We start from the raw sequence: 115343 nt of genomic DNA, 5'->3' as shown, positions 1-115343 counted from the left end.
GCTTCAGTCCCCACCCCCAAATCGTTCATCAATATCTCACTAAATCCGAGGATTCCAGTCAAGATGTTGTTGAAGTCATGGGCCACTCCACCAGCCAACCGGCCAATGACCTCCATTTTTTGCCCTTGACGAAGTTCATCCTGAACGCGACTCAGTTCAACCTCGGTACGTCTGCGAGGCGTGACGTCCCTAATGGCCATAAGAATCATTTCTCCGCCGCTGAGCCGTCGCACATTCAGACGCAGGGTTTTGCGGCCGACCTGGGGAAATTCAGTCTCAACCTCAATCTCTTCGTAAGCTCGACTGTCCAAAACTACTTTTTCAAGCAGACTCTTTAGGGATGGAATATTCCAGGCGCCTTGTGCCAGCTCATAAATGGAGACTGTCTCTGTATCCTTCTCGGATTGCCTGAATATTCGATGAAACGCACGATTGGCCTTTTTTACACATAAGTTGTTATCCAAAATGACCAGCGGCTCCCGTACGACTTCTAAAATAGAGATGACAAGATCGAGCGCGTGACTGGAATCGAACATGTCGACCGTCGGCTCTCCGTTGATTTGGCCCCACTTATCGTTGATAGCCTGCGCTTCTTCCTTAGCCAACTCCAATTCTTCGTTGAAACGCTGAACCTCCTTGACATTAGAAAGAACCTCTTCGTTGGCGGATTGAATGTCGTAGCTGTATTGAACTCGGTCATTCTCGGGACTGCAATTCACCTGTTTTGGGGTTGGGTGCTTCCCGTCAAGGAGAACCCGAGACCTGGATTCGGGAATCTCTAAATCTTCGTTTGGCAATTTCCATTTTGCATTGATATTCCGCGCCTCTTCCTCGGCAACTTCCAACGTCTGCTGAAAATCTTCTCTAGACTTAAACAAAGCTGAGCGCTCCCTGGCTGCATTCATAGACAACTGAGTGTCAACAGTTGGCCTATCTCCCGGGCAAGATGCTGCCGCGTCGGAGGTGCGAGGGTTTAATAAAAGAAGTCGCTTCAATGATGACCTCCTCTCTCAGTAACCTATTGACTGGAGAGAACGTCATTTTGACGTTGGTAACCTGGAGTGAAGCTCCTCCGCAGGCCAGTTTGTTCACTTCGGCGTTGACATCATCACTAAATCTGATCCGTAGGTCCGCCCCTTGAGATTGCTGATTCTAACAGAATATTTGTGGTTGTTATATAAAAGACACATTTGGATCTCGGCTAAGCGCTAACTGGGTTCGCCAGGCATTGCCCGGCCAAGTTCATACCGCCAGCCCATTCCCCTTCTCCACCAACCGCCTCAATAGCTGGATCGGGGGAGCCTCAAGGAATTACCGCGCGGACGCTTGCGTTATTTTTCCGGATTAGCTCTTAATACTCTAGACAGCCCAAGCATACTTCAGTCTCAGGTTATCCTGTCGCAAAGAATATACTTCGTGAGTTGCATGCGATTTAAACTTTTCTCTCGGGTATAAGTAACTTCGTCCATGAGATTACGAATAATTTGTAGGCCTCTTCCGCCTTCTTTAAGTAAAGCTCTGTCAGTTCTGTCAACCTCGACTATCTCTGCGCCATGAATAAGTCTGTCGATTTGTTCGGCAGGCATAGGCGTTCCCCAGTCACAGACCTCGATCTGTAGCCTATCTACGTCCGTTGAAACTGCGATCGAGACCGTTTGACCCCGCTCGCCGTGGTATGCGTGACGGATGACATTCGTTGCCGCTTCGGCGATGCACAGCTCGACCTGACTTGCCTGTATCTCGTTCATGCCGATATGGACGCATATTTGATTAATAGCGACAGCGACGAGAGACACGTCGCTAAGATTGCTATCGATAGTTAAGCGGAGAGCACTCATGGCCGTACCCCGGCTGAACTAAGATAGTGCAGACACGGCGTCTTCCACACTGTGAAACATTCGGAACACCTTATTCATCCGTGTCAGCTTGAACATGCCTGCAACACTCTCACGAGCTCCACATAAAACCAACTCGCCGTCGTCACTCATAACCTTCAAACTTCCTATAAGTGCACCCAGCCCGCTCGAATCTATGAAAGTTACATCACTTAAATCGAGAATGACCGGTCGCTTGACCTTGGTCACAAATCCGATGAGGTCTTGTTTGAAACGTGGAGCTACATCAGCGGTTATACGGCTCTCAAGTACTTTTGCAATGAACAAATTGCCTACTTTGCTTTCTTCGAATCTCATCCACTTCTCCTTTTTCGTATTCGCGCTAAAACATAACCCGACCCTGGAACCAGTGCCTCATGTCATGTCTCAGATCATCTCGATTGCTAGTAAAGACAGGTCGTCATCAAAGTCGGCATTGCCGTGCCACATCCTGATTTCGGCAATAAGTCCTCCTAGCAATTCGTCCAGTGGTTGCGCCGCGCATCGCTCCAGATATGCAACAAGACGTTCCTTACCTAGTTCTTCGTCTCGAACGCTCTTGCATTCCGTAACGCCATCTGAATAAAGCAGTAGCCGATCCCCATGAAAAATTGGTGTTTCAACGCAGTCAAATTCAATTTCGGGCCAGAGTCCAACCGGCATGCCGCCGGTCCCGAGGATTTCTAAACCTCCTTTTTTTCTGATCAGGATTGGCCCTGGGTGTCCGGCTTGCGCCACTCGTAAAATCGATGATTGACTATCGATTACGCCGTAGATCATCGTGAAGTATCGGTCGTCTTTCAACTGAAAGCGCCGATTTAGTTCACGAATGGCATCAAATGGCGATAATACTTCGAACGTGCCGGTGGCCGAGTCGTAACGCTTTAAGGGGCTGCCGTGGGTTGCCTCTGGAGTGAGTATCATGCTGAGCGTGACTGACAGCATCGCCGCTGGAACTCCGTGACCGGAAACGTCTAGTAGATAGAACCCTACCTGCTTTTCGTTCATAGAGAAAAAGTTGAAGATATCGCCAGCGACATATCCAGAAGACTGGAGGCGCCACTCACACCTTATTCCATGTGCCTGGAGAGCCGGCGCCGGTAACAATCTTTCCTGCATCCACGCGGCGGCTCTGAGATCATCTTCGATGAGATTATGGGCGGATTGCAGCCGGTGGTTAATTCCGGCGAGTTCGCGGTTCTTGTCGGCAAGTCCTTGCTGAAGGTTCAAGACACGCTCACCGGCCCTTACCTTGACCCGAAGCTCTTCAGGGCTTATCGGTTTGACGAGGAAGTCATCAGCTCCTGCATCCATACCTTCGATAAGATCGGCCTTCGCTCCTCTGGAAGTGCATAGGATGACATATACATAACGCTCGAAGTTCGCAGCGCGAATTTTCCGACAAAGGTCAACGCCGGCTAGGTTCGGCATCATCCAGTCGCTAACTACAAAACTGACTGAATTTCCTTTTATTAGCTGCCAGGCGAGTTCGCCGTCATTTGCTTCCAGAACCTCATGGCCCTGCCGATGCAACAACATGGAGTGTATACTGCGCACAACGGGATCATCGTCAACTAGCAGGATCTTCATCCCGTGTTACCGTTCGCCAGTTGGGAGAATAGGTCGGACGTTCCAGATATCATGCGCATACTCTTTTATCGTCCTGTCACTTGAAAACTTGCTCATCCGCGCCACGTTAAGAATGGCTTTGGAGTTCCATTTGGCAGGATCAAGGAAGGTTTCCGATATTACTTCCTGCGTGGCAAGATACGAACAGAAATCTGCCAGATGAAGGTAGTGGTCACCCTCGTCGAGAAGGGAGCTTCGGATAGGGATGAAGATGCCGGGTTCACCAGGAGAAAAGGTATTCGCAGCAAGACTGTCCAGAACGCGCTTTATTCGCCTGTCTTGGTGATACCAGTGCCAAGGATCATAACCATTCGACCAAGCGCAGCGCACTTCCTCTGCGTGCAGGCCGAAGATGAAAATATTGTCTTCTCCCAATTCTCGCAACATTTCAACATTGGCTCCATCGAGGGTCCCGACTGTCAGTGCTCCGTTAAGTGCGAACTTCATATTGCTGGTACCGGAGGCTTCCATTCCTGCGGTTGAGATCTGCTCACTTAGATCGGCGCCCGGAATGATAATTTCGGCCAGGGAAACCTTGTAGTCAGGGAGAAAAACGACCTTCAAAAGATCCCCAACTCTCGGATCGCTGTTGACCACTGAAGCAACGTTGTTTATCAGATTGATGATCAGTTTTGCTCTGAAGTATCCCGGCGCCGCCTTGCCGGCAAACACATGCACGCGCGGAACTTCCGGGAACTTATCATCCTCAATAATGCGGAAGTACTCGTCGATTATGGCAAGGGTATGCAATAACTGGCGCTTATATTCGTGAATTCGTTTCACTTGGACGTCGAACATCGCCAGCGGATCAACACGCACACCTGTGCAGTCAAGAATCGTTCGGGCCAACTTCTCCTTATTGGCATATTTGACGGCGAGGAATCCCCGTTGCGAGACCGGATCGTCGCTAAAGCGTTCCAGGCCGAGCAGGTGATCCAGGTCTTTACGCCACTGCTCGCCGATCCTCTCGTCAATCCACATGCACAGCGCGGGATTTGAATGCATCAGCCAACGACGCGGCGTGACGCCATTCGTCTTATTGTTGAACCGGCCCGGGTAGAATTCATTGAAGTCGGGCACCAACTGTGATCTAACCAAGTCTGAATGTAACTCCGCAACTCCATTAACAGAGTGGCTCCCAACAATCGCAAGATTGGCCATCCGGACCAGTTGCGGACTCCCTTCTTCTATTAGCGACATACGCTCAAGCCGATGGTGCTCGCCTGGCCACCGGGTGGCTACCTGACCGAGAAACCGATGGTTAATCTCATGAAGAATCTGAAGATGGCGCGGCAGGACCCGCTCGAACATGTCAATGGACCAACGTTCGAGCGCTTCGGGCATCAGGGTATGATTGGTATAACCGCAGCTTGCCTGCGTAATCTCCCATGCCTCGTCCCAACCCATCTCGTGCTCATCGATCAGCGTTCGCATCAATTCTGTGACGGCGAGCGCCGGATGCGTGTCGTTCATCTGGATGGCGACCTGATCTGCAAACTCCCGCGGGTGTGAATACCGTGACATAAAGCGGCGGAAGATATCACGTACAGCGCACGCAACGAGAAAATATTCTTGTGTAAAGCGAAGATAGCGTCCGGTGTCCACTGCATCCGATGGATACAGCACTTTGCTCACGGTCTCGGACTGTATCTTCTGCTCTACAGCCTTGAAATAATCGCCTTCATTGAAAATGTGGATATCAAATTCGTCCGATGCGCGTGCTGAGAACAGCCTCAGAGTATTCACTGTGCGCGCGTCCTGACCTACAATCGGGAAATCGTGAGGAATACCAATCAGGACCTTCCAGTCCATCCACATTGGATTGTATTGTCCTAGCCGGTCGACACCGTGCTCAATGCGTCCGTAGATCGGAACGATAAAAGCCTGATCCTGATGCTCGATGAGCCAAGGTGACTGCTCGCTGGCCCAGTAATCCGGCTTTTCTTTCTGGCGGCCGTCCTCTATCTCCTGCCGAAATAGTCCGAATTCGTAATTGATGCCGTATCCAAAGCCGGGCATGTGTAGAGAAGCGAGCGAATCTAGGAAACAGGCAGCCAAACGTCCCAGGCCGCCATTACCCAATGCCGCATCTGGCTCAACTTCAAGCACATCCGAAAGACGAAGGCCAAGCACCGCCAAAGCATCTTCAATCACATCATACAAGCCAAGGTTTTGAAGATTATTCCTGAGTGATCGACCTAGGAGGAACTCCATTGATAGGTAATAGACGGACTTGGCGTTTGCCGAGCGAAATCGTGCGGCGGTCTCCAGCAGGCCATCAACGATGCCCGGACGCAAAACCAATGCGGTAGCTCGAAATAGTTCATCTGGTGTGGCATTACTTATGCCTTTGGCAAATTGATTCCGAAGAACTTGTTCAATGGCAGTCGCCCAGTCATTTGAGATAGTAGGGGGAAGGGGAGCAACTGTCGGACTCTGTAGCTTCATGTGATTGCCCTCATCATGGTTCTGTAGACTGGCCGTCAGAAATTCCTTCAATGTGCATGGCCGGATCGAACGACAAAGCACTCGGTGTTTTTTGCTTATGCGAGGTCGCTTTTCCCAAGGCTATTCGGCGATCCGTCCCTCCAAATGATCAGCTACTTGCCGTACTGATGCGTAGGCATACCACGCCCGCTCTAAAGAACTGATCCAAGTTAAATCGCAAGGAATACGAGGATCTATCACTATTTTTTGCAACATGAACCGCAGACCAAATCGGCCGGTCGGAGTTACCCGAACGATTCTTAGAGTTTCTTGCCGCTTTTCAGTGATATCGGGAGGAGGTTTGATTGTTGATCACTACAGCAAATCAGAGGATAGGCTATCCGAAAACAATTGCTTCCACTGAACTTACTTGTCAGTTAGCGAGAGTATACTCCACGTACTTGCGGCTCGCGCTATTTATGATTCTTATTTAGTTGAGGTAAGTGTCTAACCAATACGCCTATAAGCTTCCCATTCACTGTCCGATTATGGTTCGGCGTTGGAGAAATGACCGAAACCCGATTGCACGCCATGAGTATGATCAACTAGTGCGAACATAATAGAAACCTAACCTAAAGCTTCTCATCTATCCTACCGAAGGAACCTAGAAAGAATTGGTTATCCATGAGTAAAGCCGAACAGCCATTGTGGAAGTTACTAGGCGTACTTTTTAAGCCACACCCTTGGCATGGAATATCGCCGGGAGAGGATGCACCGGCGATTGTGCAGTGCTTTATAGAAGTTGTTCCTTCGGACACGCTTAAATACGAGATCGATAAAATTTCCGGGTACCTGAAAGTCGATCGTCCTCAAAAATACTCAAACTTATGTCCAGCGCTGTATGGGTTCGTCCCTCAAACGTTTTGCGGAGAAAGCGTGGCTGCTTTCTCTTCTGAGAAGATTGGTCGCGTTTTAGAGGGAGACGGTGATCCGCTTGACATCTGTGTCTTGACAGATCGTCCGATCCAACATGGCAACGTCTTAGTCGAATGTATTCCCATCGGAGGATTCCGCATGCTAGATCAAGATGAAGCGGACGACAAGATTATTGGAGTGCTCAAGGACGATGCCACCTACGGTACATGGACAGACATCACGCTAGTACCTGAGCCAGTGCTCGATCGACTACGTCACTATTTTCTTACTTATAAGCAAGCGCCAGGTTCAACTTCAGGTGGCTGTGAGATCACTCACACGTACGGATATAGCGAGGCGCAAGAGGTAATTCGTCGTAGCCTGAGCGATTATCAAACGAGATTTGGCGACCTGGAAGAGATTTTGGGCGCTGCGTTGAGCGTGATGAAATGAACGAGAGACAACAAATCGGCGCCTAATATCGAGATTTACTTCGAAGAGCCGGTTGACTCAAAACGAACGTTACAAGATATGGTTTCAGACCAGGGGCTCCAATTGCTGATTTAGATCGAGCAATCATCATGGCTGGATCCAGACAATTGATGCCACAGTGCTCGGTCCAATTGCAATCGACCTAGTTCTGGACGGAAATAGCGACAGTATCGTTTATTACTGGCCATATTGACACTGGCCCAGCTGCTAACTATACGGCTTTCACCCATGGCAGGTGACATATGGCTGGATCAGCATCGAGGAATCGTTATAATCTCTGACTTCACTCCGAGAATCGAAATAATTGTGACCTAATGGCTTATTCCAGTCAACGAAGATACCTCGGGTAACTAGTGTAGATCATTCTAGACAGGTAATGCAAAGATACCGTTGAAAGGCGCCCAGCGGTCTGTTGCCGTCTACTTGCTCGAGAGGAATTCCATTCTGCTTACTTTCCACTTACTATACCAAATACCCCTACAATTAAAAGTGGTTTCTTACGAAAAGACGAACGATCTTATGCACAGGATAGTTATTGCGTCAGTGCTGAAATTCACTATTTATCGGGGATGAGTGGAATTCGATTTACTCGAAAATAGGAGCCCAGGAGGGGATCGCTACTTATAAAAATAAGGTCGTGGCCCAAAGGTGCTACATCGAGGGAGGTTGGGGAGGGGTAAGCTCCTGCATAACAACAGAGTCCTTTATAGGTGTCGCATGGATGCTTTCAGTTCTACGTTGGGCGGATATTATGACCTTCGCCTAGTTACTGCCTCCGTTCTTATCGCAATATTTTCAGCATACGCGGCGCTTGATCTCGCAGGGAGAGTGACGGCGGCAAAAGGGATGCTACGCTTCGTCTGGCTGGTGGGTGGTGCCTTAGCCATGGGGGTCGGTATCTGGTCAATGCATTACGTAGGCATGGAGGCCCTCCGCCTGCCGGTGCCGGTGCTGTACGACTGGCCGACCGTTCTGCTTTCAATGGTAGCGGCGGTATTTGCGTCTGCGATAGCTCTTTTAGTGGTGAGCCGAAGGACAATGACGATTCCTGCCGCGATCCTTGGGAGTCTGCTGATGGGCGGTGGGATTGCTGCCATGCATTACATCGGCATGGAGGCTATGCGGCTACCCGCGATGTGTAGTTATTCCCGCGGCTTGGTCGCGCTTTCCTTAGCCCTCGCAATTCTCATCTCCTTTGTAGCGTTATGGTTGACATTCGCAATGAGAGGGCAGACATCGACGTGGAGTTGGGGGAAATCCGGCTGCGCACTGATAATGGGGCTTGCAATACCCATCATGCACTACGTGGGAATGGCCGCCGTCAGCTTCATGCCGACTCCGCTATTAGCTTCCACTCTCAAACATACGATCGACATCTCTCAACTTGGAGTAGTTGGGATAGCGCTTGTGACCGTAATGGTATTGGGACTAGTAATCCTAATGTCTTTGTTGGACCGCCGCTTTTCCGTTCAGGCTATGGAGCTCGAATTGAGTAAACAGCACTACACAATGATGGCCGCAATGGACACTGAACGGGAACGAGTGAAGATTGCCGAAGCAGGAAGCCAGGCGAAGAGCGAATTCCTCGCGAATATGAGCCATGAGATTCGCACTCCGTTGAACGGCATAATCGGTATGACCGATCTCACACTGGAGACCGAACTAAATCGAGAGCAACGAGACTATCTGGAAACTGTCAAACTGTCCGCCGACGCGTTGCTTAATGTGATCAACGACATCCTTGATTTTTCAAAAATCGAAGCAGGCAAGGTGGACCTCGAAGTAATCGAGTTTAATCTGTGCGAATGCATTGAAGGGGCTCTCAAGACACTGGCACTACGCGCTGATGAGAAGGGGCTTGAACTGTTGTGTGAAGTCTCCCATGAACTGTCGGACGCAATGATGGGTGATCCCGGACGCCTCCGACAGATCTTGATCAACTTGGTAGGAAATGCTCTAAAATTTACCGCAGAGGGCGAGGTCAGCCTAAAGGTCCGAGCCGATTTAATAGAGGAGAAGGCCACGACTCTTCACTTCATCGTTTCCGATACTGGCGTGGGTATCGCACCGGAAAAGCTAAAGGTAATCTTCGACTCCTTCAATCAGGCCGATACTTCAACGACGCGCGAATTTGGAGGGACCGGCCTTGGCTTGACGATCTCCAAGCGTCTAATTGAAATGATGGGTGGACGCATTTGGGTGGAGAGCGAGCCAGGAGTAGGATCCCACTTTCACTTCACAGTTCGCTTGGGAAGCGCAACAAAGCATGAGACTGTGATCGAAAACAATGTTGGCCCCGTGATCTTGCGCGGAATTAAGGTTTTGATAGTCGATGACAACCGGACGAATCGTCGAATCCTCGAGGGTCTTGTCAAGCGCTGGGGGATGATTCCAACTACGGCATCCGACGGAGAAAAGGCGCTGAATGCGCTGTCGGAGGCACGAAATAACAATGAGCCATATGGTCTCATCCTGACCGACATGCACATGCCCAGGATGGACGGATTTGGCCTGGTGCAACACATCAAAGAGAATCCCGAGTTATCAACGTCGACAATCATGATGCTGACTTCGGGTGGCCAACGGGGCGATGCAGCACGTTGCGAAGAGCTCGGGATCGCTGCCTACCTTCTGAAGCCTGTTCGTCAAACCGAACTGCGAGAGGCCATCGCACGAGTCCTCAGCATAAGGGAGCAAGTTGGAATTGTGCCTATGATCACACAATATTCACTGCACGAAAGCCGCGGCTCAGCAAGGAGCTTGGACATTCTTCTTGCGGAAGACAATGCGGTTAATCAAAAACTGGCGATACGCCTTCTCGAGAAGCGGGGCCACCACGTAAGCCTCGCCGCCAATGGCAGAGAGGCTCTGGCGGCCTTAGAGAAGAGATCCTACGATCTGGTGCTGATGGATGTGCAGATGCCCGAGATGGATGGATTGGAAGCTACTATTCAACTTCGTAAGCGAGAGAAAGGACTCGGAACGCGTCAAGCAGTAGTGGCCATGACGGCACTCGTGATGAAAGGTGACCGCGAACGTTGCTTAGAGGCTGGCATGGACGGATATCTATCTAAACCGATCCGTCCGCAGGAACTCGACGACTTGCTGGACATTTATATTGCGAGGGATCGCGAAGTGCCTTCTGTCTTGGAATCAAGCAATTCACCGGAAAATCCCATCTGCACAGAAGAGCTTCTTGAACGAATAGATGGCGATCGAGTCTTTCTTTCTGAGTTACTCGAACTACTGCGGCTTGATTATCCGGAGCAGCTAAAAGCGGCACGAGCTGCGATCGCGAACGGGGATCCTTTGGCCCTGCAGCGAGTTGGACACGCTTTAAAAGGCGCATTTGGTAATCTGTCGGCTCCCATTGCATCCGGGATCGCGGGTGAGCTGGAGCTGCTGGGAACAGCCGGCGAAATTGCCTTAGCAGAACCCAAAGTAATTGAGCTTGAGAAAGAAGTAGCGCGTGCGATCGAGGCATTAGAAGGCTTGTGCCTGGAGGCAGTAAAGTGAAGATTCTCATTGCAGACGATGATCCAATCTCGCGTCGACTGCTGGAGCGAACGCTCCAGCACAGCGGCTATGAGGTCATCACCGCTGAAGATGGTCGGCAGGCTGCATCTGAATTGTCGAAGGCCGATGGACCCCGACTTGCATTAGTCGACTGGATGATGCCTGAGCTGGACGGTCTAGGCGTCTGCCGTGAGGTACGGGCCAAACATGACGATTCTTATGTCTACATTCTCCTACTCACATCGAAGGAATCAAGTGAAGATGTTGTGAAAGGATTGGAGGCGGGAGCGGATGACTATCTCACTAAGCCATTCCACCCCGCAGAGTTAAAGGCAAGATTACACACTGGGCGCCGCATTCTTCAGCTTGAGGATAAATTGATAGAGGCCCGTGAGGATATGCGCTTTAAGGCTACTCATGACGCTCTGACGTCATTGTGGGATAGAGGTGCCGTTCTCGCCCTCTTGAGAAATGAACTGTGCCGGTCGGCTAGGGAACTCACGTCGGTCTCATTATTGCTTTGCGACATCGACCATTTCAAACAGATCAATGACATACATGGTCATCCGATTGGCGACGAGGTTTTGGAAGAGGTGTCCACACGTCTTCTCGATGCGGTTAGGTCGTATGATGCAGTGGGTCGCTATGGCGGAGAAGAGTTTCTGATTGTCCTGAGCGGCTGCGATGCAGAACACTTGGAAGCGCGCGCTGAACAGGTGCGGAAGGCAATCAGTGATGTTCTATTCTCTACGGCACAGGGGCCAATCTTCGTATCTTTGAGTATAGGGGCCATCACAATTCAAAACTGGGACAAATCTAACCCCATTGAACCGCTTCTAAAGCAGGCGGATATCGCCCTCTATCGTGCGAAAGAATCGGGCCGCAACCGGGTGGTCTACGCAGAGGCGTTCGCCGCTGTGTGATTGTTTGGTATGTAATTGATGTTTTGTGAAATCTTATTAGAGACTAAATACGACTTTAGCCATATCGCAGCCTTTGACTGGAATTGTTGCCACACCCCTTATCCCAAGGTCATCCGCCGGCTTCAGTGCGAGGAAAAGTTGCACAGTCTCCCAAGCGAAATATCCTGCATAACCTCGTCGAGGTTTTAGACGACGAAGACCTCCTATGGCCCGTCATGGGCTTTTGCTCACCCGAGACGGCCTGTCCCCCCTGCAAGCGCTATCTGATGATTCTTAGCAAATCTGCGGATGCTAAGAGTCCAGCGACCGCACGTAGTTCGATCTCCAGAAGTTACGTCGCCCGTATCATAGGAGTCGATTGACCTGCCTGCTTTTCCTCAGAACACGTTCAGCAAACTAATGAACGGGATGTGACCGATACTTCGAAAGATGCCGTCAAAGTCCTTCATGGATATAGTTACAAACTTAGTATCCAATCAAGAGGTAATCGAAGGGGCTATTTTGAGGGTGTGCGTATGACTCGGGTCCGTAAGGTAACCATTGCGATCTTATTGGTTGTACTGAGCACCGCGTTGGCAGGCACCTTTCTGACTCGCGGGATAATGGAATATCTTCCGTTTTTGCAGACTAAAAAAGGAAATTGGACCGGAGAGTATGTAGCGTATGGGATCGTCGACCAGCGGCCGTGGCAGACTGCTGCCACTCTGGCAAGCATGGCACAGTCCGCGGAGGAGCGGGAGTTCGCGCGCGAGGCTGAGAGGCTTGCCGATCACGAGGTAGACCAGGCCTTTTCGCAGTCTCTAAGGCAGGCGAGCCTAGAGAAGCCGAAGCTGAATGGCAAGGCTTTGGCGCTGCAGCAACGAGTGACGGAGCTTCAGGCGATCGTGAAGAGCGATCAGTCTCGAATCGCGGCGTTGACGGGAGGTGCGGGAACCACGGCGGATGCGGCGAAAAGTAGCGACCTTGACGTTGCAAAGGCCCAGCTCGGTCTCGACCAGAATGAGCTGGATGACTCCATCTTGGATCTTTCGCGCGAGAGCGGCGATCAGCGAGTCAAGATTCAACAGGAATTGGCGGCGCGCGCGGCCGCGATGAAGAAGTACGACGACAACGTTTCGAAGGACGAAGGGCAGACGGCCGTTACCTCTTCAGAGCAGTACAGGACTCTGGCGCAACAGATCTCGGCGTGGTGGTCTCACCGCAACAGAAGACAGTTGATTGCTCAAGCTGAGCGGCTGGCTGCGGCGGATGTGGCTGCGCTGACTGGCGATCAGGAAAGAATGAAGGCCGAGGCCGTTGCCAATGCTTCTGCAGCAACGGTGTCCTTATCGAGCTCCGAACGGGTAGAGCGTCTGCAGCGGTTGGCGGCGCAGCAAAATATCCAAAGCATCCTGAACGATCGCCTGGGAGCGCAGCAACAGCTCGTCGCCTTGTACGAACGATGGGGAAAGCAAGTCGAGATACAGAACAAGATTGTCATTCACCTGATCCTGCAATCGCTCGCCGTGATCGCGGCAATCTGTTTGCTGATGATACTCGCGGCGTGGGGACTTCAAGTGGCGCTCGAGCGGGTGTTCAGCGATCGTCGTCAGAAACAGACACTGAAGACGGTTCTGAACCTGGGTACACAGCTAGTCGGCTTGTTGCTGGTCCTACTTGTCATTTTCGGCGTGCCGCATCAGACGCCGACGATTCTCGGCTTGGCGACTGCAGGATTGACGTTGGTCTTCCAGGACTTCATCTTGGCGTTCTGCGGCTGGTTTGTGCTGATGGGACCCAACGGTATCAGGGTACACGACTGGGTAGAGATTGATGGCGTCGGGGGAGAAGTGGTGGAACTCGGGTTGTTCCGCACCTGGTTGTTGGAGACAGGAAACTGGACGGCCAATGGTCATCCCACGGGAAGAAGAGTCTCTTTTCTGAATGGTTACGCCATCCGGGGAAAGTACTTCAATTTCTCTACCGTGGGACAGTGGATGTGGGACGAGATCAAGGTCAACATACCGCAGGGCACGAGCATTCATCCGCTCATTGAAAAGATATATGAAGCTTCTGTGAAGGCGACGGAGGCCGACGCGAAGCTGGCGCAAGAGGAATGGAAGAGGGTGACACACGAAGAGGGATCGCCTCAGTTCAGTGCGATGCCCTCGGTCAACCTGCGGCCGGCAGGCGCGGGTGTCGATCTCGTCGTACGATACATTACGCGGGCTGGGGTGAGGTTGGGAACCAGAAACTATCTGTTCGAGACGATGGTCGACCTGATGCAGGGCGAATCGAAAGACAGCGAGGACAGCGATCGACTACCACTCCAAAAAGCAGAGTAAATATGCCCCGGCTTTAGAGAGGTTACGATGGGAACGCACGCAATAGTACGTATGTGCGGTGGGGAACGCGCGATCGGCGACGCGGCTACCATCCTTACAGTTGTCTCCGCGCTGAGACATACCGAGTCCCTTCCCAACATAGCGATGGCACGCCCGCCGGCAACTCAGCTAGGTTCTTTGTCTCCGCGAAGAGTGGGTCCATCTAAGCGATCGCTCTCTCATCTTGATGATCCTAGACTCACCGCTCGTGGCCTTGGGAGCCGCTCCCGCTACAACTCCAATAGAAGAAGCGACATTTTGTGAGAGCTGCTTCGGTGTGGTGGATCTTCGCATGGCATAGCGAGTCGTGAGTTACTAATACGCGGCTCTAAGTCGAGCCCTCGTGATGTGGAGCGTCTATCTTTCCATCGCGTTGCCCTGTGTGCTCCTAGCGTAGTGGCGGCTGTCTACATCAAGACGGACATAGCACTTTACTCTTGATATCGACAGCTGACCACTATTCATAAGAACAGGCACAGGGCGATGCGGCCAAGCGTTATGGTTCGACAGCTCCGATGGATGGGGGATTCGGACGCGTGACTCCATTGTAGTCAAGCGCCGGAACCCCAGTGTAGGTTACTCCCGTACCGTCTGCGGGGCTTCCCGAAGCCAAGTTGAAGTTGAAGTTATCGAGCTCTGCTTGACTAAACGATGTGCCACTCCCAGTAGGTAGATTGACGAAGTCAGGGTTGACGCACTTCTCGCTGCTGTATCCGGTGGGGCAGGTGAAGCCGTGTCCGATGCCGTAGTAGATGTTGTTGGCGCGATTGATGGTGCCGATGACCTGGCCGGAGGTGCTACCGCTGGGTGCTGGTTCCTGGAAGTACCAGAGTCCAGGGCCACCTTGTAGTCCTCCCAGGTTGTATGTTGCCGGGTTGTCGTAGCCGATGACGATGTTGTCGTAGAAGTTCAACACGGCCGATCCGCATCCGTTATTGTTGCCACCTTGACCTGGGGAGTCCCAGCAGGAGATGTCGAAGACGGTGGGTGAGTATGTGACGATTGTGTTGTTTGCGATTGTGAACTTACTGTTTTGCCTGAAGTCGAAGGGCAGCGTATCGTCGGCGCGGCAGAAGTCGGCCAAGTTTGCATTGTAGGTGCTTGGTGCGCCGGTGATGGGCGACGCCATGCGGTCGCAGTCACCGATGGCGACGTTGTTTGTGATGACAGCGGTGCCGAAGTTGCCTCCGATCTTGAAGGTTCCTCCGCCGTTGGAGTAGGCAATGGAGTTTGTGATGCTGAGGGTGTAGGGGCCACCGGTGTCGATGTGACCGAAGTCGAGTCCATCCTGGGTGTTGTAGATGAACTTGGAGTGGTCGATTGTGGCGGAGAGACCTGTGCCGTGCGGTGTGCCGACGCCATCGCCGTAGCCGCCAGTGCTCTGGCCATAGCAAGAGACAACCGGGATGGCGTGAACAGCGGGATACTCCTGATTGCATCCGCTCCACTCGATAGTGGAGTAGAGGAACTTCCAGTTGCCGTTGACGATCGGCGTCGCGTTGCCGTCGTCGAAGTCCCAGCCTGCGCCGCCGTTGAAGGCTATGTCGCATCTTAGGCAAGTAACCAGACCGCCGATTGGTCCTTTGATGCCGCGGCCGATGTGGCCGTGGATCCAGAGGTCCTGCATGAGCAGGTCGTGGGTGGTGTTGTCGGTGTGGACGCCGTCGGAGTCGTAGTCGTCGGTGGGCGAGCCGCTGGAGCAGGTGGCAGGGATTGCCGGACTGCCGAAGGCGATGCACTGCGAGTGGCGGGTGACCTCAAGGCACTCCACGTCGACAAATTTTGCGCCGGTAAGGTTGAGAGCTTCGGTGACACCATATCCGCCGAAGATCTGAGTGAGCTGCGAGCGGCTGGTGACGCCACCGCTACTGCAGGCGGCGTAGTTCTCGCCGAGGATACGAGTGTGCTGGGTGGCTGTGCCTGCGGGAATCGGGGGGTTGTAGCAGCCGAAGTTGCCGCCGCCGCCGAAGCACCAGGTGTAGCCTGCGCCACAGCCTGCTCCGCTGCAACTGCCGGGCTGTGCGTCGAAGCCGATGCGCCATGGGCCGCCGCGGATGATGACGGTGTCGCCGCCGGCGATGACCCAGGCGTCGCTGCCATAGCTCTGGTCGTCCCAGAGATAACGGGGATCCTTGAAGGCGCAGTGCTGGTTAGTGCCAGAGCCGGAGTAGGCGGTGTCCGCCTTACCGTCGCACTGGCCTGCTGTCTGCTGGCCGGAATAGCGTGTGCCTCCGTCGGAACGGATATACCACGTCGTTCCGGGACCAGTCTGTGCTGCAGCGGAAACTGTAATTGACGCTGCGGCCGATCTGGTCTGGACTGGACTTCCGTTGTCGCTTACGGTCGCGGTAAAGGTTGAGGTACCGGATGCGGTGGGATTGCCGGAGATTGTCCCGCTGGTCGCCGCAAGGGTTAGTCCGGCAGGAAGGCTACCGGCGCTGATCGACCAGGTGTAGGCCGGTGTGCCACCGGTTGCCGACATCGGAGCCGAATAAGCTGTGCCATCGGCACCAGCGGGCAACGTTCCACTTGTGATGGTGAGCGGTTGGGCTGCAGTAGGTGCTATGGTAAACGAGACCACAGCAGATTTATTAAGCACTGGACTCGACGAATCCTTTATCGCCGTGGTGATGGGAAAGCTGCCGCTGGTTGTTGGTGTGCCCGAGATTAATCCGGTGCTGGCCGCAAGACTCAGCCCCATTGGCAGGCTGCCAGTGACGATCGACCAAGTGTAGGGTTTGCTGCCTCCTGTTGCGGTTAGAGACTTCGAGTACTTTGTACCCTTGGTGCCAGTGGGTAGGGCCACAGTGCTAATCGATAGTGCTGACTCCTGGATAAGTAGGGAGAATGCAACAGAGTCGCTCAGAACTGGGCTTGAGGAGTCCGTAACCGTTATAGTGACGGGCATAACGCCGCCAATTGTTGACACCCCGGAGATGGTTCCGGTGCTTGCAGCGAGGCTGAGTCCGGCGGGTAAACCGCCGGAAGTGATCGACCAGTTATATGGGGTGGTACCTCCGGTCGCCGCCAGGATCTTTGTGTAACGTGCGCCCTTGACGGCGGTGGGTAGGGACTTATTGGTGATCGATAGTGGTAATACTGACGCTGCTAGAGACGAGATCGAACCTAGGCAAAAAATAACGAGCGCGAATGTGATGCTTACTGCTAGGGTTCTATATGTTTTTCCCAAAATATACCTCGACATTAAGATCGGAAATGGCTGCTAAGTTCATGCGACTTAGCCATAGATAAAGCGAGGCTGAGGTGCTCGGATGAACGTTGAAGGTTTGAAAGATGGTCCGGTCGGGGAGCCGAGTCCGCCACTTTCGTATGAACCATGCAAACTCGCATCTGCAGGCACAATGCACTCGTGCAGAGAATTCGCAATTGAACAGGGGACCAGGGTGTAGATCGGAGAAAGCGAAGTTACTCGAGGCAACTTCCAATTGAAGTAAGTATGGATCTACCTCAAGGTGAGGGATATCCCACTTCCGTTACACGCAGGTATTCAAAGACTAACGAAACTCCCTGAGAGATTTGCATGGACCGTCATCCTTGCAACGCATATTGGCAAATCCGGCATGGAATCGACCGCAATAAGCTGAACAGTTAGAGAACTATAAATGCCAACTCGTATATTCAGCGGATATCCACCCTGGATAACGGCATGTAAGAGGACATTGAAGTCCGGACAAGCAATATCCTCAAAAGGGGACTTTATTTCAGAAAAGAAATAATTTGCTGATCAAGGGATCCGACTATTGCTTATTACTCTCTGTATCGATCGATAGACGCGTAAATTCGGCTATCTTACATGTGTCCATTTCCCGGTTACATTTTTTCTGATTGGCACTGAGGGTGAGCAGAATAAGAGTTCGCACATATGAGTAGGGAACAGACCGAAACCACTTCACACACGAGATCAGGCTTGCCCCCCGCGGCACGGGCGGAGACAACCCAACGATTTCCGTTTGCGATGCAGGATGATCGCAGGCGGCTAGATTTTAAACAAATTATTTATTTAGAAGGAGCCCTGATAAGCCAACGGCGAGCACCTTGGTTATAATCTGCCGATGGATGCCAGAGTTTTAATTGTCCGTGTGGATGAGGGATATAAGGTTAGAGTCTTTCTACTGGATACACCGACACGTAGTTGGCTGAAGGTTTATTACAGCAAAGCATTTTGCATGACGGAACTCAAGGCTGCCGAGGTAATCATGCCTGCTGAAGCAAAGGATGCGCTCACCGACTACTTCGACACTGCGGGGGAATTGTTCATATTTCAGACCGACGTTGAACCTAATTGGCTGAGAGTAATGGGATTTACCGAACTTAAGAAAGTACTCATTAACTAGCTTGATAGAAATGGGCCCTCGGGGCAGAATTGACCAGTTAGTGGGGACTAATTGGAAAGACAAGCAACTTCGGAAGCAACGTCGTGCTAGTTACCGAAAAGTCTTACTTCGGCTCCCACTTGTAGTGGTTGCTTGCTGCTTTCAAGTTGAAAGATACGTTCTTCATTGCACTTGACGATAATTCAAAAAGGCGTGGCACCTAATAGGCTATGGACTCTGCAACCGTCGGTAGATTGTCGACCTTCGACTAAGCCACGTAACTATCCAATGTCTGAGCTAGCTGCGAGCCACTTCAACCGCAATCGCCATCATTCCTTCTAGGGCTCTCGTCAAAAATTCGCTCGTACAGATTGTTTTGCAGTGTCCGAAAGATGCTAACTTGTGAGCATTCGTGACTCTTATACCAAATCGCGGCGGTATAGCCATTCTTGTGGCGATTTGCGCCGTGCTCGACTGCTGAAAGCGACGTCAACGTGTGACTGCCCAAAGGCAGCGGCCGGACTTCATGCGATACGTCATGTAACAATCGTAAAAAACATGACATTTGATCAAAAATAGTATCGGCGCGTGTGAACACCGACGGTAGTAGTACAACGACAAGTGTTGCGGCGTGCATCAAATTAAATACGCTATATTGAGCAACAGAGCGAAATTATGGAATGTATTGCTTATCTCTGGAATTCCAGCGATCGTGAAGGAAACAACTTTATTTTGTGTCTTAGTCAGCTTGAATCAGTCGAAGGCGGAGCTCCCACGGAAGCATTCCCCGACGAAACTAAGCTTTCCGAGAGACTAACTGATATAGGGACTCGCGCGGATGCTATAGTCACCCACCTACAGGGTCTACGGAATGCCCGACACTCCACCTATTTCCACCTAGAAGTTTCCCAGAGAGCTTTTGAAAGTTTCGGGCGTCGCAATAATTAGCATATCGGACACTGGAAAAAGTTTAGCCCCCGACGCGGCCTTTCTTTGGGTTTATTTCTCTAGGGGCACTATCCAACTTCTTTAGGTGTCTGTACCATTTGTCTTTTCCGCGCCTCTACTTCGACCAAAGATCAGAGTGCCCCCGGAAAAAGCCTGCTTTCGCCACGTACAATCCCCCCAACGTTCAACAAGTTCCCCATCATCTGTATCCGCGGCCTACGCCGGAAACCAAGCCGACGTCGAAGAAACTGTTAACAACCCTTTCTACGGCTTCAATCTCGGCTCAACTCATATCCGCCAGGCCCAGGCCCGATAACGCCACCTTCTTCGCCTTCCAGAGTCTTTCGTCCGCCTCGCCCGCAACCACCGCTACACCGATGGCGTCTGCGCTTGCGACACGTGGCCTGAATCGACTGCAACGGCTCCATCAGTGCAACAGCCGTCATCATGACTCTGATGGTCCGACCTGCCTGCGTCGTTTTGATAATCAATAACCTCCCATCTCGCTGATGAAACATTGCGCAGAGCGGGTCGGAATTCATCTTTTCACGTTCAGTGGATGAGGCGGGGTGGCCATCCGGCTGTCGACGTCACTTCATAGCAGGGAAGTGGCCCGCATACCAAAAATGAACCACTTCTCGATCTCGGAACAACCCGCTTCCCTTGAAAGCAAGGATAATAGTATGAGCGCTCAATAATCGTATGGGGATATCTGGCTTCATATACCTTCATTTAAATGTGCTTTGTAATCATTACATTTACAAAAATGGTTGACGAAATCATATCTGTTCCCCTATCTTTGTCGTTCTGTGAGCGCTCAAACAACCTTCACTGTAGCGATTCTCGAGGAGACCAGATGAACACGCAAACGAAAAGGGGTTGGTCGGCAAGAAGATTCTGTGCAGCCAGAAATTACCTGTTGCTCTGCATTCTGTCCCTTGTCCCAGCCCTCTCTATGGCCCAGCAATTTACCGGACGAGTCACAGATGCGTCTGGGGCGGTCGTGCCCAAGGCAACGATTACGGTCCTCAACCAGAAGACGAACGTCTCGATCACTTCGAAGACCACCGGTGCCGGCGTGTATACCATCCCTTACTTGACTCCGGGCCTGTACACCGTCATGGCTGAATCAGCAGGCTTCAACCGCGTATCCAAAACCGAGATAACGCTGGCTGTGGGACAAACAGCCACGATCGACTTTGCTCTCACTGTCGGTGCAGTCAGCGAGACCGTGACGGTCAGAGACGATCAGGCACTATTGAACTTCAACAGTGGAGATGTCGGCGAAGTCGTAGAGAACACCCGCGTTACAGAACTGCCCCTCAACGGCGGCGACCCGAGTACTCTCGCGCAGTTAAGCGCAGGCGCAAACTGGTACGGCGCGAAGCAGTACCAAGAACCGTTCGATGACACGGAGGCTGTGCTCTCAATCAACGGTGGTGGTGCCGCAAACAATGAACTGATGCTCGATGGCACATCGAACGAGGCTGCAAAGGGCGACGAGTACAACGGAACGAACGGCCAGGTTGGTTACATTCCGCCGGTGTCTGCGGTACAGGAATTCAAGATCATCACGAATCCGTACGATGCGCAGTACGGACGTGCATCTGGTGGCGTCATCGACATGACTCTCAAGTCGGGGACCAACAAGATCCACGGAACCGTCTATGAATTCGCCCGCAGAGCGTACCTCGACGCCAACACCTGGCAGAACAACTTCTACAAGAATCCTCGCAGCAATCAGAAGCGCGATCAGTATGGCTTTGAGTTGGATGGGCCTGTGGTTCTGCCGAAGTTGTACAACGGAAGTAATAAGACCTTCTTCCTCCTGCAGGGCGAGAACTGGAATGGCATTGAGCCGGCCGCCGCGGTCAGCAGCGTTCCGCAGCCTGAATGGTTGACCGGTGACTTCAGCAACACTACCTACTTCGATGGTCCGTCGCAGAGCTACAAGCCTCTTACGATCTATGATCCGCTCACGCTTCACGACAACGGGAGCGGTGTTCTGGTCCGCGATCCATTTCCTGGGAATAAGATCCCAGTGGGCCGACTCAATCCTGTCGCTCAGAAAATTCTGTCCTACTATGCAAAGCCAAACGCCACGCCGACCGCTGGTTTGAATACCTGGCAGAACAACTTCCAAGCTCCTGCGCCACAGCAGAACATCTACAGAAATGCCCTCGCCAAGATCGATCACAACTTTACGAGCAAGGACCGATTCTCTTTGCGATATGGCTTTTGGGAGCGGTTCCTGACCGCGAATACAACCGGTATGCCGGGTGTTGCGGGACAGGGTTACTACCCCCACGCAGAGCGTAGCCACTCTTTTGCTGAGGACTGGACGCACACCTTCTCTCCCAACCTGCTACTCGATTTCCGTTCGAGCGTAATCGTCCGCGCCGGCTTCAACAATTACAGCCAGTTGGGCTTCGATCAGTCGACGCTCGGTTGGCCGTCGTCGATGATTGACGGACTTGGCATATTCAACAAAACGCTTCCCAATATGCAGATCAGTGAATTTACCGGGATCGGCAGCACCGGGGGCCAGATGGCACTTGGAAACTCGCTGGCCATGTTGCCGACGATGACATACGTCAAGGGCAAGCACACGATGCACTTTGGTCTCGACTGGAGAATCCTTCAGGCGAGCTGGCGTTATGTTCCCGGAGGCGTTTCACTCAGCGCCGACCGCACCTGGACACAGGCAAACTATGCCCAGGGAGATCCCGCAAGCGGTAACTCCATCGCTTCTTTACTGCTTGGAACGGCCAGCGGCGGCAACGTCAGCATCAATCCAGTGAACTTCTACTCGCAGCACTACTACGCACCATTTTTTCAGGACGACTGGAAAGTTTCATCTCGCCTCACACTCAATTTGGGGATGCGGTATGACCTTAATGGCCCCCCGGTTGACCGGCATAACCGAATCGATTACGCGTTCGACACTACCTCCGTCAACCCTGTAGATGCTCAGGTAGATCACTCGCTCGTCCCCGGACCCGTGATTGGTGGTCCGCGTTTCGCAGGCGTGAACGGCGCTCCGCGTCCGTTTTATTCCCTGACGAAAATTAACTTCGGCCCTCGTGTGGGCTTCGCGTTCCAAGCTGATCCTAAGACCGTGTTCCGTGGCGGCTTTGGGCTCATGTATCGCAATGTGAACCCAGGACCAGCGCAGTACGGATTCTCGGCGACCACGCCTTATGTTGGCTCGCTGGACGGAAACAAGACGCCTATAAACAATCTCTCTAACCCGTTCCCAACCGTGTTGCAGCCACAGGGTGCGTCACAGGGACTTGAGAGTTACCTTGGACAAGGTGTGTTCTGGATCAACCCCCACTATCGGACGCCGCAATTCTGGACATTCTCTGCAGGTATGCAAAAGCAGCTTTGGAAGCAGGACGTGCTCGAAATCAATTACGTCGGGACTCGTACTCGCTTCAATGACAGTAGCGATAATCCAAATCACGTCAGCAAAGCGTCATACGCGCAATGCAACATTTTGCTGGGTGGCGATCCGTACTATTGCAACAACGCTCCCGGAGCGTTTGTGAAGAATCCGTTCCAGGGACTGACGCCGTTTCAGGGAACAGGCTACTACAGCGCGCCGACGATACAGGCCGTCAATCTGACACGTCCGTTCCTCGGCTTCACGGACCTCGGGGAGTATCAGCTAAACGATGGAAAGTCCTGGTATGACTCGCTGCAGGTGACGGCTCTGCATAAGTGGAGCAATGACCTCACGATGCATGCCACCTGGACATGGTCGAAGATGATGGACTCCGGCGGCTACAACGACGCAGTGTACCGAATCCCAGTCCGCACGATCGATCAGAACGACATCACCCACCGCATTACCGTCTCCGGTGTCTATTTGTTGCCTGTCGGCCGCGGTAGACAGTTCCTGGGTGCCACTAATCGAGTGGTTGACGGTTTCCTCGGCGGATGGGAGCTCGGGGGAATCTATATCTACGAGACTGGAAAGCCCTGGTTCCTGAACGGACAGACCATGTACACGGGCGGCGGCCGGGTTGATCGCAAGGCTGATCCAACGATCCCCAATTCCATACGGGGAGCGAGGGCCTGTACTGAACAGTATGTCCAGGGCAGCCAGGCATTTCAATGGAACCTGACCCCGGTCGATAGCGCTGGATGCGGTGGCACCTATAACTTCATTGCGAATCCGCAATACGCAGCTCAGCCAAACATCATCTACACCGGAATTCGTACGCCGAACTATTGGAACATCGACACCAATTTGTCCAAGAACTTCAAGGTTCACGATCGGCTGACCCTACAGACTCGTTTGGATACCTTCAACGTTCCCAATCACCCAATCTTTCAATCGAACTATGACTACACGCCGACCAGTCCTACTTTCGGTGTCTTCCTAAAAACCAGCGGACAGACCAACCTTCAACGCCAGGTTCAGCTTGCAGTCAAGGTTATCTGGTGACCTTTCAGGCGCTTCGAAAATCCTACCCACGCCTAGCGGCCAAATCTTGGCCGTTAGGCGCTGCTCCCACGTCACTCTCAAGCTTGCTCATTCGCCGAGGTGTCACTAGGCGGACCGAGCCTGACCCCCGAAGCAGGCAAGAGGAACACCTCAGAGCCCAGGTCCCTGCTCACGGCGTCTGCTAACTGCCCTTCTGCAGCAAGCAGAATTGATCTCCGGTTCCCCAGGTAGCTGTCCCAATCATTCAACCTGAAAGGTGCCTGACCATGTCCAATTCATACTCCTCAACAATCCGATCGTTTCATCCGACAACTTTGGAAGAAGCCAATAAGTCGAGATTTCTCGTTCGTCGTTGCAGTCTGTTCAGCCTGATTGCTGTTTGTCTCACGCTGTTGAACTACAGCGCGTCCGCTTCCGCTCAATTCAATGATGTCGGGAGGCACCCATACCGAGGTTGGAGTACGTTCAGCGAGCAGACGTTGAACTCCAGCTTCATGAACCAACAGAACGTCACCGCACAATCGGACGCGATGAAGGCCAGTGGGCTTGGCGCCCATGGATACGAATACATCAATCTGGATGCTGGATGGACTGGTCCGTCAGATCAGTATGGGCGGCCGCAATTCAATGCGACCGAGTTCCCGGAATTTCTGGACATGGTTCGCCATATCCACGCCAACGGTCAGAAGGTCGGCATCTATCTCAATCCCGGTGTCGGGGCTGGCGACGTTGCTGCGAACTACCAGATTTTCGGGACGAACTATCATCTCAAGGACATCATGGTGATGCCGCTGACGTGCGCTAACGCGTTCTGCGACGCTCAGAAGATAGATTTCACGAAGCCTGGCTCACAGGAGTACATCGATTCGCTCATCGACCTGTACGCTTCATGGGGAATCGACTTCATCAAACTGGATGCGGTCACGCCAGGCTCCTATAACGACAATCTTGACATCAACAACATTCCCGATGTGAAGGCCATGCATCAGGCCATCGTCCGGAGTCGTCGTCCGATTTGGCTCACGCTATCTTGGGCGCTCGACGAGGACTACCTCGCAGATTGGCAGCAGAATTCAAATGCTCGCCGCGTTGGGGGGGATGTGGAATGCGAAGGCGACTGTCCTTTTCTGACCGAATGGGAGCGAGTGCTCTTGCGGTTCTACGACCTCATCGGATGGGAACGTGCAGCGGGTCCAAGATTAGGGTGGAACGATCTCGACTCGCTGGAGGTTGGCAATGGCGCGACTGATGGCATCACCGACACAGAGCAACAGACAGCGATGACATTGTGGTCGATCGCGAACGCGCCGATCTACGTTGGTGGTGATCTCACGAAGCTCACCCCGCTCTGGAAAAAGATGCTGACCAATGACGAAGTTCTGGCTGTGGACAGGTCCGGTCACCCCGGTGTCCAAGTCCGTGGCGGCTACACGCCGATCTGGGTGTCTGATCTTGGTGACGGCAGTTACGACGTCGCGTTGTTTAATCTCAACGCATTTCCTTCTCGCGTGTCGGTAGACTGGTCGAGCCTAGGCTTCGCCGGAGCATTCAGCGTCAGGGATCTGTGGGAGCACACCGAGTTGGGGCCAACGCTCAAAGGCTTTGCTAGAGAACTCCCTGGACACGGTGCCTTACTGCTAAGGGTCACCGGGACAGTCGGGCGTCCTGCCGCACAGCCTATTCGGGTGTTTGGTGCGGAAACGGCATCTCGCTACGGCAATGCGCAACTATCAGATTGCTCCACATGCGCGAGTGGCCACAAGCTCACATTCCTTGGAATCGGCGCGGCTAATTTTGCTGTCTTCAATGTTCCGGTCGACAAAGACGGGGTCTACGACCTTGAAGTCGATTCGATGACCTCAGGAACACGTTCCTTCATCATCAACGTCAATGACGAACCGGCGATCACATTGAATCTGAGCGGAGGCAGCACCAACCTGCCGTTTCCGACAACCATTCCGGTCCGCTTGAAAAAAGGTATGAACACGATTCAATTCGGCAACCCAGCAAGCTATCCGCCGGATGTCGATCGTATCCTCGTGAGCGGCAGGGGCAATGCGATTCCTTCACGCGAGACGGTTTATGAGGCGGAGCTTGCGACGATGGGGGGTACGGCGATACCGGTGTTCTGCGGATATTGCTCAGGAGTCTCGAGTGCCGGCAACATCGGGGGAGCCGCACAGAGCAGCGTGACGTTCACCGATGTCAGGGTGCCAGTCGCGGGAACGTACCTAATGGAGATCGATTACATGACGGCGGGGACCCGCTCTTTCTTCATTACCGTCAATGATGGTTCTCCGCAGGAGCTGGACCTCAGCGGCTATAACTTCGGCACACCGACAAGCACTGTAGTGCCGGTGCAACTCCAGAAGGGCAGCAATCGGATCGAATTTGGGAACCCCTACAATTACGCCCCCAACCTCGATTCGATCACCATCCAGTCGCGGATTTTCTAAACCGTGCTGTCCTGTTCCATTCTGCGCGAACAACGCAGAATGGAACAGGATGGTTGTAAACAGGGAATCGCGGTTAGGGCTCGTGAAATCTTGACCGCCCGACCGTAGATCTAAGAAAAGACGGCCCCGCCGGGGCGCAGTCGCTCCTCTGAAACTCCCGTTGGATCGTTCGGAATGGGCATCCAGTTCTTGTGGGCTGTCTGCGCGAACCGTTCCATACTCCTTCGAACGTAATGCTCAGCCAAATCCGCTTCGCCGTCGGCGATTAAGTCCACGATTTTCTTGTGGGCCTCTACATCTTTGTGCCAGGTGGAGAGACCACCATCGCTCGCGGTAAGCCTGAGCCGAAAGAACGCAAAGAACGGGCGCAGAATCCGGACCGCATGTTCCTGAAGATGGCGGTTGCCGGCAAGTCGGCAGAGCTCCACATGAAAGTTGAGATCACACTCCACCAACCGATCTGCATCGTCGCTGGCTACCGCATTCTGCATTCCAGAGACGAGCGACATAAGTGTGGTGACATCCGGTCGGGCAGATGCGGCCAATCGAGCTGCCATCCCTTCCAGGGCCGCACGAACCTCGTAAAGCTGCGCAATGTCCACATCGGAAAGGCTAATGACTTGCGCGGTCTGGCCTGGCCGCTTGGTAACGAAACCGTCCTTCTCCAGGATGTTGATCGCCTCCCGGATCGAGGCTTGGGCTACCCCGTATTTCTGAGCCCAGGCTCTTTCTACGATTCGTTCGCCGGGCACGAGGGATCCACTTACGATTTCAGCTCTCAGTTGGTCTGCCAGTCCTTGCTTGAGTAGATCATCCGAACGGGTTGGGGTAGGGTTATGAGCGCTCACAATAGATATGAGGGGATGATAGTTCAGCCATTTGTCAAGGTCAAAGATAAGATAGTTTTTCTGTTGAGGGATTTTCCCAGAAACCGAGCTAACTGACAGCAAAGGCGTCGAGAGCGAGCTTTGAGCCGATCTCAGAATGCATTTGGACCCAACTGCACTCTGAACGCGCGAACTCAAGCCCGGTCTCGTAGGACTGCGCGGATAAGACGAAGACGATCTCAAAGATGAGCGCTTACATGCTCGGCGAAGTTAAACGTCCCCTGCGAGCACCTGGAACAGATGGACAGCGCGGCGTGAGCCGTTCTGTGCGACAGCTTATCGGCAGGAGAAATCGTTAGCGACAATAGCGTCCTGCGCCCGGGCGGAGCGGACAGCCGGCAGGAGCCTACGCTCGGCGAGGGCCCGTGAGACGTCGTAGTGCTCCGCTTCGAAACCGAATGGTCCCGCCATGCCGCAGCATCCGGAGTCAATAAGATCAACTTCAGCCCCGGTGGCTCGCATGAGGGCGACGTCATCGTTCATCGTCATCAGGGACTTCTGGTGGCAGTGTCCTTGCACGATCAGTCGGCGTCCGGTGTGGTCCGGAGCCGTCCAGCCTTCGCGGTGCTCTGCGACGTATTCGCTGAGCATCATCGTCTGCTTTGCCAAGCGCTGAGCGCACGGGTCCTTCGGGAAGAAGTTAACCAGTTCATGACATCCTGCATCTCCTCCGGTCACCAAGGGTGATCCGACTCGGTGTTTCACTCTGTTGCGATAAAGGTCTGCCGCTGACTGCCAAGCTTCTCGATCTCAAGCTCGACGACGTCGCCGGCCTTGAGGTACGTCGGCGGCTTGAGCCCGAGGCCCACTCCTGGTGGGGTGCCCGTCGAGATTAGATCGCCGGGCTCGAGCGTCATGAATTGCGAAAGGTAATGGACCAGGCTGGAGCAGTTGAAGATCATCTTGGCCGTGGTGCCACGCTGTCTCTCCAGACCGTTGACACTTAGCCGCATCCCCAATGATTGGGGATCACCCACCTCATCAGGCGTCACAAGGAACGGGCCTAGGGGATTGAACGTGTCGCAACTCTTGCCCTTCGTCCACTGGCCGCCACGCTCCAGTTGGAACTCTCGCTCAGAGACATCGTGCGAGACGGTAAACCCGGCGATATGGGATAGCGACTCTTCGGCACTCGTCAGGTAGCGGGTTTCTCTGGCGATCACGACGCCAAGCTCCACCTCCCAGTCGGTCTTCTGACTTCCGCGCGGAATCAGAACGTCGTCGTAAGGCCCGACCACTGTGTTTGAAGCCTTTAGAAACACGATCGGTTCGGCGGGGATCGGCATTCCGGACTCTTCAGCATGGTCCGAATAGTTCAGTCCAATACAGATGACCTTGCCAGGGCGCGCGATCGGCGCCCCGATGCGCATGGATGAGTCGACACGAGGCAGGTAGGAGATTTGCTCCGACACGACCTGGTTCACGCGCTCGATGCCTTCGCTCGCAAAGAATGCGGCGTTCCAGTCTTGAAAATATTCGGATAGGTCGAGCCGATCGTTGCTGTCGGTCACTACCCCGGGTCTCTCGCGTCCAATTGGGCCAAAACGTGCAAGTTTCATCGTCTTTCTCCTTCAAGTCTGTAAGCGATTATGACGCTGTCCACCCACCGTCAAGGTTCAATACTGCTCCGTGCATGAAGTCCGCTTCTGGACCGCAAAGATAGCGGACCAGAGCAGCAACTTCGACCGGTCGTCCAAGACGGCCAACCGGTTGGCGTTCGCTCAACTCCGCACGAATTTTCTCCTCTTCGCCGACGTGGTATTTCGCGATGTATCCGGCGACGAAGGGACTATCGATGGTTCCGGGGCACACGCAGTTCACTCGCAGCTCCCGCGGGTATTCGACTGCCAACTGCCGAGTCATCGCGACGACAGCGCCCTTGCTAGCGCAGTACGCGAAACGACGCTTGATCCCAACAACTCCTGCAACCGAAGCGATATTGATGATCGAACCTCGAACTGCGAGGAGCTGGGGAAGGAAGTTGCGCGTAACGTAGAAGACCGAGTTCACATTGACGCGCATGATGCGCTCAAAGTCGGCAGCTTGTGTCTCCGCGATCGTTCCAACCAAGCCGATTCCCGCATTGTTGATCAGGACGTTCAGGTCCGAAATGCCAGTCGCTGCTTGCGCCACGCTCTCTTCTGAACCCACGTCCATGTGAAGGGGAGTGCCGTTCGGAAGACTTGCAGCGACTCTCTCAGCAGCAGCGACGTCAAGATCAGCCACAATTACCTGGTAGCCATCCTCTCCAAGTTTTCTGCAGATCGCTTCACCTATGCCGCTGCCGCCGCCTGTTACCAGGGCCGTTCGGGGTTTGCTCGGCGGGACGGATATCTTCGGAACTGTCGTCGACACGTTTGCCTCCTGATGGTGTGAGTTTGTGGGTTAGTCGATACGGGTACCGGGCGGTGAGAGCAGAGTTGAACCCGGACATCGATCATGCGGTCCTATTCCTGGTGATGAGCTACGGAATGACGCAAGCCGTAAGCCTCAGTGGCCGATCGCCACAGGATTGCCTCCTGTTCGGAGGCTGAGAGTGGAGCAATCGCCGCACTGACGGTACTGACCCACCGGCCATAGGTCGAAGCCAACGTCACGATAGGCCAGTCTGAACCAAACATCACACGCCGCGGGCCGAATGCTTCAAGCACAGTGTCGATATAGGGGGCGATTATTTGCGGCGTCCAGAGATCCCAATTTGCTTCTGTGACGATGCCTGAAAGTTTGCAATAGACATTGGGCCGCCGTGCGAGCTCGATAAGACTTCGGAGCCAACCATTGATCGAACCATCACGGATACGCGGCTTTGCGATGTGATCCAGAATGAAGATCTGGTCGGGATGAAGGTCAACAAACTTAACTGTCTGTGGAAGGTGGTCTTCGAAGATGAGCAGATCGTAGGTCAGTCCAAGTCCATGGAGTGCCGCAATGCCTCGATTGAAGTCGTCCCGGAGAATGAAGTTCGGGTCGGGCTCGTCGTGAATGGGATGACGGACTCCTCTGAGCTTCGGCAGTTCCGCGAGTTGCTCCATTTCCGCAAACACAGAGGGATCGGTCAGATCTACCCAGCCGACGACTCCAAGGATCAAGTCATCGCTCCCCGCCGTTGAGGCGAGCCACCGCGTTTCCTCGGAGGTGCGCTCCACCTCGACGACAACGGTTCCAGTAATTCCGGAAGGAGTGGTGACTTCGTGCAGCTCATCCAAGCCGATGTCGCGGCGGAATTGGCTCAACTCGTCCGTCATCCAGGCGGGTCCGGGATGACGGTAACGCCAGAGGTGATGATGCGCGTCGATGAAGTGCTCTTGCGGCAGGGAACTATCCATTTCATTCCTCGAAGGCCTAGGCTGTGGCGTTAACCTTCAGGTCCGTCGAAGCTCCCGGCTCCTGTGGCGTACAGTAAACTCCGGCGGAGACCTCGGCCGGATGGACGAAGTGTTTCCGCAGATGAGGAATGTGTTCGAGGAACACCACTTCGTGATCGAGCGCAATATGGTTGAAGAACATCAGATGCTGATGCATCTGACCCATATCACCGACATGAGGAACGATGGGGCGATTGAATATCTTCGCCATGAAGCTCACTGTCAGAAACTCGCTAATGCCGGCCACGCGGGTGCAATCAACCTGAAAAAAGTGCAACGCTTTTGCCTTCAGAAAGTTTTTGAATAGGACCCGATTCGAGATATGCTCGCCTGCAGCGACTCTGACCGGAGCGATCGCATCCGATATCTCAACATGCGCGAGGAGATCGTCCGGATGCGTTGGCTCCTCAATCCACAGAGGCTTGAACTTTGACAGCTCACGGCACATGCGCAACGCATCGGGAAGATTCCAATGCTGGTTTGCGTCGAACATGATCGTCTTGTCGTCTCCGGCAAGCTCGCGGAGCATTGCAGCTCGGCGCAGGTCCCGGCTTTCTTTCCTCGACCCTACCTTGAGTTTGAATGCGGAGAAGCCCTGATCGAGCGCAGCTTTCGTGAGCTCGCGCACCTTGTCATCGCTGTAATCCATCCAGCCGACAGAGGTATCGTATCCAGGGTAGCCGGTCGCGAGAATTCGCTCCCGCGATGCACGCGTAGCGTGGTGCTCGCGGAGCATCTCGAGCGCTCGTTTCTCATCGACCACATCCTCTACATAGGACAGGTCAAGGACACGTACAAGTTCTTCGGGAGAGAGGTCGAGGAGGAGCTTCCACAGGGGAACGCCGCGGCTCTTTGCCCAAAGATCGAAGCAGGCGTTCGTGATCGACGCCAGCGCCAGGTGTACGACGCCCTTGTGCGGTCCAAGCCAGCGCAGGGCAGCATGATCGGCGATGCTGCGAGATAACCTGCCGAAGTCGGCCATGATCTCGTCGATGCTCTTTCCTTGTAATGGCGTCGCGAGCATTTCGATCGCTTTGCCGACAAGTTCGTTGCCCGCTCCAAGTGTAAGAACAAACCCCGAGCCGGTCAGGCCGCTATCAGTCGCAAGCAGAGTTACTGCGAGGCAATACTCTGAGGTCGCGTGGATCGAGTCGGTGCCTGCTCCTGCTGGTAAGGGAAAGCGGGCGTCGTAAGTAGCGATTGAGCGAATAATGTTATTTGCCATTGGTCCTCGGTTGCTTGGCGTTTGTAGCCAATCTCTGCTCCACCACTGACGGGCAGGATGCACCCGGTGATGAAGCGAGTCTGAATATGTGAAAGCAAGAAGACGGCGGCGTTTGCAACAACGTCGCAGTGAGGCGTATGCCCGAGCTGGCTCATTTCATCGAAGAGCTCTCTCGTCTTGCTGGCACCTTCGACATCGCGGTCAACGACTCCAACTGCCGCTCCCTCCCGGGCGTAGGCGAGAGCACATTCGCGACCGACGCCGGGCACCCCTCCCATCAGGAGAATCACCTGATTACTTAGCGCTTTTTTCATGCGGTAACCAGTTCTTCCGTGCAGTCGATGCAAAGCGGATCATGGACTTCTTGACGTAGTGCTCAGTGAGTTCGGCTTCTCGATCCCGTATCAGATCCACGATGCGTTGATGCGGCTCCACATCTTGTCCCCAGGCCGAGGTTCCTTGACCGGTAGCGCTCACCCGCATCAGCAGAAAGGCGAAAAAGGGGCGGAGCAGTTTCTGTGTGAAGTTCAGGAGATGGGGATTTCCTGACATGCGTGAGAGCTCAAGATGAAAGCGCAGATCGCAATCCGTCAGGGTTTTACTTTCGTGAGCGTCGGAAGCGTCACGCATCTCGCTGACGATCTTCTGGAGTTCAGAAACATCGGCACCATTGCACGCTGCCAGGTAGCCAGCAGTCCCTTCAAGCCCGGCACGCACCTGATACAGCTGAGAGACATCCTCATCGGTCAGCTTGACGACACGCGCGCTCCGTCCCGATTCCTTCGTAACGAACCCATCGCGCTCGAGGATATTGATCGCTTCTCGAATTGATGCCTGGGCAACTCCGAATTGATTCGCCCAGATGCGCTCCGAGATCTGCTCACCGGGTGCCAGCTTTCCCGCGACAATCTCGGAAAGAAGCTGTTCGGCAATCTCGTGCTTGCGAAGATCTTTCGGCTTGTTTTGCTGGGTGTGAGCGCTCATCGTCTCAATCGGGATCGTAATAGCCCTAGGGGAGCTCCGTCAACTCCAAATATACGCGCGCTCAAAAGTATGGCCTTTAAACTAACTGTAGAAAGCGGATAAACCAATTTATTTCTGTATTTAACGGCAAATTAAATAGTTTGCTCATCTCAGCCCTTTTCTGGCAAAATTCAACTGCGGGGCGCTCTATAAAATGAACCAATTCTGGGTGTTACGAGGAATTATCCGTTTATTTTCAGCTAGTTGAACATGTCAAGTGACTTGGTTACTCTGCTGGCCTATTATTTCCTTCGAGTGAGCGCTCATTGTTGGTGATGGGAGCTTATATTTGTGAGATGGACAACCAAAGAATCTCAGTCAAGAGATTGATTTAATGAAGACGACACGACGCGCATTTCTTCAAACTTCCGCCATGGCATCTTTGGTTGCCGTGGGATCTGCTTCGGCTGCGGGCTCTCCCAATGATGATGCCGATCTCGCGAGTGGCAAGACTCTTGATGGGTTCTCTCTGGCAGGCCGGCACCCTTTGCTCAGGACTAAACCAGGCCCCACCTACTTTGAAGGAATGTTGCTTGGCAACGGAGATCTCGGAGTCTGCGCGGTTGTTCGACCTGACGCTTTGGCTTTGCACATGTCAAAAAGTGATAGCTGGGACATACGTGTCACTGAAGACAGCGACAAAGAAGTACGTCCGTTCTCCGAGATTATGGAGCTGTGGAAGCGCGCCAGTGCCGAACTTCATCGCCGCGGCGACCATGATTCGCTTTCCGTCGAAAGCGTGGACTTTTTTCGAGAATACGGAGGCAGAGTTGGTGGCTCCTACTCGAAGAGGTGGCCGAGACCGTGGCCCTGCGGTACAGTGTGTTTGAAGTGGGATCCGCGGTGGGTTGAGCTTGTTTCTTACTCGCTCAATCCTGCAAATGGCCTCTTCACTCTCCAACTCAAAGTCAGCACGATCACCTCCTCATCGCCGCGGAACGTCAAACTGGCTGCTTTTGTTGACCGCGAATCAGGGAAAATTCATCTGGAATCAGAAGCTATCCCGGAGCTGTCTATCATTTATTCCCCGGCGATCGATGGATTCTGTCCGGGCGTATTTGATCCCGGCCATATTGAAACGCATCCGGATCAACTTCCGCGCCCCGTCCTGAAGCACCAGGCCGTCCCGCAAGGGATGCAGTTCTCCTGCTTTCAATACTTCCCGGCGATTGGACCGTCGAAAGAGGATCCAAATCCGCCACGCTCGGACAAGGATCGCAACGTCAGCATCTTGGGACAGCTTTCCGGAGACTGGACTGTAAGCAATATCGAGTCGAGCGGCAGTCTGCAGTTTTCCGCCAGGTCCGCGACCTCCTTACGCCTGGACATCGCGATCGCCACTCCCCGTGATCTGCTCTTGAAGCGGCTTGAGGCTGAGCAGCCTCGAGAGAAGCCAGCCTCTTGGATCACGATCCCACAGACCCGCACTTACACCGAACAAGAGCTGGACACTGCCTCATTTGTCGAGAGTGTAGTCTCAAAGGCTTCGACCATTCCTTTTGATCAACTGCAGCAGGGATCCGAGCATCAATGGCGCGAGTTTTGGTCGGCCTCCGCAGTAAGCTTCGCCGACAAGGTACTGGAACGTATCTGGTATCACAACCAGTATTTTCTGGCATGCTGTCTTCGCAAACATGGAACCGCCCCTGGTCTGTTCGCGAACTGGTCCTATGGTGACATCGGCGGTGCGTGGCATAGCGACTACCATCTCGACTACAACTGCCAACAGGTGTACTGGGGCGTCTTCTCCAGCAATCACGTCGACATGCATCAGCCTTTTCTTGAACTAGTGGAGAATCTTTTGCCGATGGCCGAAAAGACGGCACGAGAGGGATTCAATCTGCCGGGTGCGTTTTTTCCGCTGTCGGCCTACCCGGTTCCGAGTCAGATCGTCCCCTATCCGGTGCCACCATGGGGTTATCAAATCTGCATGACACCGTGGGCAGTGCAGAGCCTCTGGTGGCAGTACCTCTACACGCAAGACGTCGATTACCTCAAACGAGCTTATCCGACCATCCGTGCAGCGGCCCGATTCCTCGCTGCCTTTGTCACCAAAGAGGACGACGGTCGTTATCACATCTTTCCGTCAATCTCTTCGGAGAACTGGGGATGCACCGTTGACTTCAAGATGAACAAGGACTGCATCCTCGATCTGGCGCTGACGCGCTTTGTACTCGATGCGATGGTGAACGCCTCGACCATCCTCGGACAAGACGACGAGGAGCGTCGCCACTGGAAAGAGATCAGCAACAACCTCGCCTCTTATCCACAGTCGCAGGGACCGCATGGAGAGGTATGGCTCGATATCGTGAATGCACCACCGGAACACGTCTATAACGTCCCGATCACGCTCGCCCCCGTATTCCCAGGAGAGCAGGTCGGAGTAGCCAGAGGCTCGGAGTTTCTCGAGATTGCGACACGGACCGCGAAGACGATCCGGCTTGAGGGCGGAAACGATCTTGTCTCCCAGCCACTCATCAGGGCTCGGCTAGGGATTTTGGACCTCGCGTGGTTCAAAGGGCAGATCGAATATTGCATGCTTCAGGACGGAGTCTCGAACGACCGCGTTCGTCAATCGGGCGGCCGCTACGGGATGTCGACCGATTTTGACTTCATGATGCGTATGGGGCTATGGTGCGAGAACTTTGCTGTGCCCGTTGTCCTCAACGAGTGCATGATGCAGAGCTACGCCGGTACCATACGACTGTTTCCAAATGTGACCAATCTCGGTGCCGCGCGCTTTGACAATCTTCGTGCCGTCGGAGCTTTCCTTGTGAGCGCAGCGTTCGACGGCAAGTCGGTTACGCGGTTCGAGATCCTCAGCGAACGCGGCGCTTCGCTGAAGTTCGTCTCGCCATGGAAACAAAAAACAATACGGGTGGTAAGCTCCAGCGATGGTAAGCACGTGACCGCGGCAGCGGACGGAGAGACATGGACCGTTGCTACACGAGCGGGCGAACGATATTCAATCAGCGTTCGATAGTGCAGCGATCAGGGCGAGAAGTGAGTCGATACGAATGAATAAAGTGATCTCAAGAGCATTGCTCACGATGGCATTCGCCGCACTCGCTGCGGGCGGAGATTCGGGCTGGGCTCAAGCAGGCAGGGCGAGCAGGAACTTATCGACCCGCAAACAGGACATCTCCATTGGAAACGCGGGGGTTCAGATCAGCTATCGCGTACGCACAGGAACGATGGATGTTCTGTGGCCTGACGGACACCAGCTTCTCGGGATCGTCAGCGCGGCTTCGTTAGCAGATGGCCGCACGATCTCAACGGATATGTACGCAACACACACCGTCGATAGGGACGAGCCATCCTCCTCCGGTGCACAGACTCGCGTGTACACGATCCGAAGTGCGGGCAACGGATTACCGTCTATGTTGCAACGGATCTGGTTCAGTGCAGGGAAGTCTTCGTTCTCTATCGAAGCGGAGCTCGATATGGATGCCAGTTATGTGGGGACGCGGCACTTCGACACTCTTGTCATCCGACAGGAGGACCCCGTGCGAATCCCATCCGCGAAAGAGTTAAGAGTCTTACATGTCCCCTTCGACAACGACATGTGGTTTCGCTTCGCGAGCGAACCTGTTTCGTCGATCAAAGAGGGGGAGCTTTTTTCTGGCCAGGAGGTCACCGCCATCTACGACGATACGATTCGACAAGGGATCGTTATCGGGTCTGTCACGCATGACACTTGGAAGACGGCGATAGATATTCGCACGTCCCACGGCCACCTCGCCAATATCGACGTCTATGGTGGCATATCGGCACCGTCCGGTGTCCGCTCCGATACTCACGATGTTATTCCCCATGGTCTCGTCCACGGAGACAGGGTCATCTCTCCGCGGATCTTCGTAGGATCCTTCTCGGATTGGCGTGATGGTCTTGATGCCTATGCCGAAACCAATGCAGAGATCCAGCCTCCTCTTCAGTGGGTGGGCAAATTGCCGGCAGGTTGGAATAGTTGGGCCGCCTATGGAGACAAGATCGACTATCAGCGCTATCTCGGCGCCGCGCAGTACGTTCACGACACCCTGATTCCTAAAGGCTTCGGAAAGAACAGAACCGTCTATATCAATCTGGATGCCTTTTGGTCGCGACTCGACGCAGTGCAGCTTCAGGACGCTGTTGCCTCCATCAGAGCCATGCAGGCAAGTGACGGCACTCACTTTGAACCCGGTATCTATTGGACTCCCTTCGCCTACTGGTCCGAAAATCTCGATGCCTTTGTCGAAGGCACTGACAGGCGGTACCACTATCGTGATATTTTGCTCAAGGGATCGGATGGAGCCCCTCTTCCTAAAGTGGATGGAGGACGACCGATTGATCCCTCCCATCCCGGTACAAAGCTTCGAACAGAGCTCTACCTTTCCGAGCTGCGTCGGCTTGGATTTACGTACCTGAAGATCGATTTTCTGACGCACGGTGCTCTTGAAGGAGCCCACTATGATCCTGCCGTTCAGACCGGCATCCAAGCCTACAACATGGGAATGAAGCAGATCGTCGATGGGGCCGGAGGAAAGATGTTCCTCAGTTTGTCGATCGCGCCGCTCTTTCCGTCAGGCTACGGCCATGCTCGCCGGCTTGCCTGTGATACCAAGGGGCACATCAATGGAAACGAACAGTCTACCGAGTACATGCTGAATGCACTCACCTACGGCTGGTGGACGAACAAGCGGCTTTATATTCTCGATCCGGATCACGTAGTGCTTGGGGAGCATGGAGACCTCGGCGCTCGGAACGTTGAAGAAGGCAAGAGCCGCCTCTTGTCCGCTGTGATCAGCGGCGGAATGGTGCTGGATAGCAGCCCTCTCGCTGACGACCCCCAGGCGCGCACTCTCGCGCAAGCCGTCTACAACGAACCAAAGTGGTTCGAGGTTGCTTCGGCAGGTGAGGCATTCCGCCCAGTGGACGGCGCCACCGGCAGCTCGGCCTCGAATGCGTTCGTGCGCACTTCGGAAACGGGAGGAAACCTGGCGGTCTTCAACTATGACGATAAGAATGCAACAACGGTCCGAGTCCCGGTCAATCGGATCTTACCGGCCCATCCTGCTCGCGAATTAACTCAGGTAGTGAATACCGAGACTGGTCGCGCGGTCCCCGTCACTGACGGCATGATTTCCGTCGTTCTTGGGCCAGCCGAGTCCAGGATCATGACGCTGACATTTCAGACTCAACCTTGACCTGGGCAGCGCGAGAGCGCGGCCGCAGACAGTACATAACGGAACTAATATGGCTCTTCTTCGACTTCATCCGCATGACAGCATTGCCATCTCCACTGAAGCGATCGTCGCAGGTTCGATCATCGATGGTTTAGAAGTCTTAAACGATGTTCCCAGCGGACATAAGATCGCTACTCGCGACATTGATTCCGGGGAACAGGTGTTGAAGTATGGACGGATTATAGGTGTCGCGACGCGAAAGATCACGCAAGGCGAACACGTTCACACCCACAATCTATCGATGGCAAGCAGGGAAGAGTACGCTGACGCTAGACCTCTTGAAGAGAACGCTTCTCCCGTGGCTGCTCCAAAAAAAACGCCCATCCTTGAGAAGAGGGATACATTTCTCGGTTACGCGCGCCCCAATGGCGCAGTCGGCACGCGAAATTACCTGGGCATTCTGACGAGCGTTAATTGCTCCGCCACAGTAGCCAAACGAATCGCATCGCATTTCACCGAGGAGCGATTGTCGGCCTTCCCCAACGTGGATGGTGTTGTTGCGCTCACCCACTATGGCGGCTGTGCGATGAGCACCAGTGATGAAGGCGCAGATGTCCTGCGCCGAACGATCGCTGGATACGCGAATCATCCCAACTTTGCAGCCACCTTACTGTTGGGTCTCGGCTGCGAAGCCAACCAGATCAGCCGCATTCTGCCGCTGACCACTGGCAACGTCACCGCCACGACCATACAAGAGGAGGGTGGTACGAAGGCAGCCATCGCGCGCGGCATAGCAGAGATTGAACGGCTCTTGCCTGAAGCGAACCAAGCCCAGCGGACATTGCAGCCTGTGAGCAAACTCATTGTGGGGCTGCAGTGCGGCGGTTCAGATGGCTGGTCTGGAATCACCGCTAATCCTGCGCTGGGCTTAACGATGGATGCGCTGGTCGCAAATGGCGGAACAGCTGTTTTATCCGAAACCCCGGAGATCTTCGGCGCCGAACACCTTCTGACATCACGCGCTGAAGCATCTGTTGCCGCTCAGTTGATGGAGCGAATCGCATGGTGGCAGCAATACGCTCAACGACAGAACAATACGTTGGACAACAACCCTTCACATGGCAATAAAGTCGGCGGGATAACAACCATTCTCGAAAAGAGCCTTGGAGCGGTGGCCAAAGGTGGGAGTTCTCCACTGCGCGCCGTGGTGCACTATGCAGACCCAATTCCATGCACAGGTCTCGTCTTCATGGATTCCCCCGGGTATGATCCCGTCTCCGCGACAGGTCAGATTGCGTCCGGAGCCAATCTGCTCTGCTTTACCACTGGACGGGGATCAGTGTTTGGCGCCAAGCCTGTGCCCAGTCTCAAGCTTTCTACGACCACTGGGCTTTATCAACGCATGCGGGACGACATGGACATAAACTGCGGGACAGTCCTCGATGGCGCGGAGTCGCTCAGCGAGGTCGCATCGCGTATCTATGCTGCGATCCTCGACACGGCATCCGGGAGACGGACGAAGAGTGAGGAATTGGGATTCGGCGAAGAGGAGTATCAACCGTGGATGCTGAACTCGGTTTTATGAGTGTGCTTGAATCTTTTTGAGCTTTATGGGGATTGCAGAGCAGCAGGATTGTGACCCGGAATTTGGACAGCCGGTGGGATGGGAGGGGTAATCGTGAAATACAGTGCATTAGGGAAGACGGGAGTGAACGTCTCTACCATCGGGTTTGGTACAGTCGCGTTTGGCGATGAGTACGGTACGGTGTCTCTCGAAGACTGCAGACAGGGTTTGATGTACGCGATCGACGCCGGGATCAACCTGGTCGACACGTCGCCATACTATGGCCGAACGCTTTCAGAAGAGCGCCTTGGTGCGGTTCTGGACGGACGGCGCCACGAAGTGGTGCTCGGTACGAAATGTGGCCGATACGGATTTGACCAGTTTGATTTCTCCGAAGCGGCTGTGGTGCGAGGGCTTGAAGGCTCTCTGCGTCGACTGCGCACCGAGTACGTGGACGTTCTGCAGGCCCACGACGTAGAGTTCGGTTCGATCGAGCAGATTATCCACGAGACCATCCCTGCCATGCATCGGCTCAAGGAACAGGGCAAGGTTCGCTTCATTGGCGTCACCGGCTATTGGCCGCGGATACTCGCGTATATAGCAGAGTCTGCATCCATAGATGTGACCCTGAACTACTGTCATTGGAATCTGATGATGGACGATATGGACGTTGCATTGACGCCGGTTGCGAATCGTCAGCAGATCGGATTGATGAACGGGTCACCCCTTCACATGGGTTTACTTGGTGGCAACGGCGGACCGCCCTGGCATCCTGCGCCCGCCGGCATCAAGGCTGTCGCAGCTCAATTCGCTGCTCTGTGCGGAGAATACGGAACCGATCCGGCGCTCCTGGCTCTCCATGCCTGCTTTCAGCATCCATCCGTGGCAACCACCGTTGTGGGCCCGCGGAACGTCGACGAAGTCAACGATGCTCTCGAAGCAATGACGTTCCGACCATCGGCCGAACTGATGCAAAAGGTCAGCGAATTGATGACACCAACATTCAACACTTCATGGCCCTCTGGACTTCCGGAGAATCAGCCCACTCTGGATTGAAATGGCTTTCGGCCACGCGGATTGACATCGAATCAGGGAGAAGCAGGATGTATGTATCAGCAGAAAGGGCCAAAGATACCGATAGACGCGTAACGACGTTGTCGATATTTCCTGTAGGGCAGATGTTGATATTTGTGCTGGTAACGACCCTGTTTTTCCTTTGGGGAATGTCGAACAATCTGGCCGATATCCTGGTTCAACAATTCAAGAAGTCGTTCGAGCTCTCCCAGTTCAGTGCGCAGCTGGTTCAGACGGCAAACTTCCTCGGGTACTTCTGCATGGCTATTCCGGCGGCTCTGTTGATGCGCCGTTGGGGATATAAGGCCGGAATGGTGACGGGATTAATCCTCTTTGGAGGAGGAATGATCTTGTTCTGGCCGGCAGCGGTCAGCGGGCAGTACGTTTTATTCTTGCTCGCGCTGTTCGCCGTTGGGTGTGGAGCTTCCATGCTCGAGACGGCTGCGAACCCATTCATGGCGCAATTCGGCTCGCATCAAACATCGGAACCCCGTATTCCGATGGCATTACGTCTTCATTTACTTGCATATGTGCAGTCCTCCTTGAATACGGCACATCGGCAGATGGCCTTCCGGGTGACGTGAAACCGTAAGGGGCCCGATGGATTGCCGAATGTCCCACATCACAGGAGCCTGCCCATGGAAGTCTCCCGCAAGTTCGACTCAGGTTTCGAGCAATTGCCGATAGCGCGGTTTTGCGAATAACGAGGTCATTGCTTCCTACAGGCCGACAGATCGATACCAATCCGTGTCGAAGAGTAACTTGGCGATTTGCCGTCAACTGAGAATGGTAGGCTACGGATCATTTGTCCGCACTGACGACAATTCGGATGCGGGATGCTGCAGTGGTAATAGAACTGACGCTGTCTAATTCACTCGGGCGTAGGCGCCCCCATTGCCCTCAAAACCCATATCGCAACATTTTCGGCGTTCATCAATCCGATCAGCGAGTCGCTTCCGCCGGGCTGCACTTTCGCTTATCTGTGCTGTTATCGCATCGGTGATTATCTGCGCGGTCGTAATCGCCTTCAACTTCGGGTCAATTTAGAGTGGCCTTGGAAGAGAGGAAGCAAGGACGGCGTCGAAGCGCGTCCCATCGCTGCCGCTGGACAGTCGACTCAAAGTTACGCTATTTTTGTCAGATCCTACCTGATGACAACCAGCGCTCAAGTCGATCCGCGTAGGTGCGGCTCGAGCGATGCTCCGAGCCGTCCGAAAGCTTCACCGTGAACTCGCGGTTCTCGATGGATCGCAGCTCCAGTATGCCTTTGGACTGCACAATTCGGGAGCGGTGTATGCGGATAAACTTTGCCGAGTCGAGCCTCTGTTCGAGAGACGCCATCGTCTCGCGTAACAGGTAAGAACGACCGTTGACGTGGAGTTCAGCATAGTCACCAGCAGCCCCAATCCACTCAACATCCTCCGCAATGACGATTTGAATGCGGGATCCAGCTTGCACCGTAAACCGGGACGCGAATCCATCTGAGGTGCGGTCCAACATTTTCATGACCCGCTGTGCCATGTCGGCCTTTGATGCGGAGTCGACCAGATCACGAGCTCGACTAACCGCTGCCGCGAAGCGTGTGTCGTCCACCGGTTTCAACAAGTAATGCAGCGCATGAACATCGAATGCCCGCAAAACGTGTTGCTCATACGCTGTCAGAAAAATGACTGCGGGCAGGCTTTCTCGAGGCAACGCCCGCAGCACCTCAAAACCGTCTATTCCGGGCATCTGGATGTCGAGGAATACAACATCGGGAGATCGTTCCAGAATTCTTTCCACTGCGGAATGTCCATCTGCGCATTCCCCAACAATCTCGACATCCCTGAATTTGCGTAGCCTGAGAACGACGCCACGACGCGCCAAGGGCTCGTCGTCGACGATTAGAGCGCGCACGGTGAAGCCTCCACCAGGATCCGAGTCCTGCGTAACGGCAATTCCAGGACGACCTCGCAACCGCCCGCTTCAGGCCACCCAAGCGAGAACTCAAAATTCACCCCGTAGAGTGTTTTCAGGCGCTCCGCCGTATTTCCGAGACCGATTCCATTTCCATTCTTCTTCTGCTCGCCCTCACCACGCCGTCCGGAGTTCCCGATGACAATTCGCAACCTGTCGGCATCGAGCGCGCTCTTGATCGCAATCCACCCACCTTCGATCAATGGCGCCACTCCGTAGCGCACTGCGTTCTCAACGAGCGGTTGCAGCAACATGCTCGGCACCAGGGCATCCCGGGTTTCCAATGGAACAGCCATATCGATTTTTAGCCGCTCCCCCAACCTTGTTTGCTCGATCGCCAGGTACCCTTCGGTAAAGGCCAGTTCCTGAGAAAGCGTCACCTCTGCTGTGACTTCGGAATCCAGGCTTGTACGTAGAAGATCTCCGATCTGTGCCAGCATCCGTGTCGCCGCAGGCGCATTTCCATCCAGGACAAGAGTGGACACGGCATTGAGCGAATTGAATAGGAAGTGTGGATTCAACTGATAGCGAAGTGCAAGCAGGCGCGCTTCTCTGAGCTCAGACTCGGCGCGAAGTAGCCTCTCCCTCTCCATGCTCGATTGCTGCCATTGCTTAATGCTGAAGTACAGACTGCACCACATGAAGAGCATAAAAAAAGACCACGCCCAAACTGTAACCAAAGCGTGCCAAGGCACATGATTGAAATTCTGCAAAATGAGACCTGCTGCGGAGGCTACAGGAATGGATACCACCATGGCCGCCGCGGCTGCTTTCAATTCAAAAGAGATCCAGGACCGCGATTGTCTCAGCAGCCAACGGCAAAAAGGGCGCAGGACAAAACTTCCCAGGAACATGAAGACGACAGGCACGGTCTCTTCACGGAAGAACACACGCTTAGTCAAGAACGCATGAATGGATTCCAGAAGGTGGAAAAAATAAAAGCAGCACCATCCAATGATCTGGATTTGCCAGAAAGACCGCACGTTCAGGACATTCTGTCGATTCATGCATAGCATTTTAGCTAAAAGTGTGAATCGGCATTCCACGGCCTGACGCACGAAACCCTCGGCTCATCGCATTTCTCAATCGCCGGGCAGATTAGGCCTGGCTTATCAACTTCATTGAGCTAGGCTCTGAACACGATTTGAACGAGGTTGTTAGTTCGCCAGTCGTTTTCGGACTCTGAAGAGCTGGGCCTGTAGTCTCACGTAATCGTTGCGAACGTGGAACACCACATGCACTTCTCACTCAACAGGAATCCGTGAAGTTGTGAGCCAATTCTGCTGTCAATTGCACGCTAACTGTCAGAGCGCCGACTGGTACCTGACGTAATACGCCAATCATCTCGGCAACACAACTTTACTGGAGGAATAAGGAGATATGAACATGCTTATACAGTTGCGGAATTACCGGACACTGTGGGTGACAACGATTGCTTTGGCTTGCTTCAGCAATGCGTTCGCTCAACAGAGCTACAGAATCACCGACTTGGGCAATAACAAGAACACGAACAACTTCGCCATGGTCATGGGTCTCAACAATCTAGGTTGGGCGGAGAACATGGATGGAATCGTGAACCCTCCTGAGACAAGTACGTCTACGACAATTGCAAGTGGCCGCGCCGTGATCAGCATCTACGGATTCAACATCGATCTGGGCACGCTTGGAAAACCCGACGCCAACAGTTGGACTGACTATGGCGGGATCAACGACCTCGGGGAAGCCGTTGGTCTCTCCGAAACAGCGGTGCCGGATCCGAACGGCGAAGACATTTGCGGCTTTGGCACACATCTTCAGTGCCTTCCGTTTCTTTGGCGAGACGGCCACATGAGTGCGCTTCCCACGCTCGGCGGAATTAATGGGTGGGCTAACGCCATCAATAACCGCGAACAAATCGTCGGATTTGCCGAAGACGGTGCCCTGGACCCTACATGCGGAGACACCGTGAAGAACAATCGAATTACGTTGCCGGCGTTGTGGGAAAGAGGCAACGTCAAAGCTCTTCCTCTGGCAAGTAAAAGCGATGTCGACGGTTTTGCGAACGGGATTAACGAACGAGGCCACGCCGTAGGCTATTCAGGAAACTGCAGCGAGGCTCACGCCGTAGTTTGGAAAGACAAGACTGTCTTCCCGCTTAAGGATTACGGAGTTTTCAGTTCCGCATACGCCATTAACAACAGCGGTCAGATCGTCGGGCAAATCGGCAGTGCTGCGGGCTACTTTGCCGCATTTTGGCCGCAGGGCGCAGATGGGGAAGTCGTAAGCCTCAAACTTCTGCCGGGAGATTCTGCCGCCTTTGCCACCGGCATCAACAACCGGGGTCAGGTGGTGGGAAGCACCTTTGACTCGAAAGGAGACTGGTCCCACGGCTTCGTCTGGCAGGACGATGTGATCACCGACCTTAATACGGTAATTCCCGACGATTCCAACCTCCTCATAATCGCGGCTAGCAATATCAATGAGCTCGGACAAATCTCAGGCATGGCAACGGTGCAAAACGGTCCCCATAAGGGCGAAGTCCATGCCTTCCTTTTGACCCCGACAGGCATACACTTCGGCGCCTCGATGGCAGATTACGCACGTACACACCCGCATTCCGCTTTACCAGCGAATGCTTGCAATCACTCCTCGCAGAGATTCGGACCTGCCCGACTCCAGCGATAAAGGCATTCTTTCCCTTGCGTATGTGTCTGAACTCTCCCAGGTTTACCCCCAGACGCGACGGCACGCATGGGTGGGAACACGAGCCCGTGAGACGTGTCAAACGGCACGCCTCACGGCTTTTCAATGACCGCACCGACGATGCCCGCGAATGCTCGCCCGCAGCTGTTGTCGAGGAACGTCAGACTCCGCCAACCGCGGCGCTAAAGACACCTTCGGACTTTGCGTTTCAACTGTATGCGGCGCGAAGGCGCAAGGCCGGAGAATGTGCGGGACAAGATGGGTCACGTCGAATATCGACCTAACCCTGAATCGCCAACAACCGAACGTCGGGTCATGGGTGGTGCAGTATGGGGTGCAAATCCGATATACGACTAAATCCACGTCTCGTTTAAGTTCCCGCCCCCCTATATTTCGGCTCCGCAGCTCCTAGGTAAACCGGAACCGATTGATCTGTTCGTCATTCTCATCGGCGTGCGGTCGGATGGAACGCCGGATCAGATGTAAGGAGGGCCATTTGAGAGCAACCTCGAAATCATTGAGTGAAGCAAGAGCATGATGAAAACTGGATTCGAGAAAGCGAAAAGGACAGGCTGGCAGTGTGAGAGGTTACTGCTGGTCGCGTCGCTTTTGCACTCCGCAATTGCACCCGGACAAATTCAAGCGACTAAGAAGCTTGAACCTGCTCCAATCCGGCCGTTTAAAATGCATGTTCCCGACCGCGTTCTAATCGATCTTCGCCGCCGTTTGGCGGGAGCCAAATGGCCCGATCAACTCCCGGGCACCACCTGGGAGTACGGCGTCGACATCAAGAAGGTTCGGGAACTCGCGGACTATTGGCAGAACGGCTACGACTGGCGTGCGCAAGAAGCGAAGATCAATCAGTTTGACCAGTTCACAACGGAAATCGATGGACAGCAGATTTATTTTATCCATCAGCGCTCTCCCCGGACGGACGCCATACCGTTGATGCTGATTCACGGATGGCCCGGCTCGATTTTGGAATTTGAGAAGCTCATCGCGCCGCTCACCCATCCCAAGGACATAAATAGTCCGGCATTTGACGTCATTATTCCTTCGCTTCCTGGCTTTGGATATTCCGGACCCACCACAACCCGTGGCTGGGGCCCACAGCGTATGGCGAAGGCTTTAGTTGTTCTGATGGATCGTTTGGGCTATACCAAGTACGGCATACAGGGTGGTGACTGGGGCTCGGCAATAGCCCAAGACATGGCTTACCAGGCGCCCACGCACGTGATCGGGTTGCACCTGAACCTGATTTACGTGCCACCGCCGAATCAGGAAGCCGTTGCGAAAATGAGCGATGCTGAGCGGAAACGGTATTCCTACTTTGACCGGGAAGAGAGCAGCTTCTTTTTCCTCCAAGCCAGTGAACCGCAAACTCTTGCCTACGCCCTTACTGACTCCGCAGTGGGGTGGCTGGCCTGGATGATTGGCAAATTTCAGCTGCTTACGGACAACAACGGTGATTTTCTTACGGCCGTGGATCGCGACACATTTTTAACCGATGTTACGCTCTATTGGGCGACCGGCACGATCGGCTCCGCCATGCGAATTTATCGTGAAAACCGGCTCACCATTGAGGAAATGGTGCCAACGCCACACCTGGAGACGCCTATGGCGTACGCGGATTTTCCGAGGGAGGTGGCTGTCCCGCCGCTTAGCTGGATAACCCAAACATACAACATCGTACAAAAAACTAGCATGCCGAAAGGCGGACACTTCGCGGCTCTGGAGCAACCCGACCTTATGGTTGCCGATATACGGAAGTTTTTTGCAAAGATTGATCAGAAGTAAGCCGAATTGCACCCTGATACGGAATGCATGGAAGTTGGGAAGCTATATCCCTTGTTTAGGTAATGGTAATTGTCCACCAGGGTGGCGATATGACTGTTCCTGCTGCCTGCGAGCAGATCGCCCTCCCAATGACCGGGAAGCAAATGGGTCTCATCAAGAGAGAAGCGGATCGGGATTCTTCTCGGTATCTGACCCTGTTACAACTTGTTTTCCATCGATAAACAGAGTCCCGGTTGCTCCTTTGCATATCCCACCATTGTCGCGAAACTCGCGGCGGCGTCCGAGTTTGAAGCGGACGGACCGTGTTGCGGAGACGTCACTGGAGGTCATGAAGTACCTCGAGCAAATGGAAGTCTATGTCCGGGCAACCCTTGCGACAGTCGCAGTTATTCTCGCTACTGGGCGATGAGAAGCACGCCGCCGGAGTAATTCGGCAGGATGATCTCGCCTCCGTCGATGACGGGTGGCATGAATTTATTGAACAGGTTGTACTTTGTCCCAGGCTGCGTACCGGACCATCCCCAGGTGTCGGAGTCCCAGAGCTTGGGAAGGAAGCCGTCGGTGCCGGGATGCACGGGATCGTAAATGACGATGTGTCCCTGAACCCTTGAACCATTGGCGTCGCCGCGCGGCACCGTGCATACCAACAAATAGGACAATGGATCTTTCTTGTTGCTGGAACCCGCGCAGAAGCCGCCGGGCATTCCGCCGGGCGAATTCCCGCGGACATCGGACGATGCGAAGTCGGCTCCCTGACCCACCAGCCTGGGCGCGGCGGTGGCACTGAGCTGCCACTTGCGGAGACGCTGGTTTTCCCCCCAGACAAACAGGGTCCACGCATTCAGCACCGGATCGAACATCACGACCGGCGTGGAATGGATGTGGGCACTGTCTCCAAAGGGCAAGAAATTCAACTTCCTCGGATCCTGCGGACAGGGGTCGAACCCCTCCTGGATCGTGCCCGGAGTCACGGTTCCCCAGACCGGGGTTCCGCCGATGAGTTTGGCGCAGTTCGCGTGAGCGTTGACAAAGTCGGTGAGCTTAGTTCCGCCCATCTTGGCGGCATTCATGCAGTAGATTAGGCCGTCCTTCCCGCCGCCGCAGACGATGTTGAGGGCGGAGATGTAGACGACGCCGCCGCTGCCAAGATCCTGATCGGTTCGGGCCTGCGGGCTGAGCGGGGGAAAGACGGAAAACACGGCCTGACCGCGCTCATCGTGCCCCACCTTCGCTGGTGCGTTGGTCAAGGGCATATTCATCCCGCCGCCCACAGGCCTTACCTCTTCGCTCTCCAGCGACTCACCGGCCAGCTTATCCAACGGCTTGGCCTTGGCCGCGGCGGTGGTAAGGTTGGCGCCCGACCGCGCTGCGTCCGTCCAGGGGGTCCAGTGGTCCACGACCTGAAGTGTGGCGACGTTACCCGCGTTGGCAGGGGTATAGCGCAGCTTGATGAAGCTTTCCCCCCATTGGCTCACTCCGTCGAAGTCGCCATTGCCGGTCATCGCGTAGCAATCCTGATCCGTGTCGCAGGCCAGCCCGGCCCCGGCCATCCAGATGCCGGCACCGTTGCCTTTAGTCGTAGCCATCATCGCGGTGACTTTGTTGCTCGCGAGATCGAAGGCGAAGCAGTAGCCCGAGGAGCCCGCTGCCGTCTCATTCACCGATCCTGTGCACTGGAGCAAGGTCTTTACGCCCTGGGGGCTGATGAGGACGGCCGAGCTTCGCGCCTTGCGCATCCCGGCGTTGAAGTCCAGCCCATCGATTAGGACCTTCGGGACGACCGCAGACCCGTCGGCGACGCTCAACACATGCATGAAGTAACGTGCGGTGCGCGGATCTCCGCTGTTATCCGGCGATTCCCAGCAAACCTGGTAGAACCGTGCGGTCTCGGGGTCGATGACGCCGGTACTCAGGCAGCCCCAATGATCGTTGATCGCGTGGAAGTCGATGGTTGCGTTATTCGGGAGCGGGAAATTGCCCTGGATCGGCCGGCCGAGCGTGACCTGCCAGATGGCGGAACCATCGTGCGCATCGACTCCACGAACGACATTGGCCATGCTGGGCAGGACCATGACATCGCGCTGGCCGGCCGAGGTCTGGACGTTGGGCAGGATGAGCGGCTGGGCCTCCATGCCGCGCGCGTCGCCGATCCCGGTGAGTGGGTCGGCCGTCAGCGGGACAATGGTCTTAAACGTCACGCCACTGGTGATGACGCTTTTCTGGGTCAAGATGGTTTCGTTGCTGTTCCAGCCGCTGCGCGAACTATCCGCGGAGCGGGTCAGCCACGGTTGCATCTGCTGACCGAAGGCAGGGACGGCGGTGAAGAAAACAGCCAAGGCAGCAAGCACAGTTCGCATTCGAAAACTCCATAATAAGCTCAGATGAGATAAGGGCCCGGCCGACGGGAGCCGCATTGAGGCGGCGTAACGATGCTTACGGAAGGTGAACGGTGATGGAGCTGAAATCCTTGAACTGGCCTGTGCCCTTGCGACCTCGCGGGGTCACAGGGATCTGGAAGTCCGTTCCGGCCGGGGAGTAGGCGACGTAATTCTGCGCAGAGCCGAAGACGTTGGGACCAAACGTGAAAAAAGCCCAGCCATCGGCGTTGGTGAAGACATCCGGACCGTGGCCGGCGTAGTCGTGGAGGTGGCGATTGGGGCCAAACGGCGTGTGCACCCACTCGCTGCGAGCGTTGATCGGGTCGGAGCTAAACCCGCAGAACAGGCCGCCGCTGAAGGTGGAGCCGCCGTCGCCATCGCGGCTCCAGCAGAGGAGGGTGGGGTCGACAAACTCCCAGACGAGTTTGCCGATGGCAAACGTGGTCCCGATCCACATGAGGTTGTGAATCTGCTGACCCAGGCCGTAGACCTCAACATCCTTGGCGAAAATGAGCGCCGCTTTGCAAGGCATCGTGAGGGCATCGAGATAGAACCAGAGCTTGTTGTTTATAACTCCGCCGGGACCGTCGGTGTCTGTCGATTCGACGTAGACGATAGCGTTATCTGAGTCTTGCAGGCAAAAACCGGTGCTGGCGAGCGCAGCCAGTGAACCGCCTCCGGAGACGCTCACGTAAGCGAAATGGCGTGTGAAGTCCAACACCGGCACCCCGGTCTGCGCGACGAAGCTGGCGAGCATAGACGGATCGCCGCTAAAAACCTCTGCGTAGTTCAGCCCGGGACGTGCGTTGTTCCAAGCCCTCACGGCTTCGACCGGCAGCCCCTTGGCCTCGTCGAGACGAAAGCCGTCGATTCCCAGAACCGACTCCTGCCATTTACCCGCCTTGATTTTGCCATTCAACATGTAGCCCGAAGAGTGCTGGTAACTGGCCAGGATTCCATCAGGCTCTCCATCGTCGCCCTGGAAGGGTGTATCCGGCGGTGCGGGCGGGGAAAAGACCGACTGAGGCTTGGGGAAGAGCGTTTCATCCGTCTGTCCATCGGCACCGCGCTCGAAGAGGGGCGCATTCCCGCCGTACTGGCGATTGACCCAGTCCTGGATCGTGAGAATGCCGTTGTCATGCAGGGTGTCGATGGCGTCCTTCAGGTCCGCGGCACTTCCGGTGATGCGCAATGGCTCCCACTGGCCCACGTCGAGATCGGTACGTGGGTCGTAGCCCAGGCTGAAGGAATTTTTCGTGTTCAGGAAGGGGCTAAACTTAAACGCATTGCAGCCGAAGCGCGCTAGCTCGTTTGCTATCGCCTTCGCCCGGTCACTTAACCCGGTGGCCATGCCATTGTATGTGCTGTCCCAGATAATCAAAGCACGACCTCGATCCGGTCCTGTGGAACCGCCTCATACCTGTGGCTTGCTTGTTATGTTTCGCAATTAATACGTCGTCCCTGCAATTTCGTCAAGGGGACAGCTCAAGAAAGGGAATTTACGTACTCTAAGCACCTAAGTTTGCCCGTCCTGGCGTTTCGGAACCCCACCGTTAGCCGGACATTATTTCCGAGACGAGTATTGGGTCAAGTTTTCACGTCCGAAAGCCCCTTTTCAAGCCCGCTCGCGCTCGTCCGACAGACGGTCGTCTTCGCGACGGCGGCCTTATCCTCGCGAGCTAAGGCTTTTTGCCCTTAACATCATCACCGCGTCAACGTACGTGTATTCCCTTTCTTGAGGTGACGCCCACCCCTCGGCGACTGAATAGATTTGCGGAAGGGGACCACAGCTTGCTTGGGGGCAGGAGTCCGCACTTCGTGGAGGCGCGAAGCGGATTTTGGGAAGGAGAGCGTGCGTCCGAAGGGCGGGGGTGTCTTGAGCGTGGCACGCTGAACGCAGAGAGAAAGGCAAACCGGAAGGGAGCCCTCCTTAGTCAACGGCCTTCCCTCATGGCGCGAATTGCAAAAGCCAGCTGAGAAAGAGTCACTCACTAAGGCTGGAGGAAGAATGCGAAGTCGAATCGCGGCAGCAACGCTATCACTCGGCTCATCTCCTCGCCTTCTCCATAATTCTACAGATGTAGGCAGCTCGCTTTGAAGTGCTGGGATAACGGGTGAGATAGTCGTTTTCAAGGGCACGTTCTATCCGGTCCTCGGTCATGCCATAGGAAAAAGCTGCGACACAGAAGGCGATGTCTGTGGCGGCGGAGCGGTCCTGATACCGGAATTGCTCTGTGGTTGTTACGCTGCACTCAAATGCCGGAAGCTGCGCTCTCGGGTCCATCGTGACTGTGAGCCACCCTCATGCGGGAGCCGGACAAAAGAATGCCCACCTATACGAGGTGGGCAAATCTGAAATTGGAAACCAACGTTGATTCTTGACGCTCATTGAGTCGGAGTCGACAGTTTTTTTCCCAGTGATGCCTTCTAGGGTCATGAGAATGATGCGCTTGACGTGTTCGAGCTCTGAGGAAGTCGGGGAAGAATTCGGCACCGCGGGGCCATGCGAGGTGTCAACAACCTGACGGAAATTTCCCTCACTTTGCTAGCCGAATCTTTGCGCGTCATCTTGGGGTGCTAGCTGTTGGTCGAAAACGCATAGAGGAGCTCACCACCTTTATTTTGGAGATGATGGGCTTCGTTGTTGACAAGTTCCGAGAGCTAAGTATCCTCCGAGTAGTCAAATCTGACTATCTTTCACCGCAGCGACCGTCATGAGTATCAATATTTCCACTTTTCGACCACTCGAGTTGGTGGCATCCATAAATGAAAGTCGCCTCACTCTTTGCCGATTCTGCGTTGACAATGATTCTAGTGGGACCCTGGGAGATAACCACTTCTCCACTGCGTGGCTTTGGGCTGCCTGACGTATGTCGGCGCAGCATTCGTAGGAGGATGCGCATAAGATCAACTTCAATAAGGAAATCTGGAGAGTCAGGCTGTGGACCACACACTTATCGGGTGTACCGCACGACGTTGTCGCATATTAGATTGATCACTCGTAGACGTTACTTGGTCTAACAACTTATAGTTGCCCTAGGAATGCGGGCCTGGTGCATAGCGACGAGCGAATACTTGTTGCGGAGGCAAACCGTATGAGCTTCGATTGCGACGCTTTCATCAGCTATAGCCATATTGACAATGTGGGTCTTGTGGATGGAAGCAAAGGGTGGATTACCAATCTTCACCGTGCTCTCGAGATTCGAGTCGCACAACTGCTAGGTGAGAAACCTGCAATTTGGCGCGATCCAAAACTGGCCGGAAACGACGTCTTTGAAAATACTTTGGTAGACCAGTTAAAGCGGGTTGCTGTATTGATTACCATTGTTTCACCACGGTATGTGAAGTCGAAGTGGACCCGTCGAGAATTGGTGGAGTTTTGGAATGCGGCCCAGGCTCAAGGCGGAGTCAGCTTTCACGATAAAACGCGTATTTTCAAAGTCCTGAAAACTCCTATTCCAAGAGAAATGGATCCACCTGAGCTGCGACCTTTGTTGGGGTATGAATTCTTTCATATCGATGCGGAGACAGGGCGAGTTCACGAACTTGATGAGGCGTTTGGTCCTCAGGCGCAAACAGACTTTTGGATGAAGCTGGATGATTTGGCTCAGGACATTGCCTCATTGCTGGAGATGTTGAAAGGAGAATCACTTGCGACTCAGCCTGTAATTCAGGGCACGAAGAGAGAAGCAATATTTCTAGCTGAAACAACTGACGATCTCAAAGACCAGCGAGAATCAATTCGAAGGGACTTACAGCAGCATGGTTATACCGTGCTCCCGGCACGCGGCCTGCCGTTGCTGGACCCCGAGTTGAAAGCATCTCTAGAGCAAGACCTAGAGCAGTGCAGAATGTCCGTCCATCTTATCGGCAGAAATTATGGGTGGATTCCTGAGGGGAGTAGCGTATCGCTGTTAGAAATCCAAAACGAGCTGGCGATCGCAAGGGCCAAGGAGGGCGGATTCATCCGTCTTCTGTGGATTCCCGCAGGTCTTCAGGTCGAAGACGAGAGGCAGGCAAAAGTGATTAACCAGTTTCGAATGGATCCGAGATTGCAGGTTGGAGCAGATCTGCTAGAGACGATATTTGAAGACCTCAGAACAGTGATCCATGATCGACTACGAGAAACTGTTCAGAGTGCGCAGCCCACCAACTCAACGGATGTCACCGGTGGATGCTGCGGGCAAATCTACCTTATTTATGACCAGCGGGACGCAGTAAGCGTATCGCCTTTTGCGAATGCCCTATTCGATCAAGGGTTTGATGTTCTCCATCCCACATTCGAAGGAGATGAAGGGGAGGTGCGGCAGTGTCACGAAGAGAACCTACGTGTTTGCAACGGGGTGTTGATCTTTTTTGGCTCTGCCAATGAAGGATGGGTTCGTCGAAAGTTAAGAGAGGTGCAGAAGAGTGTCGGTTATGGTCGCACAGGGCCCTTACCTCCAGTTGCAATCTCATGTGTTGGAGCGAAGACCGCCGAAAAAGAGCGCTTTCGGACCCATGAAGCACCCGTAATCTTTCAGACAGATTGCTTTTCTCCCGACATGCTGGTGTCTTTTGTCTCACGCGTAAAGTCCTGAGGAAGGATCTTGAAACCCATGTTCAATCCCTTTCCGGGGTTGCGTCCTTTTGAGGCGGATGAAGACCACCTTTTCTTCGGACGGGAGAAGGAGATCGACGAGCTGCTGCGTCGGCTTCGTCTATGTCATTTCCTGTCTATCATCGGCACATCGGGGAGCGGCAAATCGTCGTTGGTGCGTTCTGGCCTGATCCCTTCACTTTACGGCGGGTTTATGGTCAACACGAGCCCCGGTTGGCGGGTCGCGATCATGCGCCCCGGGGAAGATCCTGTGCGTAATCTGGCAATAGCCTTGAATTCGCCTGACGTGCTGGGAGCTACTGGAGAGCTGGAGACAACAAACATCGTCCTATTAGAGGCGACGCTGCAGCGCGGTACAAGGGGGCTGATTGAAGCCGTTCGTCAAGCGAGAGTTCTGCCAAAGGACAATCTATTGATCGTGGTAGACCAGTTCGAAGAGTTGTTTCGATTCCGACGAAACTCACAGGTGGAGAACTCCGGAAATGCAGCAAGGGCCTTTGTCAAGCTTCTTCTCGAGGCCGCTCAGCAGGAAGAGCTTCCCATCTTTATCGTCATCACAATGCGTTCCGACTTCATCGGAGACTGCATGGACTTCGCTGGTCTGCCCGAAGCGGTGAACAACGGCCTGTACCTCGTGCCCCGTATGACTCGATATGAGTTGCGCTCGGCGATTGTAGGACCTGTGGCTGTCGGAGGCGGGACCATCACACAAAGACTGGTGCTTCGCCTACTCAATGACTTTGTCGATGACTACGATCAACTTCCCATTCTCCAGCACGCTCTCATGCGCACGTGGGACTATTGGGCTAAAAGATTACCACCGGCAGATGCGATTGATATCGAAGACTACGAAGCAATCGGAACCTTCCGGCGTGCATTATCGATACACGCGGAGGAAGCTTACGAAGAGACCGGTTCGGATGATGCGAAGAAGTTAGCCGAGCGATTGTTCAAGGCCCTCACGGATACTTTTTCGGACTATCGAGGAATCCGCAGGCCAACCTCCGTTGGAGATCTCACTTCTATCTCAGAAGCGCCTGAAGCGGACGTAGTTCGAATCATCGAGATCTTCCGGCGACCGGGGCGCTCCTTCTTGATGCCGGCCGCTGATGTTCCTCTGAGACAGGAATCGATCATCGATCTGTCGCATGAAAGTCTTATGCGATGCTGGCTCCGACTGGTCGGCTGGGCCGAGGAGGAGAGGGTCTCCGCCGATATCTACAGTCGTCTCTCCGATGCGACGATGTGGTTCGGCCAAGGTAGCGCGGGCCTTTGGCGCAATCCAGAACTTGAGGTTGGACAGAAGTGGAAACTCGAGAATCGACCTACTGCGTCCTGGGCTAAACGATACAATTCATCGTTCGCTCAGGTAATTGATTTTCTTGATCGCAGCGAAGAAGAACGAGAACGTCTAAGTGCCGAGAAAAAAAAGGAACGTCAGAAGCAGCTTAGGCAGACTCAGTGGGCTGCCGGTATATTGGGTTCTTTGTTTTTGATTTCACTCTTTCTAGTTTACTTTGCTTTGAAACAGACTCGTCGTGCGGAAACCAACTTGCAACTAGCGAAAAAGGCAGTGGATGAAAGCCTGTCTTCGGTTGGACGAGAGCAGGGTCGTGAGGCAGGGGATCTGCCCCAAGTCGAACAATTCCGCATGGAGCTGTTGAGTAAAGCGCAAGCTTTCTATACCTTGTTTGCCATACAAAACTCTACAAACCGAACTTTGCGCGGCGAGGAGGCGCGGGCGCATTCCCGATTGGGAGATATCAATCGTTTGATGGGTAGACATGAAGAAGCTTCGCTGGAATACAACGAGTCCATAGTTCGGTTTGAAGCTCTCGCAAAGCAGTATCCCTCACAAAGTGAGTTTCGACAGGCACTCGGATATTCCCATAACTGGCTGGGAGAGACGATCCGGAACGCGATTGATGTGAAATCGGGTTCTTTATCGAATAGCCCTACCGATGCGGAAAAGGAGTACAGTGAAGCCATTCGCTTCCAGACGGAGTTGCACAAGCAGCAACCCACAAACGTTCTTTATCAGCAGGAGCTTGCACGGACCTTCTACAATCGCGGAATTGTTCGGTTTCGCATGCATGATGAAAAAGGAACGAACGCTGATTTTAATGAAGCAATCCAATTACTTGAGCCTGTAGTGCTCGGGACTCAGGCTGCTGAAGATCAAACTGCAAACCCCGATCCTGCTCAGGATCTTGCACGGGTCTACAATAACGTTGCGATCGTGGTAGGTACCACAGGTCAAACTGTAGAAGCCAAAAAATTTTATGAGAAGGCGATCTCTCTTGCCGAGCAACTGGTCAGGAAAAAACCAGAAAATCGGGAGTACAAGTTGGAACTTGCGCAATATTGCAACAACGAAGCAAGAATGTTGGCCGACGACGAGCCACTCGTTGCTGAGGCGCGGAGCCAACAAGCCCTGGCACTTGTAGAAGCTTTAGTAGAGCCAACAGCGTCATTGTCCATCAAGATGGTGCAGGTGCTTCAGCTGCGGGGACAGTTGCTGCGGGCTCAAGACTCAAACAGAGCGAGGCTGCTTACGGATCGGGCATTTGAGCTACTGAAGAGGGAAGATGCAAAGACCGCCCACGACTTCGTTTCGTTCAGTGCACTCTACATGAATATTGGAGCGAATTATCTGGAACTAGCCCAGGATGATCTTCAACGAGGTGACAGAGCAAACGGAAGAGCAGCTCTTGCAAATCTGACGGAGATCTTGCCTCACTTATCATCAGACGACAAACAAACCTTAATAGAGCCTTATAAAACGATAAAGAGAAAGTTAGTTACAGGGCCGACCAGACACTAGTACGGGATTCCATCTTTCTGAGGAGTTTCGAATGCGACTATTTGGTTCCGTGTTAGGTCTTCTTGCAGCCACAGTCACCTTTTCCAGCGCGAAAGGTGTGGCCCAGCAACTTCCTCAAGTCGTCCAGGGGAGCGTCAGTTCACCTGCCTTTTTTGTGTACTCTGAGATAGCGAAGTATCCGCTTTCTTCCATATTCGATAACGACGGTCCATTAAATTACAACCGCAACTTATTTCTAAACCAAGTCCAGACTACTAACACTCCGCCCAAACGTGTCAAGACTGTTGCTGCCGCCGAGAAGGTCAAAAGAGCAAGCATTGACCCGAGCATGGTTGGCTATATCGACGACGCGGTCATCCACTCGGAATTCCGTATCCGTTTTGATGCTGCCCTTGACAACAAAACACCGGACCGCGGCGAGTTTTTCTATGCAAAATGCGGCTGTTATGCCTTTATTCAGCCTCACACCAATTTAGCCTATGATCCCAACACCCCTGGCCCGGGGCCCAATATCCCCAAGGACGTAGACTTCCAGCAGCTCTACTTCTATGGTGAATACGCTCCTTATTCTCATCTCTCTCTATTTACCCAGATCCCCTTTCGCTGGCTTCAGGCGAACTCGTTCCCGGGTACCGGTCAGGCTTTTCCCAACAGCGGTGGATTCGGAGATATGCAGTTTGGATTGAGATTTGCGCCGCTTGCCTCTAGCCGCCGCTACCTCACGCTGCAATTTAAGGCTTACACGCCAACAGGGGACGCAAGCGAAGGCCTGGGTACCAATCACGCTAGTGTTGAGCCTTCACTCTTGTATTACCAGAGGCTTTCAGAGCGATTTACATTGGAGGCGGAGACTGGAGATACGCACCCGCTCAGTTCGTCGGCGGGAGTACCGACCGCTGGCTCCAAGGGATTTGCGGGGGACGTATTCTTCTATGGAGTCGGACCAAGCTATCGACTAGTCAGTAAAGAGCAGTTCCGACTTGCGGGCATCGTTGAACTCGTAGGGTGGAATGTCCGCAGCGGATTCGTCACTGGGCCGGCCAATCCAAGCACAGCGGGAGTGAATATCGTGAACATCAAGGTGGGTTCCCGGATGACTTTCGCATCCCATCAATCCTTATATGTCGGATACGGTATCGCTCTAACCTCGCAAAATTGGTATAGAGAGATCTTTAGAGCAGAGTATCGGTACGCATTTTGATCTCTTGTTAAGAGTGCTTGGTTGTGACCCAGGAAGTGATCCTCTCAATACCCCTGCCTTGCTCGATAGCATTCCGAAGACGTAAGATCTCACTTCATAGCTTCTGATTGAAGCCTCTTACTTAAGCAGTCATGATCTTGTCTGACATAATCGAATATTCCCGATTCTTTCAGCTATGCGGTGGGCTTATCATCGCTTTTGTCTGAGTTTCCGGGATGTCGAAGATCTTCTCGCCGAGCGCGGCATCATCGTACCCTATGAAACGATCCGGCAGTGGTGTGAGAAGTTCGGTCTCGACTATGCTCGGCGATTGAAGCGACGAGAGGGACGCCTGGGCGACCAGTGGTATTTGGATGAAGTCTTCATTCGCATCAACGGCCAACAGCGGTATTTGTGGCGCGCCGTGGATCAGGACGGCGACGTGACCGACATTCTGGTCCAGCCGCATCGTGATCAGCGCGCCGCAGAGCGATTCTTTCGAAAACTCCTGCGTGGCCAGGGTGCGGAACCACTGCAGATCATTACCGACAAATTGAGAAGCTACTCCGCTGCCATGCGAAGCATCTTCAGCAACGTGAGTCACAGGGTGGAGCGGTACGCCAACAATCGCGTCGAAGCCTCGCATCAGCCGACGCGCCAACGGGAACGACAAATGCGCCAATTCAAATCTGCCAGGCACGCACAACGTTTTCTCTTCCTCCATGATGCCGTTCGAAATCTGTTCCGTGTGGGCCGACACTTATTGAGGTCTAGCAATTACCGGCTCCTGCGATCGCGGTCATTCGCGGTCTGGCGGGAAGTGACCGCGGCCTAAGCGAGCGCAAGACCCGCAGCGTTCCCAGCTCAGATGTCCCTCAATGTCTAAAGTTGACAATGTTATTGACCAAAATGAGCGAGGTTCCGGTGCTCCTAAAGGAGGAGTTTGGTTAGTGTCCGCTCAACGGAGCGTGGCAAGGAACGCATTTATTTCGGCAACGACCCGAGCTTCGTTGGTGATATACACATAGTGATCGGCATTCGGAATCATGACAATATGGGCAGATGGAACGCCACGGCGGAAGGCTTCTGCCCAGCCGGTGCAGCGAGCTTTATCGTCGACGATCAGGGCGGCTTTGCGATCGCTGTCCGGCAAGCGCTCCCAGTTGTGTGGGCAGGCATAGATGGCGAGAACGGGAACCGGAATACTCGTGTACTTCTGGGCTCCGAAGTTGAGCGCGGCGTTGATGGGCGAGCGTGGCGGTAATGGGGGTAGATTTGCGATCTCTGCATTGCTCTGATGAAGAACAGTCTCGAACTTTGCGATGGCAGTTTCCAACTCCAGTAGCTTCTTTTGCTCATTGACTCCACCGGCTTCGATCTCGTCGATACGCCTCTTGATCTCGTTCATCTCGATCTCAAGCGACGGGCGTGCCGGGTCATAGAATGCAAAGGTAGTCGCGGCATCGAGATAAATGAGCCCCGAAACTTTCTCCGGAAAGCGGCTGCCGATGGAACTGAGTTCCTGGCCCGCCAGGGAGTGGCCTACCAGCACTGGCCGCTCGATGTGAAGCGCCTTCATCACGGCTAGAACGTCATCCCCTAGGTGGTCTGCCGAGTAGTTACCGTTGGCCGGAATGGGTTTGCTCGACGTGCCGAAGCCTCTTCGCGTGATGCCGTAGACGTGATGCTGTGCGGTAAATTGCGGGGCGAAGCCGTCAAAGCGATGGGCCGTATCTCCAGATCCCGCCAGAAAGATGAGCGGTGTGCCGGAACCGCCCCAATCCAAAACTTCAAGCTGAACTCCCTGTTCGACAGTGACGAGTTGGACCCGATGAGGAGAGGAGTCAGTCTGAGCGTTTGCATGTACCAAAAGCAGGAGTGAAGCGCCTAATACGAAGAAGAACTTCCATCGGTTCCGCACGAAAAACCTCCGACAAATCAGTCGCAACTACTATCCCACGGCCAACGTGTACTAGTGCCGACAAACGCATTACACGTGATCGGTCTGGCTCTCTCATCCTGTTTGGCACGGCTAGGAGGCCGTGCTATGACAAAGAGAGCCAAGAAACGAAACCCTAAGACAATCCTAAAGCTGCCCGACCTTGAGCATTCCGAGACTGCCGTCCTGAACAGCCTACCTTCGGTGAGCTCCCGGCATTCCTACGATCACGCCATCCGGGACTTCATAGACTGGTACTACTCCGAGCCACGTCTGGCTTCAACAGAACTGTCGTGACCCGCTATCGGATCGCATTGGAGCAGCGAAGATATGCGCCGTCGACGATCAATCTTCAGCTCGCTACGATTCGCCAGCTGGCCTACGAAGCATCTGATTGCGGCCTCCGCAGCCCGGATCTGGCTGCTGGTATTCGCCGGGTGAAGGGAGCAAAAAGGTTGGCGTCCGCGTAGGTAACTGGCTGTCGGCTGAACAGGCCAGAAGCTCGTTGCCGTACCGTCCGGCCCGCGGCTTCGCTACGTGCGCAACCGGGCGGTGTTGGCCATGCTGCTGGGATGTGGTTGGCCTAAACCGGCTTACACTTAACTAGGCACTTCATCTGTTTGTTGCACGACAAATTCAGAAGTCAACTTCGTAGCTTTACAAGAAGATCAGCCGGATGGACGGGCTTGGACAGGAGTTCGAAGTCGTAGCCCTGCTCCCGCGCCTTTTTCAGCAGATCTGCAGTTGCGGCTTGTCCAGAAAAGAGCAGCACTTTACACTTTGGCTGCGTTCGACGGAAGTGGATAGCCAATTCCACTCCGGTCATGCCTGGCATTACAACATCGCTGATGAGAAGATCTGGCGCTAAGTCGACACAAGCAGCAATGGCCTTGTTCGGGTGATCAAAAGCGCTCGCCCTAAAACCAGCTTGATTTAAAATGACGACAAGGGTGTGGGCAATCACTGCTTCATCGTCTACTACGAAAACCACACGATTCTGATCCGACACTTTGTCTCCTGACTCCCCGTGTAGGACACCTCAATGTTTATGGACCTGCTGCTTGCCATGGATTGTCAGGAGTTTCTCGCCCTCATACAAATAGCAGGGGCGATTGAACATCCCATAAGCGAGATATGGGCATAACCTATTGCCGGAAGCTATGGTAACTGGATCGGACATCCACTCGGAGGGGGACAACATATGGATAGAAAACCTATTGAGGTGCAAGTGAGAACCACAAACGACTGGTTCGGGCAGTTCGCAGCTTCCGCCTCCGGCTGGCTGGGCTCGAAGTGGGCGTTCGCTGGCGCCGGGTTAGTCATTGTGCTCTGGGCCGCTATGGGTCCCGTCTTTCACTTTTCCGATACTTGGCAATTGGTGATCAATACCGGCACTACGATTGTGACATTTCTTATGGTTTTTCTCATCCAGAACACGCAAAATCGGGACGCACGCGCTATCAATTTAAAGCTCAACGAGCTTATCCGCGCCATCGATAAGGCTCGTGACCAGATGATAGACATCGAGAATCTTAGCGATTTAGAGCTAGATGAGCTTCAGGCCAAATACGAAAAGATAAAAGCAGAGTGCGAAGCGCGTCCGCGGAAAGCGAGCTCCGGGGAACTCGCAGATGTCAACGATTAGGGAGCAGGAGCGGCGCGCGATGAGCTTTTAGGACTCTGTGTTTTGGTTACCGGATTAGGTGGCCCAAGCATTCCAGGTCTCGCTCTCCATGGGACTGGCGCATGTAGAGACCCGCTTCCTGATATCGACTCGATGTCTCTTCATTCATCGATAGCGGATAAGGCCCATACGCCCGAGCAAATCGTTGAAGTGTCGCCGTACCCATCTCATCAATCAAATGGCGGACACTTAAGGCACGAATCTGTGCAGCCTTCGAATCTAAAGGTGCTGCATCAATCTCATCGCCAGCATGCTTTGATAAGGCGTACATACCCCAAACGCTAGCTTGCATTGCGCCAAGATGCGCTAGGGTATGAGGGTCGTCACGTTTGCTAGCGAGGGCAAAGTCTAATAGACCGGCGACGCCCCCAGCCCAACAGGCAGCCGGTCCGCAGGCACCATGCCAGAAACCCGCCCTCTGAAGGTACCAATCTGGCTCGCCGATCAGGGAGTCCGATGCCAGCTGCAAATCATGGAACGTGATCGCACCGGTCTGAGTATTACGAAAAGCTTCTGTCTTCCAGACCTCGAGATCCAATGTGATCTGCTCCAGGTTTTTCCTTACGTCTACTTCGACGAGGCGCTGGTCGGGAAGCCCGACTGTGAGGAGGGCTCGATCAACTATTCCAAGCCCGGTACAAAACGGTTTTCTGCCACTGATCTGGAGACCATTTGCGACTCGCTCCAGCCGTATTACGTGGCCCGGGGTCTCAGAAGCCCAAACCGCGTACAGCATATTAGGTTCAGCACTGCGTCCAGCCTCGGCGAGGATCGCTACTGCATCCCAATGAGCTTCTGCAAGCTTCGCCAAGCTGAGATCCTCTCGCCCTATCTCGGCCAGCAGGTGATGGCGCTCGGCTGTACGACCCCCTCCCGGAAGTGGCAGCTTCTGCCTAACAACGTCGGCCAGTCGGGACTTCAGTTCGTCCGCTGTCATCCCGTAACCCCGTTGTGTGCTCCGAGAGCATCTGCGAAGCCGAGCGGCGCACGCCCGATCCGTCTTCCGCTCGTTAAGACACATAAGCTAGCGTCTGATATGCGTTGATGTATTCCTATTTTCAGACGCCGCCAGAGATCATGATCTTCTGCGCTTGAAAGATCTTGCCAGCCCCCGGCTTGAAGATACACATCCGCTCTCACTCCAAAGTTCGCTCCATGCACGTGGGGGTGAGTACCGTCCGAATGGATCAAATACGAAAGACGGAATCTCTCTGCGACGGAGGAGTTGTGATCGATGAAGGAATCCACGTCGACAATGCCCGCAACGGCGGCGACTCCTGTCTTCGCATACTCCATTTGATCCTCGAGCCAGGTGACAGGGACTTCACAGTCGGCATCGGTATTCGCAAGCCAGCAAAGTTTCCTTGATCCCTCATAGCGTTCTAACGCGAGCTGCACACCTAGTGCCCGTGCAGTACCCACACAGCCCGCTTCAATCTCGATGACTGCTCCGCTCTCTTGGACTATCTCCTGGGCGATGCCGAAGGAATCATCTGTTGATTGATCGGTCACGACGATCAAGTCGCTTGAAACGTGCGACGGCAGCATCAGACGGGCCTTCTGTATGGACCGAAGGCATCTGGGAAGAAGGTCTTGTTCGTCCCGAGCCGGAATGACGATCGCAATATGCCAAGGAGCTTTCACAAACGCACCAGCCGATCAAGCCTCATATTTTGGTTACGTTCTGAGTGTTCGACCTGGAGTTTCGGGTTGGCGAACAGAATCTTGTGGACCTCATCGCCTGAGATGCAATGATCCTGGGAATGACCTAACCAATGCGCAGCCAGAACGGTAGCGCCTCGAGGAATCGAGTCGACCAATATGGAGGAGATCTGTTGCCAAGTTTGAGGGGTGAAGTAATAGCCTATTTCGCTCAAAAGGAGGAGATCGAAATCCTTCACTGGCACTCCGTCTGGCAGCGCTGCGCAATGTACTTCAACATTACGCAAATGAGCACATCGTCTCTGAGCCTGCGCAACCGCAGTCGGCGAAAAATCAATGGCATCAACGGTGCCACAGTATGCTGCAAGACGTTCTGTGAGCACACCGATGGAACAACCAGGTTCAAATGCCCGGCGATAAGTTCGATGAGAGATCGCATCGATGATTGCGTCGTAACGCCCCAGTTCGTAAGCACTGTGCGAAAAGTCCCAGGGGTCAGTATTCTCCTGATATTTGGCCTCAAAGAAAGCGGGAGACGATTCGAATTTGGTTTCTATACTCACCGGATGTAGACCTCGTAGCCTCGTTGATTAGGCATCAGCAGTTCGGGTGAAAGAATAGGCTGGCCGTCAGCGTGCTCGAATTGAGATGCATGAGCTTCCAAGGCGTAACGTTTTGTGTGGAGTTCAGCATCGGTAAGTAGGACCTTTTCGACCGATAGTCCTTCAAGCATCTCAGGTACACCCCGATGCCACGTCCAAAAGAGGTAAGAAGTGAGGATGACACCCCTGATTTGGGCCACTCGCACAGCAACTCGTCCTGCCGCCTCATGGTCGGGATGAAAGTCGCGTTTCCACGGTGCAACAAGATGCATTCCGCCTTTTACCATCGGCAAGAGTGAGTCAACGAGCCGATCTTCGCAGGCGGATACATCCCGATCTGGCAGGCGCAGGCGGCGAACCATAGATTCCGGTACGCCAAGCCGATAAAGGGCTTCAACTTGTTCCTGCACTCGAATCTCACTCATATTTTGTGTGTCGGCATAGGCGTTTTCTCCATCCGTAATAGCCACCACGACTACCGGAACACCTTGCCCGCAAAGTCTCGCGATAAGACCACCCGCTCCGAGAGTTTCGTCATCAGGATGCGGAGCCAGAACGAGCGTCGGGATGAGTGGGGGCTCCCAATTTGGTAGGTGACGTAATTTGGGGATCCATTCCGTTTCTGGAGTGAGAGGAACGATTGTCGTCATTTTCTATGAACCACTCTTATGGGAGAAATGAGAGGCAGTCAGCATTGTTACCTAACATTTGATGCCGTCCTTTATGGGTCGAGGCTTCGTGTGATTCGAGATTTGTATATAGGCCAGGTACAAAGGCTCTCTGAACGTTCATAATGTCAAAAATTTCACGGGTGTCATATTTTGCATCCCATGCTGTGACCGCCGCCGGGGCGAACCTGAAGATCGTCGCTCTGAAGATCGGAGGCGCTGTCGCGTCGGACGGAACTATACAGTTCCTGATAAGGACATGCTAGAGGAGGATGGTCGGCAAACAGAAAGATCAGTTGAAGTTTTATGGACAGAGTTTTTCGAGCCGTCTGCTTCTCGGGACTGCCCGGTACGATTCTCACTCACTGTTGGCCGATGCGATCTCAGCGGCAAACCCTGCGATGCTTGCAGACGCACAATCTCGCCACGAACACCTCGCAAGTCGCCTTGGCACCTGCACCACGGCAATCCACAAAAATAGCCGCGTCGGGAAGATTAATCGTTGCACGAGCTAGGCTAAGGCGCGGCGTATGACGTGGGTTGAAGGCCTCGAATATTCAATCGCTCGCTCGATAGTTCGAACTAGCGAAGTCTGGGCTAAGCGCGAAGGCTACGACAGTCTGCTGTAGCAACCCAACGAGACCGCCGTTTCGCCCGCGCCGTCGGTGGCACCTCTTTTTACTGCTTCCTGAGCGCTTTTTCGACTTTCTTCACTGCCTTCTTCTTCTTTTTCTTTTGTCACAATCCCTCACAGTTATTACTGACGGCGAGCCGCTTTCTTGGTGGCCTTCTTTACGTTTTTTTTCGAGGCCTTCTTAGCTGGTGTTTTTTTGGATGCAGCTTTCTTGGATGTCTTCTTATCGGGTACCTTCTTGACGGCTTTCTTGATCGCTGTCTTTTTAGTGGTCTTCTTCACAGTTGCCTTTTTGGTCACGGTTTTCTGGGGAGCCTTCGCAGCGGGCGCTTTCCTGACAGCTTTCTTTGTCGCAACCGCTTTGGGAGGTTCCTTCTTCAGCACGTCTGTCACCGTGGTTACAGCCGCGCCAGCCGCCGTTTTGACCTTGCCAGCAGCATCTTCCGCCATTGCTATCCCAAACCCAACTGCTTCTGCAACTTTTTCAACTATTGTTTTCTCAGCCACTTTCAATCCCCTCAATCTGTGTGTTCTACGCAGCTACGGATTGTAGAGGTATATGGGCATATCCGCATATAATTTTTGATTTTAACCACGAATTCTTTAATGTCTTGACTGCCCGTATCCGCCACGCTTTGACGAAGACCGCTGCATGACCGACATCGCCAACACCCCTTGCCTTCGCCAAGCAATGCGTCAAGTGACAAGATCATTGGAGCGGCGTCCGTAACTTCTGAGACTAAAGAGAGGTTCTAGCCGCCGGGTACACAAGATTGCCAGCTTGCGTCAGCGGCCTTTTGGGCAAGTGCTTCTTCATACCAAATCAACCGTGGCACCAGTTCTCTTTCAGTGGAGCGTCTGGGTAGGACCTCTGAACCGCATGAACGAGCGGCCCATCTATTGGGGCCAAAAGCTTAGGTTTCCCGTCTCAGCGAAAGGAGATAAGTAAAGAAGAATGCGCTTTGCATGCTAGCTCTCATCAACATTGGTGTCGCCCCCATGCGCAGGCGTGTTTCTGGTCAGGCCCACATGTAGGCATATCGCTTCGCCTTCGCTCTCCTATCAGTTTAAGGACATGACTATGCCAAACCTTTCCATTTCCACCGATTCACCGATTAACACCGACGAAGCTGCGGCGATGCTTGGGTACATCCGAAGACATTACAGCGACTAGCAAGATCGGGACGCATCACCGCTTACCGAGTGGCAAGCTTTGGAGATTTCAGGCTTGCGACTTGTGGGGAGATTTAGCCGTTCGCACGGCACCTTTGAGCGGACCGTAGACGCATGTCGCTGCGGTTCAAACTACTTGATTCGAGGGGCCGCTTGCGAAGTTGGCTTTGTCAGATTTGTGGGTAGAGCCTCGGGAACAATTCTTCCAGGGCGCTGTCGGGGAAGCGGAGTGATACAGGTCCTTTTGGCGTCGCCGACGCGAGCAATCCCAATTCAGTCACCTCGGTAAGCACGCGACGGGCAGTTCGTTCTGGGAGGCCTGTGATGCGAGCACCCTCCCCTCTCTCGAACTCGCCTCGCATGAGCGCTTCTTCCAGAAGTGCAGCCGCTTGAGGTTTGAGAGCGCTGCTCCTCTCAACGAGAGTTCGGAGCCTCTGCTTCAGCTCATTCAAATCGAAAAGGCCAGACATGAACTGCACTTGATCCAAACAAACTTTAAGGAACCAGAGCACAAACTCTTTCAGTGCTTTTAAGAGAGGTTTCCTCGACCGTCCAAGTCTCCCTGTCTTGGCATGTCGGTCAAGTCCATCATCCGCTTGTACTCGCCTCGACTCTCAAGTCCTCGCGCAAGACCGCGTGAAATTGACCATAGACCGTGCGCCCCAATGCCGGTTTGATGCGCCATCGCATGGCTCATCAAACGACTCACCCGGCCGTTTCCATCAGGGAACGGGTGGATGTAATTTAGGCGATGATGAGCTGGTGGGATGGCCATGATCCGGCCTGCCGTTCCGAAATGTGAGAGGTTATAGCGTTGCTCGAAATATCGCATGAAGTCTGTCACGCGCTCGCTGGATGGCGGAAGGTGGCGACCGACCGCGTTATCGTGTTCGGGCTTTGATCGCCATTGTCTTGGGACCATGACAATTTTGCGAGATTCATTCTTGAGAGCGAGCATTGCCGGGGCAGCGTCTCGATAAAACTCACTGTGAATCCACTGAATGAAATCAGCAGAGGTCGCGGGAGGCAATGTCCCATCTTGAGACATTTGATCGATTGCTGTTTGCACTCGGACATGAGTCGCCGCTTCGATCTGCAGGTTACGGCGTTCTTCATTCTGATCCAGATCGCGCGACAGCGCGCGCTGAATGTCGCGTGCCCGTGTGTTGTGGCCTTCGATCAGATTGCTGTAATAGGTATTCATGATTCGCACAGCGTCGGCCAAATTCGCGGCTGTGAGTGGATGCAGAAACTTGCCGAGGATGGATACCGCTGCCGTTAGATCTGCAGCCACATCCGCGATAGCCGATGTGGGCTCGCTCTTGAAAGCAAGAGCCCCCGGAAGACGCACCTTCAAAGATGTATAGTGAATTTAGCAAGTTTATGAAAAATTTGTAAAATGGATAAAGAGGTTATATATTCATGGATCCGATTGAAAATCCCTACTCTCCGGGTGCTGGCTCCCCGCCACCCGAATTGGCTGGGCGTGATCGAATACGTGAGCAGGTGCGAATTTCCATTGCACGGATCAGGGTTGGAAATTCAGCAAAAAGCGTTCTAATGGTTGGACTTCGGGGGGTCGGCAAGACAGTGCTGCTCGACCAAATGCGCACCGATGCAGAGCGGAGCGGTGTCCATACGATCCGTATTGAAGCTCCAGAGAATAAATCTCTTCCCGCGCTTTTGGCTCCGCAACTTCGACTTGCGCTTCTCAGATTGAGCCACGTGGAGGCTGCCAAGAGCTTGGCCACAAGGGGGCTGCGAGCACTTGCGGGGTTTGCCAAAGCCCTCAAAGTTAAGTATGAAGATATTGAAGTAGGTCTGGATTACGAGCCTGAAGCAGGCCTCGCCGACAACGGGGATTTAGAGGGAGATCTGACATCTCTCCTCGAGCAGGTCGGGGCTGCTGCAAAGAGTGCAGGAACAGCCGCCGTCCTGTTTATCGATGAATTGCAATACATTAAGGAAGATCAGTTCGCTGCACTGATTTCCGCATTACATCGCTGCGCACAGGGTCGATTGCCGGTAACGGTCGTCGGGGCTGGTCTTCCTCAGCTGTTAGCTCTTGCTGGAAACGCTAAATCATACGCCGAAAGACTATTCGATTTTCCTCAGATAGGCGCATTAGATCCCCACGAAGCGGAGTTAGCGATCGTCAAACCCGCACGTGAAAAGGGGGCTGACTACAATCGTGACGCGACTGATGAGATCGTCGAGCAAACCCGAGGCTATCCCTATTTTCTTCAAGAATGGGGTAAACACTCTTGGGACATTGCAAAAATCAGTCCGATCACTCTCAAGGATGTTAAGGCGGCTTCGACCGAAGCAATCGCCGCGCTGGACGAAAGTTTCTTCCGTGTCCGCTTTGATCGGCTGACGCCGAAGGAAAAACACTATTTGCGGGCGATGGCGGAGCTTGGACCTGGGCCTCATCGTTCAGGTGATATTGCTACCCTTCTCGCGAAACCAACAAACTCATTGGGACCCCTTCGTGCGAGCTTGATTATCAAAGGCATGATCTGGAGTCCGAACCACGGCGATACGGCCTTCACGGTGCCCTTATTCGACGAATTTATGAAGAGAATCATGCCGGGAGATGACTGGTAGGGGAGACCTCAATAAACGGAATCTTATGTACGTTTAGCAGAGAGCCGATGTAATGTTGTCAATAGATAAGAAAGAGGCAGTCGGAAGAGAGCGGAAGGAAAAATCCTACCTAGGCACAAAGACCAGGCGAGGCTATCGACCAGACAACTTAAGACAGGAATGGCACGTGGTAGCGAGGTACTACTACGTCGCACCATGTTGCCGACGCCTGAGGTGTTCGACCACGGGGGCACGACCGAAGCTGAGGCAAACTTCAGGCCAGAGCTGCTGCCACAAGGACGAATGGAAAGCACTGCCTGACTAATAAGGAGTACAGCGTGACGAATTTGAAGACGGTAGTGAGCGTGGCAGACATACTGGAACGGGAAATGGAACCTACGATCAAAGACTGGCTGCGGCGAGTGAATCTGGTTTCAGCAATAACCGTCATTCCCCTTAGCGATGAAGAGCGCACCGGCCATTTGCCCAAGTTGTACTCCGACCTGATTTCCCGCCTGCGCCTTCCTGAGGATGTCCAGCCGTCCGTTTCCGTTGCCGCTAACGCGCACGGACAACTACGGCGTTTGCAGGGCTACTCTGCCGCAATGCTCATTGAGGAGTCGCGGATGTTCCAAGTCGCCACATTCGGCGCGTTACATCTCCATCAGAGCGAACTCGATCAGGAGTTGGTGCTCTCAGACGTAATGGTCATCGCGGATGAGGTGGATGCGCAACTCGGGGAAACCGTGCGCAGCTTGACGGCAGAACCCGCAGTCTAGAACGGCGTTCAGAAAATGCTCCATGCCCCACAATTCTCCTGAGCTGGTTGGCGTTGAAGGAGAATGCGGGGCCGTGGAGTTGTCCGGCACCGGGCCGCTATCCTACGTTACTCTAGCGCGTGTTCCCCGCTTGGATGGGAGCACATCAATCTCACCGGCAATTACATCTGGCACGCTAATGAGCGGGTAGCCAAGGGTGGCTTCAGACCTCTCCGGAGCCCACTGAAACCCCTCAGTGGTCCCTTAGCGTACATAAATTTCCCTTTCTTGAGGTGCCCCCTGGTAGATTCTTGGACGCGACACGCACTGATGCAGGCCCACGCGCGCGTTTGGTGATTTCCGTCATGCGCATTACCGAAGTCTGGGGCAGGGAACCGAGCGAAGTCTTACGTACAACCCTGCGGTCATGAGTTGATACTAAAGTCGCGCTCAAGAGAGTGTCTGGTTGTTCGGCTAGGTTGTTCATCAACTCGCGTTTGTGACTCTCGCCCCCCAACCTGTCATTCGCCGCAGCTGCCAGACAGGAGAGCGCGAGCTAGCGATGGTGCGGTGAGTGCATCTTCGTACTCACGCCGTGTCAGCTGATAGCGTTGCGTGACCTTGAAATAATTGATGTTTTGAATATTTTTCCTCTATATGCGCCAGAAGACATTGAACCATTTCATATATGGCTCAAGTTGAGGGTTATGGATATTTCCCAAGATTCCTAGAACCCGTCTGGTTTTCGTTTCAGACCCTGAATGGTAATGGAAATCTGCATTACAATGAATTGGAATACGTCGGCAGAGGGCTATTACCATGAAGACACTGACAGTCACGACGCGGGGACAAGTTACATTTCGAAAAGAAGTCCTGCAGCACCTCGGTATTGAACCCGGAGAAAAAATTGAACTCGAGTTGCTGCCTGGAGGTCGGGGAGTTCTCAAAGCGGCTCGGCCATCAAAGAAGATAGACGGCTTCCTGGGTCTTCTCGCAGGTCGGACGAAGGAGACCGCCACAATCGATCAGATAAACGAAGCAGTGGAAGAGGGCTGGGCCGGCAAGAAATGAAGATCACGGTAGATACCAACGTGCTCATTCGAGCCGCCGTACGTGACGATGAAAAACAGGCGATGGCTGCAGACAAGATTCTGAAGAGTGCTGAGATCATCGCGGTAACCCTTCCTTGCTTGTGCGAGTTCGTCTGGGTCCTACGCCGGTTATACAAATTCGACCGCTCAGATATCGCAGGAGCTATCCGAGCGCTCGCCGATACGGCGAATGTTACCCTCAACCGGCCAGCGGTCGAGGCCGGGCTTGCTGTTCTAAATGCCGGGGGCGATTTTGCAGATGGACTCATTGCCTATGAGGGGAGCTGGCTCGGAGCAGAGACGTTCGTCTCCTTCGATAAGAAGGCTGCTACTCTCCTTGCCAAACAGAGATACGCAACAAGGGTTCTGTATTAGAGCCGTAAATTGTCGTTCACAGGTGCGATTGCCATCGAGCTAACTGAAGATGTCCTTGCAGGCGTCCACTGGCTTACGCACAAGGTCGCCGCGCATTTTTAGATTGTCACGAATATCCACCACAGTATTAGTCAGTTCACGGTGACTCCGCGGCCGGCACAGAGCGGTGTTAGCAAGCTTCCGCCGGTCGTCAACATGGATAGCGTAGAGCGAACTTACCAAGTGCCAATTAGGCTTCCGCGACAAAAGCTCTGGCAGCTCCTAGAACCTCAGGTGCGATTTCGTTCAAGTCACCTTCTTTTATGAGACGCAGCGGAACTCTATCTCCCAACTCTGGATTGACTCCTGTCAACCATGCCTGAACGACTGTAGGTGAATCGTGATCGCTCAATGTCTTCACCAGTTGGTAAGCGAAGCGAAGGCGAGCTTCTACATCGCGATACGGTTCGATCCCACCTATCCAACGATCGAGCGCCCGCCCATCTTTCACACTAGCCAAATAACACGTGAGCTTGCGTCCGACTATATCAATGAGACGTTTCACAATCTCCCCGAACTGTAGCGTTATGGCTTCACGATGAGCAGCATGGTCGGGTCTAAGATCACCAGCGGTAGCCATAAACAATCACCTCGCTAAGTCGACATTTCAATACCGGAACAATCACAAGTGAATTACTCATGAATGACTACAATTTTACATCAGATTAAGGACACGGGCCGGAAGGCCTTTCCAACCCAAAATATACGGTGAAGAAACAGTTCTAATGCTTCATGGACCGGTGTATGAATGTAAGCCGTTTGGCATTCACCATCGAGACCTTGTCGTCATCCTGGAAGAGGAGCTGCATCCGAGTTGCGGCGAGGCGGTTGAGTTGCTCTTTGAAGCGCCCGATACTCCCGGTCTTCCCTCCGGTGACTGCCAAGCCGAGATCCAACATGAAGGCGCTCATACTGTGAGCGATTTCGATCTCGGGGCTCTTTTGAAGCTTGGCAGCCGTGCACAAGTGGATCATGAGCAGACGAGGCTTGGCGCCGTAAGGGATGCCCTGCATCGTTGGCCTTCGTGTTTGGGGGCTCAGCAACACGCCTGGGGTAAGAATGAGCGAGGTCGGAAGGCTTGGCCCCGTATATTTCCACCGCCGCATCGTCGATGACCTCAAATGGCAAGACCTGGCGGAGCCATTCTTGGCCCGTTTGCATGGCGTCAGCGTAGGCGTCCCTCTCGTCTTCACCGGGTTCGACTGGAAAAGACGCCACCGCCAGGCTCGGTCTCGCCACCTGTTTCAAATCGCGACCAATGTGCACATGATGATCCAGCGGCGGGCGCGAGCTGCAGGTCTGCGCACCAGGATCAGCCCCCATAGCTTCCGCGCCACCGGCATCACCACCTACCTGCAGAACGGCGGCAAGCTCGAGATCGCCCAGCAGATGGCCGGCCATGAATCCGACCGCACCACTGGGCTCTATGACCGGCGCAACGATCAGATCGCCCTCGATGAGGTGGAGCGGATTGCCTTTTAGTGCGTGTTATGTTCGTCGACGAATTGGCTAATCGTCTTAGCCGCGAATAGTGATCTCAATAGCATCAGGCGGCACGTTGAAGAGTGCAAGCCCCCTCTTCGCTTTTGCCATCGTGAAAGCCCCGGTCGCCGGCTTCTTCGGGGCTCAATCTCCTGTACGCCTCCCCTTTCCTCGTCGACCAGCCTTGGCGAAGATCGCCGATCCCTTAGATGTCATAATTTAGGTATTATTTGTAAGTTATTGATTCTATTTATTATAATGGCCCATTATGTACAGCGATCTTGATAGCAATATTGAAAACCGCTTGTCGGTTGCACTTCTTACAAGTGGCCAGATAAACGAATCGTTGCCAACTATTGCCAATGGCTTCTATCATAAAGCGACGGAGGAATTTCGCTATGCCAACGCGTAACATCAATCTCACCCCGGAAATGGACAAGTTTGTCGATACGAAGATCCAGAGCGGTCAATATGCGAATGCGAGCGAGGTACTTCGTGCCGGACTGCGAGCTTTGGAGGAGCACGATCAGGAAAACCAAGCTAAGCTTGAAGCCCTTCGTTCGGCGGTTCGGGCTGGAATCGATAGTGGCGTCGCGGAGGGGGACGTTATTGGGAGAATCCGCGAACGAATTCAAAGGCGAGCTGAAGTAACTGGAAGGCTGAATGCGTGAGCAAGTACCAGCTCTCGAACCTCGCAGAACTCGATCTCGCCGATATTGCTGACTACACAACAGACGTATGGGGCGCTCAACAAGCCAAACTTTACATCGAGAGCCTTGTTGAATGCTTCACACAGCTTGCGAATATTCCAGGTTTAGGCCGGTTGTGCCATTCCGTCCATGCTGACTTTCGACGGATAGAACATAAGCAGCACGTCATCTTTTATGGGCTCACTGAGAACGGAATCTTTATTAGCAGAATTCTTCATCAGAGGATGCTCCCGTCCAGACATGCGCTGATGGAAGGCGAGGACTTAATCCCTCGAAACTGAAAAACACCAATCGCCTTCAGGATCAGTAGGTCGAGCGTGCCTTGCAGCAGGATTGTCTTGTTTTCTCCCAACTCTTGACTCCTGACTCCTATCGAATGACGATAGGGACATGTTATGTTGCCTGAATTGGGATGAATGCTATACTTTTAGTATTTATTATAAGTAATTGATTACATGTCTGATAATAACCGTTACGTATAGTCGAGCTGTAGCGGCTCGATAGAAATGTCATGGTCTGGCTCGTTAGAACTGTCAGGTTCTAAGGATGGCATGGATTTCTATGAGCGAGCGAGATCTGAGACGTATTGAAGTGTTGAGCGACGTGCGGGCTGGACGTCGGACGGTGGCTGCAGCGGCAGCCGTGCTTGCGGTCAGCGAGCGCCAGGCGTATCGGCTGCTGGCTCGGTATGAAGCCGATGGCGGCAGCGGGCTGATCCACAAGGCGCGTGGCCGCGTGTCGAACCGGAGCCGTAACGAAGGCATCCGGAAGTATGCAGTCGAGCTGGTCAAGACCAGGTACGCCGACTTCGGGCCGACGCTGGCGATCGAAGTGCTGCTGGAGAAGCATCAGCTCCGGATCGGTAAGGAGACGCTGCGGCGATGGATGATGGCCGAAGGTTTGTGGTTGTCACGCACCCAACGCAGGACCTTCCACCAACCTCGAATGCGGCGCGAGAGCTACGGTGAGTTGATCCAGATCGACGGTAGCGATCACCGCTGGTTCGAGCAGCGCGGTGACCCCTGCACGCTGCTGGTCTTCATCGACGATGCGACCAGCAAGCTGATGCAACTGCGCTTCGTGCCGAGCGAGAGCACAGACTCCTACTTCGAAGCGCTGAACGGATATCTCACGACACACGGCTGCCCTACCGCCTTCTACTCTGACAAGCACACCGTCTTCCGAGTGAACCGTCCGGATGCGAAGGGCGGTTCGGGCATGACGCAGTTCGGGCGAGCTCTCGCAGAGCTCAACATCGAGATCCTGTGTGCGAACTCGAGCCAGGCAAAAGGCCGCGTGGAGCGGGCGAATCGCACGCTGCAAGACCGTCTGGTCAAGGAGCTGCGCATGGCCGGCATCTCTGATAGGAACGCCGGGAACTTGTTCCTGCCGGAGTTCATGAAGCAGTTCAACGAGAAGTTCTCGGTACCCGCAGCGAAGACCGAGAACATGCATCGCAGACTCAACGTCCAAGCCTCTCGGCTTGCTGACATCCTGTGTCATCGCGAACAGCGCCACGTGAGCCAACAGCTCAGCTTGGCATACGACCGTAGGCAGATCATCCTGGAGCGAAGTGAGATGGCAGACAAGCTGGCAGGCCAGTATGTCGAGATTTATGACTTCAGCGATCGACCGCTCGAGGTTCGCTGGAAAGGCTATTCGCTTCCCTATCGCGTCTTCAGCAAAGACCAGCGTGTCAGTCACACCGCCATCATCGAGAACAAACGGCTCAGCCACGCACTCGCTACCGTGAAGGCACAGCAGGATCTTAAGCATGAACCAAAGATCCAGACGAACAGCGACAAGGGCGGATACAAGAAGAACCCGCGTCGAGTCTATGGGCCGGATTACGTCCCGAAATCCAACGGCGCCCCCGCGGTGGAAATGACGGCCTGATGGAAAGCGAGGAAAACATGAAGCCGTTTCCCTCTCTTCCCACAGTCCTTGGAAATCACCAAAGAACGTCGATTCCCACATTACGCACCGCACGACGACTACTAATGATTATTAAACAAATACTTCAACAGATAGACTTATACTGACACTTCTAATGGGCTAGCCACCCTGTCATTTCTAAAGAGCTACAACACGAGCTATCAGCGCCGGCATGGTTAGCCCCATGGATTGCCGCAACCGAGAATACCAATACATACAAGGTGGCGCCCATTGCCAGCGAAAGACTGGCGTTGATGATCCGCACCGCACGTAGGGTTCGTGGATCAAACTGCATCGAAACAGCAAGCAGGAAGCAAACTCCGTTAAGGGTAGAAAGAAGCATTTGCAGCCTAGGGGCAACATCCGTCCCTGTTGTTCCCATCACCTCCGCGCGAAGATCCGCTGTCATCCCGGCGGCCGAAAGCGCACTCGCGAATGCCAATAGCCACCACAATGAGCGCCAGGGGTAACTCGCATGCCGTGCGGTATAAAGACATGCAGAGATAACCGCGAATTGCGCTAAAACAATTCCAAGAGTAGAGATAGGCGTGAGCCGCTCTGGAAGCAGAAGGGCAAATGCTACGTGCAGCGCGAGGCACCCGGCCGCAAGCCACGGAACAAGCCTTCGAGCTTTCGTTCCAGAAAGGCTTCGCACAGACTAATCCTCTACATCGTTGCATTCCGAAGCACATGATTGTGATGCCACAACAAAGGTGCGCGGCGTTTTCGTTTCTGAATCAGTAAATGGGGGGAGAAGGATGCCTTTTTTCTGCCAAGATAACGCAAAGTCAGCTTTCGGCTGTTCGCTGTCAAATAAACCGGGAGTTCATGGGGGAGCATCGCCTTCCTCTTTTCTTTCGTTCCGCCTAAGTTCCGACTTGATGCCATAAACCACGAGCAAAGACTACAGAATAAAAAACAAAGTTAACATTTCGTAACTCCCTGCCAGTAGTCCAATGCTACGGGACTACCTACGGCTTAGCCATCACACTTAGGTGTGTGAGCAATTGTGAGCCGTGTACGTTGCGTGTACCTCAGGACCATCCGTTGCGTGAGGTCCGCAGGCTTACGGATGTGGTTCTGGTCTCTCTGAGCGGGGCGTTCGATGAGATGTATTCGGTCTCTGGCCGTCCGTCGATCGCGCCTGAGTATGTGCTTCGGGCACTGTTGCTTCAGGCGTTTTACTCGGTCCGTTCGGAGCGGCAGCTGGTCGAACAACTCGACTACAACCTGTTGTTTCGCTGGTTCGTCGGCCTCGGCATGGACGACGCGGTATGGAACCATGCGGTGTTCTCGAAGAACCGTGACCGGTTGCTCACCAGCGAGGTGGCACGGCGGTTCTTCGCCGAGGTCAACAAGCAGGCCAAACGCTTCATGAGCGATGAGCACTTCACCGTTCGACGGAACGCTGATCCAGGCATGGGCGTCGCAGAAGAGCTTCCGCAAGAAGGACGGTTCGGACGATGATGGCACGAACTTCCACGGCCAGAAGCGCAAGAACGAAACGCACGAGTCGACGACCGATCCCGATGCCAGGCTCTACAAGAAGAGCTATGGCAAGGAGTCGCACCTGGCCTATCTTGGCCATGCGCTGGTGGAGAACCGCAACGGCCTGATCGCCGCCGCGATGGCGACCCAGGCCGATGGCTATGCCGAACGCGAAGCTGCGCTGCTGCTGCTTGAAGCGAAGCAAAAGGGCAGCTCACGGCGCATCACCGTGGGTGCCGACAAGGCCTACGACACGAAGGATTTCGTGGTGGCCGCCCGGGCGCTCAACGTGACCGCGCATGTAACCAAGAACGAGAAGGACGTCGCTCGAACATGGATCGCAGGACCACCCGGCATCCCAGTTATGCGATCAGTCTGAGCCGGCGATGGCTGATCGAGAAGAGCTTCGGGTGGCTCAAGCAGACCGGCCCTATTCGGCAAGTGAAGCTCCGCGGTCTGCACAAGATCGACTGGATATTCGTCTTCAGTTGCGCAGCTCACAATCTTATCCGCCTGCCCAGGCTGATCGCGCAACAGGCCCGGCAAGGCCTTCGGCAGAAGTGCGCCTGAAAACACCCTGTCGAGTGTTCAACCAAGCACCGCAGCCCAAAATGTCCCGAAACCACTACGCCCAAAAAGCCTCGCAGGAGACAACTACCGAGTGATGGCGCACCAACGAACCCTATTTCAACAAGCTCCTAGATTGAAACGGTGACTCAGACTCTTCACCCATCGCATTAGCAATCACTCTGATAGCGCCAAGTTCAAACTATACCGCTCCATCTCAACTCGCTACGACAAAACAGCAAGGAACTCCTCGCTGCCATCCACCTCGCCGCTACAATCATTTGGCTCATTTGATGACACGCCCTATTAAATGAGTTATTTATTTGAGCATTAGGCTAGACAGTTACGCACCAAGTCGGGCAGTATGGTGGACGTCTTTTCGACCTCCCCATATGACACAGATGCCGACATGCAACTTGCCTGCGAAGACGCATGGGGAGTCGATCGAGATCAAGATCCGCGGCGACCAAGCCGATCGATTTACCTCAGGAGAGTGCCAGGCCCATGCCAGACCAAATGTTCCAAACTTCATTGCAGAACAACCAATGCCGAGCACTACTAACCGTCGACTGCTTTGAGAGGACATGGCGCAGGCTCGCTGCGCACACGCTTGTGCTGGGTCTCGTGGCCGGGATTTGTTTCTCGGGTGGCCGTCGAGCGATGGCCCAGGAAAGACCCAACTTTGGCCCCAACGTCTTTATCTTCGACCCGAGCATGTCGAACTCGGCGATACAGAGCAAGCTGACTTCGCTTTCTCAAGAAGCGCAGTTCAGCACCAACCGCTATGCGGCGATGTTTATGCCTGGAACTTACGATGTTCAGTCCCAGGTGGGATACTACGAATCGGTTACGGGCCTTGGCGAGTCTCCGAGTTCCGTGACCATCAACGGCTCGGTTACCTCGAGCAATATCGATGAGTTCGGTGGGCTGACAACGATCTTTTGGCGCTCGATGGAGAACCTCACCGAGAATTCTCCATCGACGCTGTTCTGGGGAGTTTCCCAAGGGACATCGTTGCGGCGAATGCAAATAAACAGTGCGCTGCAATTGACGAATTCGGCCTGCAACTTTTCGAGCGGCGGCTTCATCTCAGATTCAATTGTTACGGGCAATGTCAACTCCTGCTCCCAGCAACAATGGTTTACGCGAAACAGCAAGATTGGGAGTTGGAGCGGCAGTAACTGGAATATGGTCTTTTCTGGAGTTGAGGGCGCGCCCTTTCCGAATTATCCATCCAATGCATATACGGTGCTTCCCACCACACCTGTGAGCCGTGAAAAGCCATTCCTGTATGTAGACGAAAGACGCAGGTTTCGTGTCTTTGTACCGACGATGCAGGAAAATTCGTCGGGCGTTACCTGGTCGCGCGGACTTGGACGTGGGTACTCGCTTTCGATCGACGATTTCTTGATCGCGCTTCCGACTACTCCCCTGACGGAGATCAACCAGGCACTGGCACAAGGCAAGAACCTGATTCTTACCCCTGGCGTTTACAAGCTCACGGGATCTATCAACGTAACCAATCCGAATACCGTCGTGCTCGGCATGGGATACGCAACACTCGTCCCGCAAACTGGCACAGCGGCAATTAAAGTGTCTGACGTCGATGGAGTTAGAATCGCATCGGTCTTAATCGATGCTGGGCCGGTGAACTCGCCGGTTCTTGTACAAATCGGCAACGCTGATGGCTCGAGGCGACCCCACCGTTCGAATCCGACTTCGTTGAACGACGTCTTCTTTCGCGTTGGCGGCGGAACACCAGGAACAGCGACTACAACTCTTGAAATCGATAGCAATGATGTGATCCTTGACAATATCTGGGCCTGGCGCGCAGATCACGGGAACGGGGTGGGCTTTACCGTCAACGTTGCAGATCATGGAGTTGTGGTGAACGGGGACGATGTGACCGCGCTTGGCCTGTTCGTGGAACATTACGAGAAGGAACAGGTGTTATGGAACGGAGAGCGGGGGGCGACGATCTTCTACCAGAGCGAATTGCCGTACGATCCGCCAAATCAGAGCGCGTGGATGGATAACGGCGCGAATGGTTATCCTTCGTATGTTGTCTCACCAACGGTTGCGCACCACGCTGCGTACGGGTTTGGGGTGTACTCATTCTTCAACCAGAATGTAAACATCATCGAGGACAGCGCGATCATGGTTCCGAACACACCTGATGTAACGGTGACGCATGCGGTCTCCGTCTTCATTACGGGAAGCGGCTCCATTACACACACGGTTGATGATGCGGGCGGATCGGTAATGAATGGAAACCAGACAAACTTCCTGCCGTTTTACCAGGGGGTACCATGCACCTTCGATTGCCCGATCGCTCCGAACTCACCGAGAAATCTGAAGGCGTTTGTGGCGTCTCCGAACCAGGTGAATTTATTCTGGTCACCGAGTTTTCGGCCCGGTGTTCGCTACAGCGTGTTTCGGAGTCTGGCGTCCGGTTTTGTTCCGTCCAGTAGCAACCTCGTTTATTCCGGCATTATCGGCACCAGCTTCGAAGACAATCAGGTGAATCCCGGCGCGAACTACTTCTACGTCGTGGAAGCGGTCAGCGATATGGGTATATCAGACGTTTCCAACGAGGCTAGTGTCTCCATTCCGAGTACGGGAGGTGTGGTCAGCCAAAGCGTATTGCAGATTAGCGCAGGCGGAGGCGCCTCCGGTAGTTGGGTCGCGGATGAGGACTTCACTGGCGGGACTGCAACCAGCACGGGAGATACGATCAATACGTCTCTGGTGCCGAATCCGGCCCCGCAGAGCGTTTATCAGGCTAACCGGTTCGGGCCGATGACGTATACGATTCCAGGTCTCATACCCAATGGGAAGTACATCGTGAACCTGCACTTTGCAGAGACCTTTTGGACTGCTCCAGGTCAGAGGCAGTTCAATGTTCTGATCAACGGCAAAGAAGTTTTGAGGAACTTCGATATCTTTGCCTATGCCGGAGCAAAGGATGTTGCGTTTGTCGAATCGCTTGCCGCCATAGCCGACAAGAGTGGGATAATCACCATCCAATTCACGGTCGGTGCAGCCGACAATCCACAGATCAATGGGATTGAGATCGGACTTCCGTGCAAGAGAAACTGCCCGGTGGCGCCAACCGCTCCGAAGGGATTAAGTGCTGCCGAGACGTCGATGAACCAGATCAATCTGTCATGGACGGCGAGCGCGACCTCTGGTGTTGTGTATAACGTATTTCGTAGCCAGGAGGCAGGGTTTGCGGCCACGGCAGCAAACGAGCTTGCTTCGGGCATCGCTGGAACGAGGTATTCACCGATGCGCTTGTATTGGCTTTTCGGACACCAGTGCGAATCCTGCCACGACCTACAATAGCTGGGTTGCCGATGAGGACTTCTCGGGTGGCACCGCAACCTACTACTACGCAGTGGCGGCTTTGAATGACGTAGGCCTGTCGCCGGCTACGAACGAGATCAAAGTTTGCAACGACGAGTGCCGGAGGCACGATCGACAAGGATGTCCTAGAGATCAATGCCGGCGGCGACGCAGTCACTTCGCATGTTGCAAATCCCGCTCCACTATCCGTCTATCAGACCAATCGGTTCGGTCCGATGACGTATACGATTCCAGGATTTGCGGCTGGAGGAAAGTACGTTGTGGAGCTGCACTTTGCGGAGACGTTCTGGACCGCACCAGGCCAGCGTCAATTCAATGTATTGATCAACGGCGTTCAAGTGCTGAAGAATTACGACATATATGCATCAGCTGGCGGCGAGTTTATTGCCACCGTTCAATCGTTCTCCGTTACCGCAGACAACACGGGGAGTATCACGATCCAGTTCGTTCCGGGCGCCGCGGACCAACCACAAATCAATGGAATAGAGATTGGGACGGGTTCAACGACCGGCGCAGTCGTTGTTGGCTCCAACTCAGCCGGCAGATAGTCCTCAACCAATAGGTTCGGCGGGCCGGTTGATCCGGCCCGCCGAAGCCAAAGACAAATGCCGGGGCAAAAGCGGGCCTGACAGCTCCGAATTTCTCACCACACTTCTAAAGCTGCGGCGTGATGGTGGAGTCCTTGAAGTAAAGTCGATCTGCTGGCCAGCAACCCTAGACGACTTGCCAGCCGTGCTCCAGCCCGACCGCCCAGGGCTAAAGTAAGCCACTGTAGAGCCTCGCTGGAACGGCAACTCCTGCGTGCGGAGGCCGCCAGAGCTACCTCTCTTCCGCGTGAACCGACCGGACGCGATGGGAGGAGCCGGGATGACCCAGTTCGGTCGTGCGCTGGCAGAACTCAACATCGAGATCCTGTGCGCAAACTCCAGTCAGGCCAAGGGAACGGGTCGAGCGAGTCAATCGCACTCTCCAGGACCGCCTGGTCAAGGAGCTGCGACTAGCCGGCATCTGCGATATGGCAGCCGGCAACGTCTTCCTGCCAGCGTTCCTGGAGCACTTCAAAGTGTCTGGTTTCTGCAAAGTTGAAATGTCCAAACTACCCTTCCGAGGGATGACGGAGGCGGAGATTGGATCTTTTAAGCATGAGTGGACACGAACTACGACGCATAGAAATTCTCTCCGAGGTTCGAGCAAAGCGACGCACCGAGATCTCGGGGGCGGTGATTCTAGGGATCAGCACGAGGCAGACGCGCCGGCTGGTTGTAGCGTGTGGCGGTGGTGGAGCCATGATCCACAAGGCCCGCGGCCGCAGCTCGAACAACCAACTCATTGTCGGGATTCGCGAGTATGTGATCGAGCTGGTCCGATCGCTCTACGCGGACTTTGGTCCGAGCCTGGCGGCGGAGGTTTTGCTCGCGAAGGACGGAGTCAAGGTTTCACGCGAGACGCTGCGCAAGTGGATGGTCGAGGATGCGGTCGCCTTGATCCGCCGCGGTTCTGAGGGTTGAAGCGCAGGTGACAGGGCGGCAGCACCAGAGCAAATTTGTAATTGTGAATTGTTAAAGTTTTCCTTGCTAAGTACAGTCAATCCAATAACAATCCACAAGGCGTAGCAAAATCGATTTATTGGCTTATCCTCCATGACAAAACACATTCTTAAGAGCCTTCCCGTACTGCTTGCCCTAGCTCAGACTAACGCGCTGTTTGCTCAAGTGCCCGGCCAACCAGCAGTCCACGCGCCCGCTCAAATTCGCCATATGTCGACGCCTGATGTGCCTCCTTATCCCTTTCTTGACGCGACTTTGCCTATGGACGAACGCATTTCAAATCTTCTATCGCTCATGACTATCGATGAGAAGATCGACTGCCTGTCCACACGAACAGGCGTTCCCCGCCTTGGTGTACCCAACTTTGGCTCATCTGAAGGCATCCACGGTGTAGTACAGCGCGGCAACGACAGTGGCCCGTATCGGCGGACAGCGATTACCACTACTCAGTTCCCTCAACCTCCCGGAATGGGCGAGTCCTGGGATCCCGCGCTGGTCCAACAAGCAGGCGGAGTCGAGGGATACGAAGCCCGCTTTATTAGCCAGACCGCCAAATACAACCGCCAGATTCTCCAACTCTGGGGCCCCCAAGCCGACCTTGCTCGTGATCCACGGTGGGGTCGCTCGGAAGAGGTCTACGGAGAAGATCCCTTCTTCAACGGAACCATGGTCACTGCTTTCATTAAAGGTCTCCAAGGCGACGATCCGAAATACTGGCTCTCCGCGGCACTCCTCAAGCATTTCCTTGCCAATAGCAATGAGAATTTTCGCACGAGCAGTTCGTCAAACTTCGACGAGCGTCTCTTCTGGGAGTACTACTCCGTTCCTTTCCGCATGGGATTCGTCGATGGCGGCGCTAAGGGCGTTATGGCATCCTACAACGCGTGGAACGACATCCCCATGGCGGTAAACCCAGTTCTTAAGAATGTTCTTGAAAAGCAGTGGGGCGTGGAAATTCTGTCCGGCGACGGCGGCGCAATTAAGCTTCTGTCGACGGCTCATCACCGTTACCCCGACATGCAAACCGCTGTCGCGGCCGCTGCGCACGCCGGTGTCAATCAGTTCCTCGATAACGTGAAGGTTGAGGCAACGGCAGACTTCAAGAGCGGTTCCATTACCGAAAAAGAGATCGACGATCTGCTCCGCCTTAAATTTCGCACAACCATCCGACTAGGTCTTCTCGATCCGCCGGACGTCGTGCCATATAGCAAAATCAAAGACTTTCCCGAGCCATGGAATACCTCCAGGGATATGGATATCTCCGAAAAGATGGCCGCTGAGTCAATCGTGCTACTCAAGAATGCGCCATTGCAATCCTCAATCCCCCTACTTCCGCTTAGGAAGGAGTCGATCAAGTCGATCGCTGTGGTCGGGCCTCTCGCCGACGTCATCCACTGGGATTGGTACGGCGGCACCCCCCCTCACCTCGTTACGCCGCTCGAGGGCATTCGTAACGCTGTCGGGCCCAACGTGAGGGTAAATTATGCCGCTGACGAATCCGGGCAGGCGGCCTATACAGCGGCTCATAGCTCAGATGTCGCCATCGTGGTCGTTGGCAATGACCCCACCTGCGGTCCCGACATGGGCCGCGACTGGAAAAACACAGGCGACGGAGGCGGCACGCTTCCCTGCTCTGATCCCGGAGACGGACGAGAAGGTCGCGACCGTGAGTCCATCTCGCTCACGCAAGAGCAGCTGATCAAACAGGTTTATGCTGCCAATCCAAAGACTATCGTCGTACTCATCTCGAGCTTTCCCTATGCCATCAACTGGACCCAGGCAAACATTCCCGCCATCCTTCATATGGCGCAATCATCGGAGGATGAAGGCACGGCTATCGCCAAGGTTATCTTTGGCGACTTCAACCCAGCGGGTCGAACTGTGATTACATGGCCGCGTTCTATTGAGCAGCTTCCCCCCATGATGGACTACAACATCCGCCACGGCCGCACTTATATGTATTTTAAGGGGGACCCTCTCTACCCATTTGGCTTCGGCCTCAGCTATAGCACCTTCGCTTACGCAAATCTCAAAATCAGTTCTCCAATCCTCACGAAAGATGGTACGCTCACCGTTTCGGTGGATGTCACGAACACCGGAACAATGGTCGGTGACGAGGTCGTGCAGCTCTACGTTAAGCATCCGAGATCCAAAGTCGATCGTCCCAATCAAGAGCTCAAGGGCTTCCAGCGTGTCACTATCAATCCAGGCGAAAGAAAAACTGTTCTAATCCCTCTCAAAGCCTCAGCTCTCGCCATTTGGAACGAAAAGCATGCAGAACTCGAAGTGGAATCCGAACCACTCGACGTTCTGATCGGCAGCTCCTCCAAAGACATAAAGCTATCCTCAAAAATCGAGGTCCGCTAGTTCTTCTATTGCCTCCGGGTGCCAGTCATTCTACGCACATATACAAGCATTGAGGTTGCATGAGGGCCCCACATCCAAGAAGCGTCATTCACTGTAGCGATCGCGTGACATCCGGAGTCGCATTCTCCGGCCCGTTCTAAACGAAATGATGGTAAGAACACTTCACAGTTGGGCGTGCACAAGGTCCGTTTGTAAACGCGACCTTGAGAAATTGCAGTGCCGGAGGTTTCAACGTCGAAGCTTTTTGGGCTTATGCGGCTTGGCTGTAGACTCGCGAACAACAAGCTCAGGTTCGAATATGAGAAGGTTCCGGCCACCATCGTGGGATTTCTGGATCCGTTTGAGCAGAACCTGAACGGCAGTTTCTCCCATACTGACCAGTGGCTGACGAATGGTCGTCAGGCTGGGCGTGCCAAACGCAGCCGATGCAATGTCATCGAAACCCATAACGGAGATATCATCCGGACAACGCAATCCTGCGTCGACGATGGCACGGATTGCTCCAATCGCCGAAACATCGTTGAAGCAAAAGATCGCGGTGAGCGCTGGTTTCTTTGCGAGTAGGTCGCGAACCAGAGGATAACCGAGTTCTGGTGTCCAAGAGTTGTTCCGGATTTGCAAACAGAATTCAGGTCGCATCCGAATGCCGATCGCCTTGGCTTGTTTGCGGATACTATCCCAACGCCACCGTGAGTCCGGAATGTGCGGAGGGCCTTTCATAAACGCAATTTCTCGATGTCCCAAATTATGGAGGTGACGGAGAGCGAGAGAGGTGGCCTTCTGATGGTTGAGCACAATGTTCACCACCCCCGGCATTTCGCTCAGCCCTGAGATAGACACGACTGGTACTGCCAACGGCTTCTTCAGAAGCGTGTTGATCAAAATGAAGCCGTCTACCCCTCGTTCGGTCAGCAGTTGGGGATAGTCCGCAAGGAGCTCGGCTTTGCCCTCATGGCTGACAACGAAATGAAGGTAGCCGGCGTTCCGCAAATTGTGTTCAACCCCGCTCATGACCATCGGAAAGTAGCCTTCGCTGACCTCCGGCGCAATTACTCCGATCGTAAAGCTCTGGCTGGTTCTGAGAGACCGTGCGAGAAAGTTTGCCTTATAGTTGAGCTCCTTCGCCGCCGCGAGCACGCGTTCCTGAGTCTTTGGTGAGATGCTTTCGTAGCCCGGAGCGTGGTTGACTACCAGAGAAACAGTTGACGGCGATAGGTGCAGGTGTTGGGCCAATGCTTTCAGAGTAATGGAGCGCCCGTTGCTTCTATCTTTTGCCTGCTTCATTCGGAGACCTTTTAGCTCCTGTGGGGCGCTTGCGATACGCAATTCCCGCTTCTTCAGGAGGGGAGAGAAATGAAATGCAGTAAGTCTGTTTACTCTGATGGTGAAAGCGTATTACTCACCGGGGTCTGTTAGATATCATCTCCAGCTCTTTCAATCGGAAGAATACTCCTCGATGGCAGGAAAGCTGAAAGTTTTTGAGAGATGATCTGGTGACGCGAGTCGCACTCAGGTCGAGAGCGAACTGCGCGCTGATGCCAAGCCGCAGTAGTGGTTTTACCCACGTTGCAGATAAATGTTGACATCTGTTGCGACGTTCCTGTAAACGCTAAAAGCTTTACAAAATCGATTTTTCCGCCTATTGGGGAACTCTCGAGCTCGGTAGGTACCCCTCGGACCCTAGCGCGGATCTGGCTTACAAAAGCTAAGGGACACTCTTTTACAAGAACGCTCTGGAAAAAGAGCGAACACTCACCTGGAGGCTGTATGCAGCAAGCAAAATTTTCAGTAGAGATGTCTTTGTGGATGCGCCAGCGAGTATTTTTGCATGTTGCCCTTTGTTTCATGCTAGTCGGCATGACGGCCTATAAGGCCTATGCTCAGGTGTCAGCGACCGTGAATGGAACGGTCACGGACACCACAGGGGCACTCGTCAGTGGGGCAAGAGTGAGCTTGACGAACGCGGCCACTAATGAGCAGCGCGAGACGGTGAGCAATGGTGCAGGCTACTTTGCCTTTCCTGCACTCCTTAGTGGTAGTTACGCGCTTCACGTCGAGGCGAAGGGATTTCAGGGCTATGAACAACATGGCATTGCGCTGAGCGCGGGTGATGTGCGAAAGCTGTCTGATGTGATGCTGAAGATTGGAAGTGAGACGCAGACAGTCGAAGTTGCCGTCAGCACGCAGATCATTCCAGTCGAGAATGGACAACGTGCGGCGTTGCTCGACGCTAAGGATATTCAACAGTTGGCGATTCAGGGACGCAATCTTTCTGAACTTTTGAAGGTGCTGCCAGGCGTCACGAGTGTGGCGAATGGTCTCAGTAACGGTGCCTTGTATGATCCTACGGTGGTCAGCGTTGGTTCGAGCGCGGTAGGAAACGGATTAAATGCCAACGGTGCTCCAAACCGCGGCGGCACCAGTCAACTGTCGGATGGTGTCGATATTGACGATCCGGGCTGCAATTGCAATTCGATTGCGATTTTGAATCCTGATATGACCCAGGAAGTCAGCGTACAGACCTCAAATTTTGGTGCGGACGCTCCACGTGGCCCTGTCGTCATCAATTCAGTCAGCAAGTCCGGCGGTTCGAGCTACCACGGAGAAGGGTACTTTTACGTTCGGAACGACATCTTCAACGCCAACGATTGGCAGAGCGATCACGCAGGCACTCCGAAGGGGAGTGCTCACTACTACTATCCCGGCGGCAACGTCGGCGGACCCATTCCATTCACACACAAGAAGGTCCTCGGCTGGTTCGGCTACGAGAGAATTCTTCAGAACACTGGCAACTCGAATCGGCTGCAGTCCTTCATTCCAACACCGGATATGATGGCCGGCAACTTCACAAACACGAATGCGAACACAGCGTTCTGCGGTGGCAATCTGACACCGACTGCAACCAACGGCTGCAACGATCTCACTGGCACGGTTTTGCCTGACGGATCTGTGATCGGGGTAGGAAATCGGCCCGCCGGTATCATTCCCACGGAGTTTCTGAGTCCTGGTGCCAAATCACTTGCAAGCTTCTGGCCTGCCGCAAATGCAAACCCCCTCACCACGCCTGGAGGATTTAACTACAACCAGGTCATTCCTGGTACGCACGACGGCTATCTCTTCCGTGCCCGGGTGGACTATAACCTCAGCGACCGGACGAACTTTTTCATCTCGTATCAGTACGGTCAGGACTCGGCTCCCTCCCAGGGAAATGGTGCACACATCTACTGGACGCCAGGCAATGCAATCCCCTATCCCGGTGGCGGCCTGATCAGCAGTTCTTTCTCAAAGGCGGTTGCCGGCCACTTTGTTCATGTCTTCAGCGCGACCTTCACCAATGAGTTCATCGCGAGCTGGGGTTACGGCAACTTCCCGGTAGGCCCACCCAATGCGTCGGCTGCCTATAAGACGACGCTTGCTTATCCGACGAACTACGGTACCGTTTTCAAGACGGGATCGCCTTTGATCCCGTCTTACACCAGCGCCGGCAACCTGACCTTTCCGGACTTCTCGCAACAGGACATCTTCGAGACTGGCGGAAAATACTTAGTACGCAAGGAGATGCCAGCGTTCTCTGATGGTGCGACCAAGGTGGCCGCAACTCATACCATAAAGGCGGGAATCTATGCAGAGAACGTTGGCAATATTCAAGGTGGCTCGTTCTCTCCCAATGGCTCGCTCAACAGTTTTAGCAGCGGCGGGAAGGTCTACAGCAACATCCTCACTGGCCAGCCCATTGGATCCCCGAATAACCCCACCGCCAACTTCCTCCTCGGGAACGTAACCAACTACGCCGAGAACAATGCTGCGCCCGTAAGCGATATGGCATACCAAACCCTCTCGTTCTATGGGGATGACACCTGGAAGATCACTAAGCGACTCACCCTGGAGTATGGTATCCGCTTCGAACACATTGGCCACTGGTACGATCGTCAGGATAACGGCCTTGCCGTCTTCGTTTCCTCACTGGTGCAGAGCGATCTGACTGCCGGGAAGCTAAATCCCGGCATCTATTCGCATGCGACAAGCCCGGGAATTTCCAAGGCGGGGTCGCCGGATCGCTTCCTGTTCGTCTCTCCACGCTTCGGAATTTCTTACGACCTGTTAGGAACGGGCAAGACGATTCTCAGAGGTGGATGGGGAGTCTACAGGTTCGCCGATCAATATAACGACTATACGGGTGCACTTTCGACGGCGCAGAATATTCAGAGCTACGGCCTGCCCGGCCAGAGTAGTGTCCTGCTGTCGCAGATTGGGTCGATTCCAGTTCCGGCGCCGGGAGGAATCAATGGAACGGTCAACGCCGTGGGTGCCACCGACTATGGCATTCCGAAGACGACCAGCTACAACTTCACTATCTCGCAGCAGGGCCCGTGGAACTCTCTGGTTGAAGTTGCCTACGTCGGCAACAACAGCCAGCAGCTCCTTATTGGAGGGGAGTCAATCTCAGGGAGTGGTTTTACCGAGTTCATCAACATGAATAAAGTGCCGCTGGGTGCACTCTATCAACCTGACCCAGTCACGGGCGTCATCTCGCCGAATCCTGAGAACCTGTCGCAGGGTGCTCCGAACAACAAGGAAGCTGACTACCGAACCTATGGGAAGGCGTATGGCACGAACCAGGTCAACGTCAACCAGCATATTGGCTACTCCAACTACAACGGACTGCAGCTTAGCTGGGTGAAGCGTTCTGATCACCTTACCTACAACTTCAACTACACCTGGTCGAAGAGCCTGGGGACTGGACTGTTGGAAGATCCTTTTATTCTGCGAAACAACTACGGTGTAACGGCGGTTGATCGTTCTCAAGTATTCAACTCGTCGTATTCCTACAACTTCGGAAGGGTCTATAACGGGCAGTCTCGCATGCTCGGCGGGGTATCGAACGACTGGACCCTTTCCGGTATTACGACCCTGCAATCAGGCGGCAATCTTCCGGCTCAGGATAGTCCAAACTTCGGGTTGAATATTACTGGTCTCAGCCAGGCGACATACTTTGGCACAACTGCGCCGAAGCTGATTCAGCCAGTTGTGACATGTAACCCGCTCGCGAATCTGAAGCCGAACCAGAAGCTGAATGAGAGTTGTTTCGCTGCACCTCAGGTCGGGAATAACGGACCGAGCAGCTATCCATATTACAAGGGCGCTGCCTTCTTCGATACCGACCTGGCGGCTTACAAGACGTTCAAAATTCACGAGAGCCAGGGACTTCAGTTCCGCTTATCTGCGTTCAACTTCGTCAACCATCCACTCGGTGAATTCAGCGGAAGCAATCAGCTCCAGCTCAATTACAACACTGACCTGACTCCGAATACGGCAAGCAACTCAAAAACTCAGGGCTTTCTCGATACCAAGGCAGGTGGTCATGCAGCACGTATCCTGGAACTCGCGCTGAAGTACAACTTCTAACTCAATCAGCAACCGGGGCGGATGAATGTCAACCGTCCCGGTTTCAAATTAAGAGGCTTCATTGGTGAGACCCCGTGGGTCTGACTTTTTCTGCAGGCACAAGTCCCTGAGCTTCTAGCAGGAAGTAGAACTTATCAGCCGCTAGGTTTGTTATTTTATCGGTCTTACCGGAAGGCCAGTGAACCTCTAATAGGTCGATCAAGGTAGCGTTACCGATTCCAAAGTGGACCCGAGTGTCGTTCTGCGACAGGTAGCTGCCTCCGCTGTGAATCTCTTCCACCTGGGAGACTCCGCCAGCCACGATATGAACGCGTGCGTTGAGCGCCATGCGATTGCTTGCAACTCCCGCCAATTCGAAGCTCACCCAATGGCGCCCCGCAACACCTGTGTTCTTTAGGATCGCAGGTTTGCCATCCAGATTCTCAACGACTACGTCGAGATTGCCATTGTTAAACAAATCTCCTACGGCAAGGCCGCGGGAGACCCGTTCATCGGTGAGTGCGGCCCCGGCCAATCTACTAGCATCACAAAACGTGCCGTCTCGCTGGTTGAGATGAAAGAGAGCAGGCTCTTTGTACTTCGCTCCCGTAGGAAGATCGTCGACCTGTGGGTAGACATGTCCGCTCACTGCGATGAGGTCGAGCCAACCATCGTTGTCGAAGTCTGCGAAGGCGGTTCCCCATTTTACAAACGGGAGAGACGGTACGGCGACACCTGCCGGATAGGAGTTCTCGGTGAAGTTCCAATCGCCATCATTTCGGTACAAGACGTCATTTTCATCGGAGAAGTTAGTGACGTAGATGGATTGTCGACCTGTGTTGAGATAGTCTCCGACAGCTAGTCCCATGGAAGCTTGCTCGGCGCCATCGGCGTTGAGGGCTGTGCCTGATTCTAGGCCTATCTCTTCAAATTGTCCGTGACCTTTGTTCTTGTAGAGGAACTTCGGAGTCGAGTCGTTGGCCACGTAGATGTCGGGGTGGCCTGAGTTGTTGAAGTCCGACCATAGAACGCCTAGCCCATAGAAGCCGCCGGGATCGCTGACTCCGGAGGTCGTTGAAACATCAGTGAAAGTTCCGTCGCCATTGTTGTGAAAGAGCGAATCGCCCGCGCCTTTCAAACCTCGTGGGCCACACTGTACGTCAACGCCGCGGTATCTGCAGTTGGGCGCACTACCGAACTTAGGTAGATCGTTGAGGTTCAAATCTACGTAGTTTGTGACTATCAGGTCAGCAAACCCATCGCCATCGTAGTCTCCAAACGCAGCGCCTGTGGACCATCGGCCATCTCGAACGCCGGCTTTTGCGGTGACGTCGGTGAATGTGCCATTTCCATTGTTCTTGTAGAGTATGTTGCCGCCAAGGCAGGTGAGATAGAGGTCGGGCCATCCATCGTTGTCGTAGTCGCCAACGGCTCCTCCCATCGCGAAGCACGAGTTAAGCAGACCAGATGTGCGGGTGACGTCGGTGAAGGTTCCGTCGTGGTTGTTGTGGTAGAGCGCGCCTGGGCTTTTCTTTTTTTCGAGAGACATGGCGACCGTAGGGGCATTAGTGAAGTAGATGTCAGGCCAGCCGTCGCGATCGTAGTCGAAGAGGACGACGCCGCCACTCATGGACTCGACGATGTATCTCTTTGTGGGATCGGAGATGTGACTGAACGTGATGCCAGCCTTTGCGGTCACGTCGATGAATTGAGGTATTGGGCGGTCCATACAGTCTTTTGAGCTTGCTTCAGGTGGCAGCGGGGATGGTTGTGGATGGCCGCCTTGGGCGCGAGCAGAAACAACCGTTCCGCAAACAAAGAGCATGGACGCAACGAGTCTGCTATGCCACCGCGATTTCAATCGCGGTAAAGTCTTTGAAAGACTGATAATGTCACCAACCAATAGCCCCTCATTGAGGGGAACAATCACTTCCGTCGCTTGTGCATCGCTCGCGTAATGTCATCGGGACATGCGCTGCATCACCTTTACCTAGCGTATCGAAGATAGCCTGTTCTCGCTCAGCATCGGGGGCGCGGTGGCCTTTGCGATAGGCAGACGCTAGCAGTCGGTGACTCTCCTTGTCGTTTGTGTCTAGTTTCGTAGCCATCTCGAGGTTTTGGATGGCTCGATGAAGCTCGCCAAGGTCGAGTTCGATTGAGCCCAGAAGAGAATGGGCCATCGCATTGTCAGGATTCAGTTTAATGGATGTCTGAAGTTGCGCAACTGCTTGAGCATAGTCTTTATGAAGCGCATAACCTTCACCGAGTGTAGTGTGTACGTTGGCCAACTGAGGATTTACCCGCTCGATAGCGAGAAGGCGCTTCATTCCTGCGTTAATGTTCCCTGTTTTTACTAGCGACGCCGCATAGATATAAGCGAGTTGCGCGGATTCTGCGGTCTGGTCCGGTGCGGAACCAAGAACCGTAAGCACTCCAGAGAAGTCTTTGGTGTTGAACAGGCTTACCGCCAACCCAGACAGAAGTTCGAAGTTTGTCGGGTTCGATCGCAAAGCACGCGAAAGAGGTGAAATGGATTGCTCGTAGCGTCCAGAGCGGGAGGCGGCCAGGCCCAAGTTGACATCAAGGCCGGTGAGTCCAGGATTCCATTCGTAGGCGTGCTCAAATGAAGTAAGAGCCTCTTCCGTGGAACGATTATTGGCGTCGATTACACCTAGGTTGTTGTAGCTGTCAGCGATGGCAGGGGCGATGCGCCTCTCAAAATCTGCGAGAGAAGCAGCTGCCTCAGCTTGGCGCAAGGAAAGTTGACCAGGGCTCGTATTGAGTGGCATTGTATCGCCGGCATCCGAAGGTTCAGCCCACCCTAGCTCGGCGGCAAGCCGCCCACGATCCCTTCCAAGACTACGCTTAAGCAATTCGGACGAGAGTTGCATCTCCTTCTTTGCAGCCTCCGCCTGACCGCACTGAATCAACAGACGACCCAACAGATAGTGGGACTTCTGTACCTGATAACGATTGTTCGAAGGATCTTTTGTCAGGGCTATCGACTGGCTGAAGGCGGCAATCGCTGCGTCTCTTCGGTTTGTTTCTGAGTAAAGTTGTCCAAGATAGAAGAATGGGCCCGGGTCGGAGGCATTGAGAGAGGTCGCTTGCTTTAGCTCTCGCTCCGCATCAGAGTATCGGTGCTGGCGCAGAGCGATGTTGCCCAGCTGTGAGTGCGTAGAAGCATCGCTAGGAGACAGCTTAAGCTCCGCTTCCAGCTCGCTATTGGCCTCTGCGAGCTTAGCGTCGCCACCAATGGTCAGGTAGTCAACGGCCAGAGCGTAATGCGCGCCGGGAAATTCATCGTCAATCGCAATCGCTTTCTTGAATTCAGCACTCGCTTCCTGCTGGAAGTCGGAGTTGAGATAGGCGCGGCCGATTTCGATGTGCAGGGCTGCCGTGTCTCCCAGTCCGGCGACCATCTCCGCGAATATCTTTGCGGCACTCGCACCATCGTCGCGGTCAAGACATGCGATCGCAAGAGCATAGCCGTTCTCGAAGTTTGGATCGAGCGCGACGGCTGCCTCGAAACTGCTACGCGCCGCCGCTTCGTTATTCAACTTGAGCAGCGCCCGACCGAGGAGTAGGTTAGCTTTCGCAAGCGCCTTTGTGTTGCCAGGATAATCACGGATTATGCCTTCTGTAAGGGTCCGGGTCCGTAAGAGATCGCCTGCAGCCAGGGCTGCCTGTGCATACCTGACCCTTAGACCCGGTGACTGGGGTGCAAGCCGCAGCGCTTCGTCAAAGAGAGGAGCCGCCTTACGATAGTTCTCGGCACTTGCGGACTGAATCGCGAGTTCGGCCAATGCGTCCGCTATGAAGATGTGGTATTCTCTGGCGGCTTCTCCAAAATCTCCGGACGTCTGAAAGTTTTGTGCGAGGTCGTAGTGCTTCTTCAAAACTGAATCGTTGTCGGAAGAACTTTGAGCTACCGTAGTAATCGACAAACTCAGAAGCAGCCCCCCAAAGATATCCCAAATAGACGGACGCCTTACGCGAACTGGAAACCCGCAGAATAGACTGGTGACCACACAAGCTCCTGAGACCACATCTACTATATAAGGCAGGAAAAGTCACTGCATCTGCCAACCGCCGCTAAAAAAGACAGAAAGCCAGATTGACGGTCACCTCGCTGCCCGCAAGAAGACCGCCTCTGATGGGATATGGGACGAAGGCTCCGCGAGATTCCGTAGACTTTGGTTAGTTTGGAGACTAAGGTGAGCAGGAGCAAGTAGCCCAAGATGATCATAATCGGTTGTGATTTTCATTCGAGTTTTCAACAGATAGCCGTTCTCGATACGAAGAGCGGCGAGTATGAGGAGCGGAAGCTAATGCATACGACAGGGAGAAGCGGAGCAGTTCTATCGTGGGCTGGATGCGTCATCCCTCGTTGGCATGGAATCGGTGGGCAATAGCCAGTGGTTTGTGCAACTGCTGGAACGGTTGGGCCACGAGGTAAGAATCGGCGACGCCGCCCAAATTCGTGCCAGCTATGTACGCAGGCAGAAGACTGAAAAACAGCGCCACATACCAATCAAAGCTACAGCCTTATTTATCATCGAGGTCCGCCTTGCCGAACAGGCGGACAAGTAACAGTGAGAGTCTGATCGATCGTGCAAGTCTTGTTTCCTGTCTTAGCAAGTACAGTCCGTCTGGACTGTGCCTTGAAAGCTGTACGCGAGGAAGAAAGAATCGAGAATCGCAAGCGCTAAGGCGGAGGCGGACGGGCACACCCTTGCAGGCAAGTCTGGAAGAGCACTTAAAGAATCGGTGTATGTGCCATTTGCAGCGTGAAACGTAATTTCCGCTTTCCCAATCAGAGTGAGATCGTCCAGCGCGGCAGCATTTTGCGCCGCCTCCCGCGCGCTTTCTGGACTGCTGACGGAATCAAAAGTGTGAGCAGCACATCTTCGCCGACACGATACGTCCGAATGGCAAGGAAAGCCTAGGCGTGGGAACAGTCCACATATTGCCGAGCCGCCGATACGGCTTAGTCATTAAGGCAAGCTGAAGATGGATCTCTATTGCGTGAGGACGACGGTTACTTCAGACTGTGGCGCCATGGTGATGCCTTGTGAGCTGTAGGCTCCGAGGTTGTTCCAGCGTTCGGCACTTGTGCTGGTGATCGGAGTCGCGAAGGAGCTGCGGTACACCGTGGAGTTGGTGTAGGGGATCGAGGAAAGATCCAGGCCAACGGTGTCCGTCGCGGAGGTAGAGGTGTTCAGAATGACGAGAACCGTGGTCTTCAAATCTGGGCTCTGGTAGACGGAGATGTCCTCGTCTGGATTGTTTACCGTCGCGTCATAGCGAACATATCCCGGCCGAATAAAGTAGCTGTAGTGTTTGAGGGTGTAATAGGCGTCGTTATAGGTCCAGCCGTTCGGGAACGCCCAAGTGGATTGAGGGTTGAAGGGATTATCGATGTAAAGGAGACCTGCCTGGTCGGAAGAGACTCCATTGGTGAGCACGCTGGGCCAAGCCAGTCCCCAGTAGAGGTATACATTATCGTTGGCTACGGTCAGAGCGTTGTGGATGTCGATGGCGTTATAGAAACCGGGAGTCTGGTAGTACTCCGTCTCGAACTTGATCTCAGGATTGGGATAGTCGGCATCCAGCGTAGTCATTGGAGTGACCTGGGTTTCCGGGTTGCCGCCGTAGGAGCTCACGTTGTAGAGGTGATGGGCAACAACGGCGAGCTCATTGGTGGGCACCTCCGTGAGTAGAGCTTGCACATTGAACGCAGAGAAGGATTCAGGACCGATCATCTGCGGTATAGAGGTAAGAGCACCGCTGGCGTTGATCGCCTGGTACGTTGCATCGAAGGCTTTACCGTAGCTGGCATAGTTTGTAGGCGTGGGGCCATAGAGGGTAGCGGGAGCTTCAGTCGGGTTGAAGAGGCAGGCAACGTAAGTTGCGGGGAAATCAGGCTCGTTCTGGATGGAGATGTAGTTTGGAGTAACACCAAGAGCGGCGTATGCCTGGAGGGAACTTAACCAGAACTGTCCGAAGCCGGAATAGTTATAGGCGCCGCTGACCTGCGCCAGAGTACCGAAACCGCTGGTACAGTTGCCATTGGTCACACCTGTGCAGCCGTTGACGGAGTTATTGCTCTTGAGGCTGGCCGGCGGCGTCCAGGAACTCATCAGGATCTTGGGAGCCGAGCCGAGAGCGGCGGTTGTGGCGGTGACGATCTTCGTGTTGTCAGGATCGAAGGTAGTGGCATTGCTGCCGTTGAATTCGTAATAGTTGTTCTCGAGCCGAAGGAAGGTAATGCCAAGCCCGTTGACAGGATCGAACAATGCCGTCATGATCTGCGATCCGTTGGGATGACTATCGAGATAGTTGGCGTAGAACGCCTCCGCTCCGCCGAAGCCGAGGATGGTCTGGTGTGGTGTGGCAAAGCTGAAGGTGGCATTGGCGTTGATCGCCGAATTGACGACTAGGGCTACCGCGGCCGAGGTGCTGGCGGCGAAGCTGGCTGTACCGGCGAAACTGGCGGTAAGGCTATGGGTTATTCCCGCGGAGAGCGTACTTGTGGTGAACGATGCGACGCCGTTCGAGAGGGCAGCTGTACCAACGGTTGTAGTGCCGTCAAGGAAAGTAATGTTGCCGGAGGGGACGCCCGCTGCCGAAGAAGTAGTGGCCGTGAGCATGACGGCCGCCCCTGCGGCAGCGGGGTTCGGGGTAGCCATGAGAACAAGGCTGGTGGGAGTGGGCGACGGAGCGGCGACGACGAGGGGTACCGCGGCCGAGCTGCTGGCGGCGAAGCTAGCTGTACCGGCGAAACTGGCGGTGAGGCTATGGGTTGTTCCCGCGGAGAGCGTACTTGTGGTGAACGATGCGACGCCGTTCGAGAGGGCAGCTGTTCCAATGGTTGTAGTGCCGTCGAGGAAAGTAATGTTGCCGGACGGGACGCCCGCTGCCGAAGAAGTAGTGGCCGTGAGCATGACGGCCGCCCCTGCGGCAGCGGGGTTCGGGGTAACCATGAGAACAAGGCTGGTGGGGGTGGGCGACGGAGCGGCGACAACGAGGGGTACCGCGGCCGAGGTGCTGGCATCGGCGCCGGTACTTCCTGCATAGCTGGCGGTGAGGCTGTGGGTGGCGCTGGCCAGCGTGCTCGTGGTGAAGGTTGCGATGCCGTTGGCTAGGGCAACAGTTCCAAGTTTGGTCGTGCCGTCGAGAAAAGTAACGCTGCCGGTAGGTGGGGTAGGAGGCATGGTCGCGCTGTAGCCGACGTCCGCGGAGAGGGTCACGGTCCCGCCCGCGACTGCGGGGTTCGGACTCACGGTCAGAATGGTGCTGGTGTTCACGGGGCCGCTGCTGGCGGGACTCCCGCTGCAACCTGAAAGCACACAAAGACTGATGAGGACTAGCAACGATAGCACAGCACGCATGGGGCACCTATGGTTATTTATATGGCACCCGAACTATATATAACGCTAACTGCAATCGTCAATTGAACTGATGCCCCCGCACGAGCAGTCTATCTCGACTGGCTTCCTTCCTTTAAATCGGCGTAGGGTGGCATCGCGGAGCTTCGGCTCGGCAGAGAGTTTTGCGGTTCGGAATATGCTGCGAGCAGCCCAGCTTTCGGCCCAGACTTGAGAGTTTGTTGTCGCTTGCGAATTGACGTTAGTGCAGAGTTTGCCGAGAAACAAGAGCGAAATAAAGGACAGGCCTTTTTGTGTATCTCATGTCGTAATTAAATATTGGTCTACAACTAAATCATGATAAAGGTACTATTTCTGATGCTGTTGCAGAAAACGATGCAACGAAACCATATCTGACTGATGCCCGTATTGTGCGTTGCACAAACAACGCTGCGATTGGCTTGTGATGACGATAGGTTTTCGCAACGAAGCCTAAACGTACGATTTTGGACCGAGCAGGAATTTGATTTGCTCGAGATCCCCGCCGAGCGCCGAAGTGCTCGATCCCAATTTGCTTCGATGACACAGACCGCCCAGTCGCTCAGCGTGTCACGATTGATCTTTCCCGCCTTTGGAAACCGAACGCAGCAGCCGGCCATCTTCGATGCCGCCGCGGTCATCCAGGCGTTGATGCCGTGCTTGACCCAGATCGGAACGGCGACGGTGCGGATGCGTCTTCCCTTCCCTTCAAGGTCGGCCAGGACCCAGCGGCCCTCCCTTTGTTGGATGGTCTCGACGTCAAGCTCGGCCAGTTTGTTTCGCCTCAGGGCGCAGCCAACCAGACGCGCCAGGATCAAGTAGTCGCGTTTGCCCTTCAGAGTAGAGCGGTCCGGGACAGCCAGCAGCCTTTGGCCTGCTCGCGGTTTAGCCAGTTGCCAAGGCGGGGTTCCCTTCCGGCTAATGTTGGGGACGTCGGTGAGGCTGGCCGCCTCCTCCGATCCGATCATGTTGTTGCGCCTGGCCTCGCCCACCAGCTTCCGCACCGCTGAGAGCCGCACGTTGATAGTCGATGGGGAGAGCGCTTCCATGCCCGCCCTCCATTATTAAGGACCGGGAGAGAGGCCGGCTGGCACAGAAGGCGAACAGGGTCTTTGGCATAGTTGCGCTTAGAATGATCCGAGACAACCGAGTCCAGCACCATCTTCTGCAGCCTGGCCTGGGCCGGGGTTAGGGCGCAGGGGTTCCCCTTCCCTGCTTTCCGGTGGCGGAAGCGACAAAACGAGCTGATTTGTCATGAACTGATTTCAGCCTGACAATTTACATTTATCGTTGGTAATAAGAATTAATTTTGATAGTCTTACGCCTCCGAGGCCCTCCGCGGCTGCATGGCATGGCTAAAAACTGATTCGATGAAAGAGTTCACTACGGCTGTCACTCTCTTCAAGTCATTAATATTTTCTATTCGTCGCGAACTTTATCTAGCAAAGATGCGTCTGTCCAATTTTTGACTGGATTAGATTTTGGAGGATGAACTGGTTTTCGCTGTAGGGTTTAACTCGCGTCATGACTAAGGGGGAGGAGCATAACGGAAACAACTTAAACGTCTCTGCGGGAGATAACCATATATTATTTCGGATAGAAATTAAAATGGTTTTTTCGCAAGTTCGATAGAGTCATATGGTTATAAGTCGGTCAATACCCCTATACGAGTCGTATTCTCATGAGGCCACCGTTGGCTCGAACTGAACCGAGCCAGAATGTCGCGTAGGGTTCGCAAATTCAACAGCTTAGGAAATATGGAAAAACTCTAAGAAAATGTCTACGCTGAATGGAAAGTCCGCTGTCGTTGTTGGAGGCACCTCCGGTATCGGCAGAGCTATCGCTTTGGGATTGGCTTCAGCAGGGGCTAATGTTGTGGCCTCCTCGCGATCTCGGCAAAGCGTCGAATCTATTGCTATCGAGATAGAGCGATTAGGCGGCAGGACCCTGCGGATTCCTTCCGACGTTTCAAGTCGTAACTCGTTGCAAGCCCTCCACGATCAAACAATTTCCACCTTCACGGGAGTCGATATTCTCGTCAACTGCGCAGGGATAACACAGCGCATGCCTACCTTGGATTGTTCAGAAGAACTCTGGCAACGCATCATGGACGTGAATCTTTACGGAACCCTCAGAGCCTGTCAAATATTCGGCAAGACGATGCTCGATCAACGAAAAGGTAGAATTATCAACATCGCCTCCCTCTCTTCTTTCGTTGCTTTTCATGAAGTCGCTGCATACGGCGCGAGCAAAGCGGCTGTTGGCGCACTCACTCGCTCCCTTGCCATCGAGTGGGCCCCCTTCGGGATCTGCGTTAATGCAATTGCACCGGGTATCTTCCCCACGGATCTCAATCGAGATTTACTCGATTCGCCGCGGGGAAAGGAAATGATCATGCGCACTCCTATGGGACGTTTTGGTACCGTGGATGAAATAGCAGGAGCCGCAGTTTATTTAGCCTCCGACGAGGCCTCCTTCACCACAGGACAGATCTTTGCGGTCGATGGTGGCTTTTTGTCGAGTGGAGTCAATCAATAACGATGAAATCAGATCGCTCGAAAAGCGGAACCCGCGGCATCAAGCGAATCGACCTTGCGTACGTTGAACTGGCATCGAGTGAAAATGCCCGCGATATCAATCGTGATATCGTTCTCGAAATAATTCGCTCTAAACAACCAGTCGCACGAGCAGACCTTGCCCGATCCTCTGGCCTACAACCCAGCACCGTTTCGGCGATTGTCGAGCAATTGATCGAAGAAAAGTGGGTCTCTGAAGGTGCCACGGTTCGCCCTCCCCGCGGCCGCCCTTCGACGTTACTTTCGCTCAATGACGCGATGGTCATCCTCGTTGCTGACGTTCGACCTCACCAAGCAATCGTTGCACTCACCGACCTCAACGGACGCTTTCTAGCGCGAGAGGCGGTTCCGCTCGTCTCTGATCCACCACGTTCGGTCGGCAAGATCGTCGCGTGCATGGAATCCATGCGCGCCGCACACAAAGATCATTCATTCGAAGGCATCGGCATCAGCATGCCCGGTCGCGTTGACCCCGAAACGCAACGCCTCATCTTAGCGCCGAATCTAAAATGGGGCGGCTACGACATCAAGAGTGTCATTGAGAAACAGATGCATCTTCAAGTTGAGCTAGCGAATGCAGCGAATGCCTGTCTGCTCTCGGAACTGTGGTCTGGCCGACTCGACGGTGTCCGCAACGCCGCACTCATCACCGTCTCCGAAGGAATCGGCGGCGCGATCCTAGCTAACGGACAGATCATTACCAGCCGCAGCGGCCTCGCTGGCGAGTTCGGTCACAGTCCCATAGATCCCACTGGGCCTGTCTGTGGTTGCGGACAACGAGGCTGCTGGGAGGTTTTTGCGTCTTCCACGGCCGCTCTCCGGTATTACAAAGAACTCGTACCAAAATCTCGCGCAGCCACCATACATGACCTTTTACGGCTCACCGAAGAGGGTGACCCGGACGCGATCGCCGCTATCACTCGACAGGCAACCCATCTTGGCCGCGGACTTCGTCTCGTTACTGCCGCTCTCTCGCCTGAAGTGATTCTCATTACCGGAGACATCACCACCTCGTGGATACGGTTTGGCCCCGTCATTCAGCGTGAGCTCGAAAACAATATGCTTGCCGGAGCCGCGCCTATCTTAGGAATTACAAAGGATGGAGAGCTTTCGCGACTACGCGGCGCAGCCGCCGTCGTTCTTCAACGGCATTCTGGCTATCACACCTCGGCCCACTCGCCCGCTCCCATCAAACGGGTGCGTCGCCAGGCCAAGACCTCTAAATAGGTCGCCTCCAACCAGCTCTCAGGGCAGCATCTGTAATGGTGCTCATTTCTTGACGCCGTACTCTCTGAGTTCGATAAAGGCACGTATAAAATAAACTCCTACTGACTTGTGCGTGCCGCTCAAACGAAACCGTACAAATAAGGCTCTGCCAAGGATTGGACTACGATGTGGAATCGATCTGTTGCATCCTTCCATCAACCCCTGGGCGGCTTCGTTGGTGTAGCCAACGCTTTCCACTCGCATTCAAAAGAATAACCCCCATGAAAATCACCGCCGCAAAACTCATCATCTGCTCTCCCGACCGCAACTTCGTCACCCTCCGCATCGAGACAGAGGAAGGCATCTACGGGTTAGGCGACGCCACCCTTAACGGCCGTGAACTAGCCGTCGCCTCCTACCTCGAAGACCACATTCTCCCTTGTATCATCGGCCGCGACCCCTTCCAAACCGAGGACATCTGGCAGTACCTCTATCGCGGAGCCTACTGGCGGCGTGGCCCCGTCACTATGTCTGCCATCGCTGCTGTCGACGTAGCCCTCTGGGACATCAAAGGTAAGGCCCTCAACACCCCCGTCTACAACCTCCTCGGCGGCCAGTCCCGCCAGGGCTGCCTCGTCTACACTCACGCCAATGGAGCCGATATCGCCGAAGCTCTCGACTCGGTTCGCAAGCACATGGACGAAGGTTACCTAGCCGTCCGCGCCCAGGCCGGCGTCCCCGGATTGTCCTCCAGCTACGGAGTCCCAAAAGCCGGCAAGTCCTACGAACCCGCCGAGCGCGGCCTTCCGTCCGAATCCCTATGGTCCACTGAGCGGTACCTCAACTTCGCCCCCACACTCTTCGAAAAACTCCGCGTCGAACTAGGCCCTGACGTCCATCTCCTCCACGACGTCCACCACCGCCTCACCCCCATCGAAGCCGCACGACTCGGCAAGTCTCTCGAGCCCTATCACCTCTTCTGGATAGAAGACCCCTGCCCTGCCGAGCTGCAGGAGAGTTTCAAGCTCATACGCCAGCACACCACCACACCAGTCGCCACCGGAGAAGTCTTCAACTCCCTCTGGGATTCCCACGACCTCATCCGCCATCAACTTATCGACTACATCCGCATGACCATCGTCCATGGGGGCGGCATCACCCACGCAAAAAAGACCGCGGACTTCGCCGCCCTCTATAACGTCCGCACGGGCTTTCACGGCGCCACCGATCTCTCTCCCATCACCATGGCCGCTGCGCTCCACTTCGGCCTCGCCATCCACAACTTCGGCATTCAGGAACACATGCATCACTCAAAGCTCACCGACGAAGTCTTCCCCCACCACTACTCCTTCGACGCCGGCTACATGCACCCTGGCGACGCCCCCGGTCTTGGCGTCGACATCGACGAAGTCTTGGCAGCAAAACATCCTTATCAACGAGCCTCCCTCCCCATCGCGCGCAAACTCGACGGGACGCTCACCGATTGGTAATACAACGTATGTAAAAGTTGCTCAAGGCCGATAAACGAAGGTAGGTTCGCGTTATCGTGCATTAGCTGCGGTGAAGTGAAGCCAATGAATTTATCTGTCCATTGGATGAACCACTTCATGTTTGGCGCGTCGGTGTGGCCACCGTCATGTTGGCGTCAGGCAAGTTGGCCTTCGAGCAGGCCCTGATTCACAGGAGGCATCTTCGCCGTTTTATAGGGCGCACCTCAAGAATGGGAAATTTATGTACGCCACCCCTCGCAAACAGCGCAAGGATTAGGCTGCTAATTGATGTCACGATTGCGCCCGCTCGAGCCATGCATAAACGAACCGCAGCCCTCAGGGTCTGCCCTGCCTAGTCTCGTGCTCGCAAACAGATCAGGAGAGCAGTAGACACGATGAGCTATCAAAATTAGCGGAGAACAAAGGTGGTCGCTCGTTTGCTTTCAGGCGGCCCGAGATATTCGGAGTTCGGCGGGCCGGCATTGATCAGCAGCCGTTCAAGAACAACTCCGGCATCCACGCGACAGAAATGCAGCACGTGCGAACCTCGCTCAACCAACCCTAAGTTCGTCGTCACTTTGTGCACACCGTCGCTCACCGCTCGCCGCCAATCGGCATCCGTATTGCTAGCCCACGCATCAACGGTAGTTTCCGGATTATCGTCCAGAGCAACTCCATAACGTAAACCGCGGCCAGGCATAAAGCTAAGGGTCGGAGCGAGTACTGCCTGCAATGTACGTTCTTCCGTAGTAAAGACTGTGAAGACATAATCCATGCATGCCTGGGATGTCCCAGAAAGTGTGCTCGCAGCAGTGACGGGAAACGTTTCCATGGCCGATAGAGTTTCGCCGAAGTCTGGAAGCAATCGCCAACTCACACCGGTCGCGCTGCGCTTCGCGGTGGCATGCTCCGCATCCATAGTGACGATACCGGCGTTTTCTACGAAACCACTGGCTGGTTCAACAGACTTTAGAGCATTTATATGAACTACAGTCGGCTGGGCACCTTGGGGTACAACTGTGACGGTTCCCTTCGCGTATCCAGCAGGAGCGTGTTTCCAATCGACACTGACCTGCAAGGTAAGATCCTTCGTAACATCACCAGAAAAACTATCAAGCAGTATCCACGGCGCGCTGACCTTGACTTCGAAGTGCACTGACTCGGTGCCCAAATACGCTAGTTCCAACGTACGTGTCTGCCGGTTTATATCGTCAAACATCGGCATTTCTTGGGTCGGAGCGTCCGATCCCCCAACAATTACGGCCAGTCGCGATCCGCTTTGCGGTTGAATCTGCTGCACAGCAGGCATCTCGTTGACAGGCGGCTCATTCCAGAAGGTATAGCCAATGTGAGTCTGGTCCATCATGTGGTCCCACTTGCCGCCCATTAGTCTGTGGTTGTATTCGTCGCTCAGTGCGGCGTCCTCTTTGAACAGGCGGCGTGTCTCGTCTGCCCAGAAGTTCGTGCTGACCCTCCCCTGCTTTGCATAAAGGCGGTTGCGGCCCGCAGCGATATACATTTCGCAGACGGTCGCCGAAGCTTTTAACGGATATAGCACCAATTCGAAGAAGGAAGGTCGCTCTTCAGGAGGAAGCACAGCCATCAAATTGTCGGCACGTGCTGCCAGATCGCGCCATTCTGCATCGACCCGATCAGCCTCGTGGTCTTCAGTCAAAGAGTACGTCGTGGGCTCAAGTTGTTCCGGTTTTCGGCGACTATTGTACTTCGTATAGAGTGAAACCAATTCAGCGATCTCCAGCGCGTGCTCCGGGCCGAACTCACGTGTGGCCCACGCGGTCGTATAATCCTGCAAGTTATCTTTGCCCCAACGGGTTGGGTCTCGAGCCATTGTAAGGAAAAACTCGATCGGGAACTCCATTGGCTTTAGATCGCCGACATTGACGATCCAGACGCGATCGGCCTTATACTCAACTGCCAAATTCATCTGCTCCCACACCTTGGTAATGCTGTATGTGTTGAGCCACTTGTAAGAACGTGGATCGCCGACATAATCGAAGTGGTAGTAGATGCCCGCCCCTCCAGGCCGTTGGCGTTCTTTTTCTATTGGCAAGCGGCGAATGTTACCCCAGTTGTCATCGCACCAAAGCAGAGTAACGTCTTCGGGTACCCGCATTCCCTTCTCGTAGTATTCCTGGACTTCTTTGTAAAGAGCCCATATCTGCGGATTTTGCATCTGAGCATCAGCATTCGCTGCAATGATCTTCCTCTGATCCGCAACGATATGTTCCAGCAACGCAGTATTGGCAGTAGAGCTCATCGCCATGTCTCCATCGCCGCGCATTCCTATGGTGATAGTGCTCTCATACTCCTTATTCCGCGTAATTCCTTTAGCCCAGAAGTCATCCAACACTGCGGCGTTCTTGGCATAATCCCACGGTCCGCTGCCGTGCCGCTTCCACTCCTGTTGCGCGCGCAGCATCGGTTCGTGGTGGCTCGTGCCCATCACGATGCCATACTCGTCGGCGAGTTGCGGATCGGCGGGATCGTCTTCGTTGAAGGCATTGGCCCACATGGCCGGCCAAAGATAGTTGGCCCTCAGGCGAAGCAGCAGTTCGAATACATGCTCATAAAACTGATGGTTCTTACCGCCGAACTTCTCTTGGGTCCAGCCGCTCAGCGAGGGAGCTTCATCGTTGAGGAAGATGCCGCGATACTTTACCGCAGGTGACGGCATACGATGCGCCCCAGGCAAAACGTACAGCGCATCATGATGCGGTACACGCACGTCCGCCCACCAATACCAGGGTGAAACCCCAATCTGCTCAGACAGAGTGTAGAGACCAAAGATCGTACCGCGTTTGTCCGCTCCCACGATGACGAGCGCACGGTGTATTCCTGGAAAAGGTTCCTCTACGACCTGCGTAACGCCGGCTTCCCACTGGCCAGCGACGGAGGATATATCGAGTTTGTGGCGGCTCACGAGATCTTCAATAAGTGCGCTGTGGCCCAACGTACCGATCACGATGCAGTCGGCACCATGAACGTCCGACGCGCTGTGGAGTTTCGCCGCAGTTAATCCACTGACGCGTTGAATGTCACCGGCAAAGCTGTCGACGGCGCGAAGCACGCCCGGCCAATCAGTCGAACTGACGAGCAGAGGTGCGACTCTCCCGCCTTCGGCCAGCGCAAATCCATTGGGTACGAAGTGTGAGGCAACTATCTGCGGCTCGCCCAAAGCCCATGCGCTATGCACAAGAGAAAGCTCAAGGAGCACTAGAAATAGCACCATCGGCATACGGACGGAATTAAATCTAATGCGCATCTCTATCTCGCGCCTCTGTTTTTTCTGCCCAAGAGGGTGTCCAGATGCGGAACTGACCACTGACGTGAAGGTAGCTCAGCATCCAGAGCATGCCGCCGTAATAGCGGAATTGTCCTGAAGGCAGCGGCGTCCTCCAAAGCTCTTCGTAAAAGAGCTTCGCGCGGGAAGAATTCGATGCAGCTAAGCCTGCGGTAGCGTTCGCTGCAACTAAGCCTGACGCATGAACTGTCCCTCGTGACTGTCCATCTAAGGTGTAGACATCAGCGTAGGTAGCTGGTTGCGTGGCGAAGAAGTTTTGGATGCGGTCGCTCAAGATTATCTCATCGGAGTCCGCGTGCCACCACTCCCAGTCCACTGACCAATTGATGGCGGTGCGCCAAGAGTCGTAGCCAAAAAAACCTGACTGCCAAAAACCGTTTGTATGAGGAGTTCCATCCCAGTTGGCATAAACGGGAGCTAACGCGGTGCCCGAGTACGTTGTCTTGACGAAGAACTCACGACTTACCTTTGCTGCTTTCAGCCAGAACGCGCGGTCTTCGCTAGGGCCCCATCGCGCCCAGAGTTCATAAAAGGCCGGAAGATGATAGGAGGGATCGGTGAAAAAGCGCCCACCGCCGTTTGGGGTAAAGCGAATCATGCTATGCGCAGAATCCACTTCGGCCTCGCCTTCTATCTCGCCGAACCTTGTATGTGCTTTGATTAGTCCACGGTGCAGCATTGCATGGAGAAGCGTATCGGCTTCTGAGTGATAATCGTAAATTCCTTTTCCGTCGCCCCAGCGCGCCGAAGCGAAATAAAGTGCCATTGCGAAGTACTGCTCGCCGTCGGGTGCTGGCCCGTCGGAGTTGTGTGTGCCGTCCGTCTTACACGACCAGGCGAAGAACCCGTAACTCGGATTCTTCGGGTCATTCACTTTCATGTAGGTATTGGCCCAGTTCCAAATGCTATCGAACTCCTCTTTGCGGTCGAGTTGGACCGCGATCATCATGCCATAGCTCATTCCTTCTGTGCGAACGTCGTGATTAGCCCAGTCAGTGATATATGCTAGCTTGCCGTTCGAATTGGAGCCGGTTTCGAAGTAGATACTTTGAGTATGCGGATCACCGTGAAAGAACTGCTGAAAGGCAGTTTGCAGGCGTGCCTGGACCTCCTGTTCGCGGTGGCCGTCTTCCACAAACCGGTCGCGATACCGGCCGGTGGCGAACACACCGCCGCCATCTGCAGCGGCTAGGTCGTTGAGGGACGACTGTTGTCCGCAGAGCGGAAGCACCACCCAAAGAAAGAGCACCCATACCGACGTGATTCGGAGCTTGGCGACTCGCAGAGTCATGTTAGTGAGTTAAATCTTCTCTGAGTAAATCGCCCGAGCCAGCAAATTCTCAATCTGCTCCTGCTTACCGGACTTCGGTTGCGGGTTGATTTTGTTTTCGAGTGCCATCTCCTCAATCTTTTCGAGCGATAACTTGCCAGCCAACACGTCCACCGCGCTGCCCGTCTTCCAGCCGGCGTAACGCTCAATCAAGATGGCATCGTACTTGCCCTCATCAATGAGTTTGGCTGCCGTTAGAAAGGCGCGGGCGCACAAATCGGCGCCTCCTACATGCGCATGGATCACATCCTCCGGGTCAAAGCTTTGGCGGCGCACCTTAGCGTCGAAGTTACACCCTCCCTTCCCCAAACCGCCAGCCTTGATCATGTGATACATCGCCATCGTCATAGTCCACAAATCATTTGGAAACTGGTCTGTATCCCAGCCTAAGAGGGCGTCCCCACGGTTGATGTCCAGAGAACCGAGAATACCCAGTGCGCCAGCCGTGGCAATCTCATGCTCAAAGCTGTGACCTGCAAGAGTGGCATGGTTCGCTTCGAGGTTGACACGCACTTCTCCCTCAAGTCCGAAGCGCTTCAAAAAAGCGTATACCGTGGCTGTGTCGAAGTCGTACTGATGAGACGTTGGCTCTTTTGGTTTGGGTTCAATCAGAATCTGGCCATCAAATCCTATCTTGTGCTTGTATTCGACAACCAGCGAAAGAAAACGACCCATTTGCTCCAACTCCTGGTGCATATTGGTGTTGAGCAGCGTCTCATAACCCTCACGTCCACCCCATAGCACATAGTTCGATCCACCGAGTTGCTTAGTCACATCCATGCAGTTCTTCACCGTCGCCGCAGACCAAGCGAAGACTTCGGGGTCCGGATTTGTGGAAGCACCCGCCATGAATCGTGGGTGAGAGAAGAGGTTCGCTGTGCCCCACAAAAGTTGGGTCGAATAGATCTGCATCTTCTCAGCCATATATTCAGCCATCGTATGTAGGTTCCGCAGGTTTTCGGCCAGGCACTCGCCGGTAGGTGCCATATCCATATCGTGGAAGCAATAGAACGGAAGGTCGAGCACCCTAAACAGCTCGAATGCGGCGTCAGCCTTTAGCTTTGCGAGCGCAATGGGATCGCCTGCCTTCATCCAGGGGCGATCGATCGTAGGACCGCCGAAGGGATCGGTTCCATTCATGACGAGCGAGTGCCAATACGCCACCGAGAAACGCAGGTGCTCCTTGAGCGGCTTCCCCAGTACGACACGGTCGGCGTCATAATACTGGTAGACAAGCGCCTTATCGCTTGTGGGACCTTCAAATTTTACGGTGTCAAAATTGCTGAATACAGTCTCAGACATTAATCCGTCTCCTGATAACGATCTCTCTCGAGCGGTTGAAGGTTGAACCACACGGATGATGAGCGGTCCGCTGGCCTAAGAGTTTGGGAAGACTATGATTCAACTGAGTGCAATAGGCATATGGACCAACTGATAAAAACGCCGAGCAGAGGGCCGTGGGAACAGGGTTGTCCAGGTCGGCTTCTTGGTTCGTTGTGAGATGGATGATCTCAACGTGGCACCGCCTGCGTTCCTTCGATGATGAAGCTTCCCATCACCGCGGGTGTGCGAGCGTACGGGTCTTGAGGTTGCGAGCCGCCGATCGCCAGCTTGTATTCGCCCGCTTGCACGGAGCGAATACCGTCTGCGTCCACTTCGGAAAGGTCGCGCGGAGATAGAGTGAATCTCAGTTTGCGGCCTTGGCCCGGCTGTAGAGATACGCGTTGAAACCCCTCAAGCTGAAGTTTCGGCGAGAGTCCTCCGTTGGTCGAAGCCGGTGGCATCAAATAAAGTTGCGCCACCTCGTCACCAGCTACCGAACCAGTATTCTTCACTTCGATCTCGGCGGTTAGAGAATCTCCAGCTTGCAACCTGGCGTTCGCAATTTCCAAATTCGAGTAAGAGAACGTTGTGTAACTTAATCCGTAACCAAAGCTGTAAAGAGGCTTTCCCATGAAGTATCGATAGGTACGACCCTTCATTGAGTAATCGCCGAATGGCGGCAATTCGCCCACCGAGTTGTAGAACGTCACCGGAAGACGACCTGCAGGATTGTTTCGCCCTAGCAGCGTGTCTGCGATAGCCTTACCGCCAAACTCGCCGGGATACCAAGCTTCAAGAATGGCATTCGCATGTTCTTGCGCAAAATGTACGGCGAGCGCCGAGCCATTTAACAAAACCACTACTATCGGCTTCCCAGTAGCGGCTACATCCTGCAGCATCTTCACCTGGCTGGAGGGAAGTTTTATATCGCTGCGATCACCGCCAACAAAGCCATCCACCTGGATCTTCATCTCTTCTCCCTCCAACTCCGGGGAAAGACCAACCATCGCAATCACCAAATCTGAATGCCTGGCAGCAGAGACGGCCTCCCTCTGCAGAACTCCCGGAGGGGGTATCCACTCTAAGGTGATGCCGGCACCAAAGAGTGGGGCGTGGTGGCTATAGTCAACCTCAATGGCGTGTGGGTTTGTATTCGCGAAGTTAACGTGGAAGTGCGGTGTACTGCTTTCGCGGCCTTGCTCACCCTTAGTTGCGTAGGTGCTTACATCTTTGCCGTCGATCTTCACTACAAACTGTTCCCTGTCTTCACAGGGGTAGCAGTGCGCCAAACGCATGCTGAACTCCAGGTCACCTGCTTGCGGAGGAACGATGTAGCCAGTCCAGCGCACGGCGAACGCGTCCTGTTTGAGACCAGCGACAGGGGCCGCGGAGTTCCAGTCGAAGTCAATCTGGGCATCCTCGCGTGTAACCACGGGGGCGACGTTGAGGCTTGCCGCGAGATCCCGCGCGGTACCCGCGAAGTACTCGGCTTTCAGTCCAGTGCCCCGACCGTTTGCGTTCTGACGCAACATGGTGGAAGGAACTGGCAGTGGAACGCCATCAGCATATGGGGAGCCTTCTGCGTAGCTGATCTGAGCGCCTTTGAAAGCCTCCCGCAAAGCGTCCACGGGCATTTGTGGACTCCTCGGCACGGCGTTGTAGTTACCTTCAAGCGCAGAAAGCGAGGCGGCATTTGGGCCAATGACTGCGATTTTTCTGTATTTGCCTGGCACAAACGGGAGAATGCCGTCATTTTTCAGCAATACCATCGATTCCCGGGAGGTCTGCAGCGAGAGCGCGAGATGTTCGGGCGAGCGATTTTGCCTGAACGGAATCTGTGCATAAGGTGATGTCGGTGGAGAATCGAACAACCCCAAGCGAATCCGTGCAACAAATAGCCGTTCCAGAGTGCGGTCAAGATCCGCCTCGGTTAGCAGTCCTTCCTTCACCGCCAAAGGCAGCGCACTATAAGTCGAACCGCAGTTTGTGTCAGTTCCGTTCAAGACACCAGCAGCAGCAGCATGCTCCTTATCCTTAGAGAAACGATGCGCGGTCTCCTCGAAGAAATCGTCGATGGCGCCGCAGTCCGAAGTAACGAAACCGGTGAACTTCCAATCGCCGCGCAGAATATTCGTCAGAAGGAGATCACTCGCGCAGGCCGGTTTACCGTAAATGGCATTGTAAGCACACATAATCGAATCGGCCTGTCCCTCTACGATTGCCCGACGAAACTGCGGAAGATAAGTCTCCCAAAGATCGTGGGGACTGGGGTCCACATTCGCACTATGGCGAGTGCTCTCTGGGCCACTGTGCACGGCAAAGTGTTTCGGGGTCGCGATGACGCGAGGGTGCGTTGGATCGGGGCCTTGCAGGCCCTGCACAAAGTTCAGTCCGAGCACCCCAGTGAGAAACGGATCCTCCCCGTAAGTCTCTTGCCCGCGCCCCCAACGCGGGTCGCGGAAAATATTAATATTAGGAGACCAAATTGTGAGGCCGAAATAAATGCTGTGAACATCGTTCTGGACGGCCTGATTATACTTCGCGCGAGCTTCCGTCGAGACCGCTTCACCAACTGCGTTCAGCAGATGGGCGTCCCATGTCGCAGCCATACCGATCGCCTGCGGAAAGAGCGTGGAGTATCCCGAGCGCGCCACGCCGTGCAGTCCTTCACTCCAGTAGTCGTACGCCGCAACGCCCAGCCGCGGTATCGCAGGAGCTTTGTTTAGGCTTTGCTCAGCCTTTTCCTGCAAAGTCATGCGAGAGACTAGATCCTCAGCGCGCTTCTCCGGAGAGAGATTTGGATTGAGGTAGGCGGCACCAGAACGCTGTGCGGCGGACGTCATGCTGAGACCTGCCCCTAAGAGAAACATCGCAATCGAATGACGTATTAGCGAAACTCCAGCATGAGACATGAACACTCCAGAACGAAGATACCATTCCAAGGATTTCCAGTCTTTTTTTTACCATGCGAAATATATTCACGCTAGAGGACTAGGCGTTTTATTCGAAGGTCGTGCTCTCACCGTAAAGATTGCACTTAACACTCCCTACCGCATTAGCTTCCCAGCCACCGTGCGCTGCTTCTCTCGATGAGAAGCCCGGTAATAACCAGAGTGACGTTGCAGTACAACAGCGGCTGCACCCCTTAGCAGAGCGAGCTCTCCATCGCCGATGGAGACGATGCGGGGCTGCGAACTCGTCAGGAGTCCCGCCGTGCATTCGCGCTCAATTGCTTCGTGACAAATATTCCAGAACAGGGTGATATCACCGGCGAACAGGATTAGTTCTGGGGAAAGCGCAGCATTAACTGTTCTCAATCCCCTGCCAATCGCGATGCTCTGCTTTTCAATAGCTTGCAGGGCCGCTGCATCACCGTTCACTGCTAACGCGAGCAACTCGTGAATTTGCATACGGCTGCCGGCTTGCGGTACCAATTCCGCGTAGTACCTCAACGCCGCGGTGGTCGAGGCGAACATCTCCCAACACCCGACCTGCCCGCAAGCGCATTTTGGCCCGGTCGAGTCGATACACATGTGTCCAAACTCGCCTGCAAGACCGTTTCTTCCGGAGATCAGCCGGCCCTCCGCAAGCACCGCAGCTCCAACGCCTTCAGAGATAGCAATTAACACCGTGTTGTGGATCCCATCGATGTGGCCAAACCAAAGCTCCGAAAGAAGGCACGCGTTGGCGTCATTCTCGAGCTCCACGCGTAGTTTCAACCGTCGAGAAAGCGTTCCCGAGACATCGAAATCTAACCACCGCATGTTCGGAACAAGAACCAGTCGGTTTGTTTTTGGATCCACACGGCCCGGAACGCTTAGACCGACCCCTTCAAACATCTTGTCTGGATGTCGCTTTCGAAGCTGCTCCATCGCAAGACCTATTGCTTCTATACTTCGTTGCACATCCGCCGCTAATGGAACGATCTCATGGGATAAGAATCGCCCGTTCAAGTCGATCACAGCAATTGCCGCCCGGGCCGGCCGTACGTCGGCAACAAGTATCACCAGTTCATCATTTAGCGAGAGCATGGTTGGTCGCCGTCCTCGCGCGGTCTTTAAAATCGCGCCCTCGCGAATCCAGCGTTCCTCAAGGAGTTGTTCGACTATAGAAGATACCGTGCTGGCCTGAAGGCCGGAGGCCCGCGCCAAACCTACGCGGGAAATTGGTTGCAACTCCCGTATACGTTCCAAGATAACGTCACGATTGATATCCCGCGTCAGCTCGGTGGAGGCCACCTCAACATAAGCAAGGTCGCGTGCGGGACCCAAGACCCTTTGTTTGCCCGCAGATTTTCTCGGTGTCGCTTTTGTCATTCGGGCATCGAAATATACAACCGTCTGATCGACCGTGCATAGAAGCTATTTGCTGGAAAAGGAGCTTCCTTGTCTCGAAAAGTGGGTACAGGGACGGGTGTTAGTGTTCCTCCGCACGACTTTTCGATGACGCCGACCTCAAGGAAGACGAGGGCGCGCGCCTGCGAAGTTGTGCGTCGGAAGAGACCGTAGCACCCGTATTTAAAATGCAGCATGAAATAAATTGTACATGGCCAATCTTTCACTGCAGTTAGACGCGTGCGCGGTCGCCGCGCCTGGGGCGAAATCGCAAGACGTAGAATCCTCCAAAAATCGTCAACAGAAGCCCCCACCAGAACGTGGGATGCAGCTGATGGAGGACTGTCGGAGATTCGTGCTCAGTCAGCCACGCATATGCGCCGAAAGGTAGCAGGACCAATCCGTACAACAAGGTCATAACACCAACAAAGAACCATATAGAGAGCACGTCGCCTCGCCCCGTACCTTCTGCCATCAGAGCCTCCCCTACCCTTGTTGGGCAGTAGTGCTGTTACGCGAAATAGATGTTTAGAGCAATAAATATTGCCCCAACAACCCCGGCCCAGAAGATGGGTTTTTGCAGAAGAGTTGTCGCTCCATCACTTGGAATGACGGTGGCGCCATAGACTAGTCCAGACAGCTGCGCTTTTGTTTTCGGTTTCGTCATCAAGCTAACGATGACGGTTACGAGGAGGCAGATTAACCAACTCCACAAGGCGCGATATAGATTCTCCGCCATCGGTTGCGCGTTAGACGAAAGCGCAATCTCTGCGAGTGCGTGAGTTCTTCGCTCCAGTGGTCCAGTGCTCGTATACAGGAACATTGCCACAGAACTGACCGTTCCGGCTAGGAGGCCCCAGAAACCGCCCGGCCCTGTACCACGCTTCCAAAGCATACCTAAGATGACAGTGCCGAACAACGGCGCGATGAAAAAACTAAAGAGCGCCTGAACGTAGTCCATGATTGAACTTGAATGAGACACAAGGTATGCGGTGCCGATCGAGACAAGCATTCCGACAACCGTAGACCATCGCCCCATGGCTACGTAATGTTTATCATTTGCTCTTTTATTGATATAGGCACCGTATATATCGTAGGTCCATACAGTGGAGAACGCGGAAACGTTGCCGGCCATACCACTCATGAATCCCGCGATCAGAGCCGTGATACCCAACCCCAGCAGCCCAGGCCCACAGTATCGTATGAGCATAAGCGGAAGAACCTCATCGTATCCATGCTGACCAGTTACCTTTGCAACATCGCCCGCAACCAGATGCATGACGCTTCCATCAGGGTTTTTGAGCACCGACAGAGCCAAGAGGCCAGGAACGATAACTATCAGCGGCACGGCCATCTTGAAGGCTGCGCCAATCACTGGAGCCATTTTGGCAGCACGTAGGTTATTGGCAGACAACACACGCTGAACAACGAGAAAATCAGTTGTCCAGTAACCAAAGCTTATGACCGCACCCAAGCCGAATACGATGCCGGTCCAGTGCACGCCCATAGGGTTGGACTTAAAGGTACCGAGCGTTGTCCAGAGATGAGTGTATTCGGATGAGCCCACATTCCGGGCGATTTGCATTTTCAAGTTTGCCCAGCCCCCTGTTTCGATGAGGCCTAAAATCGGGATCAAGCCCGCACCCGCCCATATCAGAACGAACTGCAGTACCTCATTGATAATTGCTGACCGCAAGCCGCCCAACATTACATAGATGGCAACCGTGATTGCTCCAACCCATATGGAGAAGGTCATGTTCCAGCCCAACACCGTCTGCATCACCACTGCCATGGCATACATATTTACGCCACTCATGAGAATAGTCATAAGAGCGAAAGAGACAGCCGAAAGTCCCCGCGCACCCTCACCAAAGCGTAACTGCAAATAACCAGGCACGGAGTGCGTCTTAGAAATGTAATAGAAAGGCATCATTACGATGCCTAGAAATAGCATCGCCGGTATAGCTCCGATCCAATACCAATGGATAGACAAAATTCCATACTGGTAGGCTGCTCCAGCCCATCCCATCAGTTCCAGGGAGCCGAGGTTTGCCGAAACGAAGCTTAAACCAGCAATCCACGCAGACATCTCACGACCAGCAAGAAAGAATTCTTCACTCGTATTCGTGGAGCCCTTGACATAAAAGCCGATGAATAATACTACGGCGAAGTACAGGATTAGGATAAGAACGTCAATCGGTGCCAGCTGGGTAAGTTGTCGAGGAACATCTAGTGCGAGCGCGGC

At 54.1% G+C, this 115343-nt stretch carries 82 protein-coding genes and 4 pseudogenes (2 of these 86 only partly in view); 44 read left to right on the top strand and 42 right to left on the bottom strand.

All coding sequences use genetic code 11. The features are described from left to right. The 5 genes from RBB82_RS24530 to RBB82_RS24510 form a co-directional block, all read right to left on the bottom strand. On the bottom strand, window positions 1-995 hold the start of the coding sequence (locus RBB82_RS24530; RefSeq protein ID WP_433975727.1) for an ATP-binding protein. 1003 nt of this gene lie to the left of the window's left edge; only the first 995 of its 1998 coding nucleotides appear in the window; its start codon is at window positions 993-995; its stop codon lies beyond the left edge, outside the window. Window positions 996-1385: 390 nt separating this feature from the next. After that, window positions 1386-1838 (bottom strand): ATP-binding protein, encoded by a 453-nt coding sequence (locus tag RBB82_RS24525; protein ID WP_433975725.1) that lies wholly within the window; start codon window positions 1836-1838, stop codon window positions 1386-1388. A gap of 18 nt (window positions 1839-1856) precedes the next feature. After that, the gene (locus RBB82_RS24520; protein ID WP_433975724.1) at window positions 1857-2192 is read right to left on the bottom strand and encodes an STAS domain-containing protein; all 336 of its coding nucleotides are present in this window, start codon (window positions 2190-2192) and stop codon (window positions 1857-1859) included. Between the two features lie 69 nt (window positions 2193-2261). Next, entirely contained in the window at window positions 2262-3464 is a 1203-nt protein-coding gene (locus RBB82_RS24515; RefSeq protein ID WP_433975723.1) for a PP2C family protein-serine/threonine phosphatase, read from the bottom strand. Window positions 3465-3470: 6 nt separating this feature from the next. Next, a complete protein-coding gene (locus RBB82_RS24510; protein WP_433975721.1) occupies window positions 3471-5951 on the bottom strand; it encodes a glycogen/starch/alpha-glucan phosphorylase in 2481 nt (826 codons plus the stop codon). A 663-nt stretch (window positions 5952-6614) separates the two neighbouring features. On the opposite strand from RBB82_RS24510, the gene RBB82_RS24505 reads away from it, so the two are divergent. The 4 genes from RBB82_RS24505 to RBB82_RS24490 all read left to right on the top strand — a co-directional run bounded on the left by RBB82_RS24505 (window position 6615) and on the right by RBB82_RS24490 (window position 14100). Continuing rightward, a complete protein-coding gene (locus RBB82_RS24505; RefSeq protein ID WP_433975720.1) occupies window positions 6615-7298 on the top strand; it encodes an inorganic pyrophosphatase in 684 nt (227 codons plus the stop codon). An 867-nt stretch (window positions 7299-8165) separates the two neighbouring features. Continuing rightward, on the top strand, window positions 8166-10853 hold the full coding sequence (locus RBB82_RS24500; protein WP_433975718.1) for a response regulator: 2688 nt from the start codon (window positions 8166-8168) through the stop codon (window positions 10851-10853). Then, on the top strand, window positions 10850-11776 hold the full coding sequence (locus RBB82_RS24495) for a diguanylate cyclase (RefSeq protein ID WP_433975717.1): 927 nt from the start codon (window positions 10850-10852) through the stop codon (window positions 11774-11776). Before RBB82_RS24500 ends, RBB82_RS24495 begins: the two co-directional genes overlap by 4 nt. A gap of 515 nt (window positions 11777-12291) precedes the next feature. Next, complete coding sequence (locus RBB82_RS24490; protein WP_433975715.1) at window positions 12292-14100, top strand: mechanosensitive ion channel domain-containing protein; 1809 nt, start codon at window positions 12292-12294, stop codon at window positions 14098-14100. Window positions 14101-14635: 535 nt separating this feature from the next. Here RBB82_RS24490 and RBB82_RS24485 read toward each other — a convergent pair. Beyond that, a complete protein-coding gene (locus RBB82_RS24485) occupies window positions 14636-17344 on the bottom strand; it encodes a putative Ig domain-containing protein (protein WP_433975713.1) in 2709 nt (902 codons plus the stop codon). A gap of 868 nt (window positions 17345-18212) precedes the next feature. Here RBB82_RS24485 and RBB82_RS24480 point away from each other — a divergent pair. The 3 genes from RBB82_RS24480 to RBB82_RS24470 all read left to right on the top strand — a co-directional run bounded on the left by RBB82_RS24480 (window position 18213) and on the right by RBB82_RS24470 (window position 26330). Then, window positions 18213-18494, top strand: a complete 282-nt coding sequence (locus tag RBB82_RS24480; RefSeq protein ID WP_433975712.1) for a hypothetical protein — start codon at window positions 18213-18215, stop codon at window positions 18492-18494. Window positions 18495-20376: 1882 nt separating this feature from the next. Continuing rightward, complete coding sequence (locus tag RBB82_RS24475) at window positions 20377-23874, top strand: carboxypeptidase regulatory-like domain-containing protein (protein ID WP_433975711.1); 3498 nt, start codon at window positions 20377-20379, stop codon at window positions 23872-23874. 494 nt (window positions 23875-24368) lie between these two features. Further along, the gene (locus RBB82_RS24470; RefSeq protein ID WP_433975710.1) at window positions 24369-26330 is read left to right on the top strand and encodes an alpha-galactosidase D; all 1962 of its coding nucleotides are present in this window, start codon (window positions 24369-24371) and stop codon (window positions 26328-26330) included. A 110-nt stretch (window positions 26331-26440) separates the two neighbouring features. Here RBB82_RS24470 and RBB82_RS24465 read toward each other — a convergent pair whose 3' ends face one another. The 6 genes from RBB82_RS24465 to RBB82_RS24440 form a co-directional block, all read right to left on the bottom strand. Next, entirely contained in the window at window positions 26441-27280 is an 840-nt protein-coding gene (locus RBB82_RS24465) for a GntR family transcriptional regulator (protein ID WP_433975709.1), read from the bottom strand. A gap of 213 nt (window positions 27281-27493) precedes the next feature. After that, the gene (locus tag RBB82_RS24460; protein ID WP_433975708.1) at window positions 27494-27826 is read right to left on the bottom strand and encodes a hypothetical protein; all 333 of its coding nucleotides are present in this window, start codon (window positions 27824-27826) and stop codon (window positions 27494-27496) included. A gap of 92 nt (window positions 27827-27918) precedes the next feature. Next, on the bottom strand, window positions 27919-28776 hold the full coding sequence (locus RBB82_RS24455; RefSeq protein WP_433975707.1) for a fumarylacetoacetate hydrolase family protein: 858 nt from the start codon (window positions 28774-28776) through the stop codon (window positions 27919-27921). A gap of 28 nt (window positions 28777-28804) precedes the next feature. After that, the gene (locus tag RBB82_RS24450; RefSeq protein WP_433975706.1) at window positions 28805-29572 is read right to left on the bottom strand and encodes an SDR family NAD(P)-dependent oxidoreductase; all 768 of its coding nucleotides are present in this window, start codon (window positions 29570-29572) and stop codon (window positions 28805-28807) included. A 92-nt stretch (window positions 29573-29664) separates the two neighbouring features. Continuing rightward, on the bottom strand, window positions 29665-30543 hold the full coding sequence (locus RBB82_RS24445) for an amidohydrolase family protein (RefSeq protein WP_433975704.1): 879 nt from the start codon (window positions 30541-30543) through the stop codon (window positions 29665-29667). 16 nt (window positions 30544-30559) lie between these two features. After that, complete coding sequence (locus tag RBB82_RS24440; protein WP_433975703.1) at window positions 30560-31807, bottom strand: enolase C-terminal domain-like protein; 1248 nt, start codon at window positions 31805-31807, stop codon at window positions 30560-30562. 137 nt (window positions 31808-31944) lie between these two features. Here RBB82_RS24440 and RBB82_RS24435 point away from each other — a divergent pair, with 137 nt between their 5' ends. Further along, window positions 31945-32109: a hypothetical protein gene (locus tag RBB82_RS24435; RefSeq protein WP_433975702.1), complete on the top strand. Its 165-nt coding sequence runs from the start codon at window positions 31945-31947 to the stop codon at window positions 32107-32109. Here the strand turns inward: RBB82_RS24435 and RBB82_RS24430 are convergent. Then, window positions 32102-32791, bottom strand: a complete 690-nt coding sequence (locus RBB82_RS24430; RefSeq protein ID WP_433975701.1) for a GntR family transcriptional regulator — start codon at window positions 32789-32791, stop codon at window positions 32102-32104. The genes RBB82_RS24435 and RBB82_RS24430 overlap by 8 nt on opposite strands. 373 nt (window positions 32792-33164) lie before the next feature. On the opposite strand from RBB82_RS24430, the gene RBB82_RS24425 reads away from it, so the two are divergent. The 5 genes from RBB82_RS24425 (at window position 33165) to RBB82_RS24405 (ending at window position 41217) form a co-directional block, all read left to right on the top strand. Then, window positions 33165-35813: a glycosyl hydrolase family 95 catalytic domain-containing protein gene (locus RBB82_RS24425; RefSeq protein ID WP_433975700.1), complete on the top strand. Its 2649-nt coding sequence runs from the start codon at window positions 33165-33167 to the stop codon at window positions 35811-35813. A 34-nt stretch (window positions 35814-35847) separates the two neighbouring features. Continuing rightward, window positions 35848-38016, top strand: a complete 2169-nt coding sequence (locus RBB82_RS24420) for a hypothetical protein (RefSeq protein WP_433975699.1) — start codon at window positions 35848-35850, stop codon at window positions 38014-38016. Window positions 38017-38065: 49 nt separating this feature from the next. Then, the gene (locus RBB82_RS24415) at window positions 38066-39580 is read left to right on the top strand and encodes a UxaA family hydrolase (protein WP_433975698.1); all 1515 of its coding nucleotides are present in this window, start codon (window positions 38066-38068) and stop codon (window positions 39578-39580) included. A gap of 93 nt (window positions 39581-39673) precedes the next feature. Further along, complete coding sequence (locus tag RBB82_RS24410) at window positions 39674-40615, top strand: aldo/keto reductase (RefSeq protein WP_433975697.1); 942 nt, start codon at window positions 39674-39676, stop codon at window positions 40613-40615. Window positions 40616-40662: 47 nt separating this feature from the next. Then, window positions 40663-41217 carry an MFS transporter gene (locus tag RBB82_RS24405; protein ID WP_433975696.1) on the top strand — a complete coding sequence of 185 codons (555 nt, stop codon included), beginning with the start codon at window positions 40663-40665 and terminating at the stop codon, window positions 41215-41217. 553 nt (window positions 41218-41770) lie between these two features. Here the strand turns inward: RBB82_RS24405 and RBB82_RS24400 are convergent. Both RBB82_RS24400 and RBB82_RS24395 read right to left on the bottom strand, forming a co-directional pair. Then, complete coding sequence (locus tag RBB82_RS24400) at window positions 41771-42529, bottom strand: LytR/AlgR family response regulator transcription factor (RefSeq protein ID WP_433975695.1); 759 nt, start codon at window positions 42527-42529, stop codon at window positions 41771-41773. Next, window positions 42517-43596 carry a sensor histidine kinase gene (locus RBB82_RS24395; protein WP_433975694.1) on the bottom strand — a complete coding sequence of 360 codons (1080 nt, stop codon included), beginning with the start codon at window positions 43594-43596 and terminating at the stop codon, window positions 42517-42519. Before RBB82_RS24395 ends, RBB82_RS24400 begins: the two co-directional genes overlap by 13 nt. 373 nt (window positions 43597-43969) lie before the next feature. Between RBB82_RS24395 and RBB82_RS24390 the strand changes: the two genes are divergently transcribed. Further along, window positions 43970-45253 carry a hypothetical protein gene (locus RBB82_RS24390; RefSeq protein ID WP_433975693.1) on the top strand — a complete coding sequence of 428 codons (1284 nt, stop codon included), beginning with the start codon at window positions 43970-43972 and terminating at the stop codon, window positions 45251-45253. A gap of 552 nt (window positions 45254-45805) precedes the next feature. Continuing rightward, complete coding sequence (locus RBB82_RS24385; protein ID WP_433975692.1) at window positions 45806-47068, top strand: epoxide hydrolase family protein; 1263 nt, start codon at window positions 45806-45808, stop codon at window positions 47066-47068. Between the two features lie 153 nt (window positions 47069-47221). Here RBB82_RS24385 and RBB82_RS24380 read toward each other — a convergent pair whose 3' ends face one another. Beyond that, window positions 47222-47398, bottom strand: coding sequence for a hypothetical protein (locus tag RBB82_RS24380; protein ID WP_433975691.1), 177 nt, complete (start codon window positions 47396-47398; stop codon window positions 47222-47224). Between the two features lie 65 nt (window positions 47399-47463). Further along, window positions 47464-49125 carry a hypothetical protein gene (locus RBB82_RS24375; protein WP_433975690.1) on the bottom strand — a complete coding sequence of 554 codons (1662 nt, stop codon included), beginning with the start codon at window positions 49123-49125 and terminating at the stop codon, window positions 47464-47466. Here RBB82_RS24375 and RBB82_RS24370 point away from each other — a divergent pair. Then, entirely contained in the window at window positions 49093-49440 is a 348-nt protein-coding gene (locus tag RBB82_RS24370; protein ID WP_433975689.1) for a hypothetical protein, read from the top strand. The two genes, RBB82_RS24375 and RBB82_RS24370, sit on opposite strands and share 33 nt — an antisense overlap. A 61-nt stretch (window positions 49441-49501) precedes the next feature. Here RBB82_RS24370 and RBB82_RS24365 read toward each other — a convergent pair whose 3' ends face one another. Continuing rightward, entirely contained in the window at window positions 49502-50797 is a 1296-nt protein-coding gene (locus tag RBB82_RS24365) for a hypothetical protein (RefSeq protein WP_433975688.1), read from the bottom strand. Between the two features lie 1744 nt (window positions 50798-52541). On the opposite strand from RBB82_RS24365, the gene RBB82_RS24360 reads away from it, so the two are divergent. The 4 genes from RBB82_RS24360 to RBB82_RS24345 all read left to right on the top strand — a co-directional run bounded on the left by RBB82_RS24360 (window position 52542) and on the right by RBB82_RS24345 (window position 58885). Further along, window positions 52542-54026: a DUF4062 domain-containing protein gene (locus RBB82_RS24360; RefSeq protein ID WP_433975687.1), complete on the top strand. Its 1485-nt coding sequence runs from the start codon at window positions 52542-52544 to the stop codon at window positions 54024-54026. Between the two features lie 18 nt (window positions 54027-54044). Further along, entirely contained in the window at window positions 54045-56870 is a 2826-nt protein-coding gene (locus RBB82_RS24355; protein WP_433976012.1) for a hypothetical protein, read from the top strand. A 31-nt stretch (window positions 56871-56901) separates the two neighbouring features. Further along, on the top strand, window positions 56902-58071 hold the full coding sequence (locus RBB82_RS24350; protein ID WP_433975686.1) for a transporter: 1170 nt from the start codon (window positions 56902-56904) through the stop codon (window positions 58069-58071). A 175-nt stretch (window positions 58072-58246) separates the two neighbouring features. Further along, window positions 58247-58885 (top strand): IS6 family transposase, encoded by a 639-nt coding sequence (locus RBB82_RS24345; RefSeq protein ID WP_433975685.1) that lies wholly within the window; start codon window positions 58247-58249, stop codon window positions 58883-58885. Window positions 58886-59008: 123 nt separating this feature from the next. Here RBB82_RS24345 and RBB82_RS24340 read toward each other — a convergent pair whose 3' ends face one another. Further along, complete coding sequence (locus RBB82_RS24340) at window positions 59009-59971, bottom strand: alpha/beta fold hydrolase (protein ID WP_433975684.1); 963 nt, start codon at window positions 59969-59971, stop codon at window positions 59009-59011. Window positions 59972-60097: 126 nt separating this feature from the next. On the opposite strand from RBB82_RS24340, the gene RBB82_RS24335 reads away from it, so the two are divergent. Continuing rightward, window positions 60098-60286, top strand: coding sequence for a hypothetical protein (locus RBB82_RS24335; protein ID WP_433975683.1), 189 nt, complete (start codon window positions 60098-60100; stop codon window positions 60284-60286). Further along, window positions 60283-60459 (top strand): hypothetical protein, encoded by a 177-nt coding sequence (locus RBB82_RS24330; protein WP_433975682.1) that lies wholly within the window; start codon window positions 60283-60285, stop codon window positions 60457-60459. The genes RBB82_RS24335 and RBB82_RS24330 overlap by 4 nt, the downstream gene beginning before the upstream one ends. A gap of 173 nt (window positions 60460-60632) precedes the next feature. On the opposite strand, the gene RBB82_RS24325 is transcribed toward RBB82_RS24330, so the two are convergent. Beyond that, window positions 60633-60998: a response regulator gene (locus RBB82_RS24325; protein WP_433975681.1), complete on the bottom strand. Its 366-nt coding sequence runs from the start codon at window positions 60996-60998 to the stop codon at window positions 60633-60635. Between the two features lie 219 nt (window positions 60999-61217). Between RBB82_RS24325 and RBB82_RS24320 the strand changes: the two genes are divergently transcribed. Continuing rightward, the gene (locus tag RBB82_RS24320) at window positions 61218-61634 is read left to right on the top strand and encodes a low affinity iron permease family protein (RefSeq protein ID WP_433975680.1); all 417 of its coding nucleotides are present in this window, start codon (window positions 61218-61220) and stop codon (window positions 61632-61634) included. A gap of 46 nt (window positions 61635-61680) precedes the next feature. Here RBB82_RS24320 and RBB82_RS24315 read toward each other — a convergent pair whose 3' ends face one another. The 4 genes from RBB82_RS24315 to RBB82_RS24300 are packed head-to-tail and all read right to left on the bottom strand — an operon-like array spanning window position 61681 to window position 64587. Continuing rightward, window positions 61681-62610 carry a hypothetical protein gene (locus tag RBB82_RS24315; protein WP_433975679.1) on the bottom strand — a complete coding sequence of 310 codons (930 nt, stop codon included), beginning with the start codon at window positions 62608-62610 and terminating at the stop codon, window positions 61681-61683. Further along, on the bottom strand, window positions 62607-63317 hold the full coding sequence (locus RBB82_RS24310) for a glycosyltransferase (RefSeq protein WP_433975678.1): 711 nt from the start codon (window positions 63315-63317) through the stop codon (window positions 62607-62609). Before RBB82_RS24310 ends, RBB82_RS24315 begins: the two co-directional genes overlap by 4 nt. Then, the gene (locus RBB82_RS24305; protein ID WP_433975677.1) at window positions 63314-63898 is read right to left on the bottom strand and encodes an SAM-dependent methyltransferase; all 585 of its coding nucleotides are present in this window, start codon (window positions 63896-63898) and stop codon (window positions 63314-63316) included. The genes RBB82_RS24310 and RBB82_RS24305 overlap by 4 nt, the downstream gene beginning before the upstream one ends. Beyond that, on the bottom strand, window positions 63895-64587 hold the full coding sequence (locus RBB82_RS24300) for a PIG-L deacetylase family protein (RefSeq protein WP_433975676.1): 693 nt from the start codon (window positions 64585-64587) through the stop codon (window positions 63895-63897). Before RBB82_RS24300 ends, RBB82_RS24305 begins: the two co-directional genes overlap by 4 nt. A gap of 290 nt (window positions 64588-64877) precedes the next feature. Here RBB82_RS24300 and RBB82_RS24295 point away from each other — a divergent pair, with 290 nt between their 5' ends. Beyond that, window positions 64878-65120 carry a hypothetical protein gene (locus tag RBB82_RS24295; RefSeq protein ID WP_433975675.1) on the top strand — a complete coding sequence of 81 codons (243 nt, stop codon included), beginning with the start codon at window positions 64878-64880 and terminating at the stop codon, window positions 65118-65120. A gap of 95 nt (window positions 65121-65215) precedes the next feature. On the opposite strand, the gene RBB82_RS24290 is transcribed toward RBB82_RS24295, so the two are convergent. The 3 genes from RBB82_RS24290 to RBB82_RS24280 form a co-directional block, all read right to left on the bottom strand. Further along, window positions 65216-65347: a hypothetical protein gene (locus tag RBB82_RS24290; RefSeq protein WP_433975674.1), complete on the bottom strand. Its 132-nt coding sequence runs from the start codon at window positions 65345-65347 to the stop codon at window positions 65216-65218. Window positions 65348-65362: 15 nt separating this feature from the next. Next, entirely contained in the window at window positions 65363-65746 is a 384-nt protein-coding gene (locus tag RBB82_RS24285; RefSeq protein ID WP_433975673.1) for a hypothetical protein, read from the bottom strand. A 1195-nt stretch (window positions 65747-66941) separates the two neighbouring features. Beyond that, window positions 66942-67616 carry a Fic family protein gene (locus tag RBB82_RS24280; protein ID WP_433975672.1) on the bottom strand — a complete coding sequence of 225 codons (675 nt, stop codon included), beginning with the start codon at window positions 67614-67616 and terminating at the stop codon, window positions 66942-66944. A 218-nt stretch (window positions 67617-67834) separates the two neighbouring features. On the opposite strand from RBB82_RS24280, the gene RBB82_RS24275 reads away from it, so the two are divergent. The 5 genes and pseudogenes from RBB82_RS24275 (at window position 67835) to RBB82_RS24255 (ending at window position 71222) form a co-directional block, all read left to right on the top strand. Further along, on the top strand, window positions 67835-69019 hold the full coding sequence (locus RBB82_RS24275) for an ATP-binding protein (protein WP_433975671.1): 1185 nt from the start codon (window positions 67835-67837) through the stop codon (window positions 69017-69019). A 317-nt stretch (window positions 69020-69336) separates the two neighbouring features. After that, complete coding sequence (locus tag RBB82_RS24270; RefSeq protein ID WP_433975670.1) at window positions 69337-69777, top strand: hypothetical protein; 441 nt, start codon at window positions 69337-69339, stop codon at window positions 69775-69777. 123 nt (window positions 69778-69900) lie between these two features. Then, window positions 69901-70008, top strand: a pseudogene (locus RBB82_RS24265) (hypothetical protein); the annotation flags it as partial. Window positions 70009-70575: 567 nt separating this feature from the next. Continuing rightward, window positions 70576-70827 carry an AbrB/MazE/SpoVT family DNA-binding domain-containing protein gene (locus tag RBB82_RS24260; protein WP_433975669.1) on the top strand — a complete coding sequence of 84 codons (252 nt, stop codon included), beginning with the start codon at window positions 70576-70578 and terminating at the stop codon, window positions 70825-70827. Next, on the top strand, window positions 70824-71222 hold the full coding sequence (locus RBB82_RS24255; protein ID WP_433975668.1) for a type II toxin-antitoxin system VapC family toxin: 399 nt from the start codon (window positions 70824-70826) through the stop codon (window positions 71220-71222). Before RBB82_RS24260 ends, RBB82_RS24255 begins: the two co-directional genes overlap by 4 nt. Before the next feature lie 229 nt (window positions 71223-71451). Here the strand turns inward: RBB82_RS24255 and RBB82_RS24250 are convergent, their stop codons facing one another. Together RBB82_RS24250 and RBB82_RS24245 are read right to left on the bottom strand one after the other, a co-directional pair. Continuing rightward, window positions 71452-71841 (bottom strand): DUF2384 domain-containing protein, encoded by a 390-nt coding sequence (locus RBB82_RS24250; RefSeq protein ID WP_433975667.1) that lies wholly within the window; start codon window positions 71839-71841, stop codon window positions 71452-71454. Between the two features lie 142 nt (window positions 71842-71983). Then, window positions 71984-72274 carry a replication protein RepA gene (locus RBB82_RS24245; protein WP_433975666.1) on the bottom strand — a complete coding sequence of 97 codons (291 nt, stop codon included), beginning with the start codon at window positions 72272-72274 and terminating at the stop codon, window positions 71984-71986. A gap of 247 nt (window positions 72275-72521) precedes the next feature. Here RBB82_RS24245 and RBB82_RS24240 point away from each other — a divergent pair. From RBB82_RS24240 to RBB82_RS24230, 3 genes and pseudogenes are all read left to right on the top strand, one after another. Then, window positions 72522-72743: pseudogene (locus RBB82_RS24240) on the top strand (tyrosine-type recombinase/integrase); the annotation flags it as partial. 398 nt (window positions 72744-73141) lie between these two features. Further along, window positions 73142-73414 (top strand): type II toxin-antitoxin system ParD family antitoxin, encoded by a 273-nt coding sequence (locus tag RBB82_RS24235; protein ID WP_433975665.1) that lies wholly within the window; start codon window positions 73142-73144, stop codon window positions 73412-73414. Beyond that, a complete protein-coding gene (locus tag RBB82_RS24230; RefSeq protein ID WP_433975664.1) occupies window positions 73411-73734 on the top strand; it encodes a type II toxin-antitoxin system RelE/ParE family toxin in 324 nt (107 codons plus the stop codon). Before RBB82_RS24235 ends, RBB82_RS24230 begins: the two co-directional genes overlap by 4 nt. Here RBB82_RS24230 and RBB82_RS24225 read toward each other — a convergent pair. After that, complete coding sequence (locus RBB82_RS24225) at window positions 73671-73805, bottom strand: hypothetical protein (RefSeq protein ID WP_433976026.1); 135 nt, start codon at window positions 73803-73805, stop codon at window positions 73671-73673. The genes RBB82_RS24230 and RBB82_RS24225 overlap by 64 nt on opposite strands. Before the next feature lie 194 nt (window positions 73806-73999). On the opposite strand from RBB82_RS24225, the gene RBB82_RS24220 reads away from it, so the two are divergent. The 7 genes and pseudogenes from RBB82_RS24220 to RBB82_RS24190 all read left to right on the top strand — a co-directional run bounded on the left by RBB82_RS24220 (window position 74000) and on the right by RBB82_RS24190 (window position 84723). After that, window positions 74000-75349 carry an ISNCY family transposase gene (locus RBB82_RS24220; RefSeq protein ID WP_433975663.1) on the top strand — a complete coding sequence of 450 codons (1350 nt, stop codon included), beginning with the start codon at window positions 74000-74002 and terminating at the stop codon, window positions 75347-75349. Between the two features lie 1023 nt (window positions 75350-76372). Next, window positions 76373-77446 (top strand): annotated as a pseudogene (locus RBB82_RS24215) (IS5 family transposase). Between the two features lie 501 nt (window positions 77447-77947). Next, window positions 77948-80788, top strand: coding sequence for a malectin domain-containing carbohydrate-binding protein (locus RBB82_RS24210; RefSeq protein WP_433975662.1), 2841 nt, complete (start codon window positions 77948-77950; stop codon window positions 80786-80788). Between the two features lie 131 nt (window positions 80789-80919). After that, entirely contained in the window at window positions 80920-81357 is a 438-nt protein-coding gene (locus RBB82_RS24205; protein ID WP_433976011.1) for a malectin domain-containing carbohydrate-binding protein, read from the top strand. 277 nt (window positions 81358-81634) lie between these two features. Continuing rightward, a pseudogene (locus RBB82_RS24200) lies at window positions 81635-81869 on the top strand (ISNCY family transposase); the annotation flags it as partial. A gap of 82 nt (window positions 81870-81951) precedes the next feature. Then, window positions 81952-82317, top strand: a complete 366-nt coding sequence (locus tag RBB82_RS24195; protein ID WP_433976025.1) for a hypothetical protein — start codon at window positions 81952-81954, stop codon at window positions 82315-82317. Between the two features lie 132 nt (window positions 82318-82449). Beyond that, window positions 82450-84723 (top strand): glycoside hydrolase family 3 C-terminal domain-containing protein, encoded by a 2274-nt coding sequence (locus tag RBB82_RS24190; RefSeq protein ID WP_433975661.1) that lies wholly within the window; start codon window positions 82450-82452, stop codon window positions 84721-84723. 228 nt (window positions 84724-84951) lie between these two features. On the opposite strand, the gene RBB82_RS24185 is transcribed toward RBB82_RS24190, so the two are convergent. After that, window positions 84952-86007, bottom strand: coding sequence for a LacI family DNA-binding transcriptional regulator (locus tag RBB82_RS24185; RefSeq protein ID WP_433975660.1), 1056 nt, complete (start codon window positions 86005-86007; stop codon window positions 84952-84954). A gap of 483 nt (window positions 86008-86490) precedes the next feature. Between RBB82_RS24185 and RBB82_RS24180 the strand changes: the two genes are divergently transcribed. Continuing rightward, window positions 86491-90129: a carboxypeptidase regulatory-like domain-containing protein gene (locus tag RBB82_RS24180; RefSeq protein WP_433975659.1), complete on the top strand. Its 3639-nt coding sequence runs from the start codon at window positions 86491-86493 to the stop codon at window positions 90127-90129. 58 nt (window positions 90130-90187) lie between these two features. Here RBB82_RS24180 and RBB82_RS24175 read toward each other — a convergent pair whose 3' ends face one another. Both RBB82_RS24175 and RBB82_RS24170 read right to left on the bottom strand, forming a co-directional pair. Continuing rightward, window positions 90188-91837, bottom strand: coding sequence for a CRTAC1 family protein (locus RBB82_RS24175; RefSeq protein ID WP_433975658.1), 1650 nt, complete (start codon window positions 91835-91837; stop codon window positions 90188-90190). Window positions 91838-92018: 181 nt separating this feature from the next. Then, entirely contained in the window at window positions 92019-94007 is a 1989-nt protein-coding gene (locus tag RBB82_RS24170; protein WP_433975657.1) for a tetratricopeptide repeat protein, read from the bottom strand. Between the two features lie 505 nt (window positions 94008-94512). Between RBB82_RS24170 and RBB82_RS24165 the strand changes: the two genes are divergently transcribed. Continuing rightward, on the top strand, window positions 94513-94701 hold the full coding sequence (locus RBB82_RS24165) for a hypothetical protein (protein ID WP_433975656.1): 189 nt from the start codon (window positions 94513-94515) through the stop codon (window positions 94699-94701). 428 nt (window positions 94702-95129) lie between these two features. On the opposite strand, the gene RBB82_RS24160 is transcribed toward RBB82_RS24165, so the two are convergent. Beyond that, window positions 95130-97418 (bottom strand): Ig-like domain repeat protein, encoded by a 2289-nt coding sequence (locus tag RBB82_RS24160; protein ID WP_433975655.1) that lies wholly within the window; start codon window positions 97416-97418, stop codon window positions 95130-95132. 410 nt (window positions 97419-97828) lie between these two features. Continuing rightward, window positions 97829-98566 carry a hypothetical protein gene (locus RBB82_RS24155; protein ID WP_433975654.1) on the bottom strand — a complete coding sequence of 246 codons (738 nt, stop codon included), beginning with the start codon at window positions 98564-98566 and terminating at the stop codon, window positions 97829-97831. 727 nt (window positions 98567-99293) lie between these two features. On the opposite strand from RBB82_RS24155, the gene RBB82_RS24150 reads away from it, so the two are divergent. The 3 genes from RBB82_RS24150 (at window position 99294) to manD (ending at window position 102789) form a co-directional block, all read left to right on the top strand. Beyond that, entirely contained in the window at window positions 99294-100055 is a 762-nt protein-coding gene (locus tag RBB82_RS24150) for an SDR family NAD(P)-dependent oxidoreductase (protein ID WP_433975653.1), read from the top strand. Between the two features lie 2 nt (window positions 100056-100057). Then, window positions 100058-101320, top strand: a complete 1263-nt coding sequence (locus RBB82_RS24145) for an ROK family protein (protein ID WP_433975652.1) — start codon at window positions 100058-100060, stop codon at window positions 101318-101320. 260 nt (window positions 101321-101580) lie between these two features. Further along, window positions 101581-102789, top strand: coding sequence for a D-mannonate dehydratase ManD (manD, locus tag RBB82_RS24140; protein WP_433975651.1), 1209 nt, complete (start codon window positions 101581-101583; stop codon window positions 102787-102789). A gap of 409 nt (window positions 102790-103198) precedes the next feature. Here manD and RBB82_RS24135 read toward each other — a convergent pair whose 3' ends face one another. From RBB82_RS24135 to RBB82_RS24105, 7 genes are all read right to left on the bottom strand, one after another. Beyond that, on the bottom strand, window positions 103199-105772 hold the full coding sequence (locus RBB82_RS24135; RefSeq protein ID WP_433975650.1) for a glycosyl hydrolase 115 family protein: 2574 nt from the start codon (window positions 105770-105772) through the stop codon (window positions 103199-103201). A gap of 289 nt (window positions 105773-106061) precedes the next feature. Next, a complete protein-coding gene (locus tag RBB82_RS24130; RefSeq protein WP_433975649.1) occupies window positions 106062-107402 on the bottom strand; it encodes a glycosyl hydrolase family 8 in 1341 nt (446 codons plus the stop codon). A gap of 9 nt (window positions 107403-107411) precedes the next feature. After that, a complete protein-coding gene (gene xylA / locus RBB82_RS24125; protein WP_433975648.1) occupies window positions 107412-108743 on the bottom strand; it encodes a xylose isomerase in 1332 nt (443 codons plus the stop codon). Window positions 108744-108952: 209 nt separating this feature from the next. Then, complete coding sequence (locus RBB82_RS24120; RefSeq protein ID WP_433976010.1) at window positions 108953-111607, bottom strand: glycoside hydrolase family 3 C-terminal domain-containing protein; 2655 nt, start codon at window positions 111605-111607, stop codon at window positions 108953-108955. A gap of 204 nt (window positions 111608-111811) precedes the next feature. After that, entirely contained in the window at window positions 111812-113080 is a 1269-nt protein-coding gene (locus RBB82_RS24115) for an ROK family protein (protein WP_433975647.1), read from the bottom strand. A 250-nt stretch (window positions 113081-113330) separates the two neighbouring features. Continuing rightward, window positions 113331-113573 carry a hypothetical protein gene (locus tag RBB82_RS24110; RefSeq protein WP_433975646.1) on the bottom strand — a complete coding sequence of 81 codons (243 nt, stop codon included), beginning with the start codon at window positions 113571-113573 and terminating at the stop codon, window positions 113331-113333. A gap of 36 nt (window positions 113574-113609) precedes the next feature. Beyond that, window positions 113610-115343: the 3' portion of a sodium:solute symporter family protein gene (locus RBB82_RS24105; RefSeq protein WP_433975645.1), read on the bottom strand. It continues 9 nt past the right edge of the window; only the last 1734 of its 1743 coding nucleotides appear in the window; its start codon lies beyond the right edge, outside the window; its stop codon occupies window positions 113610-113612.

The sequence above is a fragment of the Tunturiibacter lichenicola genome (genome assembly GCF_051013355.1).
In the GTDB taxonomy this organism is placed as follows: Bacteria; Acidobacteriota; Terriglobia; order Terriglobales; family Acidobacteriaceae; genus Edaphobacter; species Edaphobacter lichenicola_F.
This window is presented reverse-complemented; position numbering and strand designations above follow the sequence as displayed.

Excerpts from the sequence above, each read along its gene's own strand:
- RBB82_RS24375 (WP_433975690.1), bottom strand. The coding sequence starts at position 49,125 with ATGGCCAATGTCGTTCGTGGAGTCGATGCGCACGATGGTTCCGCCATC.
- RBB82_RS24430 (WP_433975701.1), bottom strand. The coding sequence starts at position 32,791 with ATGAGCGCTCACACCCAGCAAAACAAGCCGAAAGATCTTCGCAAGCAC.
- RBB82_RS24150 (WP_433975653.1), top strand. The coding sequence starts at position 99,294 with ATGTCTACGCTGAATGGAAAGTCCGCTGTCGTTGTTGGAGGCACCTCC.
- RBB82_RS24365 (WP_433975688.1), bottom strand. The coding sequence starts at position 50,797 with ATGGCCACCGGGTTAAGTGACCGGGCGAAGGCGATAGCAAACGAGCTA.
- RBB82_RS24350 (WP_433975686.1), top strand. The coding sequence starts at position 56,902 with ATGCGACTATTTGGTTCCGTGTTAGGTCTTCTTGCAGCCACAGTCACC.
- RBB82_RS24275 (WP_433975671.1), top strand. The coding sequence starts at position 67,835 with ATGGATCCGATTGAAAATCCCTACTCTCCGGGTGCTGGCTCCCCGCCA.
- xylA (WP_433975648.1), bottom strand. The coding sequence starts at position 108,743 with ATGTCTGAGACTGTATTCAGCAATTTTGACACCGTAAAATTTGAAGGT.
- RBB82_RS24110 (WP_433975646.1), bottom strand. The coding sequence starts at position 113,573 with ATGGCAGAAGGTACGGGGCGAGGCGACGTGCTCTCTATATGGTTCTTT.
- RBB82_RS24455 (WP_433975707.1), bottom strand. The coding sequence starts at position 28,776 with ATGAAACTTGCACGTTTTGGCCCAATTGGACGCGAGAGACCCGGGGTA.
- RBB82_RS24475 (WP_433975711.1), top strand. The coding sequence starts at position 20,377 with ATGGCCCAGCAATTTACCGGACGAGTCACAGATGCGTCTGGGGCGGTC.
- RBB82_RS24180 (WP_433975659.1), top strand. The coding sequence starts at position 86,491 with ATGCAGCAAGCAAAATTTTCAGTAGAGATGTCTTTGTGGATGCGCCAG.
- RBB82_RS24525 (WP_433975725.1), bottom strand. The coding sequence starts at position 1,838 with ATGAGTGCTCTCCGCTTAACTATCGATAGCAATCTTAGCGACGTGTCT.
- RBB82_RS24300 (WP_433975676.1), bottom strand. The coding sequence starts at position 64,587 with ATGACGACAATCGTTCCTCTCACTCCAGAAACGGAATGGATCCCCAAA.
- RBB82_RS24360 (WP_433975687.1), top strand. The coding sequence starts at position 52,542 with ATGAGCTTCGATTGCGACGCTTTCATCAGCTATAGCCATATTGACAAT.
- RBB82_RS24415 (WP_433975698.1), top strand. The coding sequence starts at position 38,066 with ATGGCTCTTCTTCGACTTCATCCGCATGACAGCATTGCCATCTCCACT.
- RBB82_RS24210 (WP_433975662.1), top strand. The coding sequence starts at position 77,948 with ATGCCAGACCAAATGTTCCAAACTTCATTGCAGAACAACCAATGCCGA.
- RBB82_RS24295 (WP_433975675.1), top strand. The coding sequence starts at position 64,878 with ATGGTCGGCAAACAGAAAGATCAGTTGAAGTTTTATGGACAGAGTTTT.
- RBB82_RS24245 (WP_433975666.1), bottom strand. The coding sequence starts at position 72,274 with ATGCAGGGCATCCCTTACGGCGCCAAGCCTCGTCTGCTCATGATCCAC.
- RBB82_RS24195 (WP_433976025.1), top strand. The coding sequence starts at position 81,952 with ATGAGTGGACACGAACTACGACGCATAGAAATTCTCTCCGAGGTTCGA.
- manD (WP_433975651.1), top strand. The coding sequence starts at position 101,581 with ATGAAAATCACCGCCGCAAAACTCATCATCTGCTCTCCCGACCGCAAC.
- RBB82_RS24280 (WP_433975672.1), bottom strand. The coding sequence starts at position 67,616 with ATGAATACCTATTACAGCAATCTGATCGAAGGCCACAACACACGGGCA.
- RBB82_RS24190 (WP_433975661.1), top strand. The coding sequence starts at position 82,450 with ATGACAAAACACATTCTTAAGAGCCTTCCCGTACTGCTTGCCCTAGCT.
- RBB82_RS24355 (WP_433976012.1), top strand. The coding sequence starts at position 54,045 with ATGTTCAATCCCTTTCCGGGGTTGCGTCCTTTTGAGGCGGATGAAGAC.
- RBB82_RS24380 (WP_433975691.1), bottom strand. The coding sequence starts at position 47,398 with ATGACCTCCAGTGACGTCTCCGCAACACGGTCCGTCCGCTTCAAACTC.
- RBB82_RS24120 (WP_433976010.1), bottom strand. The coding sequence starts at position 111,607 with ATGACGTCCGCCGCACAGCGTTCTGGTGCCGCCTACCTCAATCCAAAT.
- RBB82_RS24260 (WP_433975669.1), top strand. The coding sequence starts at position 70,576 with ATGAAGACACTGACAGTCACGACGCGGGGACAAGTTACATTTCGAAAA.
- RBB82_RS24505 (WP_433975720.1), top strand. The coding sequence starts at position 6,615 with ATGAGTAAAGCCGAACAGCCATTGTGGAAGTTACTAGGCGTACTTTTT.
- RBB82_RS24155 (WP_433975654.1), bottom strand. The coding sequence starts at position 98,566 with ATGGAAGCGCTCTCCCCATCGACTATCAACGTGCGGCTCTCAGCGGTG.
- RBB82_RS24510 (WP_433975721.1), bottom strand. The coding sequence starts at position 5,951 with ATGAAGCTACAGAGTCCGACAGTTGCTCCCCTTCCCCCTACTATCTCA.
- RBB82_RS24490 (WP_433975715.1), top strand. The coding sequence starts at position 12,292 with ATGACTCGGGTCCGTAAGGTAACCATTGCGATCTTATTGGTTGTACTG.
- RBB82_RS24515 (WP_433975723.1), bottom strand. The coding sequence starts at position 3,464 with ATGAAGATCCTGCTAGTTGACGATGATCCCGTTGTGCGCAGTATACAC.
- RBB82_RS24130 (WP_433975649.1), bottom strand. The coding sequence starts at position 107,402 with ATGACTCTGCGAGTCGCCAAGCTCCGAATCACGTCGGTATGGGTGCTC.
- RBB82_RS24390 (WP_433975693.1), top strand. The coding sequence starts at position 43,970 with ATGAACATGCTTATACAGTTGCGGAATTACCGGACACTGTGGGTGACA.
- RBB82_RS24395 (WP_433975694.1), bottom strand. The coding sequence starts at position 43,596 with ATGAATCGACAGAATGTCCTGAACGTGCGGTCTTTCTGGCAAATCCAG.
- RBB82_RS24255 (WP_433975668.1), top strand. The coding sequence starts at position 70,824 with ATGAAGATCACGGTAGATACCAACGTGCTCATTCGAGCCGCCGTACGT.
- RBB82_RS24335 (WP_433975683.1), top strand. The coding sequence starts at position 60,098 with ATGACAAAGAGAGCCAAGAAACGAAACCCTAAGACAATCCTAAAGCTG.
- RBB82_RS24175 (WP_433975658.1), bottom strand. The coding sequence starts at position 91,837 with ATGGACCGCCCAATACCTCAATTCATCGACGTGACCGCAAAGGCTGGC.
- RBB82_RS24445 (WP_433975704.1), bottom strand. The coding sequence starts at position 30,543 with ATGGATAGTTCCCTGCCGCAAGAGCACTTCATCGACGCGCATCATCAC.
- RBB82_RS24435 (WP_433975702.1), top strand. The coding sequence starts at position 31,945 with ATGCCCGAGCTGGCTCATTTCATCGAAGAGCTCTCTCGTCTTGCTGGC.
- RBB82_RS24425 (WP_433975700.1), top strand. The coding sequence starts at position 33,165 with ATGAAGACGACACGACGCGCATTTCTTCAAACTTCCGCCATGGCATCT.
- RBB82_RS24440 (WP_433975703.1), bottom strand. The coding sequence starts at position 31,807 with ATGGCAAATAACATTATTCGCTCAATCGCTACTTACGACGCCCGCTTT.
- RBB82_RS24480 (WP_433975712.1), top strand. The coding sequence starts at position 18,213 with ATGGATGCCAGAGTTTTAATTGTCCGTGTGGATGAGGGATATAAGGTT.
- RBB82_RS24145 (WP_433975652.1), top strand. The coding sequence starts at position 100,058 with ATGAAATCAGATCGCTCGAAAAGCGGAACCCGCGGCATCAAGCGAATC.
- RBB82_RS24250 (WP_433975667.1), bottom strand. The coding sequence starts at position 71,841 with ATGGCTACCGCTGGTGATCTTAGACCCGACCATGCTGCTCATCGTGAA.
- RBB82_RS24385 (WP_433975692.1), top strand. The coding sequence starts at position 45,806 with ATGATGAAAACTGGATTCGAGAAAGCGAAAAGGACAGGCTGGCAGTGT.
- RBB82_RS24185 (WP_433975660.1), bottom strand. The coding sequence starts at position 86,007 with ATGAAGCAGGCAAAAGATAGAAGCAACGGGCGCTCCATTACTCTGAAA.
- RBB82_RS24520 (WP_433975724.1), bottom strand. The coding sequence starts at position 2,192 with ATGAGATTCGAAGAAAGCAAAGTAGGCAATTTGTTCATTGCAAAAGTA.
- RBB82_RS24485 (WP_433975713.1), bottom strand. The coding sequence starts at position 17,344 with ATGTCGAGGTATATTTTGGGAAAAACATATAGAACCCTAGCAGTAAGC.
- RBB82_RS24235 (WP_433975665.1), top strand. The coding sequence starts at position 73,142 with ATGCCAACGCGTAACATCAATCTCACCCCGGAAATGGACAAGTTTGTC.
- RBB82_RS24345 (WP_433975685.1), top strand. The coding sequence starts at position 58,247 with ATGCGGTGGGCTTATCATCGCTTTTGTCTGAGTTTCCGGGATGTCGAA.
- RBB82_RS24405 (WP_433975696.1), top strand. The coding sequence starts at position 40,663 with ATGTATGTATCAGCAGAAAGGGCCAAAGATACCGATAGACGCGTAACG.
- RBB82_RS24115 (WP_433975647.1), bottom strand. The coding sequence starts at position 113,080 with ATGACAAAAGCGACACCGAGAAAATCTGCGGGCAAACAAAGGGTCTTG.
- RBB82_RS24220 (WP_433975663.1), top strand. The coding sequence starts at position 74,000 with ATGGCATGGATTTCTATGAGCGAGCGAGATCTGAGACGTATTGAAGTG.
- RBB82_RS24470 (WP_433975710.1), top strand. The coding sequence starts at position 24,369 with ATGAACCAACAGAACGTCACCGCACAATCGGACGCGATGAAGGCCAGT.
- RBB82_RS24420 (WP_433975699.1), top strand. The coding sequence starts at position 35,848 with ATGAATAAAGTGATCTCAAGAGCATTGCTCACGATGGCATTCGCCGCA.
- RBB82_RS24315 (WP_433975679.1), bottom strand. The coding sequence starts at position 62,610 with ATGACAGCGGACGAACTGAAGTCCCGACTGGCCGACGTTGTTAGGCAG.